At 65.4% G+C, this 115,343-nt stretch carries 106 protein-coding genes and 1 tRNA gene (1 of these 107 running past the window's edge); 61 read left to right on the top strand and 46 right to left on the bottom strand.

All coding sequences use genetic code 11. The features are described 5' to 3' along the window. Positions 1–23 carry the end of a hypothetical protein gene (locus tag IT430_02580; GenBank protein MCC6906805.1) on the top strand. Its footprint begins 415 nt before the window's first position, so only the last 23 of its 438 coding nucleotides appear in the window; the start codon falls outside the window, past its left edge; it ends in the stop codon at positions 21–23. A 23-nt stretch (positions 24–46) separates the two neighbouring features. Here the strand turns inward: IT430_02580 and IT430_02575 are convergent, their stop codons facing one another. Beyond that, a complete protein-coding gene (locus tag IT430_02575) occupies positions 47–1,036 on the bottom strand; it encodes a 3'(2'),5'-bisphosphate nucleotidase (GenBank protein MCC6906804.1) in 990 nt (329 codons plus the stop codon). 126 nt (positions 1,037–1,162) lie between these two features. Between IT430_02575 and IT430_02570 the strand changes: the two genes are divergently transcribed. Further along, entirely contained in the window at positions 1,163–1,762 is a 600-nt protein-coding gene (locus tag IT430_02570) for a 7-cyano-7-deazaguanine synthase (protein MCC6906803.1), read from the top strand. 21 nt (positions 1,763–1,783) lie between these two features. On the opposite strand, the gene IT430_02565 is transcribed toward IT430_02570, so the two are convergent. Next, positions 1,784–2,719: a hypothetical protein gene (locus IT430_02565; protein ID MCC6906802.1), complete on the bottom strand. Its 936-nt coding sequence runs from the start codon at positions 2,717–2,719 to the stop codon at positions 1,784–1,786. A 216-nt stretch (positions 2,720–2,935) separates the two neighbouring features. Between IT430_02565 and IT430_02560 the strand changes: the two genes are divergently transcribed. After that, positions 2,936–4,348: a radical SAM protein gene (locus IT430_02560; protein ID MCC6906801.1), complete on the top strand. Its 1,413-nt coding sequence runs from the start codon at positions 2,936–2,938 to the stop codon at positions 4,346–4,348. Position 4,349: 1 nt separating this feature from the next. Here IT430_02560 and IT430_02555 read toward each other — a convergent pair whose 3' ends face one another. Next, positions 4,350–5,312, bottom strand: a complete 963-nt coding sequence (locus IT430_02555; protein ID MCC6906800.1) for a hypothetical protein — start codon at positions 5,310–5,312, stop codon at positions 4,350–4,352. A 10-nt stretch (positions 5,313–5,322) separates the two neighbouring features. Next, positions 5,323–6,288, bottom strand: coding sequence for a histone deacetylase (locus IT430_02550; protein ID MCC6906799.1), 966 nt, complete (start codon positions 6,286–6,288; stop codon positions 5,323–5,325). Positions 6,289–6,350: 62 nt separating this feature from the next. On the opposite strand from IT430_02550, the gene IT430_02545 reads away from it, so the two are divergent. Both IT430_02545 and IT430_02540 read left to right on the top strand, forming a co-directional pair. Beyond that, complete coding sequence (locus IT430_02545; GenBank protein MCC6906798.1) at positions 6,351–7,013, top strand: hypothetical protein; 663 nt, start codon at positions 6,351–6,353, stop codon at positions 7,011–7,013. A 98-nt stretch (positions 7,014–7,111) separates the two neighbouring features. Further along, a complete protein-coding gene (locus IT430_02540) occupies positions 7,112–8,227 on the top strand; it encodes a redoxin domain-containing protein (GenBank protein ID MCC6906797.1) in 1,116 nt (371 codons plus the stop codon). 50 nt (positions 8,228–8,277) lie between these two features. Here the strand turns inward: IT430_02540 and IT430_02535 are convergent, their stop codons facing one another. After that, positions 8,278–9,429: a hypothetical protein gene (locus IT430_02535; GenBank protein MCC6906796.1), complete on the bottom strand. Its 1,152-nt coding sequence runs from the start codon at positions 9,427–9,429 to the stop codon at positions 8,278–8,280. Between the two features lie 80 nt (positions 9,430–9,509). Between IT430_02535 and IT430_02530 the strand changes: the two genes are divergently transcribed. Beyond that, complete coding sequence (locus IT430_02530) at positions 9,510–10,619, top strand: hypothetical protein (GenBank protein ID MCC6906795.1); 1,110 nt, start codon at positions 9,510–9,512, stop codon at positions 10,617–10,619. Between the two features lie 32 nt (positions 10,620–10,651). On the opposite strand, the gene smc is transcribed toward IT430_02530, so the two are convergent. Then, on the bottom strand, positions 10,652–14,416 hold the full coding sequence (gene smc, locus IT430_02525; GenBank protein MCC6906794.1) for a chromosome segregation protein SMC: 3,765 nt from the start codon (positions 14,414–14,416) through the stop codon (positions 10,652–10,654). 284 nt (positions 14,417–14,700) lie between these two features. Next, positions 14,701–15,702, bottom strand: a complete 1,002-nt coding sequence (locus IT430_02520; protein MCC6906793.1) for a restriction endonuclease — start codon at positions 15,700–15,702, stop codon at positions 14,701–14,703. A gap of 1,325 nt (positions 15,703–17,027) precedes the next feature. On the opposite strand from IT430_02520, the gene IT430_02515 reads away from it, so the two are divergent. Further along, positions 17,028–17,789, top strand: a complete 762-nt coding sequence (locus tag IT430_02515) for a hypothetical protein (GenBank protein MCC6906792.1) — start codon at positions 17,028–17,030, stop codon at positions 17,787–17,789. A gap of 354 nt (positions 17,790–18,143) precedes the next feature. Next, the gene (locus IT430_02510) at positions 18,144–19,628 is read left to right on the top strand and encodes a hypothetical protein (GenBank protein ID MCC6906791.1); all 1,485 of its coding nucleotides are present in this window, start codon (positions 18,144–18,146) and stop codon (positions 19,626–19,628) included. Between the two features lie 82 nt (positions 19,629–19,710). Here IT430_02510 and IT430_02505 read toward each other — a convergent pair whose 3' ends face one another. Further along, positions 19,711–20,160, bottom strand: coding sequence for a hypothetical protein (locus IT430_02505; protein ID MCC6906790.1), 450 nt, complete (start codon positions 20,158–20,160; stop codon positions 19,711–19,713). Between the two features lie 164 nt (positions 20,161–20,324). Next, on the bottom strand, positions 20,325–20,726 hold the full coding sequence (locus IT430_02500; GenBank protein ID MCC6906789.1) for a hypothetical protein: 402 nt from the start codon (positions 20,724–20,726) through the stop codon (positions 20,325–20,327). Between the two features lie 258 nt (positions 20,727–20,984). On the opposite strand from IT430_02500, the gene nadA reads away from it, so the two are divergent. The 4 genes from nadA to IT430_02480 all read left to right on the top strand — a co-directional run bounded on the left by nadA (position 20,985) and on the right by IT430_02480 (position 25,468). After that, positions 20,985–22,244, top strand: a complete 1,260-nt coding sequence (gene nadA, locus IT430_02495; protein MCC6906788.1) for a quinolinate synthase NadA — start codon at positions 20,985–20,987, stop codon at positions 22,242–22,244. Positions 22,245–22,396: 152 nt separating this feature from the next. Further along, positions 22,397–23,302 (top strand): hypothetical protein, encoded by a 906-nt coding sequence (locus IT430_02490; GenBank protein ID MCC6906787.1) that lies wholly within the window; start codon positions 22,397–22,399, stop codon positions 23,300–23,302. Between the two features lie 87 nt (positions 23,303–23,389). Next, positions 23,390–24,679, top strand: coding sequence for a hypothetical protein (locus IT430_02485; GenBank protein MCC6906786.1), 1,290 nt, complete (start codon positions 23,390–23,392; stop codon positions 24,677–24,679). 63 nt (positions 24,680–24,742) lie between these two features. Further along, on the top strand, positions 24,743–25,468 hold the full coding sequence (locus IT430_02480; GenBank protein MCC6906785.1) for a TIGR02206 family membrane protein: 726 nt from the start codon (positions 24,743–24,745) through the stop codon (positions 25,466–25,468). Here the strand turns inward: IT430_02480 and IT430_02475 are convergent. The 3 genes from IT430_02475 to IT430_02465 form a co-directional block, all read right to left on the bottom strand. Continuing rightward, the gene (locus IT430_02475; GenBank protein MCC6906784.1) at positions 25,440–25,910 is read right to left on the bottom strand and encodes a host attachment protein; all 471 of its coding nucleotides are present in this window, start codon (positions 25,908–25,910) and stop codon (positions 25,440–25,442) included. The genes IT430_02480 and IT430_02475 overlap by 29 nt on opposite strands. Positions 25,911–26,084: 174 nt before the next feature. Further along, a complete protein-coding gene (locus IT430_02470) occupies positions 26,085–26,573 on the bottom strand; it encodes a VOC family protein (GenBank protein ID MCC6906783.1) in 489 nt (162 codons plus the stop codon). Positions 26,574–26,737: 164 nt separating this feature from the next. Then, on the bottom strand, positions 26,738–28,396 hold the full coding sequence (locus tag IT430_02465) for a methylmalonyl-CoA mutase (GenBank protein MCC6906782.1): 1,659 nt from the start codon (positions 28,394–28,396) through the stop codon (positions 26,738–26,740). A 147-nt stretch (positions 28,397–28,543) separates the two neighbouring features. Between IT430_02465 and IT430_02460 the strand changes: the two genes are divergently transcribed. The 6 genes from IT430_02460 to IT430_02435 all read left to right on the top strand — a co-directional run bounded on the left by IT430_02460 (position 28,544) and on the right by IT430_02435 (position 31,728). Beyond that, the gene (locus IT430_02460; protein ID MCC6906781.1) at positions 28,544–28,810 is read left to right on the top strand and encodes a hypothetical protein; all 267 of its coding nucleotides are present in this window, start codon (positions 28,544–28,546) and stop codon (positions 28,808–28,810) included. Positions 28,811–28,912: 102 nt separating this feature from the next. Next, on the top strand, positions 28,913–30,202 hold the full coding sequence (locus IT430_02455; GenBank protein MCC6906780.1) for an NADH-quinone oxidoreductase subunit D: 1,290 nt from the start codon (positions 28,913–28,915) through the stop codon (positions 30,200–30,202). A 12-nt stretch (positions 30,203–30,214) separates the two neighbouring features. Continuing rightward, entirely contained in the window at positions 30,215–30,760 is a 546-nt protein-coding gene (gene nuoE, locus IT430_02450) for an NADH-quinone oxidoreductase subunit NuoE (protein ID MCC6906779.1), read from the top strand. Position 30,761: 1 nt separating this feature from the next. Next, entirely contained in the window at positions 30,762–30,950 is a 189-nt protein-coding gene (locus tag IT430_02445) for a hypothetical protein (GenBank protein MCC6906778.1), read from the top strand. Beyond that, positions 30,943–31,155: a hypothetical protein gene (locus IT430_02440; protein MCC6906777.1), complete on the top strand. Its 213-nt coding sequence runs from the start codon at positions 30,943–30,945 to the stop codon at positions 31,153–31,155. Before IT430_02445 ends, IT430_02440 begins: the two co-directional genes overlap by 8 nt. Positions 31,156–31,164: 9 nt before the next feature. Next, positions 31,165–31,728 carry a LemA family protein gene (locus IT430_02435; protein MCC6906776.1) on the top strand — a complete coding sequence of 188 codons (564 nt, stop codon included), beginning with the start codon at positions 31,165–31,167 and terminating at the stop codon, positions 31,726–31,728. 77 nt (positions 31,729–31,805) lie between these two features. Here IT430_02435 and IT430_02430 read toward each other — a convergent pair whose 3' ends face one another. Genes IT430_02430 through IT430_02410 form a run of 5 tightly spaced genes read right to left on the bottom strand, consistent with a single transcriptional unit; the run spans position 31,806 to position 38,776 of the window. After that, the gene (locus tag IT430_02430; protein MCC6906775.1) at positions 31,806–32,255 is read right to left on the bottom strand and encodes a hypothetical protein; all 450 of its coding nucleotides are present in this window, start codon (positions 32,253–32,255) and stop codon (positions 31,806–31,808) included. Between the two features lie 37 nt (positions 32,256–32,292). Then, entirely contained in the window at positions 32,293–33,423 is a 1,131-nt protein-coding gene (gene neuC / locus IT430_02425) for a UDP-N-acetylglucosamine 2-epimerase (hydrolyzing) (GenBank protein ID MCC6906774.1), read from the bottom strand. Beyond that, positions 33,423–34,469 (bottom strand): N-acetylneuraminate synthase family protein, encoded by a 1,047-nt coding sequence (locus IT430_02420; GenBank protein MCC6906773.1) that lies wholly within the window; start codon positions 34,467–34,469, stop codon positions 33,423–33,425. The genes neuC and IT430_02420 overlap by 1 nt, the downstream gene beginning before the upstream one ends. Next, on the bottom strand, positions 34,456–35,202 hold the full coding sequence (locus IT430_02415) for an acylneuraminate cytidylyltransferase family protein (protein MCC6906772.1): 747 nt from the start codon (positions 35,200–35,202) through the stop codon (positions 34,456–34,458). The genes IT430_02420 and IT430_02415 overlap by 14 nt, the downstream gene beginning before the upstream one ends. A gap of 16 nt (positions 35,203–35,218) precedes the next feature. After that, entirely contained in the window at positions 35,219–38,776 is a 3,558-nt protein-coding gene (locus IT430_02410) for a DUF115 domain-containing protein (GenBank protein MCC6906771.1), read from the bottom strand. A gap of 90 nt (positions 38,777–38,866) precedes the next feature. On the opposite strand from IT430_02410, the gene IT430_02405 reads away from it, so the two are divergent. After that, on the top strand, positions 38,867–39,463 hold the full coding sequence (locus IT430_02405) for a hypothetical protein (GenBank protein ID MCC6906770.1): 597 nt from the start codon (positions 38,867–38,869) through the stop codon (positions 39,461–39,463). A gap of 3 nt (positions 39,464–39,466) precedes the next feature. Here the strand turns inward: IT430_02405 and IT430_02400 are convergent, their stop codons facing one another. Next, positions 39,467–42,076: a hypothetical protein gene (locus IT430_02400; GenBank protein ID MCC6906769.1), complete on the bottom strand. Its 2,610-nt coding sequence runs from the start codon at positions 42,074–42,076 to the stop codon at positions 39,467–39,469. 245 nt (positions 42,077–42,321) lie between these two features. On the opposite strand from IT430_02400, the gene IT430_02395 reads away from it, so the two are divergent. From IT430_02395 to IT430_02380, 4 genes are read left to right on the top strand one after another with little or no spacing between them, the layout of a single operon-like run. Then, positions 42,322–43,404: a HEAT repeat domain-containing protein gene (locus IT430_02395; protein ID MCC6906768.1), complete on the top strand. Its 1,083-nt coding sequence runs from the start codon at positions 42,322–42,324 to the stop codon at positions 43,402–43,404. A 48-nt stretch (positions 43,405–43,452) separates the two neighbouring features. Beyond that, entirely contained in the window at positions 43,453–45,333 is a 1,881-nt protein-coding gene (locus tag IT430_02390) for a peptide ABC transporter substrate-binding protein (GenBank protein MCC6906767.1), read from the top strand. A 16-nt stretch (positions 45,334–45,349) separates the two neighbouring features. After that, positions 45,350–46,303, top strand: coding sequence for an ABC transporter permease (locus IT430_02385; protein ID MCC6906766.1), 954 nt, complete (start codon positions 45,350–45,352; stop codon positions 46,301–46,303). Between the two features lie 15 nt (positions 46,304–46,318). Further along, positions 46,319–46,747 carry an acyl-CoA thioesterase gene (locus tag IT430_02380; protein ID MCC6906765.1) on the top strand — a complete coding sequence of 143 codons (429 nt, stop codon included), beginning with the start codon at positions 46,319–46,321 and terminating at the stop codon, positions 46,745–46,747. Here the strand turns inward: IT430_02380 and IT430_02375 are convergent. From IT430_02375 to IT430_02365, 3 genes are read right to left on the bottom strand one after another with little or no spacing between them, the layout of a single operon-like run. After that, positions 46,734–47,453 carry a hypothetical protein gene (locus tag IT430_02375; protein MCC6906764.1) on the bottom strand — a complete coding sequence of 240 codons (720 nt, stop codon included), beginning with the start codon at positions 47,451–47,453 and terminating at the stop codon, positions 46,734–46,736. The genes IT430_02380 and IT430_02375 overlap by 14 nt on opposite strands. Then, positions 47,440–48,540 (bottom strand): M48 family metallopeptidase, encoded by a 1,101-nt coding sequence (locus IT430_02370; protein MCC6906763.1) that lies wholly within the window; start codon positions 48,538–48,540, stop codon positions 47,440–47,442. The genes IT430_02375 and IT430_02370 overlap by 14 nt, the downstream gene beginning before the upstream one ends. Before the next feature lie 32 nt (positions 48,541–48,572). Further along, entirely contained in the window at positions 48,573–49,142 is a 570-nt protein-coding gene (locus IT430_02365; protein MCC6906762.1) for a LemA family protein, read from the bottom strand. 157 nt (positions 49,143–49,299) lie between these two features. Here IT430_02365 and IT430_02360 point away from each other — a divergent pair, with 157 nt between their 5' ends. The 6 genes from IT430_02360 (at position 49,300) to IT430_02335 (ending at position 56,913) form a co-directional block, all read left to right on the top strand. Then, positions 49,300–50,730 (top strand): hypothetical protein, encoded by a 1,431-nt coding sequence (locus IT430_02360; GenBank protein ID MCC6906761.1) that lies wholly within the window; start codon positions 49,300–49,302, stop codon positions 50,728–50,730. 56 nt (positions 50,731–50,786) lie between these two features. After that, on the top strand, positions 50,787–52,622 hold the full coding sequence (locus tag IT430_02355) for a hypothetical protein (protein MCC6906760.1): 1,836 nt from the start codon (positions 50,787–50,789) through the stop codon (positions 52,620–52,622). Positions 52,623–52,672: 50 nt separating this feature from the next. After that, the gene (nuoF, locus tag IT430_02350; GenBank protein MCC6906759.1) at positions 52,673–54,016 is read left to right on the top strand and encodes an NADH-quinone oxidoreductase subunit NuoF; all 1,344 of its coding nucleotides are present in this window, start codon (positions 52,673–52,675) and stop codon (positions 54,014–54,016) included. 45 nt (positions 54,017–54,061) lie between these two features. Further along, on the top strand, positions 54,062–55,756 hold the full coding sequence (locus IT430_02345) for a mucoidy inhibitor MuiA family protein (GenBank protein MCC6906758.1): 1,695 nt from the start codon (positions 54,062–54,064) through the stop codon (positions 55,754–55,756). Between the two features lie 104 nt (positions 55,757–55,860). Then, positions 55,861–56,364: a transcriptional repressor NrdR gene (gene nrdR, locus IT430_02340; GenBank protein ID MCC6906757.1), complete on the top strand. Its 504-nt coding sequence runs from the start codon at positions 55,861–55,863 to the stop codon at positions 56,362–56,364. A 96-nt stretch (positions 56,365–56,460) separates the two neighbouring features. Continuing rightward, positions 56,461–56,913, top strand: coding sequence for a YkgJ family cysteine cluster protein (locus IT430_02335; GenBank protein ID MCC6906756.1), 453 nt, complete (start codon positions 56,461–56,463; stop codon positions 56,911–56,913). 5 nt (positions 56,914–56,918) lie between these two features. Here IT430_02335 and IT430_02330 read toward each other — a convergent pair whose 3' ends face one another. The 7 genes from IT430_02330 to IT430_02300 all read right to left on the bottom strand — a co-directional run bounded on the left by IT430_02330 (position 56,919) and on the right by IT430_02300 (position 62,998). Continuing rightward, positions 56,919–58,292, bottom strand: a complete 1,374-nt coding sequence (locus tag IT430_02330) for an alkaline phosphatase family protein (protein ID MCC6906755.1) — start codon at positions 58,290–58,292, stop codon at positions 56,919–56,921. 1 nt (position 58,293) lies between these two features. Further along, positions 58,294–59,163 (bottom strand): UbiA family prenyltransferase, encoded by an 870-nt coding sequence (locus IT430_02325; GenBank protein MCC6906754.1) that lies wholly within the window; start codon positions 59,161–59,163, stop codon positions 58,294–58,296. Beyond that, positions 59,160–60,359 carry a metabolite traffic protein EboE gene (gene eboE, locus IT430_02320; GenBank protein MCC6906753.1) on the bottom strand — a complete coding sequence of 400 codons (1,200 nt, stop codon included), beginning with the start codon at positions 60,357–60,359 and terminating at the stop codon, positions 59,160–59,162. Before eboE ends, IT430_02325 begins: the two co-directional genes overlap by 4 nt. After that, the gene (locus IT430_02315) at positions 60,349–61,158 is read right to left on the bottom strand and encodes a TatD family hydrolase (protein ID MCC6906752.1); all 810 of its coding nucleotides are present in this window, start codon (positions 61,156–61,158) and stop codon (positions 60,349–60,351) included. Before IT430_02315 ends, eboE begins: the two co-directional genes overlap by 11 nt. Next, entirely contained in the window at positions 61,155–61,472 is a 318-nt protein-coding gene (locus IT430_02310) for a hypothetical protein (protein MCC6906751.1), read from the bottom strand. The genes IT430_02315 and IT430_02310 overlap by 4 nt, the downstream gene beginning before the upstream one ends. 41 nt (positions 61,473–61,513) lie before the next feature. Continuing rightward, positions 61,514–62,722, bottom strand: coding sequence for a 3-dehydroquinate synthase (locus tag IT430_02305; protein ID MCC6906750.1), 1,209 nt, complete (start codon positions 62,720–62,722; stop codon positions 61,514–61,516). A 203-nt stretch (positions 62,723–62,925) separates the two neighbouring features. Then, positions 62,926–62,998: transfer RNA gene (locus IT430_02300), tRNA-Lys, on the bottom strand. 230 nt (positions 62,999–63,228) lie between these two features. Between IT430_02300 and rpmF the strand changes: the two genes are divergently transcribed. The 9 genes from rpmF (at position 63,229) to IT430_02255 (ending at position 71,383) form a co-directional block, all read left to right on the top strand. Next, the gene (gene rpmF / locus IT430_02295; GenBank protein ID MCC6906749.1) at positions 63,229–63,417 is read left to right on the top strand and encodes a 50S ribosomal protein L32; all 189 of its coding nucleotides are present in this window, start codon (positions 63,229–63,231) and stop codon (positions 63,415–63,417) included. Positions 63,418–63,420: 3 nt separating this feature from the next. Further along, complete coding sequence (gene plsX / locus IT430_02290) at positions 63,421–64,443, top strand: phosphate acyltransferase PlsX (GenBank protein MCC6906748.1); 1,023 nt, start codon at positions 63,421–63,423, stop codon at positions 64,441–64,443. Beyond that, positions 64,440–65,441: a ketoacyl-ACP synthase III gene (locus IT430_02285; protein ID MCC6906747.1), complete on the top strand. Its 1,002-nt coding sequence runs from the start codon at positions 64,440–64,442 to the stop codon at positions 65,439–65,441. Before plsX ends, IT430_02285 begins: the two co-directional genes overlap by 4 nt. Before the next feature lie 57 nt (positions 65,442–65,498). Next, entirely contained in the window at positions 65,499–66,425 is a 927-nt protein-coding gene (fabD, locus tag IT430_02280; GenBank protein MCC6906746.1) for an ACP S-malonyltransferase, read from the top strand. Then, entirely contained in the window at positions 66,406–67,119 is a 714-nt protein-coding gene (locus IT430_02275) for a hypothetical protein (protein ID MCC6906745.1), read from the top strand. Before fabD ends, IT430_02275 begins: the two co-directional genes overlap by 20 nt. 38 nt (positions 67,120–67,157) lie before the next feature. After that, entirely contained in the window at positions 67,158–67,898 is a 741-nt protein-coding gene (gene fabG, locus IT430_02270) for a 3-oxoacyl-[acyl-carrier-protein] reductase (protein MCC6906744.1), read from the top strand. 169 nt (positions 67,899–68,067) lie between these two features. Further along, on the top strand, positions 68,068–68,319 hold the full coding sequence (acpP, locus tag IT430_02265; GenBank protein ID MCC6906743.1) for an acyl carrier protein: 252 nt from the start codon (positions 68,068–68,070) through the stop codon (positions 68,317–68,319). Positions 68,320–68,436: 117 nt separating this feature from the next. After that, positions 68,437–69,684 (top strand): beta-ketoacyl-ACP synthase II, encoded by a 1,248-nt coding sequence (gene fabF / locus IT430_02260; GenBank protein MCC6906742.1) that lies wholly within the window; start codon positions 68,437–68,439, stop codon positions 69,682–69,684. A 328-nt stretch (positions 69,685–70,012) separates the two neighbouring features. Continuing rightward, positions 70,013–71,383 (top strand): hypothetical protein, encoded by a 1,371-nt coding sequence (locus tag IT430_02255; protein MCC6906741.1) that lies wholly within the window; start codon positions 70,013–70,015, stop codon positions 71,381–71,383. A gap of 73 nt (positions 71,384–71,456) precedes the next feature. Here the strand turns inward: IT430_02255 and IT430_02250 are convergent, their stop codons facing one another. Then, positions 71,457–72,995 carry a PDZ domain-containing protein gene (locus tag IT430_02250; GenBank protein ID MCC6906740.1) on the bottom strand — a complete coding sequence of 513 codons (1,539 nt, stop codon included), beginning with the start codon at positions 72,993–72,995 and terminating at the stop codon, positions 71,457–71,459. Between the two features lie 29 nt (positions 72,996–73,024). Continuing rightward, positions 73,025–73,666, bottom strand: a complete 642-nt coding sequence (gene purN / locus IT430_02245) for a phosphoribosylglycinamide formyltransferase (protein MCC6906739.1) — start codon at positions 73,664–73,666, stop codon at positions 73,025–73,027. A gap of 181 nt (positions 73,667–73,847) precedes the next feature. Here purN and IT430_02240 point away from each other — a divergent pair, with 181 nt between their 5' ends. Beyond that, positions 73,848–74,636 carry a DUF1559 domain-containing protein gene (locus IT430_02240; protein MCC6906738.1) on the top strand — a complete coding sequence of 263 codons (789 nt, stop codon included), beginning with the start codon at positions 73,848–73,850 and terminating at the stop codon, positions 74,634–74,636. A gap of 20 nt (positions 74,637–74,656) precedes the next feature. On the opposite strand, the gene mdh is transcribed toward IT430_02240, so the two are convergent. Continuing rightward, positions 74,657–75,610 (bottom strand): malate dehydrogenase, encoded by a 954-nt coding sequence (mdh, locus tag IT430_02235; GenBank protein ID MCC6906737.1) that lies wholly within the window; start codon positions 75,608–75,610, stop codon positions 74,657–74,659. A gap of 389 nt (positions 75,611–75,999) precedes the next feature. Here mdh and IT430_02230 point away from each other — a divergent pair, with 389 nt between their 5' ends. Further along, positions 76,000–77,448 (top strand): hypothetical protein, encoded by a 1,449-nt coding sequence (locus tag IT430_02230; GenBank protein ID MCC6906736.1) that lies wholly within the window; start codon positions 76,000–76,002, stop codon positions 77,446–77,448. On the opposite strand, the gene IT430_02225 is transcribed toward IT430_02230, so the two are convergent. The 3 genes from IT430_02225 to IT430_02215 all read right to left on the bottom strand — a co-directional run bounded on the left by IT430_02225 (position 77,402) and on the right by IT430_02215 (position 79,388). Next, positions 77,402–78,436 (bottom strand): DUF1028 domain-containing protein, encoded by a 1,035-nt coding sequence (locus IT430_02225; GenBank protein MCC6906735.1) that lies wholly within the window; start codon positions 78,434–78,436, stop codon positions 77,402–77,404. The two genes, IT430_02230 and IT430_02225, sit on opposite strands and share 47 nt — an antisense overlap. Before the next feature lie 87 nt (positions 78,437–78,523). Then, positions 78,524–79,120, bottom strand: coding sequence for a hypothetical protein (locus IT430_02220; GenBank protein ID MCC6906734.1), 597 nt, complete (start codon positions 79,118–79,120; stop codon positions 78,524–78,526). Between the two features lie 34 nt (positions 79,121–79,154). Next, positions 79,155–79,388 (bottom strand): DNA-directed RNA polymerase subunit omega, encoded by a 234-nt coding sequence (locus IT430_02215; GenBank protein MCC6906733.1) that lies wholly within the window; start codon positions 79,386–79,388, stop codon positions 79,155–79,157. A gap of 298 nt (positions 79,389–79,686) precedes the next feature. Here IT430_02215 and IT430_02210 point away from each other — a divergent pair, with 298 nt between their 5' ends. From IT430_02210 to IT430_02195, 4 genes are all read left to right on the top strand, one after another. After that, on the top strand, positions 79,687–80,538 hold the full coding sequence (locus tag IT430_02210) for a hypothetical protein (GenBank protein MCC6906732.1): 852 nt from the start codon (positions 79,687–79,689) through the stop codon (positions 80,536–80,538). A gap of 257 nt (positions 80,539–80,795) precedes the next feature. After that, complete coding sequence (locus IT430_02205; GenBank protein ID MCC6906731.1) at positions 80,796–81,665, top strand: hypothetical protein; 870 nt, start codon at positions 80,796–80,798, stop codon at positions 81,663–81,665. Between the two features lie 262 nt (positions 81,666–81,927). Continuing rightward, complete coding sequence (locus IT430_02200; GenBank protein MCC6906730.1) at positions 81,928–82,569, top strand: PEP-CTERM sorting domain-containing protein; 642 nt, start codon at positions 81,928–81,930, stop codon at positions 82,567–82,569. A gap of 176 nt (positions 82,570–82,745) precedes the next feature. Further along, the gene (locus tag IT430_02195; GenBank protein MCC6906729.1) at positions 82,746–84,014 is read left to right on the top strand and encodes an NADH-quinone oxidoreductase subunit D; all 1,269 of its coding nucleotides are present in this window, start codon (positions 82,746–82,748) and stop codon (positions 84,012–84,014) included. Positions 84,015–84,024: 10 nt separating this feature from the next. Here IT430_02195 and IT430_02190 read toward each other — a convergent pair whose 3' ends face one another. Next, positions 84,025–84,876, bottom strand: coding sequence for a prepilin-type N-terminal cleavage/methylation domain-containing protein (locus IT430_02190; protein ID MCC6906728.1), 852 nt, complete (start codon positions 84,874–84,876; stop codon positions 84,025–84,027). A gap of 173 nt (positions 84,877–85,049) precedes the next feature. Here IT430_02190 and IT430_02185 point away from each other — a divergent pair, with 173 nt between their 5' ends. Beyond that, positions 85,050–85,940, top strand: a complete 891-nt coding sequence (locus IT430_02185) for a hypothetical protein (protein ID MCC6906727.1) — start codon at positions 85,050–85,052, stop codon at positions 85,938–85,940. Positions 85,941–86,051: 111 nt separating this feature from the next. Here IT430_02185 and IT430_02180 read toward each other — a convergent pair whose 3' ends face one another. Further along, a complete protein-coding gene (locus tag IT430_02180) occupies positions 86,052–87,320 on the bottom strand; it encodes an MltA domain-containing protein (GenBank protein ID MCC6906726.1) in 1,269 nt (422 codons plus the stop codon). 236 nt (positions 87,321–87,556) lie between these two features. Here IT430_02180 and IT430_02175 point away from each other — a divergent pair, with 236 nt between their 5' ends. The 5 genes from IT430_02175 to eno all read left to right on the top strand — a co-directional run bounded on the left by IT430_02175 (position 87,557) and on the right by eno (position 92,834). Further along, positions 87,557–88,792 (top strand): SpoIIE family protein phosphatase, encoded by a 1,236-nt coding sequence (locus IT430_02175; GenBank protein MCC6906725.1) that lies wholly within the window; start codon positions 87,557–87,559, stop codon positions 88,790–88,792. After that, on the top strand, positions 88,789–89,748 hold the full coding sequence (locus tag IT430_02170) for a hypothetical protein (protein MCC6906724.1): 960 nt from the start codon (positions 88,789–88,791) through the stop codon (positions 89,746–89,748). The genes IT430_02175 and IT430_02170 overlap by 4 nt, the downstream gene beginning before the upstream one ends. Further along, positions 89,741–90,598 carry a hypothetical protein gene (locus tag IT430_02165; GenBank protein MCC6906723.1) on the top strand — a complete coding sequence of 286 codons (858 nt, stop codon included), beginning with the start codon at positions 89,741–89,743 and terminating at the stop codon, positions 90,596–90,598. The genes IT430_02170 and IT430_02165 overlap by 8 nt, the downstream gene beginning before the upstream one ends. Next, the gene (locus tag IT430_02160; GenBank protein ID MCC6906722.1) at positions 90,595–91,467 is read left to right on the top strand and encodes a hypothetical protein; all 873 of its coding nucleotides are present in this window, start codon (positions 90,595–90,597) and stop codon (positions 91,465–91,467) included. Before IT430_02165 ends, IT430_02160 begins: the two co-directional genes overlap by 4 nt. Positions 91,468–91,529: 62 nt before the next feature. After that, positions 91,530–92,834 (top strand): phosphopyruvate hydratase, encoded by a 1,305-nt coding sequence (gene eno, locus IT430_02155; GenBank protein MCC6906721.1) that lies wholly within the window; start codon positions 91,530–91,532, stop codon positions 92,832–92,834. 119 nt (positions 92,835–92,953) lie between these two features. Here eno and IT430_02150 read toward each other — a convergent pair whose 3' ends face one another. From IT430_02150 to IT430_02125, 6 genes are all read right to left on the bottom strand, one after another. Beyond that, complete coding sequence (locus IT430_02150) at positions 92,954–93,973, bottom strand: PDZ domain-containing protein (GenBank protein ID MCC6906720.1); 1,020 nt, start codon at positions 93,971–93,973, stop codon at positions 92,954–92,956. 48 nt (positions 93,974–94,021) lie between these two features. Next, complete coding sequence (locus IT430_02145; GenBank protein MCC6906719.1) at positions 94,022–94,642, bottom strand: hypothetical protein; 621 nt, start codon at positions 94,640–94,642, stop codon at positions 94,022–94,024. Between the two features lie 24 nt (positions 94,643–94,666). After that, positions 94,667–95,302: a sigma-70 family RNA polymerase sigma factor gene (locus IT430_02140; protein ID MCC6906718.1), complete on the bottom strand. Its 636-nt coding sequence runs from the start codon at positions 95,300–95,302 to the stop codon at positions 94,667–94,669. Positions 95,303–95,403: 101 nt separating this feature from the next. Next, positions 95,404–96,768: a dihydroorotase gene (locus IT430_02135; GenBank protein MCC6906717.1), complete on the bottom strand. Its 1,365-nt coding sequence runs from the start codon at positions 96,766–96,768 to the stop codon at positions 95,404–95,406. A gap of 274 nt (positions 96,769–97,042) precedes the next feature. Then, positions 97,043–98,359: a hypothetical protein gene (locus IT430_02130; GenBank protein MCC6906716.1), complete on the bottom strand. Its 1,317-nt coding sequence runs from the start codon at positions 98,357–98,359 to the stop codon at positions 97,043–97,045. Between the two features lie 116 nt (positions 98,360–98,475). Further along, positions 98,476–101,013, bottom strand: coding sequence for a hypothetical protein (locus tag IT430_02125; GenBank protein ID MCC6906715.1), 2,538 nt, complete (start codon positions 101,011–101,013; stop codon positions 98,476–98,478). 618 nt (positions 101,014–101,631) lie between these two features. Between IT430_02125 and IT430_02120 the strand changes: the two genes are divergently transcribed. The 5 genes from IT430_02120 (at position 101,632) to IT430_02100 (ending at position 107,009) form a co-directional block, all read left to right on the top strand. Further along, positions 101,632–102,612: a D-glycerate dehydrogenase gene (locus IT430_02120; protein ID MCC6906714.1), complete on the top strand. Its 981-nt coding sequence runs from the start codon at positions 101,632–101,634 to the stop codon at positions 102,610–102,612. Between the two features lie 42 nt (positions 102,613–102,654). Beyond that, positions 102,655–103,896 (top strand): HAD-IIIA family hydrolase, encoded by a 1,242-nt coding sequence (locus tag IT430_02115; protein ID MCC6906713.1) that lies wholly within the window; start codon positions 102,655–102,657, stop codon positions 103,894–103,896. Between the two features lie 37 nt (positions 103,897–103,933). Further along, positions 103,934–104,209 (top strand): hypothetical protein, encoded by a 276-nt coding sequence (locus IT430_02110; protein ID MCC6906712.1) that lies wholly within the window; start codon positions 103,934–103,936, stop codon positions 104,207–104,209. Next, positions 104,206–105,267, top strand: coding sequence for a glycosyltransferase family 9 protein (locus tag IT430_02105; GenBank protein MCC6906711.1), 1,062 nt, complete (start codon positions 104,206–104,208; stop codon positions 105,265–105,267). Before IT430_02110 ends, IT430_02105 begins: the two co-directional genes overlap by 4 nt. Before the next feature lie 368 nt (positions 105,268–105,635). Further along, the gene (locus IT430_02100; GenBank protein MCC6906710.1) at positions 105,636–107,009 is read left to right on the top strand and encodes a hypothetical protein; all 1,374 of its coding nucleotides are present in this window, start codon (positions 105,636–105,638) and stop codon (positions 107,007–107,009) included. Positions 107,010–107,141: 132 nt separating this feature from the next. Here the strand turns inward: IT430_02100 and IT430_02095 are convergent, their stop codons facing one another. Continuing rightward, a complete protein-coding gene (locus IT430_02095; GenBank protein MCC6906709.1) occupies positions 107,142–107,804 on the bottom strand; it encodes a DUF2470 domain-containing protein in 663 nt (220 codons plus the stop codon). Between the two features lie 8 nt (positions 107,805–107,812). Here IT430_02095 and IT430_02090 point away from each other — a divergent pair, with 8 nt between their 5' ends. Both IT430_02090 and IT430_02085 read left to right on the top strand, forming a co-directional pair. Beyond that, positions 107,813–108,172 carry a MoaD/ThiS family protein gene (locus tag IT430_02090; GenBank protein MCC6906708.1) on the top strand — a complete coding sequence of 120 codons (360 nt, stop codon included), beginning with the start codon at positions 107,813–107,815 and terminating at the stop codon, positions 108,170–108,172. A gap of 20 nt (positions 108,173–108,192) precedes the next feature. After that, positions 108,193–108,567 (top strand): DUF393 domain-containing protein, encoded by a 375-nt coding sequence (locus IT430_02085; GenBank protein ID MCC6906707.1) that lies wholly within the window; start codon positions 108,193–108,195, stop codon positions 108,565–108,567. A gap of 35 nt (positions 108,568–108,602) precedes the next feature. Here the strand turns inward: IT430_02085 and IT430_02080 are convergent, their stop codons facing one another. The 3 genes from IT430_02080 to IT430_02070 are packed head-to-tail and all read right to left on the bottom strand — an operon-like array spanning position 108,603 to position 111,535. Next, the gene (locus tag IT430_02080; GenBank protein MCC6906706.1) at positions 108,603–110,213 is read right to left on the bottom strand and encodes a hypothetical protein; all 1,611 of its coding nucleotides are present in this window, start codon (positions 110,211–110,213) and stop codon (positions 108,603–108,605) included. Between the two features lie 3 nt (positions 110,214–110,216). Beyond that, positions 110,217–110,915 carry a hypothetical protein gene (locus IT430_02075; protein MCC6906705.1) on the bottom strand — a complete coding sequence of 233 codons (699 nt, stop codon included), beginning with the start codon at positions 110,913–110,915 and terminating at the stop codon, positions 110,217–110,219. Next, positions 110,912–111,535: a sigma-70 family RNA polymerase sigma factor gene (locus IT430_02070; GenBank protein ID MCC6906704.1), complete on the bottom strand. Its 624-nt coding sequence runs from the start codon at positions 111,533–111,535 to the stop codon at positions 110,912–110,914. The genes IT430_02075 and IT430_02070 overlap by 4 nt, the downstream gene beginning before the upstream one ends. A 158-nt stretch (positions 111,536–111,693) precedes the next feature. On the opposite strand from IT430_02070, the gene ybeY reads away from it, so the two are divergent. The 4 genes from ybeY to IT430_02050 form a co-directional block, all read left to right on the top strand. Continuing rightward, positions 111,694–112,179 (top strand): rRNA maturation RNase YbeY, encoded by a 486-nt coding sequence (gene ybeY / locus IT430_02065; GenBank protein MCC6906703.1) that lies wholly within the window; start codon positions 111,694–111,696, stop codon positions 112,177–112,179. 125 nt (positions 112,180–112,304) lie between these two features. After that, positions 112,305–113,615, top strand: a complete 1,311-nt coding sequence (locus IT430_02060) for an HlyC/CorC family transporter (protein ID MCC6906702.1) — start codon at positions 112,305–112,307, stop codon at positions 113,613–113,615. 148 nt (positions 113,616–113,763) lie between these two features. Further along, positions 113,764–114,624: a hypothetical protein gene (locus tag IT430_02055; GenBank protein ID MCC6906701.1), complete on the top strand. Its 861-nt coding sequence runs from the start codon at positions 113,764–113,766 to the stop codon at positions 114,622–114,624. A gap of 487 nt (positions 114,625–115,111) precedes the next feature. Further along, positions 115,112–115,343: hypothetical protein (locus IT430_02050; GenBank protein MCC6906700.1), on the top strand; the 232-nt coding region annotated here is incomplete at its 3' end.

Here is a 115,343-nt window from a genome sequence, read left to right as displayed (position 1 = left end):
TCGGCGAGTTCTTCTTGACCTGAAGCGTCGAATGGTAGTTTGCGGACTAAACCCCAAGCACCTTTCGCACCGCCGCGATCACCCGATCGTGCAGCAGGCCGTTGGTGACCACGACCCCCATGTTGTCGCGCAGCGTGCGGCCGAGTGAGAAGTCCAGTTCGTTGCCGCGCACGTCCGTCGCGCGGCCGCCGGCTTCGCGGATCACGATGCAGCCTGCCGCGTGGTCCCAGATCTTCTCCTCGTAGCCCTTCTTCGTCGGCAGGCGGAGGTAGATCGATGCGTCGCCGCGCGATACCGCCGCATACTTGCACTGGCTGTCGATGCGATAGGGGGGCCCGCTGATGCCGAGCAGTTCAGCGACCTTGGCCGAGTCGTCCTGCGCCGAGTGAGCCGACTCGACCGACTCACAGAAGCTCGCCTTGCTCGGATCGCTGATGCTCGTCACGTGAACCTTGTGCTCCGTCGGATCGTCGAGTGTCCGCATCGTTGCGCCCTGACCCTGCACGGCGATGAACAGGCAGCCGGCCGGCCCGTTGGGCTTCTTGCCATCATGGGGCAGACTCGGGCATCCCAGCACGCCGAGCACCACCTTGCCATGTTCGATCAGCGACAGTGCCACGGCGTACTGATCGTTGCGCAGGAATCCCTTCGTGCCATCGATCGGGTCGAGCGTCCAGTGGCGACCCTTGGGGCCACCTTCGTACATGCCGCGATCGATGGAATCGAGGATCGCCGCTTCGGTCATCGACGGCGCGACCTTCTGCACGCTGGCGACGACCTTGCGACGCAGTTCAGCCCCCTCATCGCCCCGCAGGGCCGCCGCGTCTTCCTCACCCACGAGCGGATCGTTGGGAAACGCCTTGCGCAGCTGGCTCGCGACGACTGCCTGGGCGCCGAAGTCCGCCACCGTCACCGGCGACTTGTCCTTCTTGGCCATGGTCTCTTCGGAGATCAGCGTCGCCTGGACGGTTTTGCACAGGTGGCATGCGTCGAGGACGGCATTGACGGCGGCCTGGCGTTCGGCAGCGTACTTCATGATTGGTCTTTCGGGTCAAAGGGCTCTGGAATGGAGAGCGATCCTTGACGGCCGGTCGTGCGGCTTCAAGACTGGAGTTCACCCGAAACGCAAGTTTCGGCCGAACGCAAGCCGATAAGCCATCGGATGTTGACGCCGCGCCGCCTGATCATCTCCGACGGATCGCTGCCTGCTCTGGCCGCCCTGGCCCTGCAGGATCGGCCCGACCAGGCGGTGCTGTGGGTTCCTGCGATGGGTCAGGTCGCCGCCCCGCGCCGCCTGGCCGCCGTCGCTCGCCAGGCGGAGCACTTCGGCATCGACCGGCCCGTCGGCCCGGGCGCTGCGCGCATCGCCGCCGAGGACGGTTCGGGCCGCTCGACGGCGTCGGCTCTTGACGAGGCGGGCGTGCTGCTCGCCGCGCTCTCCACGGCCCGCCTGCTGCGCTGCAGCCGGCTCGTCTGGCCCTGCCAGGCCGGCATGGACCTCGATCGCATGGCGGTGCTGCACGAGGTGACGATGTGCGCCGCGCATCTCGCTGATCTTGATGCCAGCCCCACGCGGCCGGCGCCGGAGATCCGCACGCCGGTTCTCGACTGCACGGATGAGCAGATTGTCGATCTCATCGCGGGCAGCGGCGTTCCGACCACGCTGGCATGGTGGTGCGATCATGACACCCAGCGGCCCTGCGGCGGATGCGACAGTTGCCGGCGATGGGAAAGCGCGCTGCGCGCCACCGCGCCGGCGTGAACGTGAGTGAACGAGAAGAGCTCAGATGGGTCGGCGCGACGGCGGCTCGGCCATCGCGGGTTCGGGCTGAGGCCGCGCGGCCACGAATGGATCGGGCGGATTGAGAATCGGACCCGTCGCCGGCTTCTTGAGCGTCGATTCGAGCGCTCCGCCGATGCGGCCCGCGCCCATCAGGCTGCCGGCCTTGCGATTGCTCGCCTCGGCTTCAATCGCCAGCTCTTCGGCGGTCGGTCCGGTGGAGACGATGCCTGTTTCGATGCCCGAGGCGAAGCGCAGGCCGATCAACGTCGTTGCGCACAGGGCCGCGACGGGCAGCAGAAAGAACCTGCTGTAGAACAGCAGTCCGGGCATGGCGTCTGCGGCGCCCGCCCCGTAGGCATCGCTCGCGGCCGCCATCATGTCGTAGGTGGTGAAGATGCCACTGAACGGAAACTCGCTTGCCAGGCGCTGCCAAGGCAGGCACAGGGCCAGCAGCGCCATCGACCACGCCTGCGCCGAGACGACGCGGCGGATACCGAAGACCTGCGCGCCCGCGGACACGACCGTGCCTACGGCCAACTGCACACACAGCGCAAGACACCCGGCAATGCCGGCGACCAGCGCCAACTGGTGTTGCAGGCGGAACCAGATGTTGAAGCGGCTGGCGGACTGGTTCACCTCCGGCGCCGGTTCATTCTTGGGGATCTCAGGCTCTTCAACGGGCGCGGGCTCGACGCCCGTCAGAGAGCGAACCTCGCCGCGCGGCTGTCGAGTCTTCTTCACGACGGTCGGCTGGTACTCTGCGGCCGTCGGCTGAATCCGGTCCACGCGCAGGTCGGTGTAGTTGACCAGCGCCCACGTGAGCACCTGCACGAACAGCGCCAGGCCGACGACCCAGGCGCAGACCGTCACGCTCAGGCGGATGTGCCGCAGAGCGGGCGAGGCGTGCGGAGTCTGAATCTGGGGACGGCTTTCCATCAGGTGCTTCCCGGGCCGGCGCTATCGAAGATTCTCTCGGTCCTATCGGCCATTCTGGGCCGGGGCTGAGGCGCCGGGCCGGGATTCAATCCAGCTTCGGCCGCACGACTCGCAGAGCAGGTGGTTGGCGAGGCTCGGTCGGGGGGACGCCGCGTTTTCGGACCTGCCATCCACGATCGCGCGCCCCGCGGCATATGCTCTGGAGCCGGTCGCTCCATGTCTGATACCCCGCTTCCATCCCGTCTCGAAGAATCTGCTGAACTCGGCGCCGACGCGTACGGGTTTGACCCAGGATGGATCGCCGCGTTGATTCATGGCGAGGTCCGGCTCGATCGCGACATGGCCATGCGGATTCTCGAGACGGTTCCGCTGTTCACGCTCGGTCGGTGGGCGGATGCGCGCTGCCGCGTCTTGCACGGCAACAGCGTCCGCACCTACGTCATCGACCGCAATATCAACTACACCAACGTCTGCACGGCCCACTGCACCTTTTGCGCGTTCCGGCGCGACGGCGACGAGGATGATGCGTACACACTCTCGCGCGAGCAGATCAGCGCCAAGATCGCCGAACTGGAAGCGATCGGAGGCACGCAGATCCTCATGCAGGGCGGGATGAATCCCGAGTTGCCGCTTTCCTGGTACGAAGACCTTCTCAGCGGCATCAAGGCTGACTTTCCGCACATCCACATTCATGCCTTCAGCCCGCCCGAGTTCATCGAGTTCGTTCGCTTCTTCGATCCGCCCGGCGACGACCTCGAGGCGAAACTCTTGTACGTGTTTGAACGCCTCCGCAAGGCGGGGCTCGATTCACTGCCCGGCGGGGGAGGGGAGATCTTCGCCCTGCCGGTGCGCCGCAAAATCGGGCTGGGCAAGTGCACGGCCCAGGAGTGGCTGACCGTCATGCGCGTCGCCCACCGCATGGGCATGTACACGAGTGCCACGATGATGTTCGGCCATATCGAGGGCCGGGCCGACCGGATCGACCACATGGACCTCGTGCGCACCTGGCAGGACCGATCGATCAACGACTTTGCCCGCAGCGGCGGCGGGCGCTACAAGGCGTTTATCTCCTGGCCGTTCCAGCGAGAGAACACGCCGCTGGGTCGCCTGCCGGAGTGGGATGCAGCCGACGGGGCCGAGTTCCCCGGCGATGCCGTCGCGGCGGGGCGAAACAGCGACCGCTTTGGCAAGGTCGTGCGCATGGCCGGGGCGAGCGAGTATCTGCGCACGCAGGCGATCAGCCGGCTGTATCTTGACAACGTGTACTCGATCGGCGCCAGCTGGGTGACGATGGGGCCGCACATCGGCCAGGTGGCGCTGCATTTCGGGGCGAGCGACATGGGCAGCGTGATGATGGAAGAGAACGTCGTCTCCGCCGCCGGCACGACCTACTGCCTGACCGAGGCGCTGATCTGCCGGCTCATCCGCAACGCCGGCTTCCTGCCCGCTCAGCGCGACAACGTCTACAACCTCCTGCGCGTTCACGATGGCGATGATGCGCCCGATCTGCTCGTGGCAGACTGGTCGCAGCAGCGGGCCCGGAAGCTGGCTATCGAGCGCAAGCAGGCCGTGAGCGCACCGGTGGAGGTCACGGTGTCGGCCGCTTCGGAAGAGGTCGTTGCGGATTGACTCAGTGGCTACGCGATTCGAGCGGCTGGACCGAGACGGCCCACACGCCCGTTTCATTCGAGCCGTGCTCAAGGTCGTTGAGTTCGCGGGGCCGATCGTCGAAGGCGACGCGATCCTGGCTCACCATGGTGTCGATGTCCCATTCCTTGAGTTGATCGAAGACATCGGCGACGAGTTCTTCAACCTCCCCAAGCGACGCCGCGGAGAGCCAGATCTCGATCCGGGCGCTGTCCGTAGGGGGCTGCTGGTCGCGTCGGACCGCCAGCACGACGATGTGCCAGAGCGTGACGCCCAGATCGCGCCCGCTCTCATCGGGATTGCCGTCGGGATCGACGTTCAATTCGAGGCGCCAGAGCCGCTGGAGGTGGACGATGACCTCATCCAGCGTCATCAACCCGTCCTTTTCCAGCACCACGCTGCGGAACTCATCCATGCATTCATCGTCGTCGATCCAGTGGCTCGGCACTTCCTGCAACCCCTGGCCCTGCAGTTCGGATTCGAGCGCCTGGCTGTACTCGCTGGCGATATTGATGATGATGAACTTGTTTGCCTCGAGGAATACCTCGACGTAAGGCTCTTCGCTCATCGCGCCGGCCGCCAGGGCGCAGTCGTCGATCAGCAGGGGCTCAAACTCGTTCCACGTCGCCATGAACTCGGCCTTGGGAACCGGCTCGGGACTCATGAGCGTGTCCACCTGGCGATAGGCGTCAGTGGAGATGATCTCGAGAATAGGGTACACCAGTTCGGGCAGCATCGCGAAGAGTCCGGCCAGCAGCGGTCTGAGCCGCTCATGGGAAACGGCGATCTGGAACTGATGCGTGTCGGGCAATTCCAGGTCGGGATCGAGCCTCGAGATGGTGTAGCCCTCGAACGGCCGCTGCCCGTCGCTTGGAGTCCACCCGAGTGGAAACGCAAAGCCGTTGATGGTGAGCCGTTTCAGAGATGGATCGATGAGGTAGTTCAACTGCGCTCGATCAGCCGTTGATCCGCGAGATGATCGCGGAGAGATGTCCCTTCAGACCTTCCGATAAGGCGCCCGTATCGTATCCGCCCTCCAGCACCGTAACGATCCTTCCTCCGCAGTGACTTGCAGCCGCTTCCGCGAGCAGCCCGGAGATCATCTCGAACGTCTGCGGCCGCCAGCGCAGAGCCGCCAGCGGATCGCGCTCGTCGGCATCAAAGCCGGCGGAGAGGAGCAGCGCTTCGGGTCGATACTGCTCCAGTGCGGGAATCACGCCCGATTCGTAGGTCCGCAGCGCCTCGCCGTGCCCACAACCCGGCCGCAGGGGGATGTTGATGGTGCAGCCTTCGCCCGGCGTGCCGCGCGCGCCGCGCTCCCACTCGTAGCCGGTCCCGGGATAGAGCGTGGCGGGATGCTGATGGGTCGAGATGTACAGCACGTCGCCGCGCGCTTCGAAAAGATGCTGCGTGCCGTTGCCGTGATGCACGTCGAAATCGACGATCGCCACGCGCTGCAGGCCATGATCGACGAGCAGCCGCTCAGCGGCCAGCGCGACGTTGTTGAAAAAGCAGAATCCCATCGCCCGGTCGGCTTCGGCATGGTGGCCCGGCGGGCGCATCGCCGAGAATGCTGCTCGATGGGGTCCGCGCATCACCGCATCCGCCGCGGCCAGTGCGCAGCCGGCCGCCGCCGCAGCCGCCGCGAACGAATCGGGGCTGATGGTGCAGTCCACCACGTCGAGATAGGCCCGGCCGGTTTCGCAGGCGCGCCGGAATCGCGCGACGTACGTCCGCTCATGCAGCCGCTGCACGAAGGCAATCACTTCTTCCGGGTCTGCCCAGTCTGTGCCGTGCAGCCCATGTGGCTGCAGATCGAGTTCGAGCAGCGCTGACGCCACGGCGTCCAGCCGCGCGGCCCGCTCGGGGTGGTGCAGGCCGGTGTCGTGCCTGGCTGCGATCGGTTCCTGAAAGACCAGCATCGGCTTGTGTCACCCCCACGACGCGTCAGGCGGCTCTGTGCCGCTGCCGTATCGTTGTCACGATGGAAGATGAAGTCGTCCCCGTGGACTGGTCCCTGCCGGAAATCGCCGATGCGCTGCAGCGCGGGCTCCAGGCTCGCTCGCAGGCGGACCGGCAGGCCCAGGCGGTCCGCGGCCTGGATAGCCTGAGCGAATTGCAGTTTCACGCGGTCATCGACGCCAGTCTGCGGGAGTCGGGTTACGCCGTGCATCGCGAGCAGCGCTATCCGACCGCCCGCGGCCGCCGGCGCCGCTCGGAAGGCGAGCGATGCGACTTTGTTCTCTGCCCGCCCGGCCGGCCGCTCGTCGAGGAGGAATCGGTTTCGACGCTGTTCGCTCCTGAGCGTTCAACGGAGCCCGGCCAGGCGCTGTGGCTTGAAGTGAAGGTCGTCGCGCAGTTCACGGAAGAGGGCGCGAACGTGTCGTATGCCTCGGCCCTGCAGCAGCCGGTTCGTCAGGATGTGGCCAAACTGGCTCGGGCGGCGGCCATTGACCACGCGGCGGTGCTGCTCGTTCTCTTCACCGCGGGCGTCGAAGTCGCCCGGCACGACATCGAAGTCTGGCAGAACCGGTGTGCCCAGCGGGGATTGCCGGTCCAGCCGCCGTATCTGCGGCACATCGAAATTGTGGACCGCCTGGGCAATGCCTGCTGCACCATTGCCCTGTTTCGCATCAAGGGCTGGTGACGGGTTCATGCCGGTTGGCAAGTGTGCGGCCTCAAGACGCCCCGGTGCTCGGCTCGATATGATTCATTCTGACGCCCATCCGCCACCGGGAGATGATCGTGAAGAACCGCCGCGTCCGCCTGCTTCATCTGGCCGCCGTCCTGGTCTGGCTCGCCGGCGCCGCCGTCGGCGCCGCCCAGGACCGAACCGTCGAAGCGATCTTGAGCGAGATCAACAGTCTGGAGATGCCGGCGTACGATGTCAATCGCGACACGCCGAATACGAATTACGTGCAGGAGTTGCTCGGCAAACGCCGCGAAATCACGCTCCGCCGCAGCGAACTCATCGGTGAACTGTACCGCGCTTATCCGCTCCACCCGGAGACGGCGAACCTGCTTCCCGAGCGCTGGGACACCATGTTCAGCCTGCTCAGCGACTACGACGGCGTGCTGGCCGAAACGCAGTCGCTGCTCAAGTCTCACCCGGACTATCCCTCCGAGCGCTACGCCTGGCAGTTCCGGGCCATGAGTGCGATGATGTGCTACAGCCGGGGTTCGAGTTACGACGCACAGAAAATCGTCGATCCCATCGAAGACTACATCAAGCGCTATCCCGACAGTTCGCAGGGTCCGTCGATGCTCTACGAGGCGGCATCGTTTCACTTGCGCGACCGGGAACAGTCAACGGCGCTGCTTCGCCGCATCGCGAGCAACTGGCCGCTGTCGGGAGCTGCTCGCGAGGCGAAGCGCAAGTTGCGGCAGGTTGACGAGATCGATAAACCGTTTGAACTCCAGTTTACCGATGCGATCACCGGCAGCGACGTCTCGATCAAATCTCTGCGCGGCAAGATCGTCGTGATCGACTTCTGGGCGAGTTGGTCGCCGCAGTGCGACGAACTGGCGCCGCGACTCAAGGATCTCTATGAGAAGTGGCGCCCGCAGGGGGTCGAGTTCATCGGTGTCAATCTCGATCCGTCGCCAGATCAGCGGGGCCTCGACGGGCTCAAGGGTTTCCTCGACCGGCACGGCATCACCTGGCCTCAGTACTACCAGGGGCTGGGCTGGCAGAGTGAGTTCTCCTCGTCATGGGGAGTCGATCGTCTGCCGTGCATCTTCATCGTCGATCACGAGGGCAACCTCGCTGCGACCGCCGTGAGCAATGATGAACTCGAAGATGTCGTGAGCGACCTCGTCGAAAAGCGCGACGCCACAGGCTCGGCCGCCGCCGACGGTTGAGTCGCGCGCGGGCTGTCCCACTGGCGCTGAGCAATTCCGCCGCCGCGCGCCTACAGCATGCGCTCGATCACATCAACCGCCTCTCGATCGGGATGGTGCCCGTCGTACTTCGCTCTGATCTCCACAAACGCCTGCCGCTGCGCTTCCTGCATCGACGCGTCGGTGAGCACCTGCGCCAGCGCTTCGGCGATTGGGTCGTCGGCGCCGAAGTGGGGGATGAACTCCGGCACGACCTGCCGCTCGGCCACGATGTTGGGCAGCGCCCGCATGGGCGAGCGCACGAGCCACCGTCCGATGAGCATCCACGGCAGCCACGCTGTCCGGAACATCGAAACCAGTGGCACTCCATGCCGAACGACGTTGAGTGTCGCCGTTCCGGAGCACACCAGCGCCGCGTCGGCCCATTCCAGCGTCTCGTGCAACTGATCAACGGCGATCGTGGTGAAGCGCGGTATCGAGTGCATGCACTCGCGAGCCAACGCTGCCGCCCGCTCGTCGGCGCTGATGATCCGCACGGCCATGTCGGGATAGTCACTCCGCCGGATGCCATCCACGATCGAGATCATCGAAGGCAGGTTTCGCCGTATCTCCGAGGGACGCGAGCCCGGCAGCAGCGCGATGCGCGGCAGGGCGGTGTCCGGCTCTGTCTCGTCATCCGGCGGCTCATCCGGTACGGGCAGCGGCTCGTTCATCACGGGGTGGCCGATGAACGTGGCCGGCACGCCGCGGCTGGCGAGGTAATCCTGCTCAAACGGCAACAGGCACAGCACGTGATCGGTGAGCCGCTTGAGTTTGCCGATCCGCCACGAGCCCCACGCCCAGATCTGCGGCGCCACCAGGTGGACGATGCGGCAGCCCGCGGCGCGAGTCAGTTTGCAGATTGGAAAGTTGGCCGCAGGCGAATCGACCGGCACGTGCACGCGCACGGGGTGGGAAGCGAGCCAGCGGCCAATGCGACGATTCAGCCGCCAGTGTTCGCTCACCTTGCGCAGCGATCCGGCGCCCATGACGGCGTCGGTCCCGGTCGGCTCGACGATGGTCGCTCCGGCGGCGCGCATCTTCGGCCCGCCCCAGGCGAAGACTTCCACGTCCGGGCGGCGGCGGCGCAGTTCCGCGATCACCGGCGCTGCGTGCGCATCGCCGCTGGGTTCAAACGCGGTAAACAAAACCACAGGCGGTCTGGCGGCAGAGGTCTCGGACACGGGCATATCGCAGCAGGCCCGGCAGGCAAAGTCAACTCGCCCGGGCAGACGCGAGTGCGACCGTGCTAGCATCCTTCGGCATGCGACCATCCGTGCTCATTGCCAACGGCGTGATCGTCACCGCAGCTCTGGTGTGGCTGCTGGTGGTCCTCGTGTCGTTCCTCCAGCCCTTCCGCGCCGCCCCGATCCGCGAGGCTGAGCCGCGCCCGATGACGCCCGTCACCGAGTCTGAACTGCAGCGAGGCTGGTTCGGCTTCGTGCTGCGCGTGGATGGCCTGCACGACGCGGCCGAATTCAAAAAGGCGATCGATGACATCGCGGCGATGAACGCCAACGCGGTGCTCATCGAGACGCCCATGCTCCAGGAGAATCCCGAGTCGGTCGAGGTCTCGCTGCAGGGGGCCGAGTCGCCGCTGCTGACCGATCTGGTCTCGATCATTCACCACGCGACCGATCGCGGTCTGGCGGTCGCGCTCGTGCCGACGATCGTCTTCCAGGAGGTCAAAGCGAGTCAGTCGCGAGCGAGTTTCGCACCCGCGGACTGGGACCGGTGGTGGCTCAGTTACGCCGATGCCGTTCTCGAGCTGGCCGCAATGGCCAAGAGCAGCGGCGTTGAAGTGTTCGCCATTGGCAGTGAACTGAGCGAATCGGAGATCATGACCACGCAATGGATGGACCTCTCCGCGAAGGTCCGTGAGCAGTTCAGCGGTTTGCTCATGTACAACGCGCAGTGGGACCGCGCGGCGGACATCACCTTCTGGGAGCACGTCGATCTCATCGGTGTCAGCGCCTGGTTTCCGCTGGCTCAGGAGGGCGCCGAATCGCCCGACCTCGGCGCGGCCTGGCGCGAAGCGCTGCTGCACCTCAACGCAATCTCGGCCGACAACCAGCGGCCGGTGCTCATCACGGCGGTCGGTTACCCGAGCCGTCAGACGGCATTGACCCAGCCATCGGACGCTGCGCCGCTTGCTTCGGAAACGCCCGATGCGCAGATCCAGCAGCGCGCCCTGAGCGCGTTTCTCGACGCCTACACCGGCATCGACCCGCGATCGCCCGATCGTTACACGGGCTTTTTCATCTACCGCTGGATCGCACGCGGCGACCCGCAGGCCGACGCCTTCTCGCACGCCATCGAAGGCAAGCCCGCCGAAGCCGACGCCCGCCGCGCGCTGGGCCGCCTGACGCGCTAGTCGCGGGTCAGACGATTGCGCCTCGGCATCCGTCAGTTCTGCATCGCGGCGCCGGACCGCGAGACGGTCTCGACCATCGGCCCGTCCATCTCTTCGCCCGCGGCGGCGCCGCCGACGGAGACCGTCGCCTCGGCTTCCTTGAGCGCTTCTTTTGAGATGTGCCCGTCGGCGCCGACCTGGTCGAAGCGGACCGCGACGCGCTTGGACACGCCGCGCTCCTGCATCGTTACGCCATACAACTGGTCGCCCGCCTGCATGGTGCGCTTGTTATGGGTGATGATCACAAAGTGGCTGCGATCGAGGAAAGTGTGCAGCACGCCGCAGAACCGTTCGACGTTGGCGTCATCCAGCGCCGCATCCACTTCGTCGAGCAGGCAGAAGGGGCTGGGTTTGCTCTGGAAAATCGCCATCACCAGGGCCACGCTCGTCATCGTCTTCTCGCCACCGCTGAGCAGTTTGATCGAGCGCGGCTCCTTGCCGGGCGGCTTGGCGACGATGTCGATGCCTGATTCGAGCCAGTCCACTTCGCCCGTCTCTTCGTTGGGGATGAGGTGCATGTCCGCCTTGCCCCCGCCGAACACGCGCCGGAACATACCGTTGGTGCCTGCAAAGTTCTCGCGGATGGTCTCGAACGTCTCCTTGAATCGCTCGCGGCTGAGGTTGCTCAGTTCCTCGATGAGTTCGATGAGTTGGCCGCGTGCCGCATCGAGATCGCCGACCTGCCGCACGAGATCCTCGTTGCGATCGACGAGTTCCTTCTCTTCTTCGATCGCATCGAGGTTAACGTTGCCCAGGCGCTTGATGGCGCCGCGCAGTTCGTCGATCCGTGCCGTCGCCTGCTCGCGATCGACTGCCAGCACGTCGCCCGACTGCATCATCAGGCGGTACTCGGGGTACTCGCTCGGCAGATCGAGCGACAGGTCATCAGCGCTGCTCTGCTCGAGATGCTCGCGCTTGACTTCGTTTTCTCGCTTGCTCAGTTCCACGGCGTGGTAGTTGCGCTCGACGATGGACAATCGCTGCCTCGCGGCGTTGAGCGCATCACCCAGTTCGACGACGTTGGCCTGGCAAGCCTGGCGCTGGGCTGAAAGTTGTTCCAGCAGCCCCTCCGACTCACCGAGGGTTTTCGTGCATTCTTCGGCCTCGAACACGGCTTCATCGATGACCCGCTCAAACTCGATGATCCTGCCTGTTCGCTGCTTGAGCGCCGCTTCGAGCATGCTCCGCTGCCGCTGCTGCTCCTGCACGGCTGCTTCGAGTTGTCGGCGTTCGCGGTCCGACGCCGCCAGCCGCTCGCTGGCCTGGCTCGCCTCGACGCGGCGCGTCGTGAGCGACTCCGCGGTCTCCGCGGCATTCTGCTCTGCCGACTCCAGTTGCTCGCGCAGAGACGCCTGCGCCGCGGCCTCGTCTTCGCGCAATCGCTCCAGCGAGTCGAGATGCTCCTGCTTCTGGGCCCGGCTGGCGGTCAGTTCATCTCGGCGCGAGCGGGCCGCACTGAGTTCTTCATCGAGCCGTTGCCCATCGCGCTGGGCCCGCTGGCTTTCGGCCTCGAATCGCTCGGCGTCGTGCGAGGCCTTGTTCCGCGCGCTGCGCGTTTCAAAGAGACTCTGACCAAGCGCCGAGCGCCGCTGGTCGAGAGCCGCCGCCTCGTTGTCGATCGCGGCCAGTTCGACGCGCAGCGCCTCGATCCGCGTGGTGAGAGCCTCCACCTGCTCGGCGAGGCTGTTCATTTCGATTCGATGGACGATGAGCCCGGCGCCCGTGCCCTCGGCTGAATTCGGCCCGGCGATGATCCGGCCGTCCGTCTCCAGCACGGTGCCGCCGGCCGTCACGAATCGGCACTCGCGCATCGGCCCGGCGGCCAGCAGCAGGGCGCTGTCGAGCGTGTCCACGATGATCGTCCGCGCAAAGAGCCGAGTCGCCAGCCCCATCCACTCATCGGGCACGCGCACCACCGAGAGCAACGATCGCGCCCCCTCGATCAATGGCAGCGCGACCGCTTGCGATGTCGCTTCATCTCCGAACACGCGCAGCGGCAGGAAGGTGATCCGACCCGACAGCGCCTCAAGATCCGCCTGCGCTTCGATGACTTCCGTCAGGCTGCCGACCACCATCGCCTGGAGCAGTGTGCCCAGCGCCGCTTCGACCGCGGCCGCGTGCTGGATGTCCGTCTCGATGCCGTCGGCAAGCAGGCCGCGCACGAACTGAAAGCCCGATCCTTCGTGCCGCTGCCGCAGCACGCCGCGCACCGCTTCGCCCAGTTCGGTGCCGCTGTCGAGCATCTCCTTGAGCGTTCGCCGGCGGGCCTCGAGCCCGGCGCGCTCCTGCTCCAGGTTGCCCAGCGTTTCACTCAACGAACGCTGCCGCCCGCTGAGGCTCTGGGCCTGCCGCTCGTGCTCGACCTGTTGCGCCTCGAGTTGTTCGATCTGCGCGTCAGCCGCGTCGGCTCGCCGGGCCGCTTCGGCCGCCTGGTCGGCCAGCGCCGTCAGGCGCGACTCGATCTCGCCGCGACGGCTTTCGATCTGTTCGGCCTGCTGCTGCAGTTCGGCGAGCCGATGATCGATCGCCTCGATCGACGCCGCCTGCGAGACGATCTCGCGCTCGATACCCGAAAGGGTGCGCTGCATCTCACTGAGGCGCCGGTTCAACTCGTTCAGCGCCGCATCGCACTCGGCCCGCCTCGCCAGCGCCGCCTCGACAGCGCGCTCGGCGTCGCTTCGGGCCCTGGCCAGCGCTTCGTGCGACTGTTCGTGATCCACCACGCCGCGGCGCAACTGGTCGATCTTCGCATCCAGTTCGCCCAGCCGGCGCTGCTCGGCGCCGATCTCCGCCTGCGCTTCATCGCGCGCCTTGATGGTCATGGCCCGCCGCTGCTCGGCCTGGTCCCGCCGCGCCTGCAGTTGCAGCCGGTCCTGCTCGAGTTCCGTGCAGCGCGTCTGCAGCCGGTCGCGCTCGATGTTCGCATCCTGCCGCGCTTCTTCGAGTTCGTGCACGCGGTCCATCACGCTGGTCCGGTCGGCTTCGAGGTGGCTCAGCTCCGACGTCAGCCCGTCGATGGTCTCGTGCAATTCGTGATACAGATCGAGCAGATGCGCCGCGCGCAGGGCCCGCAACTCGTCGTCGAGTCCCTTGAACGTCCGCGCCTTGGCCGCCTGGCCCTTGACGATCCGCAGCCGGCGCTCAGCGTTGTCGAGTTGCTCTCTGCAGCGCGTCAGGTTGACTTCGGTGCGCTCGAGCCGCCGCATCGCCTCGATCCGCCGCACCTTGAACTTGGCCACGCCTGCGGCTTCTTCAAAGATGGTCCGGCGTTCGACGGGGTTGCTCGTGAGCATGGCATCGACCTTGCCCTGCTCGATGATCGAGTAGGCGTCGGCCCCGATGCCGGTATCGAGAAACAGGTCGCGCACATCCTTGAGACGCGCCTTGGCGTTGTTGATGAGATACTCGCTCGTGCCGTCGCGATACAGCCGCCGGCCGACATCGACCAGTTCGCTCTCCACCGGCAGTTCGCGCTTGCCGCTGGCTGCGTCGAGCAGGGGGTTCTCGAAGGTCAGCACGACCTCGGCCATGTTCATCGAGGGCCGGCTGGTCGTGCCAGCGAAGATGACATCCATCATCTGCTCGCCGCGCAGGCTCTTGGCCGACCGCTCGCCCAGGACCCACTTGATGGCGTCCACGACGTTGCTCTTGCCGCAGCCGTTGGGCCCGACGATGCAGGTGATGGGATCGTCGAAGCGAAACTCGGTCGCGTCGGCGAAGGACTTGAAACCGTGCAGTTTGAGTCGGGCCAGTCGCATGATTCGGGCAAGACCTCCATGTCCAACCGTCGGGCGCTACAGGACTTACGGAGCAGGACGAACGCGGCAACTCCACCGCCGACCCCACCCCGAGGCTGAGTGTACAGCCCTACAGGATATGGTATCGGCTCCGCCGGGGTCCACAACGCAAAAAGGAGTTCTACCCGCTCCTTCGGCGCGTCGAGAGAGACGGTGGGAGTGGCTTGGCGATGACGGTGCACGGCGGCCACCGCACTCAACTTTCCACTCAGTTTAGATGCGACCCAAATGTTGCCCGCGGGAATCTACCGCCGCTGCACTTCGCTGCCCAACGTGAGCCTGATCCCGTGTTCAACGATAAACTTGGCAAACTGCTCACCGTCGATCAGTCGGATACGGACGCCCTCGTCTTTGAAGTACGATTCCGCCGTGAATTCTGCGTCCGCTGAGAAAGTGCCGGTCGTGATGACCATTCCGAAGTCGGCCTCTTCCGCTTCGATGCCGGAGATGGTTTGCGCGATGACGTCCTTTCCGACAGGGGGAGAAGGCTGCCAGTGCTTCGCCTGAATGGCAATGACGATCTCAAATGCTTCCGCGACGCGGAACGTCGCCACCAAGTCCGCCCCTTTGTCCTGGTTTCGCGGAACGATGCGTACGTCCTCTGCCCCCATCCCTGTCAACACTGTCTGAATGAGCCGTTCAAAGCCAAAGTCAGAGATTCTGCCACTGCGCATCTCTTCAAGAACTTCTCTGATCAAACGTGCTTGGAGATCTTGCTCGAAGGTCGGTTGGTTGCCGCGCTCAGCGACCTTTAGACACTCATTAATCTCTTCAAGCAGGTCCGCGGCCTGTGCGCTCGTTCCTTGAATTTTCATCCGGGCAAGCAGTGCCGACCTTGCCAACTGCCGAGGAATCGGGTGTCCGTTGTTGAGCCACTCAACGCGCCGCCGGTATGCGGTGTCGTCGTTGACATGGGCAGGGTCGTATGTGGCAGGTCCAGTCACTCTGGCCAAATAGAAAGCTGAACCATAGGGAACTACAACGAGGTCGCCGACATGCATGTCGCGGATAAATCGCCACATGTTGCCCGCGCCGCGGCCGGCTCCGCGCAGATCGCGTTCACCGGCGTGGTATGCCAGCCGAATGATCTCTCGAAAGCTCTCCCAGGATAGCGACCCGTCCAAGAGGCCTGTGGCCTTCGCCCAGCCGATTATAAGCTGGTTGCAGCGGAGTGCCTCCTGCATGCGATCAATGCCACTCGGCGCAATCCGAAGTACGAACGCGGTACCTTGCGTTGGATTGGTCATCTCCTGATTCTCCTAGACCGACTCTGTCGAGAGAGGAAGAAATTGGGACAGAGGAAGAAATTGGGACTGGTACGGTTCCCTCCTCACGAGAATCGAAACTTGCAATTCTGGTGGATCAGCGTGGCCGTTGCCTCCGACGGCAGCCCTTGAGATGTCTCCGTAACCGTCTCGTGTCTTTGAGGACACAGCCGCAGAGATGGCACCAGCATATACGAGAGCGAGGTTGCAGTAGTGGTCGTGGCTCAACAGACAAGCCGCTGGGCCGTCCACTCGCACCTTGAGGGTGCCACGGCCCAGAGTGCTCCAATCCGGTTCCGTGGCAATAGAGGCACTCGGGACTGCCGAGGCCACCTTTGCAATGTCGACAAACAGTCGGGCCCTTACGCCTCACTGGAACTCCCACAATACCAGCTCGTGTCCGGCTTCGATTGGTGTCTTGTTCCTCGCCGTTCGCCCACTCGTCGGCATGATTGGCTCTCCAAGGAAGATCGGCCCTCACCCCCGCCGACTCCCAAGGGGAGACGGAGTTTACAGACGCGGCCTTGACCTCAACACCGGTCCACAGGTGAAACCCGATGGCACCAAGACTGGCCACGACTTTGGCGCGGCATCCCCAGTCGACGATCCAGTTACCCGATCGATTGAAGCGGCGATCATTCTGTAAATCCATCTCGTGCTGCGCTGACTCCTACTTGCCTCACGCCAGAGGAAGTAATCGGGACTGGAGGAAGTAATCGGGACTGGTCGGTCTCTTTCCGTCCGGGCTGTTTCAATCACTCCGCATCCAAAACCCGCCCAACCGCCGCGCGGTGCGTGTTCTGTCTGCCGGGACACGATGGACCCGCCATCGGTTCTGCGCCGGCTGCTTTGCGGCCCGCGCCTCGCGTGGTGGGGGCGCATCCGCGGGTGTCGGGTTGCATCTGTTGCTTCGCGCGGTGCGGGGATCGGGTTGGGGAGACCGGGCTTGCGGATCGGGTGACGGGAGATTCGGCCCGGGAGACGGGCGGGCGGGAAGGCGGGACGGGGGGACGGGCTGGTCAGACGCGCGCGCGGGTCGCGCTGCCGGGGCCTGCGTCTGCGCGAACGGGTCATCCGTTCGCGCAAACGGGACAGCGGTCTGGTCGATTCGATGGTTGCTTCGCTTGTCGAACTCAATTCGCCGCATGAAATCGCCGATGGAGCGCTTGGCAGGTCCGAGAGGATTTGTCACGCAGAGGCGCCGAGTCCGCAGAGAGGCCTTGGTGAAGACGATTCCGCTCTGCGATCTCTGGGTTTCTGCGTGGAACCATGCGTTTGCCTGATTGGATTTCACAGGGGGATGAGCCATGGCGCCGCCGATTCAGACCGGGCCGTACATTCCGAGGGCGGACGTGGCGTTTCGTGATTGGGGCTCGAACTTCGCGGCGTTGATCGCGGCCGATCCGGCGCGGTACGGTCTGGATGCGGAGGATGCGGCATTCATCTCCTCCCGCGCGGCGATGTTTGCGCAGGCGTATGTTCTGGCGCAGTCGAACGAAACGCGGACGAGTGCGATTGTGGCGGCGAAAGATGAAGCACGCGCCTGGGCGGAGCGGGTGTATCGAGACTATGCAGGTCTGATCAAATCCAATTGGTCGCTGAGCAACGCGGAGAAGATGGCGCTGGGGCTGCATGTGGATGACCTGACGCGGTCGCCGATCGGACCGCCGAGGTCGTGCCCGCTGATGATGCTGGTTTCGGCGGCGGCGGGTCGGCACCTTATCCGGTACGCCGATGAGAACACGCCGACGGCGCTGCGCAAGCCGTACGGCGTGGCGCAGCTGCAGTTGTTCGTGGCCATCACCGAGTATGGCCGGGCGACGCCCAATGATCCATCCGAGGCGCGGCTCGAAGGGGCGTACACGCGGCAGCCGATTCGTGTGCAGTTCCACACGGCCGATGCGGGCAAGACGGCGACGTACTTTGGGCGGTGGGTGACGGCGAGGGGTCTGGCGGGGCCGTTTTCGCTGCCGCGCTCAATGACGATCGTGGGCGCGGGGGGCGGGGAGTCGGCGTCGCGGGCGTCGGGTGAAAATCAGCGTCGGGTGGGAATGCGCATGGCGGCGTGAATGGCCTGGTTCCGGCGAGCCATTGCAATTCTTGTTCGCGTCGAAAACTCCGCGATCTCTGCGCCTCTGCGTGAGCCCGACCTTGGTTTCGTTGATTCCGAGGCTCACACGACTGCCGGCGCGCGCGGCCGCTGGCGGGTGACGATCGTACAGGAAAGCACCCTGATTGTGCCAGTGGGCAGTGCCGTTCCGTTGGCGCGGCGCATCGACACCGTACGATCAACCGAATGCGAGCCGTGTCGACATGGCCGGGTCGATCGCCCGGGCGTCGCGCAATGAACTTGCATCCCAAGCCGCCGCGATGGCGGTCCGTTTGCCGCCGGTCGCTCGGCGGCCACCTCAGGGGAGTTTCAGATGCTGACTCGAATGCGCACATCGCATCGCCGGTTTGTCGGAGTCCTGGCGAATCCCATTCTGTTCGCTTCACTGATGGCGGCCGCATCGCACGCCGCTCCGCCCTGCGGTTCGTGGGAACTTGTTCCCACGCCCGATGTCGGCAACAGCGTCACTCGTCTCACGGGAGTGTCCGCGCTCTCGCCCGACGACGCGTGGGCGGTTGGAATCTGGCGCAATGATCCGGTCGGCTACGGGCCTCTGGCCGTGCGCTGGAACGGTGCGGCCTGGAGCCTGGTCGATTTGCCCGATACTTCTCATCTTGGAACCTCCCCGCAGACCACCGGCGTCGATGCGGCTCCCAACGGTGATGTCTGGGTCGTCGGGTACCTCACCACGCCCTATCCCACGAATAACCTCCCGCTCGTCCTGCGCTGGCGCGGCAACTCATGGAACTATGTCGATACGGTCACATTGCGCCCCCAGACGGTGTATCCCTTCGGGCCGCGCGGCGGATTCCTCTACGAAGTGGATGCGGTGACCGCCGATGACATCTGGGCCGTGGGCCTGGCCGCCGGGTATGGCGATGCGAGCGCAACTTCCGTTCCCCTCGCAGCGCACTGGGACGGCTCGGACTGGACCGATATCGAAGTTCCTCTCGTCGCTAACCGGCATCACGAACTGACTGACGTCGTCGCGATCGCATCTGACGATGTCTGGGCCGTCGGCGACTACCGCAACGTCGCGGGGCCATTCCTCGGCGTGACCTACCACTGGGACGGGCAAAGCTGGTCGCACGTTGACAGCCCGGTCGAACACATGGGCAGCAGCGGCCTGGATGACATTGCCGCTTCCGGCCCCAATGACGTCTGGGCCCTGGGCGGCGGAGACGGCGCGGTGGTGCTGAAGCACTGGAACGGCTCTCAGTGGAGCCTCAGGCAGCCGCCGCCCAACTCCGGCGGCTCGATCGCCGCTGTCGGTCCCGATGACGTCTGGGTGTCGGGCTGGTACGGCTACTGGCACTGGGATGGAAGCACCTGGACGGAAGTGCCCGCCGAGGTGCCGGGCGCGAGTTATGTCATTCGCAGCGGCGGCATCGACATCGTCGGCGAGTGCGATCTCTGGTGTGTCGGGTTCTGGACGCTGCCCGATGGGACGACGAGTTTTACCCTCGCGGAAAGATTGGGCGGCGCGGGCGCCTTTCGCCTCTCGTCGTCGCGGTGGGTGGCGGGAGCCATCGCCGATCTGGAAGTGTCCGGCGCATCGCCCGGCGGAAGGGTTGCGTTCATCTACAGTCTGCGCGGCAGCGGTTCGACGTACATCCCGCAGTTGGACGTGACGATTGATCTCTCCCGTCCACTCCTGGCCGGGGTCAGGACCGCAGATCAGTCCGGTTACGCGCTGCTTCAAACGCGCATTCCTTCAGGCGCCAGTGGCAGGCGGGCCTGGCTGCAAGCCGCCGAATACCAGCGCGCCAGCAATGTGATCGAGCAGGTCATCGAGTGAGCCGGGTAACGGGGCGAGCGGCTGCCGCGCGACCGTGCAAGGCATGATTGAGTACTCTGATGGCCAGCGGGGCACGCTGCCCTCACGCCACTGCTGGAGCGCGCGGGCGGAGGTGGGCGTACCAGTGGCTCAACTGGCCCAGGGCCAGCGCGCCGAGCATCAGCCCCGTGTCGCGCAGGGCGATGTCGTAGTACGCCTGCATGCTCACGAGATTGATGATGATGCCCAGCAGCCACGCCGCCACGATGTAGGCGAAGAAGCGCGGCGCGAACGCCACGCCGATGCCTGCGATGATCTCGACCACGCCGACGGCGAGCATGATGTTGTGCGTAGCGCCGCCGAAGAGGTCGGCGATCCACGGCGCGAGGTATTGCTCCCAGTCGGTGAGCACGTGCATGAACTTGTCCGCGCCGGCGACGATCGGCAGAATCGCAAAGCCAACGCGCAGAATCCAGTAGGCGTGCGCCGCCGGGTCGCGAATCGTGCTGGCGGAATCGATGTGAACGGAACGAGCGGGAATGGCGTGTGACATGGGGGGCTCCGGGAAGGCATCAAGGCATCAAGGCATCGAGACATCATGGGATCGAGGCATCAAGGCGTCGAGGCACCGAGGTATTCACTTTGCTGTTCGACTCGCTCCACTTGCCGCTCCCGGCGCTTCGCCGCGCGTGCCTTAGTGCCTCCTGTTTACTCGCTTCAACTCCAAAACCGCCTGAACATCTGCACCGCGATGAGGATGATGACCATCGCACCGATCACCTCGGCGGCGATGATGATGCCGTTCGCCAACCCCATCTGCGCGCCGATCCACGCGGTCAACGACACGAGGGCCGGCAGGGCGAAGAGCAGCAGGACCCATCCCGCCAGAACGCGGCGCTGGATCGTCGGTCCGGATTTCTCGATGAGTTCGTTGGCCTGCATCTCGACCGGCTCGTCGATCTGCGTCGCGGGCTCGTTGTGCAGGCCGACGACGTGCGCATCGAGAATCCCCTGGCGATGAGCCTCCTCGATCGCGTCATCCTCGCTGCGCGCCTTGATGGGTACGCTGGTGGTGACGCCGGCTTCTTCCTCGACGCCGTGAATCTCGTACACAGGCATGACTGCCTCCTTTGCATGGACTCAAGACGCTAGCGTGAATTCCTTGCAGTGCCGCCGCGGTATGTGCTTACGCCGGCATCAGACGCGTGCGAGGCGTGAAGCGTCGGTCAGGCCGGCCGTCCGTGCCTTTCCGCCCATCTGGTGGCGCGATCCTGCGACGTGGGCAGAAGGGGGTGGACTCCGGATGGTCCGCCGGCTTTGTAGGCAAAGGGCCGTTCGCATATCATTCATGCCGCGAACCGACGAGTGAGGCGCCCCATGCTCTGGCAACCCGCCCTGCCGCTCAAATACCTCGACCTCTCCGACGATCAACTCGCCGAGGCGATCTGCGCGCGGCGGGCGGAGCTGGGTGAACAACTCATCATCCTCGGGCACCACTACCAGCAGGATGATGTCATCCAGCATGCCGATTTCACCGGCGACTCGTTCAAACTCTCGCAACTCGCCGCTGAGAAGGTGCGCCAGGCGGGGGCGAAATACGTCGTCTTTTGCGGCGTGCACTTCATGGCCGAAAGCGCGGACATCCTCACGCCCGACGATGTCGTGGTCATCCTGCCAGACCTCTCGGCGGGCTGCTCGATGGCCGACATGGCGGATTACGACCAGACCGTGCAGGCGTGGACGGAGATTCACGAAGCGCTCGATGAGACGCGCGGCCCGGCGACGCGGGTTATCCCCATCACCTACATGAACAGCAGCGCCGCCATCAAGGCCTTCGTGGGTGAGCATGGCGGCGCGGTGTGCACGAGCAGCAACGCGGCCCGCGTGTTCGAGTGGGCCCTGGCCGGCGGAGACAAGCCGCTGAAAAAGGGCGAAGTCGTCAAGATTCTCTTTCTGCCCGATCAGCATCTCGGTCGCAACACGGCCAAGGCGGCCGGGTTTGTCACCGAAGTCGACGCCGCCGCGACCGGCAAGAAGCCGCAGACAGCGCTGTGGGACCCGAAGCAGGAATCCGGCGGCCTGAGCGCGCAGGAGATTCGCGACGCGGTTGTGCTGCTCTGGAAGGGGCACTGCAGCGTGCACAAGCTGTACCGCCCCGAGCACGTCGCGGAGATGCGCAGCAAGCACAACGGCGTGACCGTGCTCGTGCATCCCGAGGTATGCCAGGAGGTGGTCGATCTGGCTGATCTTTCGGGATCGACCGAGTACATCATCAAGATCATCGACGCGGCTGAGCCGGGCAGCAGGTGGGCGGTGGCGACCGAGACGCACCTGGTCAATCGCGTCGCCGAGGCGGCCAGGAAGCGCGGCGTGCACGTGGAGATGCTCAGCGGCTGCCAGTGCCTTTGCACGACGATGTACCGCATCGACCAGCAGCACCTGCTCTGGGTGCTCGACAATCTCGCCGAGGGCAAGGTGGTGAATCAGATCAAGGTGCACCCCGAGGCACGCAAGTGGGCGCTGGTGGCGCTGAATCGCATGCTCAATCTGCTCGGCAAAGGATCGGTGAAGGCCGAGCCGAAGGCGAAGAAGCCGGCGAAGCGCGCCGGCGTCGAAGTGGGGACGCTGACGGATTGATGGAGTGGCGGCGCCTGCTTTGCCGCAAATGCGACAAGGCGACGAAGATGTGCGCAGCGGCGCGGCACGCAACTTGATCGCTTCATGTTCCACTCACGTGGCCCGCGCTCCCAAGGCGTCGCTTGACCACGGCACCCACGGAATGCAAGCCCGTGCCCGAACTGCCTGACATTCTCGTCTACCTCGACGCGCTGCGCCATCACGCCGTGGGCAAGCGGCTCGAGGATGTCATCGTGCGCGGCCCGTCGCTGCTGCGGTCGGTCGAGCCGCCTCTCGATGCGTTCGATGGGCGGGTGCTCACCGGCGTGTCGCGCCTGGGCAAGCGGATGGTGCTCCACTTTGACGAGATGGCGCTGGTCATCCACCTCATGATCGCCGGCCGGCTGATTTGGAGGAATGAGCGCGTGCGGCCCAAGAGGCGCAATGAACTGGCCGCGTTCCGTTTCGAGCACGGCACGCTCATCCTCACCGAAGCGGGTACGAAACACCGCGCCACGCTCACCGCTGTCGGCAGCGCCGATGAACTGAAGCGCATCGATCGCGGCGGCCTCGATCTGCTCACCTGTTCGCGTGACGATCTCGCCGAGCGCCTGCGCAGCGAGAACCGCACCCTCAAACGCGCGCTGACCGACCCGCGTCTCATCGACGGCGTGGGCAACGCCTACTCGGATGAGATCCTCCACGAAGCGCAGCTCTCGCCGTTCGTGCGCACCGGCGAGATGACGGATGAGCAGATCGCGGGTCTGCATGACGCTGCACGGGTTACGCTGGAGAAGTGGTCGATGCGGCTGAGCGACCAGTTCGACGCCGGCCGCGTGTTCCCCGGCCGGGGGCAGATCACGGCGTTTCGCAAGGGCTTTGCCGTTCACGGCCGATTCAACCAGCCGTGCCCGCGCTGCGGCTCACCCGTGCAGCGCATCGTCTACGCCGAGAACGAGATGAACTACTGCGCCCGGTGCCAGACGGGCGGCAGGATCCTCGCCGACCGCTCCCTCTCGCGCCTGCTCCGCGACGACTGGCCCAGGACGATTGAGGAACTCGAAGGGCCGGATGCATGACTATTGTGAGAACAGGGAATACGGGCCAGGCAACTGCGTCACCCCACCCAGTGGCAGCACGGAGATCCGCCGGAGGGAGGGCAGAAGATGGAAAGCCCTGTTGATCATTCAGCCACGCCGGCGGAAATCCCACTGCGTGGATGGAGCGTGATGTTGGCGGCGCTTCTTCTGATGACGGGTTGCTCATGGGAACCGGTTCAGATTGCACCCCAATGGATTCAATGGTCGCCTGCGGGCGATGCAGTCGCGATCGAGTCGCGAGAAACGCTCCTGCTTGCCGACCGGCAGGGAGACGTGATTTGCGGTGTGCAAGTTCGTAGGCTTGCCGAACGCACTCACGACGGTGCGGGCCGACCAACCGGCTACTACTACTACCGGTGGTTGTGGTCCGACGCTGAATCACTGGCGGTGTGCCGCTGGACGAGCTATTACAATCCGGTTGCGGCGTGGCTTGATATCCTCCGCTTCGATCTGACGACCGGCACGTTGCGCGATCCCATGCAATATGATGTCACCGATTCGTTCGAGCCAGACGATCGAATTCTCTCGATGTGGCAACCTGGTTCGAATGGTCAAGTGAGGGTACTCTCGGCTCGGCAAGGGGCCGGCTCCAACTACGCATACAGCATTGTGGACTTGCCGTCCGGAGAACAAGTTCAGACATTCAGATTTCGCTGCGAGGGGGGTCTGCTGAGATTCGATCCGGCCACCGGTCGACTGTGGTGGCTCGCACCGGCGGAAGGGGACGATTGGACGAAGTCGATTGTGATGTCCGCCAACATCTCGCTCGAACGCGGTGTGATCGAGGGCCCCTTCGCGTGTGGCGCACTTCCAGGTGGACGACCTGAAACGTTTCTGCTCCCGCAGGACGACGGATCACTTTTGGTGCGACTGCTGTATCCGGAGGGTCGAACCGAATCCGGGGTACGGTGGAGACTTCTGGATATGGCGTGCGATTCGTCGGCTTCCGCACTTCGTGTGGTTGCAGAGCGATCCTTCGAAGGGCCGACGTACACCAACGACTTTGCGGTGAATCCTGCTGCGACACAGATCGCGTATTTCCGCGACAAAGGCGAGCTGGTCGTGCGTTCACTGGTGGATGGCGCCGAACGCACGGCGACGTTCAGCAAGCCCTCGTGGATTCGAGAATACGACCGGTATCTGCCGATCGACGGTCGCGCGATGCAACCAGTCTGGCTCGACGACACGACTCTCTGCAGCCTCTGGCCCAGTGAAGCCGTGCGAGACAGGCTCGAAATCGTGTTGTGGAACGTTGCGGCGGATGGACTCGTTCCATCCATCATCAGCGCGCACTGGCCGGAAGAAGTGCGACCGACGCTGCTTGAGGTCCGCTACCGATTCAATGCAACCCTCTGAAACGGTCCAATGGCAGCAGATTCGCCGAGAGTTGCCGCAGGGGGCGTTGTACACTGATTGACGATGCCTGCGTTCGCCATCACATTGCAGACCTTCAGGATCGGCTCGGAAGTCCACTTGGCTGCAGTCTCGATTTGCGTGATTGCAGCGGTTGCTGCCAGCTGTATCGGCCGAAGGTGGTACAGGAATCGTCCAGAGGCCGAGCGGGCCCTGCGCACCGCCTGGGCCGTCTTTACCCTGCTCACCCAGGTAGTCGCGGCCATGTGGTACGCCTGGCCTTCGCGTTTCGAGTGGCGCCTCAGTCTGCCGCTGCACATCTGCGACATCGTCGCCGTGCTCGCGGCCGTGTCTTTGCTGCGCGACCAACGCTGGGTGTGGTCGGTCGTCTACTTCTGGGGAATCGGCCTGTGCATCCTCGGCTTCATCTGGCCGTCGCTCACGCACGGCCCGGAGAGCATCGAGTTCTACCTCTTCTGGCTCACGCACCTGCAGATCGTCGGCTCGGCGGTGTACCTTGTCGCGGTGCGCGGCTACGTGCCCCGTGCCGGCGACTGGGCGGTCGCGCAGGTGCTGCTGGCGCTGTACTGCATCATCATCGTGCCCATCGACTGGATGTTCGATCTGAACTACGGATACATCGGCCCGGCCGATTCGCCTACCAGCATCATGGGCCCGTGGCCAGCGCGCGTGCTGATCATGTTCGCCGTGCAGATGCTGGTGCTGGCTCTGCTCCTGGCCCCGCCGGCGCTGCTGGGAAGCGCTACTGAGGCCCAGCGAGTTCGCGAATGACGCTCGGATGCCGCTCAAGTTCGCTGGTCGACAGCCTCGCCAGATCGAGCGGTTGATCTGTGATGCGCACGGGCAGAGGCTTGGATGACATCGCGCTGCGCAGCGCCCCCAGGAACTCGGGCGGCGCGAAGATCACGAGCGTGCCGTCCGTCGGGCGCATGCGAAGTTCGTTCTGCAGCCACGCGAGGAGATCGGCGGCGAACTGGTCGCGCATGATGTCGTGGTCGCGGTCCGGGTTTGCGAAGGTGACGCGGCGGACTTTTGTCGCCGTCGGCCTGCCTCCGCGATCGTGCGAGATAAGCGCGTTGGCGTGCGATGCAATCTCTTCGAGGCGAATTGCGTTGGAGCCTCGGCGGTGTCTGCAGGCGAAAAGCCGGCCGACCTGTTGGTCAGCGATGAGTACGCATGAAATCGGCGTGGTGGCCGTTGATGCGGCAGCCATGAGTCCTCCCCTTTTGCTCGCTCGATCGAGTTGAAGTGAGACATGTCGCTACATGTATGGTACGGAAGGGGCCCGGCGGCCCCGTTAGGCAAATCACCTTGATCGCGGCCGGCAAAAAGGGTCGGACCGCCACGCTCGTGACGGTCCGACAGGGGAGGCGTGATGGGGACGAACTCAGTCGTTGCAGCCGGCGCCGCTGAAGGCGGCCTTGGCGGCCTCGTCCATCTCCTGCGGCGTCATGTCCTTGAGGTGCGTGCAGAAGGCCCACGAGTGGCCAAACGGGTCGCTGATCGTGCCGTAGCGATCGCCCCAGAACATGTCAGCGGCCGGCATGGTCACCGTCGCGCCGGCCTTGGCGGCGCGGTCGATGGCGCCGTCGCAGTCGCGCACGTACTGCGTGAGCGTGACGGGCGTGTTGCCCAGCGCCTTGGGGCTGCGCGCCTTGCCGCCGCAGTATTCCGGGAAATCGTCGCAGAGGAAGACAGTCGTCGAACCGATCTTCACCTCGGCGTGCATGAGCCGGCCGTCGGGCGCAGGCATGCGGCAGATCTCTTCAGCGCCGAACGCCTTCTTGTAAAACTCGATTGCCTTGCCGCAGTCATTGACGACGAGGTGGGCGATGATGCCTTCGAGCCCTTCGGGGATGGGGTTGACCTTGGTCATTCTCATGCTCCTTGCTCTGTTGTTGGGGATGCCGATCGAAGACGGCGTGATCCATCCCACCGCGGTCGGATGCAGCGCCGTCAGCATCGGCGATGATACCAGCAGGGCAATCACACGGTGCGGGAGAAGTTCGATTTTCGGCGAAGATTACAGGTGTGTGAACTTCACCACTCCGGCCCGCCGCTGTAGCGGCCGAACACATCGGCCATCGCCTGCACCATTTCACCCAGGGTGCAGTTCGACTCCGCCCCGTCGACGAGACTCGGCATCACGTTTTCATCGTTGCGCGCCGCCTCGCGGATGCGGTCCAGCGCACCTTTCACCTTCGCCGCGTCGCGCCGCTTCTTGAACTCGGCGAGCCGCGCGATTTGGTCCGTCTCCACCTTGTGGCTGATCTGAAGAATCTCCACGTCGCGCTGCTCGTTCTCATCGACGTACGCGTTGACGCCGACGATGAGCCGCTCGCCGCGCTCCATCTCCTGGCCGAAGCGGTAGGAGGCCTCCGCGATCGAGCGGCGGAAGTAGCCGCGCGTGATGCCGCCGATCACTCCGCCCATGTCGTCGATCTCGTGGATGATCTCCAGCGCATCACTTTCCATCTGGTCGGTGAGCGCTTCGACGTAGTACGATCCGCCCAGCGGATCGGCCGTGCGCGTCACGCCCGTCTCGTGCGCCAGGATCTGCTGCGTGCGCAGCGCGATGGTGACGGCCTGCTCGGTGGGCAGGCCGAGCGTCTCATCCATCGAGTCGGTGTGCAGGCTCTGGCAGCCGCCCAGCACGCCGGCCATCGCCTGGTAGGCCACGCGGATGATGTTGTTGTAGGGCTGCTGCTCGGTCAACGAGCAGCCGGCCGTCTGCACGTGTGTGCGCAGGAGCCACGAGCGCGGGTTCTTCGCCTTGTAGCGATCGCGCATCATCTTCGCCCAGATGCGGCGGGCGGCGCGAAGTTTGCAGATCTCTTCGAAGAACTCGTTGTGGCTGTTGAAGAAGAACGAGAGTCGCGGCGCAAACTCATCGACGTCCATGCCGCGCTTCATCGCCCACTCGACGTACTCCATCCCGTCGCGCAGCGTAAAGGCCAGCTCCTGCGTCGCCGTCGATCCCGCCTCGCGGATGTGGTAGCCCGAGATCGACACGCTGTTCCAGCGCGGCACGTGCTCCGACTGGAACTCGATCGTGTCGATAACGAGCTTGGTCGAGGCTTCGGGCGGGTAGATGAACTCGTTCTGCGCGTGGAACTCTTTGAGAATGTCGTTCTGCAGCGTCCCGCCGAGCCTGGTCCAGTCGAAGCCGCGCTGCCGGGCCATGGCGAGGTACATCGCCCAGATGATCGCTGCCGGGCCGTTGATGGTCTGGCTGACGGTCACGTGGTCGATGGGGATGTCTGCGTAGAGCCGATGCATGTCTTCGATCGTGTCGATCGCCACGCCGCAGCGGCCGACTTCGCCCGCCGAGAGCGGGTCATCGCTGTCGCGCCCCATCAGCGTCGGCAGATCGAACGCCGTCGAGAGCCCCGTGTTGGCCTTGGTGCCGTGCGCCGCGGCAAGCAGGTACTTGAAGCGCCGGTTGGTGTCGTCGGCGTTGCCAAAGCCGGCGAACTGGCGCATCGTCCACAGACGGTCGCGATACATGCCCGGGTGGATGCCGCGCGTATAGGGGAATTGCCCCGGTTCGCCGACATCGCCGGCGTAGTCGCGGCCTTCGGCGCTGGCCGGCCCGTACACGCGATCAACCACGTAGCCCGAGAGGCTGACGGCGTGCGGATCGACCGAAGGCTTGACGGCGTCTGCGACTGAAGTGGTTTGCCTGGGAATGGTGCTCATGATCGACAAGCCTTCCCCCTCCGGGGGCACTCTGGGTGAATCGACTCGGTAAGGTGCTGTATTCTAGACGCTTGAACGGACAAACCTCGCCTCCGGATCGATGCCCGGGGCAAACCGCACCGGCCACACTAGAATGAACCAACCGATATGAAACTCATCGTCTTCCATCAGCTGCTCATCGCCTCGGCCATCATCTTCATGGTCGGCTACGGGGCGTGGGAACTGTACGACTACTGGTTCGGAGGCGGTGCGGCCGGGGGCAGCGCCGAAGCCGAGATCACCGGCGCCGTCGCCGCACAGACCGGCCCGGCCGCCATGTACACGGGCCTGGCGATGCTCCTGGGCGCGGGCATTCTCTCGGTCTATCTGTACCGGTTGTATCGCCGCTACGCCGGCCAGATGTCCGGCTTCTGAATCGCGCCGCGCGGGACGTTGGGCCGCCCAGCTCTCTTGCACCGGACAGCCGTCGGCGACCTATGATGCCGCCGCATCAGCCTTTGGGAAGCGCGACCGACCATGCCCTACACGATCAAGCCGATCGACCCCATCGAACTCGATGACGAGCGGGTGGACTACCTCAAGGAGCACGTGGACACCGGCGACCGGTGGGTGCTCAACTTCGGCCCGCAACACCCCGCCACGCACACCACCCTCCGTCTCGTCATGGAACTGGATGGCGAGCGCGTCGCCCGCGTCACGCCGCACATCGGCTACCTCCACTCGGGCTTCGAAAAACTCGCCGAGCACCACGACTACAACCAGTACGTCTGCACGGTCAGCCGGATGAATTACGTCTCGCCGATTTCCAACGACATCGCCTGGCACGGCGCCGTCGAGACGCTCTTTGGCATCGACATCACACCCCGCTGCAAGGTGTTGCGGACGATCATGGCCGAGCTCGGTCGCATCCAGGACCACCTCCTGTGCGTCGGGGCCTCGGCTCTCGACCTCGGCGCGTTCACCGGGTTTCTCTACGGCTTCAACCAGCGCGAGCGCATCTACGACATCTGCGATTTCATCTGCGGCCAGCGATTCCACCCGGACTGGACGCGCGTCGGCGGGCTCATGCAGGACCTGCCCGATGAGAAGACGTTCAAGACGCTCGTCAAGCGCTTCATTGACGAAGAGTTGCCCCCGGCGCTCGACGACGTCGAGACGCTGCTCAACCGCAATCGCATCTTCCTCGACCGCACCCAGGGCATCGGCGCCATCTCGGCCGAGGATGCCATTGCGTGGAGCCTGACCGGCCCCGTCGCGCGGGCTTCGGGCGTGCGGCGCGACGTCCGCAAGGATGAGCCGTACCTCTGCTACGCCGACAACTGGGATGGGCAGGGCGCCCCGGCGGTGAAGTTCAAGGTCGCGGTGATGACCGAGGGCGACGTCTTCAGCCGCTACTACGTCCGCCTGTTCGAGATGCGCCAGTCCGTCGAGATCATCCGCCAGCTCATCGATGACATCCCCGGCGGCTCCGTCAACACCTTCGCCGACGCCAAGTTCACCAAGCCGTCCAAGAGCCAGGTCTACGGCTCGATCGAAGGGCTCATCCAGCACTTCGAGATCATCATGACCAATCGCGGCTGGAAGGCGCCCATCGCCGAGGTGTACGACTGCCAGGAGACGGCCAACGGCGAACTGGGCTACTACATCGTTTCCGACGGCGGGCCGCGCTCATGGCGGGCGCGGACGAGGCCGCCGTCCTTCATCAATTACCAGTCGTTCGCGAAAATGCTCGAGGGGCACCTCCTGTCCGACTCGGTGGCCATTCTGGGCAGTCTGAACATCATCGCGGCGGAACTCGATCGCTGAGGCGGGCCATTCATGGCGTGGATCACCAAGAATTCGGCGACGATGACCATCGAGCGGCGTGAGCAGCCGTATCTCACCGAAGAGATCAAGGCGGACCTGACCCGCCGCGTCCTGCCGCGCTACGAAACGAAGATGGCCGCGCTGCTGCCCGTGCTTCACGAGGTGCAGCACCACGCCGGCTACCTGCCGCACCAGGCGCTGCTCGAAGTGGCCGACTTCCTCGAACTCACCCCGGCGCAGGTGCTCGACACCGCTTCGTTCTACGAAGAGTTCTTCTTCACGCCCGTGGGTAAGTACATCATCGGCGTGTGCCAGTCGATTGCGTGCGAGGCCTGCGGCCACCAGGAGATCGTCGATTACCTGCGCGGCAAGCTCGGCATCGAGCCGCACGAGACCACCAGCGACGGCCTGTTCACCCTGCGCTGCATGGAGTGCCTGGGCGCGTGCGACACGGCGCCTTGCGCTCTGGTCAACGAAGAGCGGCACGATCTGATTACCATCGAGCAGATGGGCTCGATGATCGACGAGATTCGCGCCCGCGAGAGCGGGCGGGCCTGACATGCCCGGCGAGCCACGCAAGCCGCTCATGCGCTGTATCGGCGAATTCTTCGGCCACATCATCAGGGGCGTTCGTCAGGACGTGAGCAGGGACCGGCGCATCGTCGAGTCGGAGCATCGCGAGGAAAAGCGCGGCTCGACTGTCATTCGCGAAACGCGCATCCGCGAGATCGAGGTGCGCGATGAGTAGCCATGCCCGCCTGAGCACAAAGCAGGTACTCTCGCGCATCGCCGTGGCGGCCGCCCTCTGGTTCGGCGGCGGCTTCGCCGTGTCGCGCCTGCTGAGAATGTCGCTCGTCGATTCCGTCGCGTTTCTGCTCTGCCTGGGCGTGGTCTTCCTGCTCGGGTCGGTTTTCTTCGCCGCGGTGTATGGACCCAGGGACGAATCGGAATAAGCAATCAGAATGTGGCCCGCGCTGATCATCTTCGGATTCATCGTCCTGCTGCCGCTGCTCTACGTCATCGTCATCTACAACCGCCTCGTGACCTTGCGGCAGACAGTGATCGAGTCGTGGTCGGATGTCGATGTCGAACTCAAGCGCCGCTACGACCTCATCCCCAACCTCGTCAACACCGTCAAGGGCTACGCGGCCCACGAGCGGGAGACGCTCGAAAAGGTCATCGCCCTGCGCAACGCAGCCGCGGCCAACCACGGCAGCGCGGCGTCGCAGGCGGCGGATGAGACGAAACTCATGCTCGGCCTCAAGCAGTTGTTCGCCGTCGTCGAGCACTACCCCCAGCTCAAGGCCGATGCGCACTTCCTCGAACTCCAGCGCGAACTGGCCCTGACGGAAGACCGCATCGCCGCGGCCCGCCGCTTCTTCAACGCCAACACCCGCGAGATGAGGCAGTTGTGCCAGACCGTGCCCTCGAGCATGGTCGCCGGGATGTTCAACTTCCAGGGCGGCGACTTCTTCGAATTGAGCAGCGAAGCCGAGCGAGTGACGCCGCGCGTGGAGATGGGGTGAGCATTTGCCCCCACCGGCTAGGTGGGGGAGCGTCAGGGGCGCCTCTTTCGCACCCGCGCTTTCTACCGCCGCGTCAATCACGCACGCGCCCTGTTGAACTCCACCAGCGAGATGGACACAAAGAGCGCGCCAAGACAGGCAATCGCCACAAACACCAGGTATCTGGTTCGGCCGGTCCAAACCCACAGCCCCAGTGGCGCCACGATCGAGAAAACGACGATCATTGCCGCGATGATGTGCGGCCACTCCATGGCGCCCCGGCAGAGAATGAACGGACCGGCGAACATCAAGAGTGTGCTTCTTCGCTCGCCAAACATGGTCAGACTCCAGAGTCCCAGCGTTGCGAGCGCGACCGCTGCGCGAACACAGACATCCCACCCCACGTGAACGACGAATCGTTTGTCGGAGCGGTCAAACGAATTCGGTTCTTGCGGATCGAACCCCGTGCCGCACTCCGGGCACCGGCCGCGCGGCAGGCCCCGGAGGTTGTACTTGCAGTTGCTGCAGTAGATCCCGCGTACCCGCATGGCAGACCTGCGAAATGGCTCGAACCTCTCAAGCATATCAGTATGAAATGCGCTTGCGGATCGACGGCGGCGACGCATGCAGTTGAACCAGCGTGGCCGCGATGTGCTCGCCGGCGCGGCCGTCGCCGTAGGGGTGGCTCGTGCCGGGTTTGAGACAGCGAGCCCGGTCGATCGCCTGCCCAACTGCACTCGGGCTCGGGGCAGGGACGTCGAACACGTTCCCGCCGCGTTCTCTGCCGGCTTGTCTCGGCCCGACGTTGACGACCGGCACTCCCAGCGCCGCGGCTTCGATCAGCCCCGCCGATGAGTTGCCGATGAGCACTGCCGCCCGCCGGAGCAGGCCGATGAAGTGCTGACGGGGCAGGTGCGGCAGCATTCGCCGCTGCCCGATCGCGCGCAGAACTGCGGCCCGGCCCGGGTCGTGATTTGGCGCGCCGATGACGAAGTTGCCTCCGAAAGCGGCATCCGTCGCCGCAGCAACCGCCGACATCGTCTCGAACTCGATGGCATCATCGAGCCCTGTCGGATGATGCAGCACGACGGCGAACGGACGCGCCGGGTCGAGCCCAAGTTCGCACAATTGCCCGTCCGCGAGAGGTTCGAAAGCACTCAGATCATCGATCGCCGGCGAGCCGACGATGTGGATCGCGTCTTCGCGTTCGCCCATGCGCGCGATGCGCTCGGCACTCTGCGCCGTCGCGGGAAAGTGGATATGCGCGAGCTTGGTGATGGCATGACGCATCGCTTCATCCGCTACGCCTTCGGCCCGGTCGCCGCCGTGCACGTGGGCGACGAGAATGCCCGCGACGCTCGCCGCCGACGCCGCGGCAAACGCCTCGATGCGATCGCCGAGCACGAGCACGACATCCGGCTTGAGATTCGCAAGGGCCTCGGCCATGCCGGTGACGCCGCGACCCAGCGCACTGGCGTCGGCAATGCGCCCGGTTTCGCCCGCTCGCTGCATGGCCACCTCGGCGTCGATCTCGAATTCAGTCGCGACTTCATCGCGCGTGTTCACTTCCGCCAGAAGATGCGTCCCCGTCACGATCACCTGCAGATCAAGCACCGGCGACACCGCGATGGCGCGCATGACCGGGCGCAGCAAACCGAAGTCGGCGCGGCAGCCGGTGACGACGGCGATCTTCCAGGGCAACCGCGATGCGGCCATCACGCTCCCCCCTCGAGATCGGCGGCAGTGAGTGGCGTATCCGCAGCGACATCGCGCGCCAGCCGGCGCCCCGGGAGAGCCGTGAGCATTGCGGGCGGCAATCCGGCGCCGGGACGCTTGATCGTGAGGTCATCGCGCGTGAGCATCGCGCCGGCTTTCAGGTCGCGCGTCGCGGTAATCGACTGCCGGCTGACGGTGCGGACATCCTCTTCAATCGTCTGCACGATGACGTCGCGCGGCCCAAGCATCGCCCGGGCCTGGCGGGCGAGCTGCACGTACTGGGCGAACTGGCCCGGATCGAGAGACGCCGCGTGGTCCGGCCCGCGCGCGGTGCGGCTCCACGTCAGGTGCTTTTCGAGCACGCTCGCGCCGCACGCGACCGCGAGACCGCCGGTGTCGATCGATGGAGTGTGATCCGAGTAGCCGATCGCGAGGTTGCGATCCGGGCACACGGTTCGCGCGAGGTCAGCCAGGGCGCCGATCCCGGCCAGTTGTGCGCACTCATCCGGCGTGGGATAGGCGCTCACGCAGTGCAGCGCGATGTCGCCGAGGCGGGACAGGGCGGCGGCGATCTCCTCGGCGTTGGCGGCCCCGGTGCTGACGATCAGCGGCTTGCCCGCCGCAGCCAATGCCTCGAGCAGGGGAATGTTGATGATGTCAGGCGAGGCCGTCTTGATCGCATCCCAGTCCAGCTCGCCCGCCAGCGGCGCATCTTCGAGGCTGAAGATCGTCACGACGGCGTGCAGATCGAGCGAGTGTGCGTAGCGGACGATCTCGCTCATGGCCTCGCGATTGAGTTGCAGGCCGCGCAGCATCTCAAGCGGATCGGTCTCGCCCGCTTGCTCCTGGTACTTGGCAAGCCGGCACGCCCGGCTCATCAGGTGCTCCGCCTCAAAATACTGCACCTTCACCGCATCCGCGCCGGCGTGCTTTGCCGCTTCGACCAGTTGCAGCGCGCGTTGCGTCGATCCGTCGTGATTCACGCCGATCTCGGCAATGACATATGGCGGCTCATCGCGGCCGATCGAGCGCTCACCGATGCGCATGGCTGGCGGCCTCGGCGCGTCGGTCGGCATTCTCGTTCAGGATGAGTTCGGCCAGCAGGAGATCCATGCGATCGTCGATGTCGATCACGGAGCCTGCGGCGTTCTCAATGCCGCGGCGATCACGACCGAGAAACGAATGCGGCTGACCTTCGACGACGTCGTACAGGCTCGTCCGGCGCACGGCGATCACCCCGCCATCGGGCACGAACAGCGGCGGCAGGTCCTGGCGGCGGTACACCGTGTTCTCGACATACGCCGACACGCGCCCCGCAGCGTCGATCTTCACTTCCCAGTAGGGGTGATACTTGCCCACCGGCGCGTAACTCTGCACCGAATCAGCGCCTGATTCGATCAGGGTCCGGACCGCGCGATCGATCAGCCCCGCCGGCCGGATCGGTACGTTGGCATACAGCATCACCGCGATCGGTGCATCGTCGTCGCGCAGAGCGTGGCGAGCCGCCGCGTCCACCGTGGCCTCGTCGCCCGCGAGGTCGGCGGGTCGGGCGATCACTTCTACGCCCTCACTTCGGGCAGCGGCAGCCACGTGCGGGCAGTCCGTCGAGACGAGGATGCGGCTCACCGTCGCGGCGATTCGCGCGTGCTCGATGGAGTACTGCACCATGGGCCGGCCGGCCAGGCGCATCGCGTTCTTGCCCGGCAGGCCCTTGCTGCCGGCCCGGCCGAGAATGACCGCGGTGGCTCGCTCGCGTCCTGATCCGTTCAAAGCACTCATGGCCAAACCGCTCCCCTCACGCAGCACCGAATTCGAGGATGAGCGCCGGCGCATCGGCTTCTTCATGATTCGACTGCCAGCGCAGGCGCGACTGCAGTTGCGACCATGCCTCGGCGAGCGACTGCGCGGTGAGATCGATCGTATCCTCCGGCGCGGGCGCTCCCCAGCCGCTTGGCCCGGAGAACGCCGTGGCATCCGCGCGCATGTGCATGATCCGCCGGTTCAGTTCATCGCGAGCGGCCGGCGGCGCTTCGAGCGAAATCGTGCCGTCTTCCCCCGGCCAAGGGTCGATCATCGCAGCGCCCGCGTAGTGCAGCCAGCGATCGTAGAAGTTGCGCATCTCGTCCATCGTCGCCCGGCAACGCGCCATGCGGGGTACGATCCACGGCAGCGCGAGCCGGTTCGGATTGCCCGTGCGAGCCGTCCGCGCGTTGATCAGCGCATCAACGCGCCGCCGCAGGTCATCAAAACGATCGACGCCCATGACCGCCCGGTACGTCGCCGCGGTCTCCGCCTGCAGTTCAATGCTGATGACATCCACCGGCCAGTCGAACAGTTGCAGCGCATCGAAAGACTCGGGCAGGTCGGTGCGGATATGGATCGCGCGGCAACCCAGGTTGCGGCACAACTGAACGATCTCGCGACACCGCGGATGCAGCAGCGGATCACCTCTGCCGCCGAAGGTCACCGCCAGGTCGCCGCGCCCCGCTGCTTCGTGCAAGACGCGCTCGACCAGTTCGACTTCAACGTCGGTTGGCGCGACGGCCTCAGTCAACCATCGCGGCTGTGTAACGCGCCGTGTCGTCAGTTCGATCTCGATCTGCTGCGGTAGCGCATCGACTTCGCGCGGCGCTGCGCCGATCGCTGCGAGCAACTCCGTGCCGCAACTCTCCGGGCCAATTGCATCGGCAAGCGCCGCGACCCGCTGGCCGCCGATGTACCGGCCTGCGTGGTTGCGGATCTCCGCAGGAAGTTTGATGCACGCATCTTTGCTCGTCGGGTCGAGTTGCGGCAGGCTGGGAATGTACGAGAGCATCGAGCCCAGCGTGAACTGCCGCACCCGCTGGGCCATTTCGCGCATGAGCGACGCTTCGACGAGCACGCCGCACAGCCCCGGCGGCGCCTGGGTGAACACGAGGCGATGACTCTCGGGATGTTCGAGGTAGCGAGCGACGAGCGCATCGCAGCCGGTCGATTCCGACCAGTCGAGCAAGGGCCAGTCCGGGCCGACGACGACCACGGCGTCGAGTCCGAGCTCATCCATCGCCTCAGCCATGCAGGCCGGCGCCATGATCTCGTCAAAGACGGTCATCCCGCCGATGCCGCCGCGCCAGCACCAGTCGCTCCACTGCCGCGCGGCGGCCACTGCTGGGTGCGCATCGTCAAAGACCGGTCCGTCGATCTCTCGTACGACAAGCGGCCGGTCGATCGCCTCTGCGTGGATGAGTTCGCACACCGCAAAGCTGCGCGGCACGAGCAGAACGATCGACTCGATGCGCCGGCAGCGGCCAAGCCGCTCGAGCGTGCGCTGGAGCAGCGCGCCATCGTTCGCGGCGCCGCCCAGTGAGGGCTCGCGGAGCAGGCCGTCGCGCGCGGGGTCTACGGCAATCATCGCGGCAATGCGGCGAGGCCGCTGGGCGAGAACATCACCATCCGGCGCGTCCTCACCCGCATAGCCCTCGCCGATGCGCGTGCTCACGGCTTCGCCGCGCAGCACGCGCAGGGCATCGTCGAGTATGTGCCTCGCCTCCGCGCAGGCGTCTGCGAGCCAGCGCACATTGGTCTGATCGCGTTCGAGTTGGGCCTTTTGCCGTTCGAGGGGGTCAAGGCCCTCGGTGAGTTCGAGTCGCCGGTCGGCCCGGAGCCGCTTGAACACACCCAGTTGGTTGAGGTTGTTGACAAGGTCGTGCGTGCGCTCAAGGCCGTCCACGCGCCGCTGGTTGTCGCGAACTTTCTGGAACAACCGCTTCATCGCCGCCGCATCGCGCTGGCGAGCGGCCATTTCACCCAGCACGCGGCCCGTGTCGCGGCTGATGCGCTCGAGTTCCTGTACGTCGCCGCAGACGGACTGGATGCGCCGGCTGATCTCGCCAAGCCGCTTCGGGTTCAGCGGTCGGCGCTCGGCGGTAAAATCGGGCAGGGGGGTCGAGCCGGCCTCCGCGATCACTTCAGCAAGCGGGCGAACGAGTGTGTGCTGTTTGGCAGCGCCGCCGCCCTGCGCGTCGATGATCGTCTGCGGCGCTCTGGAGAAGTCGCGCTCGAACTGCGTCAGGTAGGTGCTCATCTGCTCGTCGATGAGCATCGGCGCGCCCGACTGGCTCGGCGCTTGGCGCAGGTTGCGCTTCATCCTCGCCACGCGGGCCCATTCCATCATGTCGATGGTGTTGAAGGCGTTGATCTCCGGCGCCCACTGGTCGTGAATGGCGGCGCCCGGGCCGTAGTAGAGATTGTCGGTAAAGCCCAGATCCTGGCCGACGAGCACGATCGGATCGCAGCCGAGATACTGCGCCAGGTAAAAACTGAGATGAGCAACCGTCGAGCCCGCGGGCACGGCGCCCATGTCGCGCGCCAGCGGTCCGAGCAGCCGGTCGAGAAAGCCGTTGGCCACGCAGCGAATCGGCCCCGGGTACGACTCGACCACGATCCGGTTCACCTTCGGCTCGCAGACCAGCGTGATGTTGCGCAGTTCGTGGGGATCGAGCCCGTCGTAGAAGTGCCGGCTGATTTCGTGATAGTCCAGCGCCGTCACGAAGTGCGGCCGAATGCCGCGCCGCAGCAGCGGCCGCAGGCAGGACTGCACCGCGATGATCACCACCCGCTCGCGCAGCGAAGGGTCCGCGAGGAGTTCGTAATGCCGCGACAGGCTCGGACCCGCCGCGATGAGCAGCGCCGTGCGCCCGGCGGCAATGCCTTGCAAAGGTGCGATGCCTTCGCCCGCGCCGTAGTGGTCGAGATTCAGGCTCAGGTTGCGGCAGGTCGTCGATGAATGCACGAGCGTCGTCAGCATCGTCGTGCGGATGTTCGACACCAGGTCGGCGAGCATCTTGCCGAAGCGGCCGGCTCCTTCGCCCAGACGCGTGCGGCTGGGCAGGTGCGATTCGATCGTTGTGCCTTGCGCGACGATGCCCTCGGCACCGGCGAGTTGCGATGCCAGCGAAGCGCGGTCTTCCGCCTCGTCGGCGATCACGAGGTTCGTCGCGTTGATCCAAGCCGAGTGGTCTACCCGCTCGAATACAGCGCGCAGCATCGCCACGTCCGGCTCGTAGACGATGATCAGGCCGGTCTTGCGCAGCCGCTCGGCCACCCGCTGCACGTGATATCCCGCGCCAAAGCCCAGCACCACGACCGCCGCGTGCTCCACGATGTCGACCGACGCCGCAAAGCGGTCGGCCTCGTCCAGGGGCCGGTGGCGGCTGCACAATTGTGATCCCCCCAGCGAAAGGGCGGGAACATCCTGAGGCGTCGGTGCGAACGCGCACTCCGGAGATGGTGGCGCGGCACGGATCCGCTGCACGAGCCGTGGATTGTGCCCGGCGAGCGCGGCGAGATTGGCGTCGAGGATTGCGGTACTCAAATCGCTCGCCACTCCGCTCGAAGGGTCGTTTGCTGGTCCGGCGCCGGTGCTGCTCGGGTATTATCGGAATCAGTTTGCCGGAGACTTGAAATGGATCTGCCCGACCGCTCAGCCCTTGTCGTGCACACGCTTGAGAGCCCCTGGTTCCTCGCGGCGCTGCTGGTCATCGCCGCAGTGGTCGCCTGGGTCGCCTTTCGTTACCGCGCGCCAAAGCCGGCTCAATGGACGGCCCTGGGCCTGCTCGCCGCCGCTGTGGGCCTGATTGCACTCGCCAGGCTCATCGAGACGACGGGCGAACGCCTGTCGCGCGAGACGCGAAGTCTCGTCGAAGCAGCCGTAAACGGCGACGCGGCGGCGTTCGGCGAGCGGCTCGACCCGACACTGGTATTGCGCATCGGTCCGGACCGCAGTTCGCTCGATCATCTGGATCTTGTTGAGCGGGTCAGGACCATCAAGTCGCTCGTCAAGTCCAACAACATCCGCGATGTGCTGGGTACGTCAACGGGGCCGGACACGGGCGAATCGGTGCTGGCGCAGACCACGGTCACGGCGATGGGAGAGGCGATCCCCAACCAATGGCGCTTTCGCTGGCGTCGGGACTCATCCGGCCGGTGGAAGATCACGGAGATGATCTGGGAGCGCTGGATGCTCAACCAGGTGCCCACGGCCGGACTGCTGGGCGGGTGAACATCACTTCTCGGGAGGCGCCTCGACCGGGGCCTCGAGAGGCGCTTCGCTCGATGTCGTTGCTTCCGACGGCGGGGCCGACTTGAGCCCTTCGATGAAGATGCGGGCGTCTTCCGCGATGGCCCGCAGCGCCGGGTCTTCGCTGCGCAGCGCGCCTTCAAGCACTACGTCGGTCGGCGAGTTCACGCGGGCGGCGATCCACGACATCTGCACCAGTGGATCAGTCGAACGGCGCGCAGCGGCTTCGAACTGGTTCAGCGACTCGATCCGGTTCCTGCTCGCCTCGGTTTGGAATGGCACGGTCAGCACCGCCCACGCCGACACCTCCCGATCCAATTCCGGCCAGATCTCCACGAGTCGGAGAATTCCTGTGTCGGCCGCGGCAAGCAAGTCGGCGTGCTCGCTTGGATCGATCATGCGCGTCAGTCGTGCGTGCAGCGCGGCCGAGAGACGGGTGATCGCTTCAATGGTGCTCAGCGGAGACTCGCCCGGCAGCGAGCCAGCGAAATCCGGCGGCGTTTTGTCGAGCATTCCCGGCCACGGCGAAACGTGCATTGGCGGCGATTGGCGCACGAGGCTCCGCGGCGTTTCCTGGAATTTCCCGTTGGGTCCGACGTCACAGTCCAGTTTCGCCTGAATCTCAACCGTCATTGGCCGCACGGCCAGGTTCGGAATGATCAGCCCGAAGAGCGTGTAGTCGATGGCGATGGGGACCGTCATTGACTTGGAAGGTTCGAGCATCAGCCGGCGCTGGAGATCGAGCGTCAGGGGAGGCGTGCCGGTCTGGACGGTCTTGCCCACGACCTGAAAGATGGGAAACAGCGCCGCGCGGCTGGGCAAAATTGTCTCCGGGCCGATCGCGACCGGCCACGGAGAATCGTTGCTCAAGACCAGGTCAAAGGTCATCGGGTCAAGGGGGTCGACCCGGCTTTGACGCGGGTTGATCGAGAGCGAGAAGTGCCGCTGCGGCCGATGAAGCAGGTCGCCGAGCATCCGGGGGAAGCGGTCGAGTTCTCTCTCCACCGCGCGCGCTTCGCGCGGCAGGGGCATCGGATTGCCGGTCAGGTCTTCATACGTCCACTTGCACATCACCCCGACCAGTTTGCCGGGTTGATTCTGGTAGATCTGCCCGAGCAACCGAGTGGCGTCGGCGGTGCGGCCGAGCTGAAGTTGCGCCAGCGCCAAGCCCAGATCGCTGAGCGGATCCGCCGTCGGCAGCGACTCGAGGCCGGCAATCGCCGCCGCCGCATCACCCTGGCGAAGGCTGAGCCAGGCGCGAAGCCGCCGAATCTCTGTCTGGTCGTGCTTACCGCTGCGGTCGAGCAGATCGATGTCTGCGGCGGCCTCGTCAACGTGTCGATTCACCCACAGCCGCGTCCAGCTGCGGTCGGCGATGATGCGCCGCTCATCCGCTTCCATGGCGTTGACCGCGGATGCGGGCAGATCGGTCCGGTCGGTGCTGCGCAGCTCTTCGAGTTGCCTCGCCCACGACTTCTCGAGCGACGCCATGCCGCGATCGATCTCTTCCGAGGCGCCCGCGGCAAGCGCCAGCAGCACGCGCGTGATCTGCAGATGCACGGACAGCTCGACAGAAACGTCGTCATACGTGGGCATCTCGCCGATCGGCGGCGGGGGCAGATGCGCCTCGGCAGCCTGCTGCTGCTCGGCCTGCCGCTCGCGCGCCCACTGCGCCTGGAGGCGCTGGCGCTCGAAGCGGTCGAACGACTCCTGCCGCCGCTGAATGAGGTCGAGTCCTTCCCTCGGGCCGCTGTCAGCCGCCCGCAGATAGGCGTAGTCGGCGAAGAGGTCATCGGGAAGGCTCGCTCCGCTCCGCGCCGCCTGCGCGCTCATTGCTTCGATCAGGTCGGCTGCAGCGCTGGCGCATCCGGCTTCCTGCACGGCGGCCACGAGATCGCTCAGCGCCGCTTCATTGGTCGGGTCGGCCTTGACGAGTTGCACCATCGCGCGCACCAGCAGTTCCGGCTTGGCGGTCTGCCGGTCGATTTCCAGCGCGTTGAGTGCGGCCGCATCGAGATTCGCCGGATTCAGTTTCAACGCTTCTTCGAGGTAGGACGCCGCGACGCTCGCCCGGCCCTGTTCCTGAGCCAGCGTTGCCGCGCGATATGCGATCTGGCTGAGCACCTCGGGAGCAAGCCGGCTGCCCGCTGGCGAACGCAGCAGCCGCTCGCAAAGCGCTAGCCGCTCAGCCACGCTCTGGCGGGCGTCGATGCCGCGGTTGATCACGCGCAGCTGCGCGATGGCGTTGTCGGGATCGAGGCGAAGCAGATTCCGCTCGGCGTCAATGAGCGTCTCGTCTTCCGATCCCAGGATCGACCCCGCCGCCTCCAGCCGCCGGTAGATCTCAACGTCGTCAGGCGAGAGTCTGGCGGCCCATTTCAACATTCCCACCGCCGCGCGATACCCGGCGAGGGGGTCGGCCTCGGGTCCGGGCCGGGCGAAGCGGGCGGAGTGCTGCACGAGACGCCGAGCCAGCAGTTCATTGACTCTGCTGGCGGGCGTTGGAGCGTCTTGCGCATTCGCCGCCTCCTGCTGGCCCCGTGCGGGGGCCAGGGTGAGCAGGGCAACGGTGAGTGCAACCAGCAGTCGGGTCATGGTGTTCTTCAGATCGGACGCTGCAGGGCGGTTACGTCAGCCGCCGTGCGCGCCGGGTCAACTCAGATCAGAACAGGCCGGCGGGCCGGCATGCTAGCAGCACGGTCTCGGCCGATTCCATGCACCTGCGAATTCGGGGTTTGACCGTCTCAGGGAGCAATCGTAGCGTAAGGTTCGGTGTCGCCAGCGATTGAGTCTGGCCCAGACGGGCGCGAGACGCCCGCTTTTTCGCGGAGAACTTCAGAATGGATCTTTTCCGGCGACGTACGTCCGCCATCCTCGCTCTTGTGCTCGCCATGGCTGCTTCAGGCTCGGTCGCCCGGGCCCAACTGCCGCGCGAAATCTACAACACGCCGCGCCCGCTGACGGCTGAGCAGTCGGCCGTTCTCAAGAGCCACGTGCAGCGAAGTCTCGAAGGGATGAAATCGCCCGACGGCAAAGTCCTCGCGGACGCACGCCGTTCCTTGCTCGAGCCGTTTCGGCAGGATACGTCGCGCACCTTCCGGCTGGCCTACAACGAGGCTCTGACCCCCGGCCTGGCCGCCATCGCGCGCGATGAGGCCGCGGAAATGGCCAACCGGCAGGCGGCGATCTGGATCCTCGGCTCGATTGCCAGCGACGAAGCCGACGCGGCTCTGCGCGACGTCATGGGCAGCGAGGAGCCGGCCCTGCGCTACGCGGCGGCCACGGGGCTCGAGCGCTCCATGCGTTCGATCCCGCAGGACCGCAATGCCTATTCCAACGCTTTGCAGAGCGAGAAGAATGTCGCCCGCTACCTGCGCGAGGCCCTCGGTGATGAAAGCGACCCCGAAGTGCTGCGCGCGATGTTCGCCGCCGCCGCGGCGCTGCCCACCGTCGCTGACGCCATCGACGCGGTGAGCGAGGGGCTCACGTTGCAGGCCCGGCGACTCAAGGACGACGCTTCAGCCGCGGCGCTCAACTCGCTTCGCACCGGCCTTGAGCGCCTGCAGAAGCGCTACGTCGTGGACACGGTCGGCGGCCCGGCCATCGCGCCGCACGAGCACAATATGATCGAGGCGGCGGCCAGCATCCTGCTGCTGGCCGTCGAACACGGCCGCAATGATCTGATCATCGACCAGAATCGCCAGGTGTACACCGACCTGACGCGCACGAGCGAGAATCTCATGAGCCTGCTCTGCCGCCAGGCCACCGCGCAGACGAAGGTTACCAGCGCCATTTCCGCCGGCCGCATCGACGAGGCCGCCCAGGCGCTTGAGACCGGCTGGCTCGCCGAGGACGGCCCGATCTACTCGAACCGCACCTGGGAGTTTCAGCCCGGCGCGATCGAGGACGCTTTCCGCCGCTGATGTGCGGATCGAATCGCTCGGGGGCGGCGGCGGCTCTACGCTTCGCCCATGCGGTCGATCGCGCCCATTCTGATGCTGGTTGCTCTTGTAGTTGGCGCGGTGCTGCTCGACCGGCCGCAACCTGCCGCCGACCTGACGTTCATCAATCGGGGCGAGGTGCACTCGCTCGACCCGCAGCGCATGAGTTGGTTACAGGACTTCCGCATCGCCGATGCGATTTATGAAGGTCTCGTCAATCACGACAACGACACCTTCGAGATCGTCCCCGGCGTGGCGGAGACCTGGGAAGTCTCCCCCGACGGGCTGACGTACACCTTCCACCTCCGCGAAAACGCCAAATGGTCCAACGGCGATCCCGTGATCGCGCCGGACTTCGCGTACTCCTGGCGTCGCGCCCTTTTTCCCGACACCGTCGCGGGGTATGCCGATCTGTTCTTCAAGATCAAGGGGGGCCGTGCGTTCTTCGACTGGCGCGCGGCTCAACTCGAGACATTCATCACGCAGGCGATGCCGCTGAGCGGACCCGAGCGGCTGAAACTCGCTCAGACCATGCTCGACGAAGCGCTGGCCCGCTACGAGCACACCGTCGGCGTCAAGGCGCTCGATGCCCGCACGCTGGTGGTCACCCTTGAAGTGCCCACGCCCTACATGCTCGATCTGCTGGCGTTCGGCCCGTTCAAGCCGGTGCACCGGCCCACCGTCGAGCCTTACGTGAAACTCGACGCGGCGACGGGCGCGCTGCGCCAGCATCACGGCTGGACCAAGCCGCCCCACCTCGTGAGCAACGGCCCGTACATCCTTGCCGTGTGGCGCTACATGCGCGACCTTCGCCTGGAGCGCAACTCGTACTACTGGAACGCCGGCGCTGTCAAATCCGACTCCGTCCTGTGCATCGCCGTCGAAGACGCCAACACCGCCGTGCTCGCGTACGAGACGGGAACGATCAACTGGCTCAGCGACGTTGGCGTGGACTACCGCGCCGACATGCTCGTGCAGAAACGGAAGTACATGGATCGCAACGCCGCGCGCTACGACGAACTTCGAGCGCAGGGGCTGGGCTACAACGAGGCGATGGCGATCCTCGCAGAGGAATCGCCGCCACAGCCCGGCGAGCGCAACGACATCCACGCCTTCGCGGCGTATGGGACGTACTTCTACAACTTCAACTGCCAGCCCACGCTCAACAGCGGCGCGTTCAACCCGTTCAAGGATGCGCGCATCCGCCGCGCCTTCGCTCGGACGGTGGACAAGCAGGCCATCGTCGAGCGCGTGACGCGGATGAATCAGCCCGTCGCGAACGTGCTCATTCCGCCCGGCTCCATCGCGGGTTTCGAGGGCGCCAAGGGCATCGGCTACGACCCCGCCAGGGCGCGCGAGGAATTGGCCGAGGCCGGCTGGAGCGATCGAGACGGCGACGGCTTCATCGAGGAAGCGTCGGGCCAGATGTTCCCGACGGTGGAGATTCTCTTCCCGTCCGTCGCCGAGCACAAGTCCATCGCCCAGGCCATCGCGCACATGTGGGAGCGGCAGCTCGGCGTGAAATGCCGCCTGCGCGAGGAAGAGACCAAGGTGCAGGCCACTCACCTCCAGGAGCACGACTTCATGGTCGCGCGCGGCAACTGGTACGGCGACTACGGCGACCCGACCACCTTCCTTGATCTGCACCGCACCGGCAACAGCAACAACGACCGCAACTTCTCCAACCCCGCGTTTGATGAACTGATGGATCGCGCCGACCGCGAACTCGATCCCCAGAAGCGCATGCAACTGCTGGAGCAGGCCGACGCGATGACCATCAACGAAGAGTTGCCGCTGCTGCCGCTGTTTCACCAGGTCACGCTGTACATGTACGATCCCGCCGAACTGCGCAACGTCTCCACGCACCCGCGGCTCACCCAGTTCCTCTGGGAGATGGAGGTCGTGAAGTGAGCAGGGGAGTGCCGGCATGACGGCGATGCTCATTCGCAGACTGCTGCAGGTGCCTCTGATCCTGCTGGTCATCTATACGGCGACCTTCACGCTCGCCTGGTGGCTGCCCGGCAATCCGCTCGACAAGCCCGAAGGCCGCCGGCCCGACCCCGCAGTGCAGGACGCCATGAAGGCGCAATACAACCTCGACGACCCGCTGAAGTTCTATGTGTCGTACCTCGACCAGGCGTCGGGCGTGGCGTGGCTGCGCGGCGACTCGCGCAAGGTCTTCAACCTCGGCCCCTGCCTGCAGTACGAGGACTGGAGCGTCAACGAACTCATCGGCGGTGCGCTGCCCGTGAGTATCGTGCTGGGAATGGTCGCGCTCGTCTTCGCCCTGGCCATCGGCCTGGTCTCCGGGATCGTCGGCGCCGTGAGGCCTGGCAGCTGGATGGACGTGGCGACGCTGCTCGTAGCGCTGGTGGGCATCAGCCTGCCGAGTTTCGTCATCGGCACAGCGCTGCTCATTGTGTTTGCCGTGTGGTTCGAGTTCGTCCACGTGGCCCACTGGGGTTCGCCGCGCGATCTCATCCTGCCCGCGCTCACCCTCAGCCTGCCATTTGCGGCCTACATCGCGCGCCTGACGCGCCTGGGCATGATCGATGTGCTGCAGTCGGACTTCATCCGCACGGCACGCGCCAAGGGCGTCTCAGAAACCCGCATCGTGCTTCGCCACGCGCTTAAGGTCGCCTTCCTGCCCGTGCTCAGTTACCTCGGGCCGGCCGCAGCGTACGTCATGACCGGCTCGTTCGTGGTCGAGAAAGTCTTTAATGTGCCCGGGCTTGGCCAGCACTTCGTCAATTCGGTGCTCAACAAGGACCTCTTCGTCATCATGGGCATCGTGCTCACCTACTCAACCATGCTCGTGCTGTTCAATCTCGCCGTGGATGTGATGTACCGCTGGGTCGATCCGCGAATTCAACTCGCCTGAACGGACGGAGGGCGCATGACTGAGAACCCGGGACGAGCCTCGACCGGCCAGCCGCACGAGCACTGGGATCTCGAGCACTCCGTGCCGTCGCTGCGCATCATGACGATGCCCAAGGACACGAACAACCTGGGCACGATCTTCGGCGGCGTGATTCTCAGCTACATCGACCAGGCCGGCTACATCGAGGCCCGCAAGCACGGGCCATACCGCTGGGTCACCGTGGCCATGGAGAAGGTCATCTTCCACGCGCCGGTTTTCGTCGGCGACATCGTCAACCTGCACACCCAAACCATCCGCACCGGCACGACAAGCCTGACCGTCCGGGTCCTCGTGCAGGTCGAGCGCTTCGCGAGCAGGGAAATCGTGGACGTGACCGAGGCGCAGATTACGTTTGTCGCCGTGGATGAAGCGGGCCGGCCCACGCCGTTCGTCAAAGCGACCTGACGCCGCCGCCTTCGAGTTGATCGACCAGGTGCCGCGGCCAGCGCTCGAGGTACTCCTGCATCCATCGGAGATTCCGCTCGAACTGCGCGGGCTCCCACCGGCGGCTGCCGTCGGTGAGCAGAATTCGCCCGCGCTCCATGTCCAAACCCGGCGGCCGCGTGGCGAGCAGGAATTCCATCATGCGCGGGTCGATCAGGTCGTAGGCGAAGCGCTTGTCGGGCGACTTCACGAAAAAGCACTTGCTGAACTCGGCCGACTCGAAGTCGATGTCGTCGAATCCGATGGCCGACTTGATCTTGTCGAAGAATCCCTCCGGCCGGATGAGCACGTCGGGCACGCTCGGATACGGCAGATGCGCGATGGCGAAACTGAAGTGATAGGTCGTGGTCTGCGTCGACTTGCCGTTGGAGGTCGTCACCTTGTACTCGTAGTCGCCCAGCAGGATCGGCAGGGCGCGCTCACCGACAGCCAGGCTGCCGGTAAGCGTGTTGAACGCGCACCGGCTGTGGCCCTGGCGGAAGACTTCAAAGTGGCCATACCGCTGCTCGTGCGACTCATCGCGCAATGGACTGAAACGAAAGCCCAGGCGCCGGGCCATCGCCGCGAGGTCCTTCGTGCGCTGCCGCTCGGCCTTCCACGAGTAGTAGGCGAGCACGGCGATCACCGCGACCACGGCGATCACGAAAAGGACATTAAGCCCTTCCATCGCGCCGCTCCGACGGCCGTGGCTTCGGCTTGTCCGCCGCCGCCGCGGGTGCTGCGATCAGCGCCGAGAGGCGTGCGATGCGATCGTGCAGCGGCGGATGCGTGCGAAACACGCTATTGAGTTCGTGGCCGCGCCCCTTGAGCGCCTGCTTCATCGGGTTGACGATGTACAGGTGCGAGGTGGCGCGGTTGGCGACCTCCAGCGGCTCGCGGCAGGCGCCGAGCTTGTTCAGCGCCGAGATCAGCCCCTGCGGATATCGCGTCAGTTCCACCGCGCCCGCGTCGGCGAGGTACTCGCGCTCCCGGCTCACCGCCATGCGAATGAGCATGGCCAGCGTCGGCGCGATGATCATGAGAATGATGGAGATGACGAAGACGACGAGCATGATGATCGCCGCGCCCTTGTTGTCCCCACTGCGGCGCGAGCCGCGCCGGCCCCCGCCGTACCAGAAATGGAGGCGCATCATCTGCAGCACGGCGTCGGAGGCAAAGACGATCAGCCCGACCATCGTGGCCATGAGCATCGCAAAGCGGATGTCGTAGAAGCGGATGTGCGACATCTCGTGCGCCATGACCCCGGCCAGCTCGTCGCGGCTCAGCTGGGCCCGCAGCCCCTTGGTGATCGCCACGGCCGCATGCTGTGGATCGCGGCCCGTGGCGAAGGCGTTCAGAGCGGTGTCGTCAATGAGATAGACCTTCGGCGGCGGCACGCCCGCGGCGATGGCGATCTCCTCGACCACGTTGTACAGCTGCGGATCGTCCTTCTTGGCGATCTCCCTGGCGCCGGAAATCGCCAGAATCGCGCTCGATCCACCGTAAAAGCTCCACACGCCCGCGACCGTCGCCACCAGCGCCGACGCGGCCGCGCCCAGGATCAGCGACTGGACCAGATTCACCTCGTCGCGCGCAAAGCCGGTGTACATGCCGATGATGATGGTGACCGCCACACCCACCAGCACCACCAGCAGACCCATCCCCACCATGAGCAGCGCGCTGCGCCGCTTGTTGCGCCGGATCAGGTCGTGAAACGTCACGTTCGCGGGCAGGCCGCGTATGGCCGGGTTGTCGGTGTGGATGGCTTCAGACATCGGCCGGGCGACTCCGCCGAGGAGCAATCAGGTCAGGAAAACTGCACCTTGGGCGCCTCGCGCTGCGCCGGGTTCTCGATCTCGAAGTACTCCCGTTCCTTGAAGTTCATCAGACCGGCAATGAGCACACCCGGGAACACGCCGATGGCTTCGTTGTACTGCTGGGCGCTGCGGTTGTAATGCTGGCGCGAGAAGCCGATCTTGTTTTCGGTGCTCGTGAGTTCTTCCTGGAGCGCGAGGAAGTTCTGGTTCGCCTTGAGGTCGGGGTACGCCTCGCTGAGCACCATGAGCCGGCCGAGCACCTGGCTCAGTTCGCCCTCGGCCTGACCGCGAGCCGCAACGCCCGAGGTGTTGACTGCCTTGGCGCGAGCCGAGATTACCGCGTCGAGCGTCTGCTTCTCATGCGTGGCGTATCCCTTGACGGTCTCGACCAGGTTGGGAATCAGATCGTGCCGGCGCTTGAGCTGCACGTCGATATCCGACCACGCGGCCTCGGCGGCGATCTCTTTGCGCTTGATCGCATTGAAGATGCCGATCGCCCAGAGCAGGAAGAGAACGAACGCGCCGACGAAGACCAGTAACACGATGGCGGCTGTGCCCACGGGGTGCTCCTTTCCAGGAAACGGCAGAAGGCCAGTGATGTAGCATCATCCACTTGGACGGGAAAGGCAAGCCGGAATGTACGGCGCGTCCGCGACACCGGTCGCCGGGACACGTCAGGGCACTTGCCCGTTTCCGCAGGCAAGGTAGCATGACGCCATGAACGAACCGCACCGGAGCGTCGTGGTCGACCAGGTGAACTGGGGCGGCATCCTGCTCATCAGCCGTATCCCCCGGGCGCTGGCGCTTTCGCTTCAGCCCAGCCGGGTCGTCATGGGTTTTGTCATCGTCGTCCTGCTCATGGCCACGGGGTCGATCTGGGACGGCCTGTTTGGCAAGCCCGTTGGGGCCGCCGGCCTGGGCACGCCGCGGCCGCCGCGCGAAGTGCTGCTGGACCAACTCCGGCCGATTCTCGAAGATCCGACGCTCGTCCGCACCGATCGCGCCGAAGCGCTCGCCGCAGCCGATCCGCTTCGCGTGGTGGATGTGCGCGACGCCGTGCTCGACACCTGGCGCGACAAGCCCGAGGAAGATCAGGATCGCGATCGCGCCGAGGTGCAGGCGGCTCTCGGGCAACTGGCGGTCATGGCGCCAAAGGGAGTCTTCGAAGCCACCGCCGAAGCGATTGTCTCGCACTGCTACGGCGTCCTCGCAGCTGCCTTGCGCTTCGACGTCGCCGGGATGATGGCGCAGATCACTGACGTCGGCCGCCTCGTCGGCATCCTGTTTCGCGATCACCTCGCGTTCGCCCTGGTGTTCGGCGTGTGGGCTCTGGCGGTTACGATGATCGGCCTGACGGCCATCTCGCGGACGGCCGCGTGCCAGTTCGCCGCCGAACAGTACATCAGCTGGACCACGGCATTGGCCTTTGCGCTCAAGAGGTGGATCCCGACGCTGGGTTCGGTCGGCCTGCCGCTGCTGGCGATCGGTCTGGGCGCGCTCGCGCTGGCCGTCGGGGGTCTGCTGCTGGCCGTGCCGGTGCTCAACATCCTCGGCGGCCTGATTTACGGGCTGGCGCTGTTCGGTGGGCTGATTGCGGCCTGCCTGATCCTGCTCACTCTGCTGGCCTGCGGGCTCTTCGTTCCCGCAGTGGCGGTTGAATCAGCCGACGCGCCCGATGCGCTGGCGCGCGGCTTCTCGTTCGTGCGCAACCGCCCGCTGCACTGGATCGTCTACGTCCTCGCCGCGTTCATCCAGGGGCTTTTCGGCTTCGTCATCGTTTCGCTCATCGCGGCTCTGACCATCAACTTCACCGCATGGGGCGCTGGGTTGTTCGTGGAAGCGCCGGCGGTCGCCGCGGTCGCCGGCGACGCCGACATCGCGCACCTGCTGCCCGCCGGGCAGGGCTGGCCGCTCGAAGGAACGCATCGCGTGACCGGCGGACTGCTCGTGCTCTGGCGCACCGTCATCGGCGGAATGGTCGCCGGCTGGGTCGTGTCGTACCTCGCTTCGGCCATGACCGTGCTCTACTTCCTCATGCGCAAGGCCACGGATGATCAGGATCTCGACGAGATCTGGCAGCCGGGGCTGATTGAGGGCGCCATGGCGCCCGCGCGCGCCACGGTCGCAGAGGTCGGCGACATCCCCTGATCGTCGTCGCAGCGTTGCTGCGGCCTACCGGCGAACTTGGTCGATACCATCAGGCCATGCCAGAGTCGCCCGCCTCAGCCGGTCCCTTCACCCTCGCCCACGTGACGCACGAAGCCATCGAAAAGATGGGCGGCATCGGCACCGTGCTTGAGGGCATGATGACCAGCGCCGTCTACCAGCAGGCGGTACGCCGCTCCATCCTCGTTGGTCCGATGGGAGGCAGCCATCTCGAGAGCCCGCTCAAGCGTCTCGGCCCACACGTGAACATCCGCTACAGCAGCGTCGATCACATCGACTTCGACGGCCTCGGGCGCAAATTCCACCCGATCCAGTGGGCATTCGGAGTACACATCGCCTACGGCATCCGAACCTACGAGAAGAATCACCACAATCGCGAGGGCACCGCCGAAGTGCTGCTCATCGACGTGTCCAGGCCCGACCGCGAGCAGCTGGCGATCTTCAAGATGCGCCTGTGGGAGCGTTTCGGCCTCGATGCGCGCCGCTACGAGCACGACTGGGGGTTTGAAGAGTACTGCCGCCTCGCCGAGCCGGCGTTCTATGCGCTGTCGGCGCTCGTGCCGGCCAGCGAACTGCCTTGCATCATCTTCAGCCACGAGTTCATGGGCCTGTGCACGGCGCTCAAGGCCGTCATGGATGGCGGCGACGCTTTTCGCACCGTCTTCCACGCTCACGAGTGCGCCACTGCGCGACGCCTCACCGAGCACCACCCCGGGCACGACACCGCGTTCTACAACCTCATGCGCCAGGGCGCTGCCAAGGGAATGTTCGTCGAGGATGTCTTCGGCGACCAGTCCGGCTTCATGCGCCACGCTCTCGTGAGTCGCGCGCATCTGCTCGACGCGATCGTGGCCGTGGGCGACCCGACCGCCGAGGAAATGCGCTTCCTTAACGCTGAAACGAACAGCGACAAAGTCCGCCTCGTCTACAACGGCCTGCCGGCGTTCTACAGCGACTTTGACCAGGAAACACGCAGCCGGCAACTTGTGATCGAGTGGGCTCAGCGCGTCATCGGCTACGCGCCCGACGTGCTCATGACCCACGTCGCCCGGCCGGTGATCAGCAAGGGATTCTGGCGCGACCTCAAAGTCATCTCCCATCTTGATGCGGCGCTGGGCGCCGACGGGCGCACGGGACTGCTCGTCATCCTGACCTGCGGCGCGCCGCCGCGCAGCATGGCGGATGTGAACCGCATGGCGCGCGAGTATGGCTGGCCATGGCATCATCGCGAGGGCTATCCCGATCTCGCCGGGCCTGAACTCGAAATCTTTCAACTCGTCAAGGCGTTCAACGCCGGCCACACGAATGTCAAGGTGATGCTGGTCAACCAGTTCGGCTGGAGCCGCGCCGTTCTGGGCGATGCGGCCCATGAGGACATGAGCTTCGCCACGCTGCGGCAGGCGGCGGACGTCGAATTCGGCCAGTCGATCTACGAGCCGTTCGGCATCGCCCAGTTCGAGCCGCTCGGCAGCGGCGCCATCTGTGTCGCCAGTTCGGTGTGCGGGTGCGTGACGTCGTATCAGCACGTTGTGGGCCGCCTGGGCGAGGCGGCGCGGGATTACCCCAACGTCATCGTCGCGGACTACACCCGGCTCGACCGGCCGATGAGCCTCGATGAACTCCGCGCCATGACTCAGCAGCAGCGCGACCACGTCGAGGAACGCGTGGCGCGCGCGGTGGCGGCCGAACTGCACCGCCGCCTGCCGCGCAACGAGGACCAGCGGCGGCGCCTGCTCCAGACCGGCCGCGAACTCGCCGACGGGATGAGTTGGGACACCGTCATGGCCGAAGGCATGATCCCGCTGCTGACCGAGATCGCGGCGCGCGCTTCGGCGCCTCGCGCCGAATCCGCCGCCGCCCAGCCGGCGCTATGATTCCGTCCACCGCTGGATGGCAGCGCTTTGCTGCGTTTGGAGTCTGAATCATGCCCATGACCGGGCCGGTGCTCACCCGGCGCATCCCCACGTTTCCCTACGGCAACCCGCAAGACCGCCGCACCGTCTGGTACGAAGACTACCTCAAGTCCGGCGGCTACGAGGCGCTGCGGCAGGCGATCGCCCAGGAGCCGGCCGCCATCGTGGACCAGGTCAAGGATTCGGGTCTGCGCGGCCGCGGGGGCGCGGGCTTTCCCTGCGGCCTCAAGTGGACCTTCCTGCCGAAGAACTACGAGGGACAGCGCTACCTCGCCGTCAACGCCGACGAATCGGAGCCGGGCACCTTCAAGGACCGGCTCATTCTCGACTACGACCCGCACATGCTCCTCGAAGGCATCGCCATCTCCTGCTACGCGTGCAGGATTCAGACCGCGTACATCTACATCCGCGGCGAGTACCACCACCAGGCCCACGTCCTCGAGAAGGCGATCGCCGAGGCGTACGACAACGGCATCTTTGGCGGTAAAGGGCTGCTGGGAGGCGCGAGCCCCTTCAAGGTGGACTGCTACCTGCACCGCGGCGCCGGCGCCTACATCTGCGGCGAGGAAACGGGACTGCTCGAATCGCTCGAAGGCAAGCGCGGCTGGCCGCGCATCAAGCCGCCGTTCCCCGCTGTCAAGGGCCTCTTTGGCAAGCCGACCATCATCAACAACGTGGAGACGCTCTGCTGCGTGCCCTTCATCGTCGAGCAGGGCGTCGGGTGGTTCAAGTCGCTCGGGTGCGAGTCTTCGATCAAGGGCCCGCCGAGTTACGGCACCAAACTCATGGGCGTCTCCGGCCACGTCAATCGGCCCGGCGTGTACGAGTGCGACCTCGGCATCCCCCTGCGCAAACTCGTCGATGACTACTGCGGCGGCATGCGCGGCGGCAAGAAGTACAAGGCGGCCATCGCCGGCGGCATCTCCATGGGCGTCCTCGGCACCGACCAGTTCGACGCCGAGATGGACTTCGACATCGGGCGTAAGTACGAAGTGCTCGGCCTGGGCACGGCGTGCCCGACGATCTTCGATGAAGACACGGACATGGTCATGGTCGCGCGGAACATCACGCGGTTCTTCAAGAACGAATCGTGCGGTCAGTGCACCCCTTGCCGCGAGGGCTCGGGCTGGATGTACAAACTCATGTGCCGCATTGAAGCCGGCGAAGCGAAAAGCAAAGACCTCGACCTGCTGCTCGAACTGGCCGGCTCGATGGGCGCGATGCCCGGCACGACCATCTGCGGCCTCGCCGACGGCAACAACTGGGCCGTCCGCACCATTGTCAACAAGTTCCGCAGCGAGTTCGAGGCGCGCGTGAAGCCGTCGTTCGTGCCCGTGACCGTCGGAGTGGGTTGACTCGCGTGCAGCGCCCCCTCGAAGGGGCGCGAAAGGAGCGTCGCCATGCGCAGCATCCCCTGCCGCAACTCAACATTCACGCTGGTGCTCGCCGCTCTGGCCGCCGTCTTCCTTGGCGCCCGCGCCGCGCGCGACCAGACCGAGCCGATGGAGACGCCCGGCCGCATCTTCGCAGTTACGGTTCACCAGGACTGGGCCAGCGTCACGCGCGTGGCGACCTTTGATCTCGCCGCCGGCCAGCACGAAGTGCGCTTCACCGAACTGCCTTCCACCATCGAACCGGCTTCGATCCGCGCCGACGCCGGCGGCCGGGCCGAAGTCACGCGCCTGGTCTTTGAAGTGAGCGAGGACGTAGAGACCTACAGCGCCGGCCTGGCCGATCTGGTTGCGCGGCTGGGCGAGGCGCGCAAAGCGCTGGCAATGCTCGACGAAAAGCTGCAGGTCATCGCCAAGGAGGAGAGCCTGCTCGACGCCATCGCCGAACGTACCGCCCAGCAGTCCGGCGAGCAGGTCGGTTCGGGCAAGATCGATCTCGAAGAAATCACCCGCGTCTCCAAGTACCTCGCCGAGCAGAATGCCGCGCTGCTCGAGCGGCGGCGCGGCGTCATTGAAGAGCAGCGCGTCGTCCAGGGCGAAGTCGATCGCCTCACGCTGGAAAGGACCGAGTACGAAGCCACCGGCCCGCCACTGGAGCGCTCGGCCCTGCTGGGCATTTCCGTCGCCGAGGGCGAGTCCTCCGCCGTGCAGGTGCAACTCAACTACCTTGCCTCGGGCGTGCGGACGCATGTTCAATACAACGTGCGCACCGATGCGAACCTCACGCACTCCACCATGGAACTCGAACTCGAACTGGAACAGAACACCGGCGAATTGTGGAAGGATGTCAACTTCGCCTATTCCACGCAGCCGGTTATCGACCCCACCTCACCGCCCTCGCTCTCGCCGGGGCTCGTCGAGTCGAATGAGAGAGAGTCACCGTCGATGAGCATCCGTCAGCAGCGCGAGACGGGGCCGCTGCTCGCCGGCCGTGCGACGCTCGCTCAACTGGTGGGCCAGGGCGGCACGGTCACCTCGACCGGCTCGCTTGGCTCGCCGCCCTTCACCGTCTTTCGCATTTCGCAGCCCATCACGATCCCGAGCGGAGAAGCCCACGCACAGCGGCTGCGCCTGGGCACGTTCAGGGAGCGGCCCGAGTTCCGCTACGTTGCCGTACCGGTCATCTCAGACAGCGCCTTTCTGCGCGGCACGATGCAGAACACCAGCCGCATCCACTGGCTGCCCGGCCCGGCATCGCTCTTTCTGGGCAGCGAGTACGTCGGCGAGACGACCATTCCATACGTCGCGCCCGGCTCTCGGCTCGAACTCTTCTTCGGCACCGACCACCGCGTGCGCGCCCAGCGCATCAAGCAATCCGCCCGCACGCGCTCGACCGGCCTGCTCGGCGACGGGCGCGAAACACTTGTCGAGTACCGCATCAAGGCGAGCAATTCAACCGGCCAGACCGTCGCCGTCGAGGTGTGGGACCGCTCGCCCATGACGCGCGATGAGCGCATCTCCGTTTCGACGACTTCGATCTCGCCATCGGTCAGTCGCGATGAGCACTATCGGCTGCGGCAGCGTTCTTCCGGGCTGCTCCGCTGGGATGTCGAGTTGCCGGCCAGCGGCAAGGACGCCACCATCGAATACACCCTCGTCGTCAGCCACAAGTCCGAGGTGGAAGTGCCCGACATCCCCGACTGACCGGCCGACGGATGCTGCGGCATGCGTTTGACTTCCGCAGGCAGGCTCCACAACATAGGATGGCGCCGATTCCGGCCCCACCAGATATTGCATGGAGCCGAGGGGTGATCTGTCCAGCCTGTGCCGCCAACGATGACCGCGTGATCGACAGCCGCGCCAGCGAGGGCGGCAAGGCGATCCGTCGCCGGCGCGTCTGCAATCGCTGCGGCAAACGCTTCACCACCTACGAGCGCGTCGAAACCGCAGGCCGGCTCATGGTCGTCAAGCGCGATGGCACCCGCCAGGCCTTTGACCCGCAGAAGATCCTCGCCGGCATCGAGTCCGCATGCGGCAAGCTGCCCATCGCTTCGCAGGCCAAGACGCAGATCGTCGAAGAGATCGACGAGGAACTGCACCGCGAGTTCGAGCGCGAAGTGCCGGCGCTGACCATCGGCGAGCGCGTCGCCCAGCGTCTGCGCAAACTCAACCAGGTCGCCTATGTGCGCTTCGTCAGCGTCTACAAGGAGTTTCACGGCCTCGACCAGCTCATCGACGAAGCACAGGATGTGCGCGAGCGCGCCAGCACCGAAGTCCCAGGCCAGGGCAATCTGTTCCCATCCGGCGAATGATTGGATCAGCCATCAAGGGACCGAGGCATCGAGGCATCCAGGAATCGAGTTAGCCGCGAACCGGCGGCTTTGCGCAGCGGAGCGCGCCCATTCGACATGACCCACGTCCACCCGATCTCTTCCGACTGGTACGCCGACGGCCTGCGCTTCGAGTGCACGCAGTGCGGCAACTGCTGCACCGGGCCGACGGGCTTCGTGTGGGTGGGTGATGATGAACTCCGCGCCATCGCTGCGACGCTGGGACTGAGTGAGCAGGAAACCGAATCGCGCTACACGCGGCAACTGCACGGCCGGCGCTCACTCACCGAGCAGCCCGGCGAGCACGGCTACGACTGCGTGTTTCTCGATCGCACGAGCGTCCCTGGCAAGGCGGTGTGCGGCATCTACCGGGCCCGGCCGATGCAGTGCCGCACCTGGCCCTTCTGGCCCGAGAATCTCCGCCACCCGCGCGACTGGCAGCGCGCCGGCCGCACTTGCCCGGGCATCAACACCGGCCCGCTGATTCCCGTCGAATCCATCCGCATCCAGCGCGAGGCCACGCCGAAGTGAACGGCTCAATCTTGCAAGTGACTCAGCATGACATCGCGTACGGCGGTGCAGCGGAGTTCGTCGGCATCCGAGGCTCCGTGCTGCGTGATGAGCACCGGCTGATGCTCCGGCGCTTGATCCACCCGGCCATGTGAGCCGCGCACGAGGCGCGTGTCGAGCGGGATCACGTCGAACAGTGTGCGCTGGCCGAGCTTCTTGCGGAGCAGTTTCCACGCGAGGCGCGCCTTCGGCAGAGCGATCGCCGGGTCGATGAACAGCTCGAGTGGGTCGTAGCCGGGCTTGCGGTGAATGTCCACGGTCCGCGCAAAGTCCGGCGCCCGGCGGTCATCCAGCCAGTAGTCGTAACTGAACCACCGCCGCGCTTCGCTCACGAGCACGAGTTCACCCGCTCGGGCATGGTCGATACCCGCTTCGCGCTGCGCGGCGCGGTCGAGCACCTCGGCCACGCCCTGCGTCCTCTCGCACGCACCTCGTACCTCGGTTAGCAGCGCCTCGTCGTTCACGTACACGTGCGCCACCTGGTGATCGGCCACGGCAAACGCCCGGCTCGCGCCGGCGTCGAGCAGTTCGCGACCGTTCTCTTCGCGCACCGCCAGCCAGCCCGCCTCGCGCAGCACGCGGTTGATGTGCACGGCATCATCGACCGGCTCAATGCCGTATTCGCTCAGCAGCATCACGCGCACATCGCGCTGCGTGAAGAAATCGAGCAGTTCGCCGGCCGCGGCGTCGATCGCGCGCAACTCGCCCGGGATCGACGCATGATTCGGCCCGACCTTCTGCAGCGCGTAATCGAGGTGGGGGAGGTAGACGAGGGTGAGCGTCGGCTGGTGCCTCTCCCACGCCAGTTGCGTGGCGCGGGCGATCCAGCGGCTCGACTCGATCGACGCACCCGGCCCCCAGAATGAGAACAGCGGAAACGGCCCGAGTTGGCGTTGAAGCAGGTCGCGCAGCTCGGCCGGGTGGCTGTAGCAGTCGGGGATCTTCTGCCCGTCGGCGCGATATTGCGGCCGCGGCGTGACGGACCAGTCCGCCGACGAGTACATGTTGTACCACCAGAACATGTTCAGGCACGTGAAGGAGGGATCGCGCCGCCGCGCCGTCTCCCACACCTTCTCGCCGCCCACGAGCCGGTTCGACTGTTTCCAGAACTGCACTTCGCACTGCGTGCGGTCATACCACCCGTTGCCGACGATGCCATGCTCGCGCGGCGGCAAACCTGTGAGCATGCTCGACTGTACGCTGCACGTCACCGCCGGCAGCACCGGCCTGAGCCGCTGCGTTCGCCCCGCGCCGGCAAACGCGCTGAGGCGCGGCGTGTGCTCGCCGACGAGCGATGCGGACAATCCGACGATGTTGATTACCGCAGTCGAGTGCGCCATCTCAGGTTCCTGCGATCCACTTCTGCCCGATCAGCGTGAGCAGGAAGCACGCACCGGCGGCCAGAGCTGCTTCGGGCTGGTCCAGCCGCGTGAGATGATACAGATCGAGCAGCGCGATGCCGGCGATCCACCCCGCCACGGCTCGGCCCACGTTCCGTTGCGGCTGCTGCACGTACATCGCCACGCCGAGCGTCCAGATGAGAAACGCCGCGCGGCCGAGGATTGTCAGCCACGCCGGCGCACTGCTCGACACGAATTCGCCGAACACAACCGAGCACATCGGCAGCAGCACGATGATGGACTCGAACTTCACGCGATCGCTTCCCGCCTCACTACGCGCCACCAGCGAGAAGCTCAGCACGTAGGTCATCAGCGCCACAGGCAGAAGCAGCGGCTCGCTCCACTGCGGCGACCAGCCCGCCGCTATCGCCGCCGTCACATAGACCAGGCCGCGGCACAGGCCCATGAGCGCCACCGACACCACCGTGCGCGCGTGAATGATGTCGTACAGAACAATCGCGATCATGAGGACAAAGCCCCACGCGAGCGCCATCAGGTCCTGGGTGGCAAGAATGCCCAGCGCTGCGAGGAAGCAGGCCATCACGAACATCGCCGCAGCGCTGCGCGTGACGCGCCCGGATGGGATCGGCCGGCTCGGCCGCTGCCGCCTGTCGATCTCAACGTCCATCACGTCGTTGAACGCCATGCCGCCGATGTAGAGCAGCAGCATGGCCAGCGCCGTCAGCGCCGCGCCGGACCACGCCCCGTCGCCGCCCGCCGCCAGGCCGATCGCCCAGCCCACGAGAACATTGCTCACAATCGTCGGCGCGTTGGAGAGCCGCATCAGTTCCAGCCAGGCTCGGATGTTCATGCCGCGGCCTCGCACGCGATGCCCAGGCGATCCAGCTCGCCCAGCAGCCACCTCATCTCGCCTGATATCCCCTCGGCAATGCTGCCGGGGCGCTCGCGCTCGGGCAGAACACCCCACGTGTACGTTTCGATTTCGAGATCGCGCACGGGCGCTTCTGCGAGCAGTTGAAGACACTCGGTGATGGCGGACTGCGTGGTGCCCAGCGGCCCCATGTGTTCCGAACTGATCGGCACGTGGTAGTGGATGCGCCACCGCTCCGCTCTGCCGGAAGGCGGCTGCGCCAGCGCCGCGGGAAGATCTTCAAAGAATGTCCGGATACCTTCCCGCTGGATGCTCGTCTGGTGCAGGTATCGATCTTCGGCGAAGGGCTGCAGAGATCGGATCAGATCCTCTCGCGCCTCATCGTCGGCCGGAGCAGTCGCCTCGATGGCGCTGGAGACCTGCACTTTGCCGATCGCGATGCCTTCCGCGGCATAGCGGTTGAGCGCTTCCCGCTGCGTCTCGAACATGACCGCGGCGTGACAGACATCATGGCACACGCGGATGTGGCGGCGGATGATCCGCTCCTCCGCGGCGCACGTGCCGCTGAGCAATTGCTGCCGGTAGAATCGGCAGAAATCGCTGCTCGTCGAGAAGATACAGCCGGGCTCAGGCTCGATGTCGAGATGAACCAGCCGCCCGGTCTCTCCGGCGATGCGGTTCAACTCGGCGGCGGCGATTCGCAACTGATGAACCGCCGCCTGGGCATCGACAGCCGCGCACGGCTCACCCGGCCAGCCGAGCGGCAGCGTCGATATGCCGGCGTGCTCACCCTCATCAATGAGCGACGCGAGAATGCGCGCCAGTTCGAGCGTGTACACAAGCCGGCGCGGATCGCTCCAGGACGGTTCGTAGACCCGATGCTTGACAACCGGGTCGTGAAAGTCGCCGTAGGGAAAGCCATTGAGCGTGAATACGCGCAATTGGCGCGCATCGAGCCATGCTTTGAACGCATCGATGTCGGCGGGGGAGTCGAGTTCCAATGCCGAACCAGCTGAGAGCCAGAGGCCGACATTCAGTGCGCCGTCGGGTGCGATTTGCTCGCGGATGGCCACGGCGTGTCGATCCAGTTGATCGCGCGTTTCAGCAAGCGTCCGCCCGGGATGCACGTTGGTGCAGTACCCAACTCGCCTGGCTGGCAGCGGATCAGCGCTCATTGACCTTGAATTTCGGCGATTGACTCAGAAACGTCTGAGGATTCTGCAGCGATACGCGCCGAACCAGGTCTTCCGTATGACCGCGCCGGCGCAACTCCACCTGGCACTTGGGCACCGCCAGCGGGTCGCTGATCCCCCAGTCGCCTGCCGAATTGATCCAGATCCGCTCCGTGCCGTACATCTCGAAAATGTCCGCCGCGCGCTGCGGCGTGCACTTCGTGTCGGGATACAGCGTCATTCCCGCCCAGAAGCCGGCGTCGAGCACCATCTGCACCGTGTGCTCTTCCACGTGGTCGATGAGCACGCGACCGGGGTCGATCCGGCTGTTGCGCCGGATGGCATCCATGATCAGCCGCGTTCCCTTGCGCTTGTCTTCGAGATGAGGCGTGTGCACGAGAATGAGCTGGTTCCGCTGCGCCGCTAGTTCGACGTGCGCTTCGAAGATCTCAAGTTCGTTGCGGCTGTTCTTGTTCAGACCGATCTCTCCGATGCCCAGCACGTTGGGCCGATCGAGAAAATCGGGAATGAGCGACATCACTTCGCGCGCTAAGCCCGGGTCCTCGGCCTCCTTCGGATTGATGCACAGCCAGGTGAAGTGGCGGATGCCGAACTGCGCCGCCCGGCTCGGCTCAGATTCGGTGAGCTGCCGGAAGTAGTCGTAGAAACCCCTCGGGCTCGACCGGTCGAACCCCGCCCAGAAGGCCGGCTCCGTGATGGCCAGGCACCCCGCCTGCGCCATGCGCTGGTAGTCGTCGGTCGTGCGCGAGACCATGTGAATGTGCGGGTCGATGTAGGTCATCGCGCGCCTCGCTTCACGCCGGGATAGACGCCAAAGGCGCCTTTCATTCCCGCAGCCGACTCGAGCGGCTGGTCGGTCGGATCGCTGAAGTGGTCGAGCACGCGCTTCGCCCGTTCGCCCTTGCCGTCGAGCACGATGCGCATGGCTTCCTTGAGTGCCGCGACTCGAAAGTCCTCATGCCCCAGATCGTCGGATGCCCGGTCAAGCCGATCGAGAAATGCCGCGAGGTCGAGCACCTTGGCGCGGTGTTCCATGAAATAAAGCTCGATCACCTTCGAGCGCGTCGCCGGGCAGGATGGCGTTGCCGTGGCCATGCGATCCTCCTTCGTCTCGGGAGATGCGTTCCAGATGTACTCTACGAGCGCTGCGCTTCGCCTGCTTCGCCCGCGAGGCGCTCGATGGCCTCGGCCAGGACGGCCCGGTCCATCGCGTGCACGTCAAAGGCGCCGCCGATGCCGCGCAGCATGGCAAGCGTGAGCCGCCCGCCGAGGTGCTCGCGGAACTCTTCAAGCCCGGCGAGCAGCTCATCCGTGCGCCGAAGATGAGGATGAAAGGTCGGCAGTCCGAGAGTTTGAAGTACGCTCACGATGCGGCGCAGGTCCGCTTCGCTCAGCCAGCCCTGCAGCATGGAGTACGTCGAATCGAGTGCGAGACCGATGCTCACCGCTTCGCCGTGGCGCATTTCGAAATCGGTCATCTGCTCGAGCTTGTGCGCGGCCCAGTGGCCGAAATCGAGCGGCCGGGCCGCGGTGAGTTCGAACGGATCGCCGCCGGTGGCGATGTGCGCCATGTGCAGTTCGGCCGAGCGCCGGATGACGCCTGCCGCGGCATCGCCATCGCGTGCGGCCAGCCGTGGAGCCGCATCACTCAACTCCTCAAAAAAGCCCGCGTCCTTCACGAGCGCCACTTTCACGCACTCGCTGAACCCCGCGCACCAGTCGCGGTCGCTCAGCGTCGCGAGCAGGCTGAAGTCGTTAATGACCGCCCACGGCGGCGCAAACGTGCCAAGGAAGTTCTTCTTGCCGAACGCGTTGACGCCGTTCTTGACGCCAACGCCCGAGTCATCCTGTGCAAGCACGGTGCTGGGCATTCGCACGAGTCGTACGCCGCGATGCGCCACCGCCGCGGCAAAGCCCACCACGTCGAGCACCGCGCCGCCGCCGATGACCAGCACATACGAACGGCGGCAAAGTCCGGCGTCATGGATCGCCGCCACCGCGCGATCGAAGATGGCGCGGTCGTTCTTGGCGCGCTCGCCGCCGGGGATCAGCACCGGCCGCCCGACGAGTTCGAGACGATCCGAGTGGGCCTCGGCGTAGGCCGCGATGCGATCGACAACAGAGGGCGAGACGTCCGCCAGGCCCTGATCGACAAACGCGAGCACCCGCGCGCGGCGCAGGGCGGAGTCGATATCGAAAGCGTCAGCCAGCAGGGAGTTGGCGGGCGAGAGGGCATCGAACGTAAAGCGCAGCCGGAAGCACCAGTCGGTCGAGAAGTGCGCATCGACGCCGCAGTCCTGGCGATCGAAAGCAGCGGGCAGCGCGTGGTCCGGGTGATCGGACAATGTCGAAAAGCCCTCTTGCGGCGAGGTGATACGGGAGTTTGGTACGATCATTGAACGATAGGCCCCGGCCCTGTGCGCCCCGCAGGTGAGTTCGAAGGCAGCCCCCGGTGTGAATGTCGCCGGCGCTCCCGGCCCTTGCACGCGAAGCGGTGTTTCGCCTCGCGTCGCCGGCCGGCTGGGCCGCCGAATCGGGCGCAGGGCAATGCCCCCCGAAGGACTCGAACCTTCGACCCGCTGATTAAGAGTCAGCTGCTCTACCAACTGAGCTAGGGAGGCAGGGGGCCAGGGCAAGCCGGGCCGACTGAACTCAAGCGTACCGATTCGCGGCGGCGGGTCAAGTGGGCATCGAACACGCGCCTTGACTGAATCACCGATCCGAACTACCTTTGAGGACGTGTTTTTGCCGTTTTCACGCGGCCGCCGGCTGGTTGGCCGCGCCCGTCCGCGGGCCGGATTCGGCACAACCCCGCGCTATCATTGACCCGATCTTTGCGAGGCCTTCGGTCATGCATCCCACACATCGAACTTCACCCGGTCGCAAGCGCCGGCGTCGTGCCCACCACGCTCTGCGCGGCGAACACACGACGCTGTGCCCCAACTGCGGCGAGAACAAACTGCCGCACTGCGCCTGCGCCAACTGCGGGTACGTTCGGCCCGGTCTCCAGTTGAAGACTGAGACTTCCGAGGAAGACTAAACCATGCGGATCGCCATCGACGTGATGGGCGGCGATCACGCGCCAGGCGCCATCCTCGACGGCGCGTTCGCGGCCCTCAAATCACTCGATCCCGGTGATGAACTCCTGCTCGTCGGCAAGGAGGCCGTCATCCGTCAGGCCATTGCGGCCGCGGCCATCACTGATCCGCGCTTGCGGGTTGTCGATGCGCCCGATGAGATCGGCATGGATGAGCAGCCCGTCGAAGCGGTCCGCTCCAAGCCTCGAAGTTCGATCGTCGTCATGTCCGAACTGGCCCATCGCCGGGCCGAAGACAGCGCCGATGTCATCATCTCCGCAGGCAACACCGGCGCCTGCGTCACCGCGGCCCAGATGTCGCTTCGCCGCCTGCCAGGCGTGCACCGGCCGGGCATCGCGGTCATCCTCCCCACGTTCGGCGGGCCGGTCGTGCTCTGCGACGTCGGCGCCAATCCCGATCCCCGGGCATCGCACCTGGCCCAGTACGGCCTCATGGGCGAGGTCTACGCCCGCGAGGTGCTCGGCATCGCCAGCCCGCGCGTCGCCATGATGAACATCGGCGGCGAAGAGGGCAAGGGCACGGGAATCATCAAGGCCACGCGCGACCTGCTTCGCGCCACGCCCGATCTCAATTATGTCGGCTACGTCGAAGGGCGGTCGCTGTTTGATCACGCCGCCGACGTCGTCGTTACGGACGGTTTCGTGGGCAACGTCGTGATCAAACTTGCAGAGGGTCTCGCTTCCGGCCTGTTCCGCACGATCGCGCGGGAAATTGCTGCGATCGATCCCAACCTGGTGGAACGGTTCAAGCCGGTACAGAAGCGCATTTACGCGCTGCACGACTACCACGAGCACGGCGGCGCGCCGCTGCTGGGCGTCAACGGCATCTGCATCATCTGCCACGGCTCATCCGAAGCGCGCACGATCACTAACGCGATACTCAAGAGCCGCAACATGGTCAGTCAGGGCGTGAACCAGGCGCTGGTCAAGCGCATCGCCGAAGCCGACACTAAGGTGGGTGTGGGGTGAGCGCAGGTCAGTGCGGGGTCGAGATTCTCAGCACCGGCATGGCGGTTCCGAGCACGGCGTTAACCAACGCCGATCTCGAGAAAATGATGGACACGAGCGACGAGTGGATCGTCCAGCGCACCGGCGTCAAGACGCGATACCGCAGCGATCCGAAACTCGGCGAAGACGTCACCTCGCTGTGTGAAGCCGCCGTGCGCCAGGCGCTGGGCCGCGCCGGCGTGGCCGCCAAGGACCTCGACCTGCTCATCGTCGCCACCTGCACGCCGGACATGACCTGCCCGAGCACCGCCAGCCGCGTCGCGGGCCGCATCGGCGCCGTCCCCGCCGGCTCGTTCGATCTCACCGCCGCCTGCAGCGGATTCGTCTACGGCCTGAACGTCAGCGACTCGCTCATCCGCCAGGGAGGCTACCGCACCATCGCTCTCATCGGCGCCGACTCGCTCACGCGCGTCGCCGACTACACCAATCGCAAAGTCAGCGTCCTCTCGGGCGATGGCGCCGGCGCCGCGATCCTGCGGCGCACCGACGATACTTCGCGCGGCTGCCTCTTCCAATCGATGTACTCCGATGGCACGCTCTGGGACTACCTCTACATTCCCACGCGCGAGGAGCACGTCCCGCCGGACGTGGACTGGAACGAAACCAAACTCGAGTACCTCCAGATGAAGGGCCGAGAGGTCTTCAAGTTCGCGGTTACGAAATTCCCTGAAGCGCTCGAGGAAGCACTGAAGAAGTCGGGTGTGGCGATGGACGAGGTGGCGATGATCATCGCCCACCAGTCCAACGCCCGCATCATCGAAGCCACGCGCAAACGACTCGCGATGCCGGAAGACCGCTTCTACGTCAACATCGATCGATACGGCAATACGAGCGCCGGCAGCGTGCCCATCTGCCTGCACGAACTGCGCGACGCCGGCCGCGTGCGCGCCGGCGACGTCGTCGCGTTTGTGGCGATGGGCGGCGGGATGACCTGGGGCACGAGCATCTGGCGCCTCTAGCCGCTCCACGGTTCTCCTCGGCGCGATTCCCGAAGACACAAAGGTGAGACGGATCACATGGCGGAAAACACCATCATTCTCTGTCCCGGTCAGGGCGCGCAGGTCGTGGGCATGGGCCGCGCCTGGGTCGAGGCGTCGGACGGCGCCCGCGAAACCTTCGCACAAGCGGACCGCATCCTCGGCGACTCGCTGGGCGCGCCGCTCTCAAGGATCTGCTTTGAAGGTCCGGTCGAGCGGCTCAATCAGACTGACGTCAGCCAGCCGGCCATCTACGTCACATCCGTCGCCTGCTTTCGCGCGGCCGGCGCCGAACTTGATGCGTCCGGCATCGCGGCCTGCGCGGGATTGAGTCTCGGCGAATACACCGCGCTGCACCTCGCGGGCGTCTTCTCGTTCGAAGATGGCCTGCGCCTCGTGGCGCAGCGCGGCCGGTTCATGCAGGATGCCGCAGAAGCGAGCAGCGGCTCGATGGTCGCTCTCATCGGCGCCGACGACGCCCAGGCGCACGAGTTGTGCGAGCGGGTGGCGCGCGGCCGCGTGCTCGTGCCCGCCAATTTCAACGCGCCGGGACAGATCGTGCTTTCGGGTGATGCCGACGCCTGTAAAGATGCGCTCGACGCTGCCGGTGAGATGGGGCTTCGCGCCACGCCGCTGGCCGTCGCCGGCGCGTTCCATTCGGCCCTCATGGCGCCGGCGGCCGGGCGCATGGCAGAGGCTCTGGCGGCGGTGCCGTTTGACGCCCCGGGATTCACCGTCGTATCCAACGTGACCGCTCAGCCGCACGGCAGCGACGCCGATTCCATCCGCCGCCGCCTCGTGGAGCAGATCACCTCGCCGGTGCGCTGGAGCCAGTCCTGCCAGTGGCTTGGGAACCACGTCTCGGGTCGCTATCATGAACTGGCTCCGGGCAAGGTGCTGACGGGGCTGATGAGGCGAATCAACCGCGAAGTGAAGGTGGTGAACCATGACCAGCCTGGTTCGTAAATCGCTGTCGCTGCTCGCACTTTGCGCCGTCGCGCTGCCGATGGCTGCATTCGTGACGGGCTGCAAGAAAGAAGAGCCGCCTCCGCCGCCGCCTCCGCCACCGCCGCGCGGCCCGACGACGGTCGACCCGAACGCCGTCGCCGAGTATCTCACGCTCGACCCGAAGGTCAGCCTCCAGAACGCCAAGCCGATGGAGTGCAGCGAGGAGGAGGTCAAGGCGATCCTTCAGTTCATGAGCGACTTCGCCGCAGGCGATGCTCAATCGCTGCGCACGAAGATGGACTCCACCGGGAAAAAGGTCCTCGATGATCTCGTGGACAGCGGTGTGTGGGAGCGCGAAACTTCCAAGATCGTCGAGGTTGATCTCATTGATCGCACATCCGTTCCGATGGGAGCGGGCAACGTCGTCTCATTCAGCGTTGTCATGCCCCAGAAGGGACGCGTGCAGCAGGAGTGGCTCGTCACGCAGCGCGGCGACACCTACACCTTCGCCCCCTTCGCTGTCGTTCCCGTGAGCACACAGGCGATCAAGGCGGCCGAGGCAGCACTCAAGGCCGCACAGGGTGGCGAGCAGGGTCAGAACGGCGAACAGCCGCCCGACGACCGTGACCGCAACCGCGATCCACGCCGGCGCGTTCCGGAGCCGACCGATCCGGGCAGTCCGCCGCCGGGCAAGAGTCCGGGTTCGCCGTAACGTCGGTTCAGACAACAAGTCTCGGGGTTGGGATGGCAATGAGCGACGAGAAGCGCGTGGCTTTCGTGACCGGCGCCAGCCGGGGCATCGGTCGTGCCGTGGCGGAGCGTCTGGCCTGCGAGGGCCGGCACGTGGTGCTCGTCAGCCGCACGGCCGGCCCGCTGAACGATCTGAAGACATCGATCGAATCCTCCGGCGGCTCAGCGACCGCCGTCTGCTGCGACGTGGGCGACTCAAAAGCCCTGGCCGACGCCGTGAGCGACACCGCTCGTTCCCTGGGTCGGCTCGACATTCTCGTCAACAACGCCGGCATCACCCGCGACGGCCTGCTGCTGCGCATGAGCGATGAAGATTTTGACGAGGTCATTCGCGTCAATCTCAAGTCGGCCTTCGTGGCCTGCCGGGCCGCGGCGCGTCCGATGATGAGCAACCGCTGGGGCCGCATGGTCAACATCAGTTCCATCTCAGGCCGCGTCGGCCGGGCGAGCCAGGTGAACTACTGCGCTGCCAAGTCGGGGCTCATCGGCATGACCAAGGCCATCGCCAAGGAGTTTGCGACCAAGGGCATCACCGCCAACGTGGTGGCGCCCGGGTTCATTGAAACGGACATGACCGCCGACCTGCCCGATCTGGTCAAGGAAGAAGCCCGAAACATCACCCCTATGCGGCGCTTCGGCCAGGCGCACGAAATCGCCGCGGCGGTAGCCTATTTCACCGCCGAAGACGCCGGGTTTGTCACCGGAGAAGTGCTCGCCGTGGCGGGTGGAATGGGGATGTGACCGCGGAGTTCAAGACCTGCGTGCCCGGCTCTGCCAATCGTGCTTTCACGAGGCGTCGGGGCTTGTAGGCTGCGGTGCGGACGGCTATATTTCTGCCCCTCGCTGCGGGCGCGACGCTTCGTCAGATGAGTGGAAACGAACGTACCAAACCCCCTGAGGAGATTCGAACGTGCAAGAATCCGAAATCGAAGCCAAGGTGATCAGCATCGTCGCCGAGCAGATGGGCGTCGACAAGGCGCAGATCACCCGCAACACCAGTTTCGTCAACGATCTCAACGCCGACAGCCTCGACACCGTCGAACTGGTCATGGAACTCGAAGACGAGTTCGAAACTTCGATTCCCGATGAGGAAGCGGAGAAAATCCAGACCGTTGGACAGGCCGTCGAATTCATCATGAAAGCGACGTCCGGCGGCGAGTGAGCCTCCGTACAATCCCCCGCAGCGCCGGTGCTGCGGGGTCGCCCCGCAGCCGCGTCATGCCGGCCGCAGGTTCGATTCTCCGCCCATGCAGTCCACGCGCCCTCCCATATCCGTTCCATGAGCACTCAACCCTCACGTCGTGTCGTCGTCACCGGACTGGGGGCGATCTGTAACGTCGGGCACAACAGTCTGGACATCTGGCAAGCCATGCGCCAGGCCCGGCCCGCCATGCGCCCCATCGAACGATTCCAGGGCGAGCGCTGGGCCGTCAAGTTCGGCGGCGAAGTCGTCGACTGGGATGGCACCGACCGCCTCGAACGCGGCGAACTCAAACGCCTCGACCGATTCACCATGCTCGGCCTCTACGCCGCCGTCGAAGCCGTGCAGGACTGCGGCATCGACTTCTCCAAAGAGGATCCGTTCCGCTGCGGCGTGGTCATCGGCTCGGGCGTCGGCGGCGTCAACACCATCGAAGAATACATCGAGAAGATGCACGTCAAGGGGCCTGATCGCGTCACGCCCTTTCTCGTGCCTCGCCTCATGGTCAACGCCTGTTCGGGCAACGTCTCCATCCGCTACGGCCTCAAGGGGCCCAACAGCGCGCCCGCCACGGCCTGCGCCTCGGCCGCCAACGCCATCGGCGATGCTTTTCAACTCATCCAGGACGGCGATGCCGACGTCATGGTCACCGGCGGCGCCGAGGCCGCAATGACGCCGCTGTGCATGGCCGGCTTCATGGTCATGCGGGCGCTCTCCACCCGCAACGACGATCCCAACCACGCGTCGCGCCCCTTCGATCATGATCGCGACGGCTTCGTCCTCGCAGAGGGCGCCGGGATTCTCGTCATCGAAGAACTCGAGCACGCCAAAAAACGCGGCGCCCGGATCTACTGCGAACTGCTCGGCTTCGGCTCATCCGGCGACGCCGGCCACATCACCGCGCCCGATCCCGAAGGCATCGGCGCCGCCCGCTGCATGGTGCTCGCCCTCAAAGACGCCGGCCTCAAGCCCGAGCAGATCGATTACATCAACGCGCACGGCACCTCCACGCCACTGGGCGACGCCGCCGAGGTCATGGCCATCAAGAGCGTGTTCGGCGAGCACGCGAAAAAGCTCGCCATCAGTTCCACCAAGGGCGTCACCGGACACACCCTGGGCGCCTCGGGCGGCATCGAGAGTATGGCCGTCGTCCGCACCATCGCCGAGCAGGTCATCCCGCCCACGGCCAACCTCGACCACCCCGATTTCGATCTCGACTTCGTGCCCAACCACGAGCGCAAGGGCACCATCCGCTACGCCCTCAACAACAGCTTCGGCTTCGGCGGCCACAACGTCACCCTCGTCTTCGGCCGCTATCCGAACTGACCGGTCACCGGCTCGGACTTGCCGGAATGACGGACTTGCGCCCGCGAAGCGCCCTCAATTCCATCCATTTTTCCCAATTGCTCTTGCACCTGCCCGCAAGATCGGTTAGGTTGTATTGTGCCTTTGCTGCCGCCCGGGTCGGGGAGTCGTTGCCCGCGGGTGGATCTGGTTCTGGTTCGAGGGGGATTCAAGCAAGTCCAGGCGACATCCCAAAGCATGCCAAACAAGCGCACCAGTCGATTGCGGGCCGTGAACGATCTGCCCGCGCCTTCCTGACGGGAGGCAAGGGCATTCTGGAACGTGCTGAGAGCAGGGGCAGGAGGTTCCGATGCTTCATTCAATCTTGACAGCGGCATTCGGCGCAGCGCTCTGCGTGCAGACGTCACCTGACTCGAACCCGCCGCGATTCGCCATCGTGACGATTCCGGGGTTGGGAGGGGAATTCACCAGCGCACGTGGCATCAATTCGGTCGGACATGTTACGGGAGGCGCCTATCTCTCGAACAATGCCACCCACCGCGCGTACATCTACCGGGACGGCGCAATGACGGAATTGCCGCTGCTGGCAGAGGGCCGCGACGCTCTCGGCCGGGCGATCAACGACCTCGACGAAGTCGCCGGCGAGACGTACCTTACCAACGGCCGCTTGGTGACCGCGACGCTCTGGGACGCTCAGGGCCGCGTAAGAGATCTCGACACGTGGCAAACCCATTATTCAAAGGCGTGGGCGATCAACGACGCCGGAGAAGTGGCCGGCGACGCTAACGATCCGTTGGTCAATGAGCTCCGGCGAGCCATCTTGTGGAAAGACGGGCAGATGATCAGTCTCGGCGTGCTGCCGTTGCCGGGGCATGATCGCTCAACTGCGAACGATATCAACGAAGTCGGCGAGATTGTCGGTCTATCAAGCGGCGACGTGAGCAGAGCATTTCTGTGGCGGAATGGCGACATGGAGGAATTAGAGTGGGCCGACGGCGAAACCACTAACGCGCAAGGGATGAACGACCAAGGACAGATCGTCGGGTCCGCCGACTTTGAACGGAAGGCGGTTCTCTGGAACAACGGCATCCCGCAGACGCTCCGTCTGCGGCCGAATGATCGATACAACATCGAGCCCTTTCATGTCAATAACGCTGGCCACATCGTCGGCCATGTGCAGCGCAGCCCCGGCGGTAACAACATCTACGTCTTCTGGCCCAGTGCTCAGGCCCCCTACACCGAAGTGCAGGATCTTCTTCCTCCCCAGTCGCTCTGGCGAAGAATCGAAACCGTCGATGACCTCAACGACTCAGCGCAAATGGTCGGGCACGGCAAGCGCGGCGCCGACAGCGGCTTTGGCGTTGGCCACGCCTTCCTCCTCACCCCCGTCAACTGGACGTTCACGCTCGAAGCGCCCTCACCTGGCATCGCCGGTGTGAGCAACACTCTGCGCATCACCGGCGTCACGCCCGGCGCGACCGTCGGCTTCTACTACTCCATCCACGGCGGCGGCGCCGTCATCCCGGGCTGCACCATCCAGCAGAACGCCCTCCAACTTGAGAGTCCGACGCTCATCGGCACTGCCATCGCCGACGGCAACGGGACCGCCACCATCACCCGAACCGTCCCATTGATCGCGCAGAACAGGTCCATCCTCTTCCAGGCCGTGGTCCAGCAAGAGTGCGCGATCAGTCAGTTGGTGGTGCATCAGTTCGAGTAGGGCGGTGACGCCGGAAGGGGAGACCTTCAAAGCCCCTCTCCGAGCCGGGAAAGCGCCGCACCACTTACTTCTCTTACGCCGCCGGGCCCGGCTCGATCAGGTCGCGCGTGGCGCGGCCTTCGCGGATCGGCCGCAGCGTCACCTTCACATCGCGGTACGCCCGCCCGCGGCGCAGGCGCAGCGTGACCTCTTCGCCGTCGCCGCGCTTGAGGATGTCGGCGACGATTTCTTCGACGGCGTACATCGGCCGCTGGTTGATGGCGGTGATCACATCGCCGGCGCGGATGCCCGCCTGCAGCGCCGCTCCGCCGGGGTTCACATCGAGTACGAGCACGCCGTCGTTGGCCGCCTGGTCCGCCAGCCACACGCCGATCGAGGGCTGCCCCCAGCGCACCTCTTCGGGAATCTTCTCCTTGCCGCCCAGCCACAGCCGGTAGTCGAGTTCGATCTCATCAAGCGGTTTGTCGAAGAGGCGTTCGAAGGCGAGCGCGCCGCTGCGGTCTTCGCTGCACGTCGAGAGGTAGAGCCGGTACCACTTCTCAAACAGCCCCTGCTCAGCGAGGTACTGAAAGATCGCCCTCGCCTCGGCGTACTTCGCCCCGGCCCGGATGCGGTTAAACTTTCGATCTTCCTGCGCAAAGAAGTCGCGCCACTTCGTGAGCGCAGCGCTCCGCTTGAGGTTGATGGCGATGTTGATGCGGGTGTTGTCGAGTACGCGGTAGTGGCCGCTCTCGTCGGTGTCGTACATCTCGAACATGGAGGCGAGCCCCTCCTGGATCCACATCGGGTGATCCTGGCTGAGCCGGTCCATCTGCGCGTGGTGCAGCACGTGCGTGAGTTCGTGGCGCAGCGAAGGCCCGATGTCGCGCAGCACCAGCCGGCGCGTGTCGTGGTCGTAGAACCCGGCGACGCGCACCGAGCCGATCATCTCGTCCGCCTTTTCGGGCGTGGGGACCATGACGAGTACGTACGAGTTCGGCGGGCCATCGAAGATCGTGTCGATCTGCATGCGGAACTGCCCGCTGATCGTCTTGCGCATGTGCTCGAACGTCTCGCGGTCCAGGTTCGTCGCCAGCACGAGGCGCAGATCATCATCGCGCTCGACAATCGCATCGGCGCCGAGCACCTGCCGCGACCACTGCTCCATGTACTGAGCCGCCTCGCCATAGCGTTTTTCGACCGAATCGATCAGCGCTGCATAGCGCGGATCATCGCGCAGCGGCGCAAGGTCGGCGTCGTGCTTGAGGTGCTCGAAGTTGACAAAGCCGAACTGTACCGCCCGGTCGAGCAGTTGAAAGGCCTCATCCTTGTAGCCGAGTTTGGTGACGGCGCAGGCGCTGTTGTAGAGCGCCTGGGTGTCGCGCGGCTCAGCCTGGAGGATCTCGAGCCACAGCGCCAGCGCATCTTCCGTCTCGCCGCTCTCGTACTTCTCGATCGCCTGCTCGTGGAGTCTGGCGATCGCTTCGGCGTCGAGCGGAGACGCCGGAGCCTGGGCAGGGGGGCCCGGCGGCGGCTCCTGCCTCGCCGAGGCGCTGCACGCACCGGCCATCGCCAGCGCCGCGGCGGCGCGCAGCATGATTCGGCGGATGACGGCGTGCAGTTGATCTCTCATGCGAACTCCTGTTGCCGCGGCGCGTGGGTTCAGTGCGGTCCATCCTGCTGTGCGGCCCGCTGTGCGAGCACCTTGGCGATGGCTTCGGGCAGTGCCTGCAGTTCCAGCTCGAACACCCGGGCCCCGAGCGTCGCCGCCGTATCGCCCGGCTGCACGGGACATGATTTGCACAGGATGATCGGCCCGTGATCGTACTCATTGTCGGCGAAGTGCACGGTGCAGCCCGACTCGGTGTCGCCGCACTGCAGGACGGCTTCGTGCACGCGCTGGCCGTACATCCCCTTGCCGCCGTGGCGGGGCAGCAGGGCTGGATGGATGTTGATCACGCGCCCGGCGAAATCGTCAGGGATGACGAGCAGTTTGAGGAATCCGGCCATGACGACGAGGTCCACGCCGACCCGCCGCAATGCGTCGAAGACCGCCCGCGAAAACGTTGCATCATCCGCATAGACGGATCGATCGATGATGACAAACGGCAGATTGAATCGCCGCGCCCGGCTGATGCCGCCCGCCTTCGGGCTCGACGAGATGACCAGTGCGATCTCGCACTCCAGCCGTCCCTCGCGGATGCGCTGGGCGAGGTTCTCGAGCGACCGGCCCGAGCCGCTGATCAGGACGCCGATTGAGGGCCGATATCCTGCAATGGTTTGTGAACTGTGGGCTTGCGTCATCCTGGCTCGCGGGTGTGGGAGTATCCGGCGTTCGGGGGAGGTCGATGATAGCGGTGGAGGCGGCCGGCGCGGCTTGTCCGGACGCGACCGGGCTGCCCTCGCCTATGATCTGCGCAATGAACAGCACGCCCGGGGGCCGTGGGCTCAGGCCGCGCCCGGCCTGGTCCAGGAAGGGAAGTGCATGACCGCTGGAGGCAGCGGGCGACGTGGTTTCACTCTCATTGAGTTGCTCGTCGTCATCTCCATCATCACGTTTCTCATCGGCCTGCTCCTGCCGGCGCTGTCGCGCGCCCGCGAGGCGGCCCGCACCACCGCGTGCATCAGCAACCTCCGCCAGATCGCCATCGGCGTCGGCCTCTATCTCGACGAGTTCAACGAGGGCCTGCCGGTGGGCGAGCCGCTGGGGCCGACCTACCGCGGCTTGACCTTCGGCGGCAAGTGGGCCGAGGAGAACAGCCTGCTCCGCGGCGGCCTCCTCGCCGCGCCCAAGCCCTACGAGCGGCCGCTCAACCGCTACGTGCAGTCGGGCGTCAACCTCGGCAGCCCGATCGAGCCTGATCCCGTCATCGACGCCATCGAGCTGCCGCTCTTCGCCTGCCCGTCGGACAAGAGCTTCAACTACCAGGAAGCCTTCTACGCCACCGAAGCCCGCTTCGGCCTGAGCGCCTACGACTCGGCCGGCACGAGTTACTCGTTCAACGTGTTCTGGGCGCTCGATCCATCGCCCGAGAGCGCCCGCCGGCGCGTGCGCTCGCTCATTCTCAACGACGCGAGCCGCTACGTGTCGGTCATGGATGACTCGGCCGAGTGGGCGTTGTGGTTTCACCGCACCAATTCGATCCCGCATCACGGCACGGTGGATCGGCACTCGATGCTCTTCTACGACGGCCACGCCGGGCAGATCGACATCGATCCTGCGGATCTGATCACCGCCACCTACATGGTCGCGCTGCAGCAGTACGAGCCCTGAAATTCAGCGGCCTTCGGCGCTCACGCCAGTTCCGGGAACATCTCGCGCACGACCTTGACGAGGTCTTTCACGTGGCTGATCGACTCAGCCATGAGCTTCTTCTCGCCTTCGTTCAGGTCGATCTCGATAATGCGCTCGACTCCGGCAGCGCCCAGCACGCACGGCACGCCGACGAAGTAGCCGCCCACGCGGTACTCCTTGTCGCAGTAGCCGGCGCACGGCAGGATGCGCTTCTTGTCCTTGACGATCGCTTCGACCATCTGAATGACGCCGCTGGCCGGTGCGTAGTAGGCGCTGGTGCCCATGAGCTTGACGATCTCGCCGCCGCCGACCTTGGCCCGCTCGGTGATCTCGTTGAGCTTGGCCTCGCTGATGAACTGCGTGATGGGGATGCCCGCGATGTTCGTGTAGCGCGGCAGGGGCACCATGTCGTCGCCGTGCCCGCCCAGCAGCAGGGCGTTGATGTCCTCGACGCTGAAGCCCGTCTCCATCGCGAGGAACGTGCGGAAGCGCGCCACGTCGAGGCAGCCTGCCTGGCCGACGATGCGCTTGGTCGGAAAGCCCGTCGTTTTCCACGCGGTGTACACCATCGCGTCAAGCGGATTGGACACGACGATGACGATCGAATCGGGCGCGTACTCGCGAATGTTCTCGCTCACGCTCTTGACGATCTTGACGTTGGTCTGGATGAGATCATCGCGGCTCATGCCGGGCTTGCGCGGCAGGCCGGCGGTGACGACGACGACGTCGGAATTGGCGATGTCCTTGTAGTCCGCGGTGCCGACGATGTTGCAGTCGAAGCGCTCGATGGGCGAGCACTGGGCGAGATCGAGCATCTTGCCCTTGACGAGATTCTCGGCCTGCGGGATGTCGAGTACGACGATGTCGCCCAGTTCCTTGGATGCAGCCCAGAGGGCGCACGAAGCGCCGACGTTTCCACCACCAATGATCGAGATCTTCGCACGTGCGGGCATGATCGCCTTCCTTCCCGGAAAAAGACGGACAAGCGGATATCAAGCGCATCATAGCCCGCCACGGCAGACGCGCTGCACGCCAGCGCCGCGGCCCGGCCAAATCAGGGAACTCACCGGTGCTTCAGATCGAGAGCACGCGCCTGTCGGGTACAGTTAGGTCCGTGAACGCCCCCCGCAGACTGCCGGCTTGCCCGTACTGTGACCGATGGTTGCACGGCCATCAGGGCCGGACCTGCCTGGGGTGCGGACGGATAATCGACTGGAAGATGGCGGTACGAGGCCAGCGACTCACGGCGCGCGTCCTCGGTCTTCGATACGCGTGCGCTGGCGCCGCTGCCGGGCTGATGTCAGCGGCCATCTGCGCCATCGGTCTGCGAGCCACGGGCGGTATGCAGGACTTCGTCGCCGGCTTCGGTCTCGTCGTGGCTTGCCTCGGCCCCGGATTGCTGTTCGGACTGATCGTGGTGATGCCACTGCTGCGCGAATCCGCTTTGATTGCGCTGCCGCTGTCGCGTGGCCTTATTTCCAGCGCTGCAGTTTTCTTTTTTGCCGCGGGCATCCGCGCTCTGCTGAGTCTCCTGCCGCGATCGGCCGAATGGGACGCGTTCGCGCTCGCCGTAGCCGGCGGATTTGGCGCCGCGGCACTCGTCAGACTGATCTATCCTCAGCTTTCGGATGACGATATGCTGCCGGCAATTCAGGAGCGGCGCTTGCTCAAGCATCGGGCCAGAGCAGCTGCCGCAGTGGGGGGCGGGGCGGCATGGCTCGCGGCCGCTCTTGCATCGGCGACTACGGCGTGGGTCGGCTTGCCCGCCATCGCTGGCGGCGATGAATTCCAGATCGCGTCCGTCATCGTCGCGTGGCAAACCGCTGTGGCCTGCCTGCTTGGCATTCTTGCTGCTGAGTTGAGTGCCGCGCGCACCATGGCCGGCGAGGGCGCTGCTCCGCAACTGAATGATGTGAGTTCGCAAGCCGGAGAGCGAGAACCCGGCGGCGGCGACAATTACGCCGACGCACGGCCGACGCCGGCGTGCGCGCATTGCGGTTACTGGCTGCGCGCTTTCACCGGCGACCATTGTCCGGAATGTGGCGAGCCGATCGACTGGGAAATGGCGTGGAGCGGCGAGTCACTCACGCCGCGTCATCTGGTGCTGAGATGGGCACGAGTCGGAGTGATTTCGGGCGCGATGAGTGCCGCAGTCATTGGTTTGGCGGTCCTCATGACAGCATCACTGATGTGGCCCCTGATGATGCTGGCGTTCATCTTGCTGCTCGTGGCGCCCGCGATCTGCTTTGGCATGATGGTGCTCGGCCCACTGCTTCAGGATGATGGCCCCGTCCTGCACTCGCGTATCCGTGCAATCAGTGCAGCATTGAGCACCTGGCTCGTCGGAATCACCATCGTTCTCTTTGGAACAACGCGCGATTCTCCACTCCTGCTGGCGCTCTCGGCGGCAGCCGCGGGTGCACTCAGTGCGCTGGCGCTGGAACACTACCTCGCGCGGCAGGCACACCCCATTCTCACGTTGGGTCAGCGCAGGTCCTTGCGCGACCTTTTCAATGAGCTTCTGAAGCCGATCGTTTCGTCCCGTCGTCCACTCTTGGGAGCGTGCGTCGGCGGCGCTGCGGCCGGCATTCCCATTGGGACATGGGCGCTGCTCAATCCGATGGCAACGATTCCGGATGTGGCAACTCTCGGCGGCTTCCTCTGCATCACCGCCACGTTCGCCCTCTGGCAAGCTGGGATCGCCGCGACGCTGGGCCTCTTCACCGCCAGACTCAACCCGCTCGCTACCTCTGCTCCAGAATCCGTGCAATCACCGCCTCATCATCCGTGAGCAACCCCGCGTCAACCAGGCGCGGGACCAGCACGGCCCAGTTTGGTTCCTGCGCGAACACGCGCTTGAAGATCGGCAGCGACTCCTCCACCTTGCCGCTGGCGACCAGCGTCGTCGCCCGCCAGAATGAAATCTCCACGATCTGCGGCTGAAGCTGTTCGGCCTTCGTGTACTCGCGGTTGGCCCCGTCGAAGTCGCCGTGCTCCATCGCCAGATCGCCCGCGTTCATGTGGTTGTACGCTCGCTGCACGCCGACGAGCCGTCGCAGTTCCTCGAGAGGTTCGGGATGATCCTCGACGCGCAGGTCAAAGAGTCGATCGACCCACGGCTTGCCAGTTGACGTGGGGGCGACGATCAGAATCGCCGCCGACTGCCGGCCGCGGATGTCGCCGCCTTCGGCCTGCGCCGCATCGAGCGCTGCGAGCAATCGATCGGCCAGATCGCCGTTCGCGGCAAGGTACGCATCCCCCATCGCCGGCCACACGGTGTCCTTCTCCATCAGGTTCGCCTGGCAGGAGAACTGCTGGTCGGTGTCAACGATGCAGCCCGCCGCGGCGATGCACCGCGCGCCGGTGTGCGCTGCGATGCCGCCGCGCGCATCGACCATCGCCACCTGCCGCACTTCGCGATTCTCATCTGAAGCGAGCAGTCCCGCCAGCGCCTCAGGCGCGCTGCGACCCAGGCGCATCATCTCGAGGCCCAGCGGCCCGTACGCCGGATCGACAAGCGACTGCGTCGCCACCGCGCCGACTCCCGCCTCGGCCCACGGCACGATGGGGCCGACCGAAAACCAGTGCGACTGCACCGCCACTCCCATCTGCCCCGTCGCCGGATCGCGCGCGACGATGGAGTACGTTGCCACCGGCCGGCGGAGTTCGCCCGGCGCCGTCGCGGCGCGAGGCGATGCAGGAACGAGGCTCGCGCGCCAGTCGGCGCGCTGCGAGCAGCCGGCGACCGCCAGGGCAATCACAAGTGACAGGCGCAGCATCGCAGTCCTCCTCTGAGCCAGAGGTCAGAATTCCGCGTGATACTACCAGGTCTGACGCCACAGAGCCGCCACGGGTGGCCGGCGCGTTCAAGCCAGTTGCGCCGCGATCGCCGCGAGGATCTCTTCGGGTTCACTCATCCGGCCGACGCCTTCGGTGCGGCAGGCCTGCCAGCCGCAGTCCGGGCCGATGATGCTAAAGCCGTCTTCGACGAGTTGCCTGAGCGCCCGCTGCGTCGCCGGCTGGTTCCACATGACCGCGTTCATCGAAGGCGCCAGCAGGCACGGCTGTTTGCTGCGATCTACCGCGGAGGCCACGAGCGACACGACGTCATCGGTGCGTCCCGTCGCCAATTTGGCCATCATGTCCATGGTGCACGGCGCAATGAGCATCACAGCGGCGCTGCGCGCCAGGCTGATGTGCTGCGGGTCGCTCGATTCGACGTGCTCCCACTGGCTCGTATACACGGGCCGGCCGGAGAGCGCCTGGAACGTCAGCGGCGTCACAAACCGGCACGCCGCGTCGGTCATCAGGACCGAAACCTTCGCGCCGGTCTGGGCCAGGCGGCTCACGACGTGTGCAGTCTTGTAGCAGGCGATGCCGCCCGTGACGCCCACGACGATCGCCTTGCCGGCGACGCGGCGGGCGAGATCGGACAGCGGGCTGTCGCTCTGGCCGTCACTCATGCATCACCGGTGAGCGGTGAAAGGATCGACGCGCTCAGAGCACTTCGGCGGGCGCGGCGCCCATCTCGGAGGCCGTGAGACGCTCGTAGGTCAGCAATCCCTGGCGGATCTCCTCGACCACGATTTCGAGGTCGGTCCGGCCGGCGCGCTCAACCAGCGGGCGGGCGCCATCCATCAACTGGCACCAGCGGCGCTGAATCATCGAGGCGAGGCGAAACTTGCCGCCGACCTTCCGCATCAGTTCATCATCCTTGAGCGCTTCGATCATGGGACGTGGTGACCTCCGGACAGTGGGATGGACCGCGGCCTGGCGGGCAATCGCGGCGGGCGCTGGCGAACTGGATGATAGGAGCGGCGGCGGGGCCGTTCCATGCGGTTATCGTGCCCGGCCGCCCTTGGCGGGGGAGGGCATCAGCGGAAATCGCGGCAGAAACTTCGTGATTTTGCGATGAGACCTCCGCCAGCCGTAGACGCGCGGCCGGAAATCTGGTACATTGAGTACAAGCGGGTTCCGGCGCGGCTGGGGCCGCTGAAGTGATTGAGAAGGTTCACAAGGAGAGTAGAAAATGCGCAAACTCGCACTTCTGGCATCGGCAGCCTGCTGCGTCGCCGCACTGGCGAATTCGGCACTGGCTCAGACCTACAACGAAAACTTTGACGACCCGTTCGGCGACTGGACCACCCGCTGGTTCTACCAGAACACCAACGCCGGCAACTACTACGTCGCCTCGGGCAACTGCGATGAAAGCTATCGCGGCAACAACCCCTGCGGCCTGTGGATCACCGACACGCAGACCTGCGGCGGGGGCAACGGCGGCCCGACCAGCACCATCACCTTCGACCCGTCCTTTGGCGCCAGCATCAGCTCCTTCGCCTTTGATCTGTCCGCGTACGTCGATCAACGCCTCACTATCTATGACATGAGCGGCAACATCGTCCTCGACGTGCCGTCGGTCACCCGCACCAGCAACGTGTGCGCCGGCTTCCGCTACACGGCCACGAGCAACAACGGCATCTCGCGCATCGTGATGGATTCGACCAGCAACGGCGGCAGCCAGATCGAAGGCAACACGGCCTGGGACAACATCGAAGTCATCGCCGGCCCGCCGAGCCTCTCGCTCAGCGTCACCGGCGCCTGCCCGGGCACCGTCACCGTCGCGTGGAACAACGCCACGCCCAACACGCAACTGGCCATCGTCTTCGGTCAGAACCAGGGTTCGACGATCATCCCCGGCGGCCCCTGCGCCGGAACGGAACTGGGAGTCCAGAACGGCGTGCAACTCATCCGCACGGTCAGCTCGGGCGCCAACGGCAACGGCTCGGTCAACGGCGCTGCCGGCACCGCAGCCTGCGGACGCTACCTCCAACTGGTCGAGGCGGGCTCGTGCGACACGAGCAACGTGGACCAGATCCCGTAACGCTCGACGAGTGCTGATTCACCTTGGCGCGCGGCTCCGCTCACCCGAGCGGGGCCGCGGCCGCTTTCTCATGGCCCGGCATCGAGGAATTCCGGGCTCGCAGCACCGCAAAGTCGTCATTTCCTGCAAGCCGCCCCTTGCAACTCTTGAGCCTTTGCGGTATAAACATCAGTGTCGCCGTTCGGCGGGACCGCGAAATGCGGCTCCAAACGTGGCCGACCGGCGGCGTCCATCAAACGTCTTTGAAGGAGAAAGAAATGAAATCGACTCTTGCGATCGGGGCCTTTGCCGCCTGCGCACTGCTCACCGCCGGCGCCGCCAATGGGCAGGTGACTTTCTACACCGGCACGAGCCAGATCGTCAACTCGGATGGGCTGCTCCATTTCAGCGACATCACCATGAACGGCCAGACGCTGGTGAACTACATGGACCAGGGCCTCACCGTTGACGTCAATGACTTCGCGTTCGTCTTCCAGCCCTGCGGATTCAACAATCCGAACATCTACTACCCCAACGGCGGCGTCACCGAGCGGATCACCATCACCAAGATCGACGGCAGCGACTTCTCGCATCTCGAGATGTTGCCTTCGCACGGCTTCTCCGGTTGCAGCGTCTACATGTGGGCCACGGCCTACCTCAACGGCAACCCGGTGCAGGACTTTGACGCCGACCTCTCGGCCGGTGTTCTCATCGGCTTCTCGGGCAACTTCGACGAATTGCGCATCGGCTCCTACCAGGACGCCGCCACGCGCGACACGCACAACGAAGGCGCCCTCAACGCCTTCGCCATCGACGACATGCAGCACGGCAACGCCGGCGGCGGCGGTTACACGCTCGACGTCACCGGCCCGTGCCCCGGCACCGTGACCGTCGCCTGGAGCGGCGCCACGCCCAGCGTCCAGCAGGGCATCGTCTACGGCGACAACCTCGGCACGACCGTCATCCCCGGCGGACCTTGCACCGGCACCTCGCTGGGCGTCCAGGGCAATGTGCGCCTCATCCGCACCCTCGGAACCGGTGGCGGCAGCGGCTCGGTCAACGGCAACGCCGGCAGCGGCGCCTGCGGCCACTACCTCCAGTTGATCGAAGCCGGCTCGTGCAACACGAGTAATCCGGACCAGATCTGATTCGAAGGTCGTTCAATCGGCATTCACCGGAACGGGCGGGGAATTCCCCGCCCGTTCCGCCTTTTCAGGCGTCGCCACATGCGCGCCGCGCATTATCGGCTCCGGAATTGAGCCGAAACGCACCGCAGTGCGGGGCCCGCGGCTTTACATCTGCTCATTCGTATCTCATACTTGATGGTCGCTGTTCCGGCGTGGCGATGCACAGCCCGCCGGACTTCACACAGGACCGTTCCATTCACGAGTGAGAAAGAGGGTTCGATTCATGCGTTCACAAGTGTGCGCGGCTCTCGCAGCCGGCGTGATCGGTTCCATCAGTTCGCTGGCGGCGGCCGACATCATCAACATCCAGGGGGATCCGAGCAACAGCTCTGAGGGATTCGGGAACTTCTCAGGCCTCATCCAGTACGAGTTCCAGTCCGGCGACACCGGCCTGCTCGACATCCAGTTGACCAACACGAGCGATCCCCTGCTGGGCGGCTTCATCACTGGTTTCGTGTTCAACATCGGCGCGCCCCGGTACAGCCAGGCTGATACCGCGGCGCTGCTGTTCTCTACGCATCCTTCCATCGTGAACATCCCTGGCCCAGGCGTCAACGCCATGCCGTTCGGCTACTTCAACGCCGGCGCAGGCATTGGCGGCCAGTTCGAAGGCGGCGGCAGCCCGAACACGGGCATCGGCGTCGGTTCGAGCGGTGCGTTTCAGTTCGAGGTGACCTCCGACTTCGCCAGCACGCTCACCGCGTCCAGTTTCATCGACGGACCCAACGAATTCAATTTCGTTGTCCGGTTCCGCGGCTTTGCCAACGGCGGCTCGGACAAGGTCCCCGTGCCGGCGCCGGCTTCGGCGGCCCTGCTGGGAATCGGCGCCGTCGCCGTCGGTGCGCGGCGTCGCCGGTCGAACTGACCGCCTTGCCGTCCCTGTCCCACTGAGTTCCTGACGCACTCCCGGCCCTCCGGGAGTGCGTCGCGCTTTCCGCCGGGGGTTCATCCGGATTCGCCGCGTGCGTTCCTCAGAGTCATGGTCAGTTCGGCCCTGCGGCCCTAGCATCGCGGACACGATCCGAGGGACTTCCCAGCGCCATGAGCACGACCGAACACGAGATCGACTTCAAGGTTCCCCGCACCACCGATTTTGACGGCCAAACGGAAGGGCCCGGCAGCAACGGGTTCGATCCGGCGCACCAGGTGGCGCTTTCGGGGATCGAACTCGAGGACGTCCAGACCGAGGAAATGCTCGTCAACATGGGGCCTCAGCACCCGGCCACGCACGGCGTGCTCCGCGTCGTCCTGCGAACCGACGGCGAACTCGTCCTCGAGGCCGTGCCGCACCTGGGCTACCTCCACCGCTGCGCCGAGAAGATCGGCGAGAGCATCCCGTACTACAAGTACATCCCCTACACCGACCGCATGGACTACGTCGCGGGGATGAACGAGAACTGGGCCTTCTGCATCGCCGTCGAGAGGCTCGCCGAGATCGAAGTGCCGCGCCGCGCCGAGTTCATCCGCGTCATCGTCGGCGAACTCCAGCGCATCGCCAGCCACCTGGTCTCTTTCGGCACCTACGGCCTGGACATGGGCGCCTTTACGCCGTTTCTCTACGCCTTCCGCGAGCGCGAGTACATTCTCGACCTGTTCGAGATGCTCTGCGGCGCCCGCCTGACGTACTCGTACTACACCATCGGCGGGCTCACGCAGGATGTGCCCGACGGCTGGCTCGACAAACTCACCGAGTTTCTCAACTACTTCGAGCCCAAGATCAAAGAGTACAACGACCTGCTCAGTTACAACCGCATCTTCACCATCCGCACCGGCAACGTCGGCGTGCTGAGCAAGGAACTCGCGATCGCCTACGGCTGCTCGGGCCCGGTCATCCGCGGCAGCGGCATTCCCTACGACCTTCGCCGCGACAAGCCGTTCTCCGTCTACCCCGAACTCGAGTTTGACGTCTGCGTCGGCACGGGAACGTACGGCACGGTCGGCGACTGCTGGGACCGCTACTGGGTGCGCATGCTCGAGATGAAAGAGTCGGTCAAGATCATCCGCCAGTGTCTGAAGATGATTCCCGATCCTTCGGATGACAGCGCCACCGGCGGGCGCCACCGCGTGAAACTGCCCAAGAACTTCAAGCCCGATCCGGGCGAAGTCTACGTCGAAATGGACAACCCGCGCGGCGTGCTGGGCTTCTTCATCGAGAGCCAGGGCCAGACTCAGCCCTATCGCGTTAAGGCGCGCAGCGGCGCGTTCTGCAACTTGAGCGTGCTGCCGGAACTCTGCGGCAACGTCCTGCTGGCGGATGTGCCGGCGATCATCGGCTCGATCGACATCGTCATGGGTCAGGTGGACAGGTAAGCCCGCTGCCTCACGGCCCGCGATCGAGCGCGCTCCACCCGCCGTCGCGGCGGAACATGCGGCCCTTGGTCTCGTAGACGTCGAGATAGGTCATCTTCTTGGCGTGTCCGTCGCCGAAGATCCACTGATTCGTGGCGGCGTCGTTGCGCTCCTGCTCGTGGCCGGGCTCGACATTGCCGTGCGCCGTGTTCTGGCACTGCACGAAATAGCAGCCGTGGAATCCGATGCGGCGGATGTCTGACTCGCGCCGCGTGTTGATACCCACGTTGTTCATGTCGCCGGCCATGGCGAACGTGTCAGGTCGCTTGACAAAATCCGTCCGGCACGGCGACATGTTGCGCTGCTCGGAGTTGGCTCCGTAATTCAATCCCGGCTCGTGGCTCAGCCCCATGGCGCCGGCGGGTGTGTCGCGGCCATAGTAGTTGAAGCCAAATGAATACACCGGAATGCCGTAGTTCGCTTCCTTCCACTTCAGCTTTTCGAATCCCGGAATGATGTCGTCGAACCCCGCATAAGTCGGATAGCGCTCCGGCGCGATGTCGCAGTCCCACATGTACTCATTGCCGGAGGTGAACTCCTTGAGCCCGCGGTACCACGAGTGTTCGAGCAGCAGGCTGCGATTGTCGGTGAGATAGCCCGGTGCGAAGTACTCCTTGTAGAACGTCGAGTACGCATACTGCGCCTGGCCGATCTGCCGCAACTGGCTCAGGCACTTGGTCTCCTTGGCCGCATACCGGGCGCGATGCAGCGAAGGCAGCAGCAGCCCGATGAGCAGCGCGATGATGGAGATCACCACGAGCAGTTCAATGAGCGTAAAGGCGCGGCGGACGCTGCGATGCGCACTTGTGCGACACTCGTGCATGAAGCCTCCCTCGATCTTCGCGACTGCGAGCGCAGCCGTCTGGTCCCTCGATCCGCGGCCCTCGGGCCGCCTGCTCATCATATCGAACCGCCTCGGGTTTTTCCCTGAGAAGTTCAACGCCGCGCCGGCGCGCTCGGATTCCCGGGCCCGCGCACGCCCTCCTAAACTGCCTCATGCAACCACACGATGAAGCGCTGCAGGTCGATCAACTCACGTGGGCGGCGCTGCTCGGTCGATGGCTCGACTTCGCCCGGGCGTCGGTCGCGTTGCCTCGCGACGCCGAGGGCCAGCGCTGGAAAGCGTCCGTCGCGCCGGTCATCACCCTGCAGGCCATCACCTTCGCGCTTGGGCAACTCAGCGACCTGCCCGAGGATGAGCGGGCTCTGGGCCTCGACCGCGCGGAAATCCTGCTCCGGCAGGAGTCCGGCCGACTCAATCAAACCTGGCGCGGCGAACCCATGCCGCCGCTGCTGCTCGAACTCATGAACGACGCGGCCGGGGCGCTTCGCGCCGCCATGCTCGGTTGCTGCATCGAATGGCTCGTGCCCGATGATGAATCCGAGCCGCGCGAGATCGACGATTATCGCCCGGCGCTCCATCGCCTCGCCGGCGCCGACTTCGACGGCTCGCTCCACCTCGCTTGGCCCGGCACGCTGCTCATCGCCGGCGAGCCGGTCGGATTCGCCGCCGGCCCCGACGTGCGCTGCTGCTGGCGGCGGCAGATCAACGCGGCCGACGCGACGCGCACTTCACTGCGCGAACTTGTCGAGGCGATTGCGCCTTTGCGAGCGCGCTACGTCGCGGCGCCGCGGCAGGTTTATCGAAGCGTCGACGAACAGGGCCGCATCATTGAAGACGCCGCAGCGCCGCTGACGGGCGACCCGCTGCCCGGCCAGCCACTGCTGCATCGCGTGTTTGATCGCGGCGACGTTCAGTCGCCAACGATTGACGCCAGCCGCTGGATCGCGCAGCAGCGCGCCGCCTGGCCCGCTGATGGGCTGAGGTTCAAAACAGACGATTCAAGCCCCGGCAGCGAACGCGCCACACGCAAACCCGAGCCCTGACCGTGAGGGAGGGTCTTCGCCGGCACACCAGCCCTTGCGCCGGCGGCCGAAACGGACGCGTGCCCCAAACCCCGTGCTAACGCGTGGGGCTCGGTTCAGTCATCATCCGCCTTAGCGCCGCGCGCCCGCATCCGCCTGCAGCGTCGATTCCTTCAGGAAGAGGTAGTACAGCCGGCCTTCCTGGTATTGCCGCCCGGCGATGAGTCCCGCCGCAGCGCCTTCGCCCATGTACAGATCGCCGCGGCCCGGCGCCTTGATCGCGCCGCCCGTGTCCTGGTCGAACATGAGTTGCGTGAACGGCTCGAACGTGCGGCCGAACGTGGGAATGCGCGTATCGACAATCACCGCCCCGCCGCGCGGGAACACTTCCTTATCCGTCGCGATGGTGCGCTTCTCCGTCACGCGATAGCCCAGCGAACCCGCCGGCCACTTGCTCGACTCGTACGCGGTGAAGAAGACGTACCGGTCGTTGTCGCGGATCATGTCGAGCACTTCCTGCGGGTGCGCCTTGTAGTAATCCTTGATGAATGGCAGGCCGACGCGGCTGGGATCGACGATGCCGCGTTTGATCATCGTCGCGCCCAATCCTGTGTACTCGCGCCCGTTGGTGCCGCTGTAGCCGAGGTACATCACGCTGCCGTCTTCGAGCCACAGTTTCGCCGAGCCGTTCACCTGGATGAAGTAGGCGTCCAGCGGGCTGCGCACGTAGACGAGTTCGGTGCCTGCGAGCATGCCGCTCTCTTCGATCTCGCGGCGCGTCGGGTATGGCCGCGTCGTGTTGCCCACGCGCTGGCCGAGCACCTTGCCGGTCCGCTCATCGACGACCAGATCCGCCGGCCGCGTGTAGAGCGGGAAGTTGAACTCGCTGCTGCGCGTGCGGCTGGCGTCGAAGTCCATGGCGCAGTAGCCCGTGAAGAGCACTTCGCCGCTGCCGTCCCAGCCGACCGATTCGTACAGGTCGAACCGGTCCATCACGCTCGCGACGTACTGCGATTGCGACGGGTTGGCCTGGAGGATCTCGAGCAGCGCATCGACGCTGGCCCGGGCTCGGTCAAAGGTGACCCCCGCCACGGGGAAGAAGCCCTTGGCCGACGGCTTGCGGAACCACTCGGCCGCCCGCTTGCTGGCTTCAAGCAGCAGGGGATCATCGGGGCTGTAGGATGCTTCGAGCAGCCGGCGGTAGAGGGCCTGGTCCTCCACCTTGCGCAGCGGGTTAACGCCGGGCGGCAGCGGCTGGGTGTAGTTCTTGGCCGCAACAGGCTCGGTGATCTCCGTGGTCTGCGTGGACTTGCACCCGCCCGACGCCAGCACCGCGCTGCACAGCGCAGAGAGCAACATGGAGCGCGTGGACAACTTCAGACGGTGAATTGCGATGCTCATGCCTTTTCCTTGTTCGTGCGATCCTCAACGCGGCGCGGCGGCGCTCGAGCGTGTATTGTTCCTTCAAGATCGACCGGGGGAAGCCGAGAACACCAGTATTGTTGACCGCCCAAGTGACTTCGCCAGCGCAGCCAACTTCATCCTCCACGCCGGCCGTTTCAGCGGGCCCGGGCCGTGGTGACGAGCCCCTGATTCGGGTTCTGGAAGTCGCCCGCCGGCTGGGCGGCACCTCTGACGTGCCCGAAATCCTCTCGCTCATCATCGACGCCCTGCGCGACCTGCTCGGCGCCGACCGGGCGACCGTCTTCCAGTACGACCCGCAGCGGCACGAACTCTATTCGCGGGTGGCCCACGGGCTGGATGAGTCGGCCCAGCGCGAGCTGCGCTTTGCCGTGGATAAGGGGCTCGCCGGCGAGTGCTGCGTCAAGCGGCGCATCATCAGCGTCCCCGACTGTTATTCCGACCCGCGCTTCAGCGACGCCGTGGACCGGCGCACCGGTTATCGCACGCGCAACCTGCTGTGCATCCCCCTCGTGGCGACGGATGGCGCGACGGTGGGTGTCGCGCAGGTGCTCAACAAGCACGAGGGCGCCTTCACCGCCGCCGATGAGTTCATCGCCGAGGCGCTCGCCATGCAGGCGGCGGTCGCGCTCCAGCGGGCCACGCTATTTGAAGCCAAACTGCGGCAGGAGAAACTCGATCAGGACATCGCCCTTGCCCAGCGCATGCAGGAAGCCACCTGGCCTACGCACGTGCCCCAGCCCGAAGGGTACGAGATCGCCGTCTACCTCCAGCCCGCCGAGGAGACAGGCGGCGATGCGTGCGATGTGTTTGCTGTGCCCGGCGCCGGCGCGGTGCTCTTCATCGCCGACGCGACCGGACACGGCATCGGCCCGGCGCTGAGCGTGACCCAGGCCCGCGCGATGGCGCGCGTCGCCATGCGCTGCGGCGTGGGGCTCGAGCAGGCGGTGCGCCACATCAACGCGCAGCTCTGCGAAGACCTCCCGCCGGGCCGGTTCATCACCGCCTTTCTCGGCCGGCTCGACTCCGATGCCCACACCATCGAGTTTCACTCCGCGGGCCAGGGGCCGCTGCTGCACATCCACGCCGCAACCGGCGCCGCCGATTCAGCGGAAGCGACCGGCCTGCCGATGGGCATCATGCCCTTTGGCGTCGTCGATGGAGTCGAACTCGGCCGGGTCCAGATGGCGCCCGGCGACGTCTACGCGGTACTTTCCGACGGCTTCTTCGAAGCGCAGGATGCCGCCGGGCGGCAGTTCGGCACGCACGCCGTGGTCGAGGTGATTGCCGCCAGTCTCGACTGCAGCGCCGAAAAAATCATCGAGCGGCTCGTCGAAGCGCTCGGCAAACACGGTGGAAGCCGCCCGCCCGATGACGACCGCACCGCGCTGATCGTGCGCCGATTGCCGATCGATCCGAGTGTTTCGCAGGAGTCGATGGGGCCGCTATGAGTCACACCCGACCGACGGTGATCCAGACCGAGCATCTCGACGCCCGGGCGGCTGCGTGGCTGGGCGAGCGCGTCAACCTCATCGTCTGCCGCCACGACGACCCGAGATTCGCTTCGCTGCTGCCCCAGGCCGATGGGCTGGTCGTGCGCACCTACACGCAGGTCAACGCGCAACTGCTCGACCGCGCCCCGCGCCTCAAGGTCATCGCCCGCGCCGGCGTCGGCGTCGACAACATCGACCTGCCCGCCTGCGCCGCGCGCGGCGTGATCGTCGTCAACGCGCCCGACGCCAACACCGAGGCCGTCGTTGAGTACGTTATGGCCGCGATGCTCGATGCGCTTCGGCCGCGGCGGTGGCTGACTGAGGCCGTCGATGCGAACCAGTGGCGCGAACTTCGCGACCGCCTCGAAGCGCCGCGCCAACTCGATGAACTCACGCTGGGCATCCTCGGCCTCGGCCGCATCGGCAAGCGCATCGCGGCAGTGGGGGCGACGCTGGGCATGCGCGTGATCTACTGCGATCTGCTTGACATCCCGGAAGGGTTGCGCGCCGGGGCGGCGCCGGTCGATCGCGACACGCTGCTGCGCGACAGCGATGTGCTGACGATCCACGTGGATGGCCGGCCGGGCAATCGGCACCTGCTGGGCGCGCGCGAACTTGCGACCATGCGGCCCGATGTCACCATCATCAACTCGGCGCGCGGCTTTGTGGTCGATCCCGCCGCGCTTGCCGCGTTTCTCAAGGCACATCCGCAAGCGCAGGCCCGGCTCGACGTGCACGAGCCTGAACCCTTCGGCCCCGATCACCCGCTGCTGGCTCTGCCCAATGCGCATCTGTCGCCGCACATCGCCGGCCGAACGCGCTCGGCAATGGCCAGAATGAGCGACGTGGTCGACGACGTATGGCGGGTGCTCAACGGCGAGCAGCCGCGAAACGCGGTCGTGAGCGATGAATGAGCCGCCGGTCGATCTCGATGCGTTTCCTGTCGAGCGCCGGCTGATTGACGAATCGACCTGCATCCAATGCGGCTACCTGCTGCGCGGCCTGGACGAGCGAGGCGACTGCCCTGAGTGCGGCACGAGCATCGCCACCTCTCTCGATCCCAACCGGCTCATCCACGCCGACCCGCGCCGGCTTCGCCAGATGCAGATCGGCTTCGCGTGCGTTCCGCTTTCTCAGGCGCTTCTGCCCGTCGCATTTGCGATCGCCGAATCCATTGCCACCGAATTCGCGTACTCCACCGTGCTCGTTGGGCTGTTCATGTGGATATTCATCTCGCTCATGCTCCTGAGCGTTCGGCCGCACGCAGCCGCAGTTGGCTTTCCGACGGAGACACTGCGCCAAGCGGTTCGCGGCTTCTCCATCCTCAGCGCTGGTCTCCTGATCGGAGCCGTCGCCTCGCTGCTGCTCGAGTGGCTGGTGTTGTTCATGCTGCTCGGACCGGCTGCCGTTTGTGCGATGCTCTGGCTGGGCCACGCCGTCATCGAATACGCGTGGCGTCTGGCGCTCTACTCCGACGATGAGGGGTTGAGCCGCAAGTTTCGCGAGATCACACCCTTCTACCTCGCGATGTCGGCCTTCGTCGTCACCGCCATGCTCGCCGCGCTTCTTGCGGCAGTGTTCGATAACGTCGGCGATGTCGCCGGCATCATGTGGGGCATCTTCATGGTGGTGCTGTTTCCGATCTACCTCATCGGCGGGCCCAGCGCTCTGGTCGTCGTCATCGTGCTGCCGCTTCGTCTCTTCCAGTTGTCGCGCGCACTGAATCGTCCAATGAGAGCGGCGCGCAGCGCCGGGCATCGATGATTCAGCAGGGCGCACACAACACGGCGACTCCTGCGACGCAGCGCGATGCACCGGCGGTCGACGACTTCACCTGCATCTTCTGCGAATACATCCTGCGCGGCCTGCAGCGCGATGGCGTGTGCCCGGAGTGCGGCGGGCCGGTTTCGGCATCCATCGACCCCGAGCGGTTCGTGCGCGTTGATGCGAGGGCGCTGCGGCGTATCCGCAACGGCACTGCCGGGCTGGTGCTGGCGCCGGGCATTGTGCTGCTGTTCGCACTCATTCGCGGCGCTGTTCCCTCGATCGCCCTCGACGCGGTTCTGGCCGTCGCTGCCGCCGTCTGGGTGGCGCTGTCTGCCGTGCTGCTTTCCGTCCCGCCGCGCCCGCTGCAGCCGCCGCGAGCGATGGAGCTGAGGCGTCGGGTATTGCGATTCATGTCGCCGCTCGCGGTCCTGGCGGCGCTGGCCGCGATCGCGCTGCCGCTGGACCTCTCGCCGGGATCGCTCCTCGCCGTGGCGCTGGCGATCTGCACCGGCGTCAGCTCCTTCTGGGCCCTGGCGTCCTACAGCGGATGGCTCGCGGCACGCATTGATCTCCACAGCGTGGCCGCGCACTTCGACGGGACGCATGATGGCATCGTCTTCATGCTGCTCGGCGCTGCAGCGAGCCTCGTGATCGTGCTGGCCCGGGTCACGCTCCTCGTCGAAAGCAGCGATGCAATGGGCAGCCTGTTGATCATCACCATCTCGATCATGGCGTTCCTTCTACTGGGCGGGCTGCTGGGTTGTCTGCTCGTCGTGCCCGTGGCGTGGTTCGCGATGGCGCGAATCTGGATCCGCCTCAATCGTCTCGTGAAACTCTCGCGGGCCCTGCACGCCGGCGGCTCGTGAACCGCGCCCCTGCACCGGCCGAACGCGGCATACCATGCGCCGTCCAACGAAAGGTGACCGCCATGTCATTCGAAATCGAATCCATCGAAGCCCGCCAGATTCTCGACTCGCGCGGCAATCCGACCGTCGAAGTCGACGTGCAGCTCATCGGCGGCGCGCTCGGCCGCGCTGCCGTGCCCAGCGGCGCTTCCACTGGCGAAAACGAAGCCTGCGAACTGCGCGACGGCGACAAGAGCATCTACGGCGGCAAGTCCGTCCTCAACGCCGTCGCCAACGTCAACGACCGCATTGCGCCCGAACTCATCGGCTATGACGGCCGCGAGCAGCAGTTCCTCGACCGCCTGCTCATCGAGATGGACGGCACCGAGAACAAGTCCAGCCTCGGCGCCAACGCCATTCTCGGCGTCTCCATGGCCGTCTCCAAGGCCGCCGCGGCCCAGTGCCAGCTGCCGCTCTACCGCTACCTCGGCGGCGGCGCCGCGCGCACGCTGCCCGTGCCGATGCTCAACATCCTCAATGGCGGCAAGCACGCCGACAACACCGTGGACTTCCAGGAGTTCATGATCCAGCCGTGGGGCTTTGATGACTTCGACTCCGCGCTCCGCGCCGGCGTCGAGATCTACCACCAGCTCAAGAAGGTGCTCGCCAAGCGCGGCCTGTCAACCGCCGTCGGCGATGAGGGCGGCTTCGCGCCCGATCTCAAGACCAACGAGGAGGCGCTGGGCATCATCGAAGAAGCGACCGAGAAGGCCGGCTACAAGTGGGGCGAGCAGATCTTCGTCGCTCTCGATCCCGCCACGAGCGAATTGTGGAATGAAGCTGCCCAGCGCGGCAAGAAGGGCTACTGCTTCTTCAAGAGCAACCCCGAGGAGATTCTCAGCAGCGATGACATGATCGGCATCTGGTCCGACTGGTGCAGCAAGTACCCCATTCGCTCACTCGAGGACGGCCTGGCCGAAGGCGACTGGTCCGGCTGGGCCCGCCTCACTGCAAAACTCGGCGAGAAGGTTCAGCTCGTCGGCGATGATCTTTTCGTCACCAATCCGAAGTTCGTCCAGCGCGGCCTCGATGAGAACTGCGCCAACGCCGTGCTCGTCAAGGTGAACCAGATCGGCACGATCAGCGAGACCTTCGACGCCGTCGGCCTGGCGATGCGCAACGGCTACGCCGCCGTGATGAGCCACCGCAGCGGCGAAACGGAAGATGCGACCATCGCCGATCTCGCCGTGGCCACCAACTGCGGCCAGATCAAGACCGGCGCGCCGTGCCGAAGCGATCGCACCGCCAAGTATAACCAGTTGCTCCGCATCGCCGGCGAACTCGGCGGCACGGCCGTCTACGGCGCCTCGACGTGGCGCCGCGGATGATGCGCGTGCGAGACGCGTCAACAATGGGCGCAACCGCATGACGAGCCGCAACCGATCGGGTCACGCGCCATCGGGCACCGCGCATGCGCCCCGCGCCTACCCACGGCGCCACGGGCAGACTACGGGTCGATTCCCGCCGGCTTGACGCTGCCGCGCTGCTCGGTGAGCAGTTGCGCGATCATCGCTTCGAGGCTTGTGATGCGCGCCGTCAGAGCCCTGATTTCCGCCTGCAGGCTCTGGACATTGCCCGGCTCGCCGAACCGTCCGGCCACCGTCGGCACCAGGATTGCATCGTCATTCTCGAACCGAATCACCCGCGCTCCGGAGCCGGTAAAGGTCCAGTCAACCAGATCCGGCGAACTGAAGGTCTCCGCATCGATCCTGATCTCACCAGGACCGTTGGGCAGACTGAATATCGGATCGACCGCGCCCGGATCGAGCGGCTCGACTTTCGCCACTTCAACCGACAATTCCAGCGGCCTGGCTTGGCGAATCAGCCGCAGCTGAATCGTCTGCCCCGGCTCCTTGCCGAGCACGACGTTCTTGAGCGTATTCTGGTTCACCACTTGCTCGTCATCCACGGCAGTGATCACATCAAACTGCAGCACGCCTGACTTGAACGCCGGCATGTCCTGCACGACGTTGCTCACCAGCAGCGCCTGGTCCGCTTCGATGCCCAGCTGGGCCGCCAGCGGCGCCGGCACCGGGTCGGTGTAGATGCCGATGGCCACGCGCGGCGCCGCAGACCCGCGGTACTCGAGCCACGAGTTCGGTCGCACCGAAGTGATCCGCCCGTTCTCGCCGAGCACCACTTCAAACTGACGCCGCCGCGCTTCATCGATGAGCATTACGAGGTTGTGCGGCTGCCAGATGACCCGGTCGGGCGAGAGCGCTTCGCCGTTGAGCGTGACGCGCTTGCCCTTTTCATCCACCACGATGGTGAGTTGGCCCACGGGCGGCAGGTTCGCTTCCCACCGGCCCTCGATCGGCTCGGCGGTGTCGATCTGCCGCGTGATGAAAAACTGCCGCGTGATCGATTCCTGCGGCGCCTTCTCCTCGGCAGTCGGCGGGCCGCTCATGGCCGCCACCGCGGCCAGCGCCATCGCGCCAAGACCAGTACTCGCAAGAATGCCGTTCATTGCAAACCTCCAGTCAAGCGGCGCGGCGCTCCCGCGCCCGCCGCCCACTCAGTACAACTGCGACGACGAACCGATCGGGCTGCTCACGCGCACCGCACCGGGCCGGCCGTGCTCATCCGTGCTCAGTTCGTACAGATTGTCCACCGTCGCCTTCTCCACGAACTGGCGCAGGTAGGTCACCTCCGTCGCCCGGCCGTCGGCGGCCAGTCGCGACTCGACCATCACCTTGGGCAGTTCACGGATGAACCGATCCTCCGCCTTGCTCGCTTCGATGTAGCGCGCCAGAGCGTCGTCAGCCGTCAGCGACACGTTTTGCACCGTCGGCGTCGGGACGTTACTTCGCCCCGGCCCACTGCCGGTGATCGTCCAGGCAAACACCACGGCCGCGGCCGCCGCCCAGCCCATCCAGCCCGTCCAGCCGACAAAGCGATACGGCTCGTGTTCCAGGTCATCCGCGCTCGGCGCTTCGACGAGTTCCGCCACGGCCGTCTCGCACTCAACCACCAGGGCCAGCGCTTCGCGGTCTGCATCCGCCGCCGCCAGCCGGTCCCACACCGAACCGTCTGCCTGCGCCATCGCCGAGAGTTGCCGGAGGTCATCCGCTCCGGCTCGCCCGTCGATGACGCGGCTGATGAGAATGTCTTCCTGTGATTCCATGGGCTCCGTCATTTCGTCTTTCCCCTTTGAGCAGCGCTACGCCAACTCAGCCTGCGACAGTGAACCAGCCGCGCGCGACTCGGGCATCGCATCTTCGCGCTCGATCTGCTCGCGAACCATGCGCCTCGCCCTCACCAGACGCGTCTCCACCGTCGTTTCCGGCAGATCCAGCACCTCTGCCACCTGCTTCTGCGACATTCCCCTCACCGCCCGCAGTATCAACGGCTCCCGATAAGCCGGCGGCAGGCTCTGGGCCGCTTCCATCAGCCTTCGCCCGCGTTCCAGCCGCGCCGCCCGGTCTTTTTCCGCGGCGATCACCCCCGCCTCGGTGCCCGACATCGTGTCCAGGTCCTCCACGTCGCGCCGCATCCGCTGCCGGACCTTCCGCTTGCGCCCGGCGGAGCGCGAGGTGTTGATCGCAATCGTCCGCAGCCAGGGGCGAATCGCGTTCAGGTCGTTGAGCGTGTGCAGCGAGCGCACCATGAGCAGCGCCACGTCCTGCAGCAGGTCTTCCAGGTCCGCATCGCGCGGCATGTGAGCAAGAATCACCGCCGCCACCCAGCGCCGATGCTCTCGCCACAGCGCATCGACCTCGGACGGGCTCAGTGTCGGTGCCACACCGTCCGACACGTGCTCGTCGGGGGGCGTCGGATTCGAATCCATTCGCTCCATACTGACGCTCCACAGCCGCACATCCGTCGCCGAGCCTCACGCCGGCCGGCCACTTCCTTCTCGGACTATGGGAGTGTAGGGAGAATGCCCACCCGGCGCGGCTACACCGCCTGCGACTGGGCCTGCGGCACATTCGCCGCCGGCAGCGCCGAGCGGCCCTGCCGGTCCAGCATGATCCGCCCGCCGACGATCGTCATCACCGCCCGGCCCCGCACATCCCAGCCCTCAAACGGCGTGTTGCGCGATTTGCCGGGGAATTCCGCCGCCCGGATCGTCCAGCGCAATTCCGGATCGATCACCGTCACATCCGCCGGAGAGCCAACCGTCAGCGACCCCAGCCCATGCCCAATGTCGCTGCGCGGCTGATCGAGATTGCACAGCCGCGCGGCATTGACAGTCATCAGCTCGATCAGCCGCGACCAGCGAATCGTCTGCGTGTCGATGAGCGCCTTGATGTACAGCGCCAGCGCCGTCTCCAGCCCGACGATGCCAAACGGCGCGCGATCAAATGGCAGCGCCTTGCGCTCGGCCGTGTGCGGCGCGTGATCCGTCGCCAGCACCGTGATGGTCCCGTCCGCCACGCCCTCGCGCACCGCCTGCACGTCCGCGGCGCTGCGCAGCGGCGGGTTCATCTTCGCCATCGTGTCGTAGCCTTCGCACGCCTCATCCGTCAGCAGCAGGTGATGCGGCGAAGCCTCCGCGCTCACCGGCTGACCTTCCGCCCGCGCTCGCCGCACAATCTCCACTGCGCCCGCGCACGACAGGTGCTGCACGTGGTACCGGCAGCCGATGCTGCGATTGATCCGGATGTCGCGCTCGATGATGAGTTCTTCCGCAACGCTCGGCCAGCCGATCAGCCCGAGCCGCGTGGCCGTCGGCCCGGCGTTCATCACCGCGCCGCGCGTCAGCGTCGGCTCCTGGCAGTGCTGCATGAGCGCCAGCCCGGTCAGGCGGATCTGCGTCAGGGCCCGCCGCATCATCGCCGGCGACTCCACCACGTCGCCGTCGTCGCTGAAGCCCACCGCACCGGCCCGCGACATGAGCCGGATCTCCGCCAGCTCCTCGCCCTTGCGCCCGACGGTGACCGCGCCCACCGCGAACACCCGGCAGCGCCCGCGCAACTCCGCCTGCCGGTTGACAAACTCGATCATCACCCGGCTGTCCAGCGCGGGATTCGTATTGGGCATGCAGCACAGCGTCGTGAAGCCGCCATCCACGCCCGCCGCAGTCCCCGTCGCAATCGACTCGGCATCCTCGAAGCCCGGCTCGCGCAAGTGCACGTGCGGATCGATCAGCCCCGGCGTGACGTAGCAGCCCGACGCGTCGATGCGTTCATCATCCGCGCGCGGCGGCAGGGGGGGGCCGACGTGCACAATCCGCCCCGATTCAACGACAACGTCGCCCGGCTCATCCACGCCGTTGGCTGGATCAATCACGTGCCCGGCGCTGAGAACAATGCGACCCATCGGCTGCTGCGGCTCCTCCAGTTCGCCCCCATCATAGCGGCGGCGAAACGCCGAGAGCCAAGCAAGGTCCGGTCGAGACCTGGCAGGTCAGCGTGTGCGCAACGAGACGCCCAGAGAGGTGAGAGCAGACAGTAGAGCAGGAGACCAGGCCCTCGCTGCCTTGCCGCCTTACTGCCTCGATGCCTTTCCCTAATCCCTAATCCCTAATCCCTAGTGCCTAGTGCCTAGTGCCCGGCGCTTCGCCGCCCTGAGCGAGGCTTTGCGAGTCGAAGGATCACTCAAACTCATGCACCACCAACTGACTGATCGCGCACTCGTTCTGGACGACGGCCTGGAAGAGAATGGTCTGGCCGCGGGCGATGAGGGGGACGGCCCGGGTGATTGACGCCACGCCGTTGGCATCGGCAATGGCGCTACCGATGATGGTCGGCTGATCGAGTTGCAGCGCGTTCTGCTGCAGGTCGCAGCCGGGGATGCGAGTCCCCCCGCCGTGGCGGGAGTAGCAGAAGTAGACGCGGGCACCGGGGGTGGCACCCGTCGCGCGCAGCCGGTTAGTTGTTCCGGCGCTGCCCGGTACGGGGCTCTGGAGCGTCATCGTCGGGTTGACAGGCGTGAGCAGCAAAGCCCACGTGTCGCCATCGTATTCCGCAGTTACAGGAATCTGACCGGCGTCGTTGATGTGTGTGGTTCGCTGCATTGTCCAGGCAAGACGGAGCTGTGGCGGCACGAGATCATCGAGCAGCATCATCTGCTCCCCGGGATTGAGGATGAACGCGCGCGTGCTGACATATGCATCGCCGACAATCTGACCGACGTTGTTGATCCCCCTCGCGATACTATTCGGTCCGACATTGGCTGTATGAACATCTTCGATTTGGCCGTTTGTCCAGCGCACCGCATGCACGTAGTTGTCCGGCATCCGCGAATAGCCGACAATGACACCGCCCTCGTTGATGCCGTACGCCTTGCTCTCAAGATTGCTCAGCGATCCAAGGTCGGTGACGTTTCCATTGCGCCAGAGCAGCGCATGCAGGACAGCATCGACGCCGTATCCGTACCCCACAATCTCGCCGAGATCGTTGATGTCGAAAGCGGCCCGACCATCCCAGTCTGGATGGGGCGCGGGCAGAACGCGCATCTCACCGTTCTCCCAGACAAACGCCTTCGCTCCTGTGCCGCCAGCGTACTCCGACTCGCCCACGACCTGTGCGCTGCCATTGAGTGCGTTCGCCCAGCTGGTCTCACCGCCGAGTGTTCCCAGATCGGTCATATCACCGTCGCGCCACAGAAATGCATGTCGATCAAAGAAGCTTCCACCGGGATCGAAGACCGCCCAACCACAGATTTCATCCGAATCATTGATGCCAGTCGCTGCGGCGCTCTCCCCGCCGAGTGTGCCTAGATCGATCACCCCGCCCCGACTCGGCCAGACAACAGCACGAATGTGAAACGAAGCAAGTGCCGTGAATCCGACGGCATGGCCTGCTGAATTTATATCGACGCCTCCGGCCCATTGGTAGTTCTGCGACAATCCCGGCAACTCGAATACCGCGTAGCGATGGTCCTGGGCGGCGGTGCCGGCGATCTGCACGAAAGTTGCAACAATCGTGATCAGTGATGCGTGTCCGGCTCTCATCTGTCACCTCGCTTTTCGATAGTCGTAATCCGGCGGGAGGGGTTTCCCCCTCCCGCCATCGAGGTTCCATGTCACGGACAGTCCGGGCACGTGTACTCACTGTCGCACGCGCAACTGTGCGGGGTGAAGACCAGATCGTCGATGTAGTACGCGGCACCTTCTGTCACGTACGCCGACTTGAGTGGAGTGAAGCGGTTGGGCTCATTTGTGAATTCATCGTCCGTGAGTTTGTCGGCGCGAAGCGCCTCGACGAAGAAGGGGCTGGGAGTCTGCTCGGTGTGCGATCCGAACTGGAGGCACGACCAGCACACCGCGGCGAACTCAGCATCGGCAAATTCGGCGAGCACGTCGTCAACTCCAAAGCCCGTGCTGGCGAAGTGATCGGAGAAGTCCTCCCAATCACTGATGAATTCTTCCCAGAGCATTCCAGGCTCTCCACCTTCCTTGAAGAACTCATTGTGGACCACCGTGCGGCTTGGCGTGCCTTCATTCCACCACGTATCCCCGGTGTAGTTGTGAGCCGGGTCGGGAAAATCCGCCTTCGTCCCGACTTCCGTCGCCATCCGCCAATTCGGCACATCCCACGGCGAGCCGGCGCCCTGATACGTATCCACCAGTTTCTGGATCGTCTCAAGCCCCTGCGCGACCGTGATGTAGTGCACGTGAAGTGCAGTGTACATCTGGTTCGAGTTGGCCCACTGGCTCACCTGGTCGGTGACGTAGTACCCGGCGAACCCCGGATGCGACTCGGGAGTTCCTGCGTTGCCCGCGTCGTATCCCTCCCGCACGTGTCTGCCCAGGAGCCCGGTCGTGACCATGCGCAGCGGGCGGCCGGCAAGGGCCGAGCCGCGCAGCGCCGCCCACATCATTTCATCCTGCCACGCGAGCACCAGATCGACGGCTTGAGTCTGGCAGGTCGTGGTTCCCCCCAGTTGGCCGATCTCGACGAAACTCTTGGGCGCACCGGTCCACGTGCAATTGCCGGTGAGATCATCCTCTCGGAACAGGTAGCCGCCGGACCCGCCAAAGGACTCGTTTCCCCACTGAAGGTAGTCGATGCAGTGGGCGAAGCGGTAGCCGAAGGTCTGCAGATCATCCAGCGCCTGATCGCGGGCGTTCTGGTCCTCGGGGAGGCCCTCGTTAGTGCCAAATCCGGATTCATTGCCCATCATCGAATGCACGCGGACGAGAATCTCGGATTGCTCACCGGTGAGCGGCGAGGGCCGGGCATCGCCGGTGCCCCAGTCGTCGATGACGTGGGTGAAGTTGCTGCACGCCGTGCAGTACGCAGCATCGACGATCTGGTCGATGTAGTCATCGCCATCGGGCATCTCGGGGTGCAACCCACCGTGCGGCGCGATGCTCACCTTCAAACGAACGATCTGGACCGGATCGATCTTTCCGTCCACGGCGATATCGCCGGGTCCGTGCAGACCGAGGCGCATACCCGACGGCGCATTCGCGGTGTCCGTCTCCGCCCAGTCAATCAGCCAGTTGTCATTCGAGTCTGCTTCGCTTCCGTCGATGATCTCGCGGAAGTCCGGCTGTCCGTTGTTGTTCACGTCATAGGGCACGAGTTTGAAGGCGGTCCACGGCCCAAGGCTGCCCAACTGGCCCACGCCGACGATCTCGCCGGCATCGTTGATATCGGTGCAGCGCACGTCGATCATGTTGGACGGGAAACCCAGACTCATCGCAGTGAGGTCGAGTTGGTGGCCGGTGACGGGCGAGACGTCCGTCGAAACCAGGAGAGACTCCCCGCCGACGATTTCCGGGTTCGCCTGGTTGTTGATGGCTTCGGGAGTAAAGAGCGGCGAGACGGACAGGCTGACCTGCGTCCACTCCGATTCTCCCTCGTCGTAGTACCACATCACCGTGTCATCGAGCGTCGAACCATCGAAGAGAGCGCCGATGACCACGCCGTCATCGCTCACGTCGATTGCAGCGCCGCAATCGCCTTGCGCAACGTTCGAGAGAGAGAGAACCTGCCAGTCATTGCCGTCGAAGTACCACAGCGCCGCCTGGACGATGTCGCTGGCATCCTCCGCCTGGCCGGCGACAAGACTCTGACCGGGGAGGGTATTAGGAGTCACGCCCAGCGCATTGGTCAGGTCTCCGGGACTGGAGAGCACCTGCGGCGTGCCGACGATGTCCCACCACGCGACTGGATGACCCGCGAGTGAAGTCCCGACCACGACGCCCTGCTCGTTCACATCGCGGGCGTAGCCGCTGCCGATGATCGTGCGGTCGCCCAGAGGCGCACTGGGGTCCGTGAGATCGGTGATCTCCATGAAGAAGGCTTTGTCGAGCGTATTGTCGATGCACGTGCCGCAGAGGTAGATCGCGCCTTGAGAATTGGCGGTGATGCTGCTGATGCCCTCATCCGCGAGAATGAGGTCGGTCGTGCTGTCGTACTGAATCGGACCATACCAACCCGTCGTGAAGTCTTCATCGAACCAGAGGTAGCCGTAGTTGGCCGATCCGTTGTTCATCGTGGCGACGACGACCCCGTCGTTGTTCATGTGCACGCCGGGCTCGGGCAGCAGCGAGTAGCCGCTGGGCACGGGCAGTTCGACGTAGACGAACGGCTTGAAGATGGGCGCGGTCATCGAGGCATTCTCCGCTTCCGCTGCAGCGCTCGCCGCTCCGGCGGCAGCCGCGGCTTCCACCCCGACTGTCGGTGCGGCCCACCTTCCCTCCGAACTGGCCGCCGAGTTGGCGTGCCACAAGGTCTCTCCCGCAGCCGCCAGCAAGATTGTACTGGCTCCGAGCAGCGAAATGGTCGAGAATCCGCCGTGAATGCGCTTGAAAGGACGTCTCATAGGACGCCTCCTTCGAAGAGGGCGGCGACAAATTCGCCATCGACAAGATGGCGATTCCATCCACCGCAGAATCGACTGAGAACGGCGGCCGTAGCCTCCGCGACCAGCGGCCACCCAGACCAATGGGCGACAGCGCTTCGAGACGCTGCTCCAACCTACCTGCAGACGGCCGCATCGTCGAGAACAAAGCGATAAAGCGACACTCGATCAGGGTGAATTTCTTGTGCCGAACACGCTGTGGTTGAGTGAGAATCTGCGCACCAGCGCGCATCTCCCGCACCTTCTCGCCTTGAAATCACCGCGCGGCGAGCCACAATCGAGGCGTCGGTGGCGGACATGATGAAATCGAACCCCGGACGTGCCGGGTACAGGGCGCCGCGAGGCGCCGGGAGATGGATTGTGAAGGTGGTGGTGACGCGAACGCTGGCGGGTGGAGTGGAGTTGCTCGAGGGCGAGCCGGGCATCACGGACCTGTGGATCGCGCCGCCGGGCATCGGGCCGGATCGCGGCGAGCTGCTGGCGCGCATCGCGGGCGCGGATGGGCTGCTGTGCCAGTTCAACGAAGCGGTGAATGCGGAGCTGTTTGACGCTGCGGGGCCGAATCTGAAGGTGGTGGCGAACTACGCCGTGGGCTTTGACAACATGGATGTGCCCGAGGCGACGCGGCGCGGCATCTGGCTCACCAACACGCCCGACGCCGTGACCGCTCCGACCGCCGACATGGCCTGGGCGCTCATGCTCGCCGTGGCGAGGCGGGTGCACGAAGGCGAGCGCGAAGTGCGCAGCGGCGAGTTCAGCACGCGGCGCGGCTACGACCCGCGGCACCTCATCGGCGGCGACTTCGAGGGACGCACGCTGCTCATCGTCGGCGCGGGGCGCATCGGCTATGCCACCGCGATGCGCTCGCTGGGCTGGGGCATGCGCGTGCTCTACGTGGCGCGTTCGGCGCACGAGGAGTTTGAGCAGCCGCCGTTGCGGGCGCAGCGGGTTGACCTGGAGACGGGGCTGCGCGAGGCGGACTACGTCTCGCTGCACACGCCGCTGACGCGCGAGACGCGGCACCTGATCGGGCGGCGCGAGCTGGGGCTGATGAAGCCGACGGCGTATCTGATCAACACCTCACGAGGGGCTGTAGTAGACGAGCGGGCCCTGGTGGAGGCGTTGGCGTCGGGGGACATTGCGGGGGCGGGGCTGGATGTGTACGAGGATGAGCCGCGCCTGGCGCCGGGGCTCGGCGAATTGGGCAATACGTGCCTGATGCCGCACGTGGGCAGCGCCTCGCGCAGCGCGCGCCCAGAGATGGCGCGGATGGCACAGCGGAATGTGATTGCCGCACTGAGGGGTGAAATCCCACCGAATCCGATTAACCGGGTGGAGCGTCGGTGAAGTGGTTTTCGCCTTAGTGGCTCTGGCTCCTACACTTGCCGCGTGAAACGGGCAATCTTCCTCGATCGTGACAACACGATCATTCTCAACGACGGCGACCTCGGAAACCCGGATGAGGTGCGGCTCATCCGCGGCGCGGCTCATGCGATCGGCTCGCTGCGGCAACTGGGCTATCGCATCATCGTCGTGAGCAACCAGGGCGGCGTGGCGCGCGGGCGCTACACCGAGCGCGATGTCGATGCGGTGCACGAGCGCATCGCGCAGATGGTGCACGACTCGGCGGGGGCGATCATTGACCGGTTCTACTACTGCCCGTTTCATCCCGAGGGGACCGTTGCCGAGTATGCGAAAGAGCACCCGTGGCGCAAGCCGCAGCCGGGCATGCTGCTCGAGGCGGCGCGGAGTCTTGATCTCGATCTGAAAGAGTGCTGGATGGTCGGCGACGGCGAGCGCGACATCGAGGCCGGGCGCGCCGCCGGGTGCCAGACCATTCTCATCACTCGCAAGACGAGTGTTAATACGAAGGCGGACTTTCAGGCGGGCTCGCTCGCGGAGGCGGCGGCGATCATCGCGCAGAACCGCGTTCGCCCGCGGCAGGTGATCCCGCCGGCGCCGACCGTGGTCGTGTCGCCGAAGGTCGTGCACGAACCGCGACACGCCGCGGCGATCACGGGCCGGGCCGACGCTGCACGTGCCGCCCCCGAGCACGCGCCCGATGAGCGCATCATCTCCACGCCCGTGTTGGCGCCCCACGCGGCGCCAACACGGCTCGCCGAGGCAGAACCCGCGATTGCGGCGGCGAACGCGGACGCTCTTGCTGAAGTCGGTATCGAGCGGGTTGATGCGGATGAAAGCCAAGCGATCTCCGAAGGTGCGGCTGACGTCGAGATTGAAGTTGTTCAAGACGATTTAGCGGAAGAGACAGCGGAAGAGCAGCCCGGGCAATCATCGTCGGCGCCCGCCGGACCTCGGCGCGATCCGTTTCGACACATCCCGCTTCGCGTACAGGGCATCGAGCGGCCGCAGCCAGATCGCGACTCGCCGCAGCAGCATGCGGAGCGCCTGCTGACGGAGCTGCTCGGCGAAGTGCGCTCGTGGCGGCACAGTCAGCGCGAGTTCACGCCGTCGCTTCTGTTAGGTTCGCTTGCATCGCTGGCGCTGGTGATACTCGCGGTGTTGCTGGGTATTTATCTCGATCCCGCCATCGCGACGCCGTGGATCGGCGCCACTATCGTGGCGCAACTCGGCGTAGTCGCGTTCGTCGCGATCAATCTTCGGCGCTGATGCCCTGAGCCTGAACTGCTGTGTTGCAATGAGCACGATGCCGACAACCCGTGTAACGCTGCGAGCGCTCGAGGGCACGCCGCTGCAGCACGAGAACATCCGCACGATGGTCATCGCAACGGCCGAGGCGCTGGCCGAGCGACAGGGCCTGCGCATCACGCAGATCGAAGCCGACGAAGCGAGTGTAACAGCAACGGTTGCCGCGGAGCGCATTGTGGCGATTGGCTTTGCCGCAGAACTGCGCCGCCTGACGACCAACTGGTACCGGCACAAGTTCGGCGTGGACACGCTGTGGGGCGAGCCTCACACATGAGTGGCCCGCTTCCCGCACTCGACTGGCCCGCTCTCCAGCGCCTGCTGATCATCATGCCGTCGTGGGTCGGCGATGCAACGATGGCAACACCGCTGCTCCGCGCGCTGCGCAGCGATGCGCAGTCGTGCCATCTCCGGCTCATCGGCTACATGCGGCCGGGCCTCGATGAATTGATCGACGGCAGCGGCCTGCTCGACGAGATGATCGTCGGCCGGCCCGAGGGCGCAACCGGGCCGTGGCGCGAAGGACGCCGGCTGGCGACGGCGCGATGCGATGCCGCCATCCTGCTTCCCAACAGCTGGCGACTGGCGGCGACGGCGCGGCTCGCGAGCATTCCCATCCGCATCGGCTACAACCGCGAAGCGCGCGGCTGGATGCTCACGCACCCGCTGCCGAGCCCCGCGCCCGGCGGGTGGAAGCAGCCGATACCCGCGATCGACTATTACCTCTCCATCGGCCGCAGTCTGGGCATCGCCGCAGATGATCGGCGCATGAGCCTTCGCGCATCTGCCGAGCAGCAGCGCGTCGCCGAGGCGATCCTCGAACGCGCCGGCGTGGCAGATGGCGCCGGCTACGCCGTACTCAATCCCGGCGCCAGTAAAAGCGCGAAGCGCTGGCCGGCCGATCGATTCGCGAAACTGGCCGACCATCTCGCACAGCATCACCATCTGCGCGTGCTCGTGAGCGGCTCGCCGCGCGAGCGCGATCTCATCGAGTCGATCTGCCGCAGCGCGACTTCGCGACCGTTCGACCTGGTGGAAGCGAACATCGCGCTGGGGCCGCTGAAATATGTTGCGTCGCGCGCGCGGCTGCTGGTGACCAACGACACCGGCACGCGGCACATCGCCGCGGCATGCGCGATGGAGGCGCAGGACTCGGGGACCACCAACGCGCCGCCGCTGGCCATCGTCTCGCTGTTCGGCCCGACTGATCCGCGCTGGGCCCAGATCGAGTACCCGCCCGAGAAGCAGATCAGCACCGGCGGCGAGCCGATAACGGAGATCGCGCTCGATCTCGTGTGCCGCGCGAGCGATGAGGTCCTCGCGGCACCGGACTGACTGTCGGCGACTGGCCCCTCCGCCGGGGCGCTGTGGTTTCGTGATTTTCGGCCTGAGTTTGGTACTTTGCCGGTTGCGGCGGCTGCGGTTTGTGGTATCTTTGCATCAACGCACCGAGGCACCGAAGCACCGAGGGATGAGGACGAGGCGCTTGAGATCAGGCACCGACAAGATCAACGCACGGCGCAGAGCGCGTACGCGCCGAACTGTCAGGTCTCGACCTGACCTACCAACTCCGCACCCCATGGGTTCGGGTGCGATGAGAGTGAAGTCTGCCCCGGCTGCGGCGGGCAATGAGTGATTCTCGACGTCTGGAGCGGCGAGAGCCGCTCCAGACGCTTTCTCAAGAGATCTCGCGGGAGGCTCACATGTTTTCAATGCGCTCCGTAATTTCGATTGTTCTTTCGATCTCGATCGTCGCCGGCGCCTCTGCGCAGGACTACCCGTATGCGCTGCTGAGATTGCCCTCGCAGAATGAATCGCTCAAATCTGATGCGGCCGGAGCATTAAACGCATTTGGCGACGTGGTCGGCAGCGCTCCGACGGAGAGCATCTGGTGGCCGCGCGCTGTACTCTGGCCGCGAGAGGGCGGCGTCATTGATCTCGGCACCCTGGGAGGGGATTTATCGAGCGCTGGCGACATCAACGACCTCGGCGAGATCGTAGGTTCGTCGGGATTCGAGCTGGGCGGGAGCATCTTCGTCGGCCATGCGTTCCTCTGGCGCAATGGCCAGATGATCGACCTCGGAACGCTCGGTGGAGAGTCGAGCGGTGCAGTCGGCATCAACAACCGGTCGCAAGTCGTCGGGAATTCCGAGTTTGAGTTCGGCAACCTCGCAAGTGTTGGCTTCCTTTGGGAGCAGGGCATCATGCGAGAACTCGATGATCCATGGCCGGACCGCAATGCGACCGATGTCTGGGGAATTGGAGAGGACGGTGGAGTTGTGGGCAAGGGGCTGAATCTCGACGGGATGCAGCGTGCCATGCTCTGGATAGATGAGGTTCCCGTCGACCTCGGGTCGCTTTCCCAAGGCAGTAGTGTGGCCTACGCCATCAATGATCTCGGCCAGATCGTGGGTTCGTCCAACGCAGCCAACGGGAATCTCCACGCCGTGGTCTGGATCGATGGACAGATCTTTGACCTTCACGTACCTGAGTACGGTCCTGCGAGTTGGGGCCAGGATATCAACAATGCAGGACAAGTCATTGGCGCCATCGGCTACCTTGGCACGCGCGAAATGTTTATCCGCGAATCCAGTCAACCGATGCGCCTGCTCAAAGACCTGACGCCGCCGCGCACCCGTGAAGACTGGCGATTCGATCGTGGCCATATCAATGATGCGGGACAGATCAGCGTGACCGCCTACATTCGGGGCACAATTGATCGATTCGCGCTGCTTCTGACACCCGTGAATCCATCGATGGACCTCGCCGCTCCCTCGCCCGGGACCGCAGGTACAGCCAACACCATCACCGTCAGCAACGTGACGCCCGGCGCTCGTGTCACGTTCCTCTACTCCCGCAACGGCGGCGGCACGCGCATCCCCGGCTGCGACCTGCAGCAGAACGCGCTGCAACTCGATCAGCCGACGATCATCGGCAGCGCCATCGCCGACGCGAATGGCGTCGCCACCATCACCCGCCCCGTCCCCCTCATCGCGCGCGGCCAGACCATCCTCTTCCAGGCCGTCGTCCAGAACGAGTGCGCCATCAGCCAGCTCGTCGTGCATGAGTTTGAGTGACCCTTCGACTCGCAAAGCCTCGCTCAGGGCGGCGAAGCGCCGGGCACTAGGCACTAGGGATTAGGGATTAGGGATTAGGGAAAGGCATCGAGGCAGTAAGGCGGCAAGGCAGCGAGGGCCTGGTCTCCTGCTCTACTGTCTGCTCTCACCTCTCTCGGTGCTTCGCCGTGGTGCAAGCGCTTCGCGGCGCATCTCTTCGATTACAGCGCGGGCCTGGGCTTCGTCGGCGAGTCGGTGGCGGGAGTCGATGCGGATGATGCCTGCTTTGGCGCGGATGTCGATGCCGCTCGGATCGACGCCCACCAGCACGGCCTCGTCGATCTCGACGCCGTTGAAGTGCCGACTCATGGCCATGAGATCGGCGCGATGCTGCGTGTTCATCCACCGGCACAGGGCCGGCTCGACGGGTGCGAGGGCGTTGGGCTCCATGAGATCTTCGCCGTCGAACACCTGGCCGCGCCACTTGGCGGCGTCGATGTTCATGCGATAGAAGGCGATGTCGGTCGGCTTGCCGTGGTAGATGCGCCAGCGGTCGGCTTCGTGGCTCTCGCTTTCGACTGCCTCGACGGTCGCGAGCAGTTCGAGCACGTCGGGCACGTCAGAAGGGATGAAGAGCACGGTTGAGTCGGCGGTGAGGATGTCGGCGCTGCCGCAGATGATCGGCTCGCCGCGCGGCCCGAGGACGTAGCGCACGCCCGAGTAGAAGCCGTCGCGATCGAGGGTGGCGACGGTGTGGCGGCGGAGGAAGTCGCGCGCGTCGGCGGCGGTGTACGTCGGATCGTTGCCAGCGGTCATGATCGATTGTGGCCCGCCGCGAGGCTATATCAAGGCCGGGCGCCGCGGGAGATGCGCGGGCGACGGTTCGGCGCTGCGCCGCCGGCGAAGCGGCGCTATGCTCGTTCAAGGAGCGCGTGGTGACGACGGTGACGATTCTTCTGTTTGCAGCCGCCGCGGATGCCGTGGGCGTGTCGCGGCTGGAGATGGAGGTGCGCGCGGACTGTTCAGCGGGTGAGTTGCTGGCGCTGCTGGGAGCGGCGCACCCGGCGGCGCGGCCGCTGCTGGAGCGCGTGGCCATCGCCGTCAACGAGCGCTACGCGCCGCCCTCGGCGCGACTCGCCGCGGGCGATACGGTGGCGATCATCCCGCCGGTGAGCGGCGGCTGAGCAGCCGAGGCACGTGCATCATGGCGGAACGCGGCGGGAAGATCACGATGTATTACGACGGACGGTGCGGCGTCTGCCGGGCGGGTGTGAAGCGTCTGGGGCGGCTGGACTGGCTGGGCGCGCTCGAACCGGTCGATTACACGTCGCTGGCGCCTGCGGATCGGCCGGTGGAGGAATCGGTCTTCATGCGGGGCATGCCTCTGCGCACACGCGACGGGCGGGTGCTCATCGGCTTTCCGGCGATTCGGCATGCGTTCATTCACACGCCGCTGGGCTGGCTGCTGGGCTGGCTGCTCTACGTGCCGGGCATCAGCCACTTGGGTCGGCTGGGTTATGACGCTTTCGCAAAGCGGCGGCCGCGCGATGCCGCAGCGCCGGCGTGCCGGGTGGACTGAGTTGCTCGAACAGATGAGTGCGAGTGGGGCGCGAATCAGTCGCGATCGTTGCACTTCCACGCGATGGAGATGCCCGTTTCGGTGCGCTCGGGTGTGGGCTGCGTGACGCGCCAGCGGATTTCGGAGACGGCTGAGAGCAGTTCGCGCCAGCCGAAGAGCTCGGCGAGGAACGGGTGCTCCGTTTCAGCGCTGACGGCGGGCCACTGCTCGATGAGCGACGAGACGCGGCCGCCGAAGATCACGCCACGCGCCTGCGTCTGCGAGCCGGTGCGGCACGGGGGATCAACTTCCTGGAGTTTGGCGGCGATGCGGCGCTGGCACAGTTCATCGGTGGAGGCCACCCACCACGCGCGGTCCTTTCCATCGACACTCGACCAGACGACGCGCTCGGGCCAGGCGCCGCTGAGGCCGAGGGTGTTCATCGGCAGGCCTGCGCCGCGCCACTCGGCGGTGCGCAGATCGTCGGGATCAGTGCCGGCAAACGATACGGCGGGCGCGGGTTCATCTTTGTCCCGTTTCCCACGGCGGAACTTTGAGAGGCGGGCGGTGGCGTGCCCCATGAACTCGTCAAGTTCGCCGACGGCCTGGTCGGGCTGGCGCATCTCGATGCCGACGGTCATGGCGGGCACGCCGGTGGCGCCGGCGGCCGTGGCTTCAGGCGAGTCGATGACGGTGAACATGGTTGGGCCGAGGTGCTCGAGCATCTCAGGCTGGGCCAGCGCGATGGGCACGAGTGCGATGAGCGCCGGGCCGGTACGGCGATCGCAAGGCGGGTCGCCGGGCTCGGGCGTGCGCTCGATGCTGACGTAGAGCGCGTGCTCGGCGAGCGTGCCGAGCAGACCGAGGTTGACGGCATCGTCGGGCTTGCTGTCGATGCCGCGCGGCTCGTGAACGGAGGCAAAGTTGAGGTACATGCGGTCGCGGCGCAACTTGGCGGCGCCGGCTTTCCACCGGCCTTCGCCCGAGCCGCGCAGGAACATGCCAAAATCGCCGGGGCCGACGGAGCGAGCGTCGCGGAATTCGTCGTCGTCGGCGAGCGAGCGGCCGGTCGGCTTGCCGAGCATGGTCTTGAGCAGGGCTTCGCCATCGGCGGCGGTGAGGTAGAACCGGCCGTCGCTGTAGGCGAAGCGCAGAGAGCCGTTCTCCGCGGCGTAGAGCGGGGTGTCATCGACAAACTCGCGCACGCGCCCGCCGAGCATCTTGAGCAGATCGCGAGCGAAGGGTTCATCGACGTGGGCCATCATGACCCAGCGGCTGAAGTCGGGACCTTTGCCGCGACCCGCGTGCGCGTCGGGTTGCTGGTCGGTGACGAGCGTGACGCGCTTGCTCACGAGCATGTCAAAGAGCGCATCAGGATCAACGCCGGTGGCGGCGGCAAGGTCTTTCCATGATTTGCCGCTCTGGCCGCTTTCGTAAAAGGCCTTGAGACCGGGCGCGAGCGATGAGTCCATCAATTCCGCGAGGCTCTCGCCGGCGTCAACGAAGCAGTAGTACTGGGTGATGGTGGCGGGCAGGTAGCGGGCGTCTTCAAAGGGGTCGGGAAAAGCCTCGCCGGCGCGCGCGGGCGCAGGGGGCAGCGCGGCGGCGGCCAGCAGCAGAACTGCCAGAGCGAGCGCGCGAGACCGGAATGGGCGCAGAGCGAGCACGACTCAGACTATCCCCAGGTCCTTGTAGATCGCCTTGAGGGTTTCAACGTCGATGTCTTCATCGATCAGCCCATCGTCGAGGGCCGGCGGCATTGGCTCGATCGTGGCCCGCTTGAGCACCGGCCGGTTTGGTCGGAGCTGCACCCGCGATGGCGGGTTCTGGCGGCGAATCTCGGTCTGATCGATCGGCATGGTCGGCGCCTCGGTTTCGGCGAGCGTAGAACCGAACTCAAGCATCGCGCCGCGCACCCGATCGAACGGGTCGATCTGCATCGGCAGCGATTCGATGACGCGCTCGAACTGGCGCGCCGTTTCGACTCGCTCCGCGGCGGCGGGACGGAAGCCGGTGGATCGCGCCCACATGCCGATGACGAATGCAAAGAGAAGCACGGCCGCGGTGGCCAGCCGGCGGGTAATGACGGTGAAGCGATGCCGCCGGCGGTCGAAACGGATCGGGTCCACGCCGAGGCGATCGAGAATGCGCAGCGTTTGATCGGGCGCGGGAGCGCCGGCCCGGACTTCGTCGATCCACTCCCGGTCTCGCGCGAGATCGTCAAGCACGGAGGCATCGCGCAGCACGTCATCGAGCATGGAGCGGGCCGGCTTGCCTGAGCCGCGCGCATCGAAGTAGGCGTCGATGCGCTGCGATTCTTCATCGCGTCGAGCTGAGTCGCGAGGATGGAGATGATCGTCAGCGCTCATGTCGCATCCGCCGTCTCGAATGATGCAGTCGCGGGTCCCGGCGTCTCGGGCAGAGCCTGGGGTTCGTAGAGCTCGGCCTGCTCGATGGCTTCGCGCATCTTCTTGCGAGCGCGATGGAGGTGGCTCTTGATCGTTCCCTCGGGCATGTTCAGGTAGAGTGAGATGTCGGCGATCGACCACTCCTGCTGGTGGAAGAGCAGCACGATCTCGCGTTGCGCGTCGCCGAGGCTCGCCAGGCCGAGCGCCACGGCACGGCGGGCGGTGGTGCGCGTCTCGACGCCGACGGCATCGGCCAACGGCGAATCGGCGTCGCTGCGCCATCCGTTCACAATCTCTGATTCGGCAATCGGGTGAAACTTCTGAACCCAGTTCACGTACAGCCGCTTGGCGATCGTGAACAGCCAGGTCGAGAAGCGGTACTTCGGGTCGAAGCGGTCGAGGTTCTTGAGCACGCGCACGAACGCTTCCTGCACAACGTCTTCGGCGACTTCGGACCGACCTGACATTCGCAGCATGAACGCGTAGAGCGACTCCTGGTGCGTGCGGATGAGCGAGGTGATCGCCTCGGCATCTCCTGTCTTGGCCCGTTTGATGAGTTGCTGCTCTTGAGCGCGTAGCATGCCGAGCCTCTGAAAGGAGTCAACGATCCTGATACCGCGGGCCAGCGGGGCCGTTGCGGTCCTCTGGAGGATACCCGACGACCGGGCGCCTGTACAAGTGCAATCGCGGGTAAAACCGGTTGCCACTTGCCGTTAATGCTTCCGAATTTATCTCCCTCATGCCGACCGACTCGCGACAACCCGGCCCGAAGTTGACCATCGAAGTTTCGGCCTCACGGCCATTCCGCGGGATCGATCGGCGGCGGCTGGCGGCGCAGACGCGGCAGATCGCCGGGCTGCTGGGTCTGCGCTCGGGCGAAGTCTCGATCCACCTGGCCGACGATGGGGAAATGGGTCGTTTGCACGAGCAGCACAAGGGGCTGGCGGGTCCGACGGACGTGCTGACGTTTCACTTCAGCGAGGCGACAGGCGAGCGCGGCCAACTGGAGGCCGAAATCGTCGTAGGCGCCGAGGTGGCGCAGCGCGAGGCCGAGCGGCGCGGGCGGGAAGCCGGTGTGGAGGCATTGCTCTACATCGTCCATGGGCTGCTCCACTGCCTCGGGTACGACGATCATGATCCAGCCCAGGCCCGCAAAATGCACCTGCGGGAGGATGAATTACTGTCGGCGATCGGCCTGGGCGCCGTGTTCCACGATCGGGCCTAACTGATCGGCCGGCGGCGACTATCATGCAGTGCCGGCGACGCCCCGCCGTGGGTCGATGGGGCTTTGCCCGGACGCGCAGCGCGGGCCGATCACGCGGCCGCGCGGGTGGCCTGGCCGATTGAATCGTGAACGAGGTCCGCACTTCGGTGTCCGATCCCTGGATATGGCTGGCGATCGTCTCCGCCCTTGGAGGCGGGTATCTCTCCGCCCTGCAACTCTCGCTGGAAGACTTCACGCGCGGTGAACTCGAAAGCCACCTCGGCAACGGAAAGAGCCAGGCCCGCGTCAATTGGCTCATGGTGCACCTGGACGACCTGATCCTGGCCGTCGCTATCTGGCGGCGGGCGTCGGCGGTCGCCCTGCTGGCGGCCGTACTGGCTGCCTTCGCGCTGGGCAGCGCTCAGCCGACCTGGGCCATCATCGGCTGGTCATTTGCCGCGTTCTTCTGGATCTGGCTCACGCACATCGGCCTTGCGTGGGCGATTTCGGATCACATCGCGGCGCCGGTCGTGGCCGGCTCGCTGCGCGTGCTGCCGCTTCTCTACGTCCTGATGATCCCGCTCATCGCGCCGCTGAACTGGCTCAACGAAGTGGTGCGGCGCCTGGTGGGCGCGGAACTGCGCGATGACCTCGAAGTCGAACTGCGCCAGGTCATGGAGGAAGGCGAGCGCGAGGGGCACATCAGCGGCGCCGAAAAAGAGATGATCGAAGCCATCGTCGACTTCCGCACCTGCACGGTCGGCGAGATCATGACGCCGCGCATCGACGTGGACGGCCTCGAACTCACCGACGACCTGCAGGCGGTCAAGCAGAAGGTGATTGACGACGGCCACTCGCGCTTCCCGGTGTACATCGACAGCCTCGATCACATCGTGGGCATCCTCTACGCCAAGGACCTGCTGCCGTTCGTCGGCGAGGATTCGGGCGACTTCCGCCTCAAGCCGCTGCTGCGGCAGGCGATCCTCGTGCCCGAGTCGCGGCGCATCAGCGACCTGCTCGTCGAGTTCCGCAACCAGCAGGTGCACATGGCCATCGTGCTCGACGAGTACGGCGGCACGGCGGGGCTCGTCACCATCGAAGACATCGTCGAGGAGATCGTCGGCGAGATCCGCGATGAACACGACGTGGATGATCTCCCCGAACCCGAGGTCACGACCAACGGCGACGGGACCGCCGACGTGGACGGCCGCGTGCGCGTGAGCGATCTGAATGACGAACTCTCGTTGAATCTCCCCGAGGATGAAGACTACGACACGGTCGCCGGGTGGGTGTTTGCCAATCTCGGCCGCATCCCGGCCGAGGGCGAAGTGTTCCGCATCGGCTCGATCGAGGTGACCGTACTCGACGTCGAGCGCACGAGGCTGCGGCGCATCCGCCTGCGAGTGCTTCGGGATGAAGAGTCGCCGGTGGCGGCGGATACGGGTGGGGCGAAATAATGCCGATTGCGTCTCATTTCCACCCCTGACCCTATTTCGACGTGCAAATCCGTTACAATGGGCGCGTGCGAGGCCTGCGCCGCCAAACGTTTTGCCCGCGTCGGGCGAGCGGTGGGCGCGGCTCGCCGCATCAGAAGGAGAGAGAGTCATGTCTTTGAAAATTATGGTGCTGGCTGGGGTGGTAGGCGTCGCGGGAGCGGCGGCACTGGGTCAGCCGATCAACATCGGCGATTTCTCCGGCAACGAGCAGGTGATCACCTTCACGCCGGGCTTTGGCGGGCAGAACGCGCCGTTCGTGTACGAGGGGGTGGAGTTTTCGGAAAGCGGCGGCGGCAGCGGCGGCGCTGGCTTCAACGGGAGCATCAACTGGGGATCGTACTTCGACAACATTCCCGGCTCTTCGCAGGGCAACGGGTTCAACGACCAGTGGGGCGACTCGCTGATCATCATGAGGCCGCCGGCCGGGATCCGCCGCTTCGGCTGTCTGCTTTCGACCACTCCGGTGACGACGTGGACGATGAACCTGTACGACGCCTCGAACAATCTCCTCGGATTCGTGACGCGGACCATGCCGGCGCAGTCGGATGCGGTGTTTCTGGGTTACGAAACCAGCGCGGACATCGCTCGCGTGGAGATCGATGAAACGAACGGCGAAAACGGCAACATCACCTTGATGGACGACGTACGCCTCGAGGCGGTCGGCGGATATCGCCTGAGCACCACCGGCCAGTGCCCCGGCACCGTCACGCTCCGCTGGAGCGGCGCGACACCCAGCGTGCAGCAGGGCATCGTCTACGGGGCCAATCAGGGCAGCACCACCATCCCTAACGGACCGTGCCAGGGCACGATGCTTGGCCTGCAGGGCGGCGTGCAGCTGGTCAACATCATCGGAACCGGAAATGGCTCGGGCACGGCAAACGGGCAGATCGGCACCGGCATCTGCAACGATTTCCTGCAACTCGTCGAAGCGGGATCGTGCAACACCTCAAATGTCTCGCAACTGCCTTGACGTCTGGTGCGCATTCAGCGCGGCACAGCGCTGAGCAGATTGAAAACGCAACCGCCCCGCGGAACACTCCGCGGGGCGGTTCATGTTCTCAGAGTGGCAGCCGCCGCTCACACGACGCCCTGTTCGAGCATCGCGCAGCCCACCTTGAGCAGCGCGGGCACGTTGGCGCCAAACATGTAGTTTCCCCCCGCTGGTCGTGCTCTGCGGCGGCGCGGACGCCTAAGGCGTGGATGTCACTCTCCTCCGAACTGTGCAGATTCTCCTCCAATTGCCGCTTTTCTCGTTGCGTCGCCCGCGAGAAGGTGGTAATCTGACAGCGTTCGAAGATCGATGACGCGAACCTGTTCACCGATCTGCGCGGCGACATTGAGGAGGACAACGGCGCGTACATGATCGGCTCGTTCGTGCCGCGCCCGATTGCGCCGACGACAGACTGTAACTGCGCGCCGCGGCCGTGATTTGCCGCCTGATCAGAAAGGACTTGCACATGATGCATCATGTGTCAACGAGACGACAAGCTCTGTTCATCTCCGTCATTCTCGGAGCATTCGCACACTGCGGCGTAGCGCGCGGCCAGGAGGCCGCGCGCTATGCGATCGTGGACATCGGGGATATCGGAGGCCGGGGAACGACGCCGCGGTCGATCAACAACGCCGGCGTCGTCGTCGGGGAGACACTAACAAGCGAGGGTGTCATCAAAGTGTTCGTCTGGACTGATG

This window comes from Phycisphaerales bacterium (assembly GCA_020852515.1).
In the GTDB taxonomy this organism is placed as follows: domain Bacteria; phylum Planctomycetota; class Phycisphaerae; order Phycisphaerales; family UBA5793; genus UBA5793.
This window is presented reverse-complemented; position numbering and strand designations above follow the sequence as displayed.

Coding starts and splice junctions, on each gene's coding strand:
- IT430_02575 (MCC6906804.1), bottom strand. CDS start 1,036: ATGAAGTACGCTGCCGAACGCCAGGCCGCCGTCAATGCCGTCCTCGAC.
- IT430_02570 (MCC6906803.1), top strand. CDS start 1,163: ATGTTGACGCCGCGCCGCCTGATCATCTCCGACGGATCGCTGCCTGCT.
- IT430_02565 (MCC6906802.1), bottom strand. CDS start 2,719: ATGGAAAGCCGTCCCCAGATTCAGACTCCGCACGCCTCGCCCGCTCTG.
- IT430_02560 (MCC6906801.1), top strand. CDS start 2,936: ATGTCTGATACCCCGCTTCCATCCCGTCTCGAAGAATCTGCTGAACTC.
- IT430_02550 (MCC6906799.1), bottom strand. CDS start 6,288: ATGCTGGTCTTTCAGGAACCGATCGCAGCCAGGCACGACACCGGCCTG.
- IT430_02545 (MCC6906798.1), top strand. CDS start 6,351: ATGGAAGATGAAGTCGTCCCCGTGGACTGGTCCCTGCCGGAAATCGCC.
- IT430_02530 (MCC6906795.1), top strand. CDS start 9,510: ATGCGACCATCCGTGCTCATTGCCAACGGCGTGATCGTCACCGCAGCT.
- smc (MCC6906794.1), bottom strand. CDS start 14,416: ATGCGACTGGCCCGACTCAAACTGCACGGTTTCAAGTCCTTCGCCGAC.
- IT430_02520 (MCC6906793.1), bottom strand. CDS start 15,702: ATGACCAATCCAACGCAAGGTACCGCGTTCGTACTTCGGATTGCGCCG.
- IT430_02515 (MCC6906792.1), top strand. CDS start 17,028: ATGGCGCCGCCGATTCAGACCGGGCCGTACATTCCGAGGGCGGACGTG.
- IT430_02510 (MCC6906791.1), top strand. CDS start 18,144: ATGCTGACTCGAATGCGCACATCGCATCGCCGGTTTGTCGGAGTCCTG.
- IT430_02505 (MCC6906790.1), bottom strand. CDS start 20,160: ATGTCACACGCCATTCCCGCTCGTTCCGTTCACATCGATTCCGCCAGC.
- IT430_02500 (MCC6906789.1), bottom strand. CDS start 20,726: ATGCCTGTGTACGAGATTCACGGCGTCGAGGAAGAAGCCGGCGTCACC.
- nadA (MCC6906788.1), top strand. CDS start 20,985: ATGCTCTGGCAACCCGCCCTGCCGCTCAAATACCTCGACCTCTCCGAC.
- IT430_02485 (MCC6906786.1), top strand. CDS start 23,390: ATGGAAAGCCCTGTTGATCATTCAGCCACGCCGGCGGAAATCCCACTG.
- IT430_02480 (MCC6906785.1), top strand. CDS start 24,743: ATGCCTGCGTTCGCCATCACATTGCAGACCTTCAGGATCGGCTCGGAA.
- IT430_02475 (MCC6906784.1), bottom strand. CDS start 25,910: ATGGCTGCCGCATCAACGGCCACCACGCCGATTTCATGCGTACTCATC.
- IT430_02470 (MCC6906783.1), bottom strand. CDS start 26,573: ATGACCAAGGTCAACCCCATCCCCGAAGGGCTCGAAGGCATCATCGCC.
- IT430_02465 (MCC6906782.1), bottom strand. CDS start 28,396: ATGAGCACCATTCCCAGGCAAACCACTTCAGTCGCAGACGCCGTCAAG.
- IT430_02460 (MCC6906781.1), top strand. CDS start 28,544: ATGAAACTCATCGTCTTCCATCAGCTGCTCATCGCCTCGGCCATCATC.
- IT430_02455 (MCC6906780.1), top strand. CDS start 28,913: ATGCCCTACACGATCAAGCCGATCGACCCCATCGAACTCGATGACGAG.
- nuoE (MCC6906779.1), top strand. CDS start 30,215: ATGGCGTGGATCACCAAGAATTCGGCGACGATGACCATCGAGCGGCGT.
- IT430_02445 (MCC6906778.1), top strand. CDS start 30,762: ATGCCCGGCGAGCCACGCAAGCCGCTCATGCGCTGTATCGGCGAATTC.
- IT430_02440 (MCC6906777.1), top strand. CDS start 30,943: ATGAGTAGCCATGCCCGCCTGAGCACAAAGCAGGTACTCTCGCGCATC.
- IT430_02435 (MCC6906776.1), top strand. CDS start 31,165: ATGTGGCCCGCGCTGATCATCTTCGGATTCATCGTCCTGCTGCCGCTG.
- IT430_02430 (MCC6906775.1), bottom strand. CDS start 32,255: ATGCGGGTACGCGGGATCTACTGCAGCAACTGCAAGTACAACCTCCGG.
- neuC (MCC6906774.1), bottom strand. CDS start 33,423: ATGGCCGCATCGCGGTTGCCCTGGAAGATCGCCGTCGTCACCGGCTGC.
- IT430_02420 (MCC6906773.1), bottom strand. CDS start 34,469: ATGCGCATCGGTGAGCGCTCGATCGGCCGCGATGAGCCGCCATATGTC.
- IT430_02415 (MCC6906772.1), bottom strand. CDS start 35,202: ATGAGTGCTTTGAACGGATCAGGACGCGAGCGAGCCACCGCGGTCATT.
- IT430_02405 (MCC6906770.1), top strand. CDS start 38,867: ATGGATCTGCCCGACCGCTCAGCCCTTGTCGTGCACACGCTTGAGAGC.
- IT430_02400 (MCC6906769.1), bottom strand. CDS start 42,076: ATGACCCGACTGCTGGTTGCACTCACCGTTGCCCTGCTCACCCTGGCC.
- IT430_02395 (MCC6906768.1), top strand. CDS start 42,322: ATGGATCTTTTCCGGCGACGTACGTCCGCCATCCTCGCTCTTGTGCTC.
- IT430_02390 (MCC6906767.1), top strand. CDS start 43,453: ATGCGGTCGATCGCGCCCATTCTGATGCTGGTTGCTCTTGTAGTTGGC.
- IT430_02385 (MCC6906766.1), top strand. CDS start 45,350: ATGACGGCGATGCTCATTCGCAGACTGCTGCAGGTGCCTCTGATCCTG.
- IT430_02380 (MCC6906765.1), top strand. CDS start 46,319: ATGACTGAGAACCCGGGACGAGCCTCGACCGGCCAGCCGCACGAGCAC.
- IT430_02375 (MCC6906764.1), bottom strand. CDS start 47,453: ATGGAAGGGCTTAATGTCCTTTTCGTGATCGCCGTGGTCGCGGTGATC.
- IT430_02370 (MCC6906763.1), bottom strand. CDS start 48,540: ATGTCTGAAGCCATCCACACCGACAACCCGGCCATACGCGGCCTGCCC.
- IT430_02360 (MCC6906761.1), top strand. CDS start 49,300: ATGAACGAACCGCACCGGAGCGTCGTGGTCGACCAGGTGAACTGGGGC.
- IT430_02355 (MCC6906760.1), top strand. CDS start 50,787: ATGCCAGAGTCGCCCGCCTCAGCCGGTCCCTTCACCCTCGCCCACGTG.
- nuoF (MCC6906759.1), top strand. CDS start 52,673: ATGCCCATGACCGGGCCGGTGCTCACCCGGCGCATCCCCACGTTTCCC.
- IT430_02345 (MCC6906758.1), top strand. CDS start 54,062: ATGCGCAGCATCCCCTGCCGCAACTCAACATTCACGCTGGTGCTCGCC.
- IT430_02335 (MCC6906756.1), top strand. CDS start 56,461: ATGACCCACGTCCACCCGATCTCTTCCGACTGGTACGCCGACGGCCTG.
- IT430_02330 (MCC6906755.1), bottom strand. CDS start 58,292: ATGGCGCACTCGACTGCGGTAATCAACATCGTCGGATTGTCCGCATCG.
- IT430_02325 (MCC6906754.1), bottom strand. CDS start 59,163: ATGAACATCCGAGCCTGGCTGGAACTGATGCGGCTCTCCAACGCGCCG.
- eboE (MCC6906753.1), bottom strand. CDS start 60,359: ATGAGCGCTGATCCGCTGCCAGCCAGGCGAGTTGGGTACTGCACCAAC.
- IT430_02315 (MCC6906752.1), bottom strand. CDS start 61,158: ATGACCTACATCGACCCGCACATTCACATGGTCTCGCGCACGACCGAC.
- IT430_02310 (MCC6906751.1), bottom strand. CDS start 61,472: ATGGCCACGGCAACGCCATCCTGCCCGGCGACGCGCTCGAAGGTGATC.
- rpmF (MCC6906749.1), top strand. CDS start 63,229: ATGCATCCCACACATCGAACTTCACCCGGTCGCAAGCGCCGGCGTCGT.
- plsX (MCC6906748.1), top strand. CDS start 63,421: ATGCGGATCGCCATCGACGTGATGGGCGGCGATCACGCGCCAGGCGCC.
- fabD (MCC6906746.1), top strand. CDS start 65,499: ATGGCGGAAAACACCATCATTCTCTGTCCCGGTCAGGGCGCGCAGGTC.
- IT430_02275 (MCC6906745.1), top strand. CDS start 66,406: ATGACCAGCCTGGTTCGTAAATCGCTGTCGCTGCTCGCACTTTGCGCC.
- fabG (MCC6906744.1), top strand. CDS start 67,158: ATGAGCGACGAGAAGCGCGTGGCTTTCGTGACCGGCGCCAGCCGGGGC.
- fabF (MCC6906742.1), top strand. CDS start 68,437: ATGAGCACTCAACCCTCACGTCGTGTCGTCGTCACCGGACTGGGGGCG.
- IT430_02255 (MCC6906741.1), top strand. CDS start 70,013: ATGCTTCATTCAATCTTGACAGCGGCATTCGGCGCAGCGCTCTGCGTG.
- IT430_02250 (MCC6906740.1), bottom strand. CDS start 72,995: ATGAGAGATCAACTGCACGCCGTCATCCGCCGAATCATGCTGCGCGCC.
- purN (MCC6906739.1), bottom strand. CDS start 73,666: ATGACGCAAGCCCACAGTTCACAAACCATTGCAGGATATCGGCCCTCA.
- IT430_02240 (MCC6906738.1), top strand. CDS start 73,848: ATGACCGCTGGAGGCAGCGGGCGACGTGGTTTCACTCTCATTGAGTTG.
- mdh (MCC6906737.1), bottom strand. CDS start 75,610: ATGCCCGCACGTGCGAAGATCTCGATCATTGGTGGTGGAAACGTCGGC.
- IT430_02230 (MCC6906736.1), top strand. CDS start 76,000: ATGCAGGACTTCGTCGCCGGCTTCGGTCTCGTCGTGGCTTGCCTCGGC.
- IT430_02225 (MCC6906735.1), bottom strand. CDS start 78,436: ATGCTGCGCCTGTCACTTGTGATTGCCCTGGCGGTCGCCGGCTGCTCG.
- IT430_02220 (MCC6906734.1), bottom strand. CDS start 79,120: ATGAGTGACGGCCAGAGCGACAGCCCGCTGTCCGATCTCGCCCGCCGC.
- IT430_02215 (MCC6906733.1), bottom strand. CDS start 79,388: ATGATCGAAGCGCTCAAGGATGATGAACTGATGCGGAAGGTCGGCGGC.
- IT430_02210 (MCC6906732.1), top strand. CDS start 79,687: ATGCGCAAACTCGCACTTCTGGCATCGGCAGCCTGCTGCGTCGCCGCA.
- IT430_02205 (MCC6906731.1), top strand. CDS start 80,796: ATGAAATCGACTCTTGCGATCGGGGCCTTTGCCGCCTGCGCACTGCTC.
- IT430_02200 (MCC6906730.1), top strand. CDS start 81,928: ATGCGTTCACAAGTGTGCGCGGCTCTCGCAGCCGGCGTGATCGGTTCC.
- IT430_02195 (MCC6906729.1), top strand. CDS start 82,746: ATGAGCACGACCGAACACGAGATCGACTTCAAGGTTCCCCGCACCACC.
- IT430_02190 (MCC6906728.1), bottom strand. CDS start 84,876: ATGCACGAGTGTCGCACAAGTGCGCATCGCAGCGTCCGCCGCGCCTTT.
- IT430_02185 (MCC6906727.1), top strand. CDS start 85,050: ATGCAACCACACGATGAAGCGCTGCAGGTCGATCAACTCACGTGGGCG.
- IT430_02180 (MCC6906726.1), bottom strand. CDS start 87,320: ATGAGCATCGCAATTCACCGTCTGAAGTTGTCCACGCGCTCCATGTTG.
- IT430_02170 (MCC6906724.1), top strand. CDS start 88,789: ATGAGTCACACCCGACCGACGGTGATCCAGACCGAGCATCTCGACGCC.
- IT430_02165 (MCC6906723.1), top strand. CDS start 89,741: ATGAATGAGCCGCCGGTCGATCTCGATGCGTTTCCTGTCGAGCGCCGG.
- IT430_02160 (MCC6906722.1), top strand. CDS start 90,595: ATGATTCAGCAGGGCGCACACAACACGGCGACTCCTGCGACGCAGCGC.
- eno (MCC6906721.1), top strand. CDS start 91,530: ATGTCATTCGAAATCGAATCCATCGAAGCCCGCCAGATTCTCGACTCG.
- IT430_02150 (MCC6906720.1), bottom strand. CDS start 93,973: ATGAACGGCATTCTTGCGAGTACTGGTCTTGGCGCGATGGCGCTGGCC.
- IT430_02145 (MCC6906719.1), bottom strand. CDS start 94,642: ATGACGGAGCCCATGGAATCACAGGAAGACATTCTCATCAGCCGCGTC.
- IT430_02140 (MCC6906718.1), bottom strand. CDS start 95,302: ATGGAGCGAATGGATTCGAATCCGACGCCCCCCGACGAGCACGTGTCG.
- IT430_02135 (MCC6906717.1), bottom strand. CDS start 96,768: ATGGGTCGCATTGTTCTCAGCGCCGGGCACGTGATTGATCCAGCCAAC.
- IT430_02125 (MCC6906715.1), bottom strand. CDS start 101,013: ATGACCGCGCCCATCTTCAAGCCGTTCGTCTACGTCGAACTGCCCGTG.
- IT430_02110 (MCC6906712.1), top strand. CDS start 103,934: ATGCCGACAACCCGTGTAACGCTGCGAGCGCTCGAGGGCACGCCGCTG.
- IT430_02105 (MCC6906711.1), top strand. CDS start 104,206: ATGAGTGGCCCGCTTCCCGCACTCGACTGGCCCGCTCTCCAGCGCCTG.
- IT430_02100 (MCC6906710.1), top strand. CDS start 105,636: ATGTTTTCAATGCGCTCCGTAATTTCGATTGTTCTTTCGATCTCGATC.
- IT430_02095 (MCC6906709.1), bottom strand. CDS start 107,804: ATGACCGCTGGCAACGATCCGACGTACACCGCCGCCGACGCGCGCGAC.
- IT430_02085 (MCC6906707.1), top strand. CDS start 108,193: ATGGCGGAACGCGGCGGGAAGATCACGATGTATTACGACGGACGGTGC.
- IT430_02075 (MCC6906705.1), bottom strand. CDS start 110,915: ATGAGCGCTGACGATCATCTCCATCCTCGCGACTCAGCTCGACGCGAT.
- IT430_02070 (MCC6906704.1), bottom strand. CDS start 111,535: ATGCTACGCGCTCAAGAGCAGCAACTCATCAAACGGGCCAAGACAGGA.
- ybeY (MCC6906703.1), top strand. CDS start 111,694: ATGCCGACCGACTCGCGACAACCCGGCCCGAAGTTGACCATCGAAGTT.
- IT430_02055 (MCC6906701.1), top strand. CDS start 113,764: ATGTCTTTGAAAATTATGGTGCTGGCTGGGGTGGTAGGCGTCGCGGGA.